This window comes from Nostoc sp. ChiSLP03a (genome assembly GCF_034531215.2).
Classification (GTDB): Bacteria; Cyanobacteriota; Cyanobacteriia; order Cyanobacteriales; family Nostocaceae; genus Nostoc.
Window position 1 is genome coordinate 1 of the sequence record NZ_JAVRBQ020000103.1, and the last position, 115343, is coordinate 115343.

Here is a 115343-nt window from a genome sequence, read left to right on the forward strand (position 1 = left end):
AACTTTAATGTTGAGGCTGCCGACATTTGCATTTAAGGGAGTGCCACTGAAGGTTTTGGTCGCAGCATTAAAACTCAGCCAACTGGGGAGTGGGTCACTGTTTTCGAGAGTGGCAGTGTAGGTGAGAGTGTCGCCAGCATCAACATCCTTAAAGGTGTTGTCTGGGATAATGAAGGTGAAAAGTGTGTCTTCTGTTGCTTGTTGGTTAGCAATTTCATTCACCACCTCTGGCGGATCGTTGACGTTATTAACGGTGAGTGTAAATACATCACTGATTTGAGCAAGATAAGTATCTGTGGCAGTAACTTTAATGTTTAAGCTACCCACGTTTGCATTTAAGGGAGTGCCACTGAAGGTTTTGGTTGCAGCATTAAAACTCAACCAACTCGGTAGAGAGTCACCATTTTCGAGAGTGGCAGTGTAAGCGAGAGTGTCTTCAGGATCTTGATCTTGGAAGCTATCTGAGATTGTGAAGTTGAAATTTATGTCTTCTGGAGTCTCTTTGTCTGCGATTTCCTTCACTAGTACTGGATTTTGGTTAACCCTGTAACGTGCCACAGCAAAGTTATTGGCGCTTATTCCCGCGACTATTATCGTACCATCCTGTTGGGTGAGAGCATAGGCATTATCAGTAGTCTTTGTGCCGATATCAGTAGTGATAATGCCAGTAGTGTTGAAATCAGTGTCAAGAGTACCATTGCTGTTGTAACGTACTAAAGCAAAGTTATTGTTACTCGAACCCGCCACAATAATTTTGCCATTAGCTTGCACGCTAACGCTGTAAGCTATGTCAGTACCGCCCAAGTTAGTAATGACCTTGCCAGTACTACCAAAGCTGGTGTCGAGACTTCCATTGCTGTCGTAACGTACTACAGCAAAGTTACTACTACTCACTCCCGCTAACAGAATCTTGCCATCGTCTTGCAGGGCAATGCTGTAGGCGGTGTCTGTGGTATTAGTACCAATATCAGTAATTACCTTGCCAGCAGTACCAAAGCTGGTGTCAAGACTTCCATTGCTGTCATAACGTACTACAGCAAAGTTACTACTACTCACTCCCGCTAACAGAATCTTGCCATCGTCTTGCAGGGCAATGCTGTAGGCGATGTCTGTGGTATTAGTACCAATATCAGTAATTACCTTGCCAGCAGTACCAAAGCTGGTGTCGAGACTACCATTACTGTTGTAACGTACCACAGCAAAATCATTACCGCGCTTTCCTGCCACCAAAATCTTGCCATCGTCTTGCAAGGTAATGCTGTAGCCTATGTCTGTACTGCCCAAGTTAGTAGTAACCTTGCCAGCAGTACCAAAGCTGGTGTCGAGACTACCATTGCTGTTGTAACGTACCACAGCAAAGTTACTACTACTCGCTCCCGCTACCAGAATCTTGCCATCGTCTTGCAGGGCAATGCTGTAGGCTATGTCAGTATTGCCGAAGTCAGTAGTGACTTTGCCAGCAGTACCAAAGCTGGTGTCGAGACTACCATTACTGTTGTAACGTACCACAGCAAAGTTATTATTACTCACTCCCGCTACCACAATCTTGCCATCGTCTTGTATGACAATGCTTCTAGCAATGTCAGTGGTATTAGTACCAATATCAGTAGTGACCTTGCCATCACTATCAAAGCTGGGATCGAGAACTACAGATAGAATTGAAGCGTAGGCTGTTATTACTTCATGCCGAAACGCTAAACGAGGAACAATAGGTGCTGTAGAAACCTCCAGTTCCCAATCACCACCTAATGCAGCACTCCCTGTCAAGTCATCAGAGGCAGCTACTACTGCACCTGTCAATTCGCTCAGACAGCGTATAAACAATACACCTGGCTCGGTTTGAGCGACTTTGCAACCATATAGCAGTAGTTGTGCGTCTTCACCCAAAGCATTTGCCCAACCCATAAGTTGGGCTGCATAACGATTGAGCGTTTCGTTGTTGAGTTGACTGTTGCCCAAATAGATGCACCCAGGTGCGCCGTGGGAAACAATGTGCAGACTATTGACTCCCTGATGAGACTCCAGCACTTGACTAATTTGCTCAATGCCATCTTGGTTGGCATCTAAGACTACAACTGAGGTATCTGGTAATACACCCATCACCAGACTTTGGTAGTCATCAACCTGTGGGTCAATAAAAACTAGGCGAGTAGGATACAAGTTTAAAGTTGGTTTAATATTAATGCTGTTAGATATTTTGTGTATAGTAAAGTTTTTATTGCTACTATGCTTTATCATAATTGTCCAAGAGTAAATCCCTGATATTCAGCTAAAATGAAACTTTTTGCAGATCGTTTATTGTAGTTGCTTTCACTTTCAATTTAGGAATAAAATAAATCCTTTCCCTCGGTAAATCCACTAGTTTAATTAATGAAGATTTAGAAATTTTGGGCATAGAAAGTAGCTGAACTTTTGATAAAAAACTCAGTAAACATCTATATACCGACGTTGCATATTTGCGAGATGATTTAGCAACGTCCAAATTTTCCCTTAGTTTCCCCTGCTTGCCTCAATTCATACCACTGTTCTGCAATGCCCTATTCCCAGATTTCCTGTTCCCTCCCTAGACAAGTAAGTTCAGGAATCAAATCGGATTCCTATATGATCCGGTAAGTATCGTCTAAATGAAAAGAGATTTATGACGCAAACAATTTCAATTAACGACTCCGGGCGCTTGCAACTCACGCCGCTAGAAATCCCATCCCGTCTGCTGTTGGGGCCAGGGCCATCTAATGCCCATCCCACAGTTCTCCAAGCGATGAATACTTCACCCGTTGGGCATCTTGACCCAACTTTTCTCGCACTCATGGATGAAATTCAGTCGTTGCTACGGTACGTATGGCAAACAGAAAACTCACTTACCATTGCAGTCAGCGGTACGGGAACAGCTGCAATGGAAGCAACCATTGCCAATGCTGTAGAACCCGGTGATGTAGTTTTAATCGGTGTAGCTGGTTACTTTGGTAATCGCCTCGTAGATATGGCTGGACGTTATGGCGCTGATGTGCGAACCATTACCAAACCTTGGGGACAAGTCTTTAATTTGGATGAACTCCAAACTGCCTTAAAAACTCATCGTCCAGCTATCTTAGCTCTAGTTCATGCCGAAACTTCCACTGGCGCACGTCAACCCTTGGAAGGGGTCGCTGATTTGTGTCGTGAATTTGGCACTTTGTTATTAGTGGATACGGTGACAAGTTTGGGCGGTGTCCCCTTGTTTTTGGATGCTTGGGGAGTTGACTTAGCCTATAGTTGTAGCCAAAAAGGGTTAGGTTGCCCGCCTGGTGCTTCTCCTTTTACAATGAGTGCGCGTGCAGTTGAGAAATTGCAACAGCGGCGAACGAAAGTTGCAAACTGGTATTTAGATATGTTGTTGCTGGGTAAGTATTGGGGTGCTGAACGCACCTATCACCACACAGCACCGATTAATTTATACTATGCATTGCGGGAAGCACTACGTTTGCTTGCAGAAGAGGGATTAGCAAATTCCTGGCAGCGGCATCAAAAGAACGTAGAATATCTCTGGGAAGGTTTAGAGAATTTAGGACTGAGTATGCACGTTGAGCAAGAGTATAGATTACCAACGCTTACCACTGTCCGTATTCCAGCCGGGGTAGATGGTAAAGCGATCGCACAGCAGTTACTCAATGAACATAATATTGAAATTGGCGGTGGTCTTGGCGAACTCGCAGGTAAAGTTTGGCGCGTGGGATTGATGGGCTTTAATAGTCGAAAGGAAAGTGTTGACCAACTTTTAGCCGCATTGCGGCAGGTTTTGCCTAAGTAGTTTTGATATATGGTGCGTTAAGCTACTCTTAACGCACCTGAGAAAAAGAGCATCAGGCTAACTTCACTGCGAGAAAAAACCAACAACCAGCAGAGGCAAAAGTATTAAAACAGATACAATCAAAACCAGAGTTGCCGGCTCGACTTTAATCTGGTTCTTCTCTGGATCGCGCATTTGGCACTCCTCGAACAATCAATATATTACCTAAGCCTAAATAATGGTTACTTTTTTTTCCAAGCCCAATAAGGTTTAAAAGTGTAAACTTTTTAGCCCATCAGCTTATTTCTTCCAAGGCAATTTAGTCCCCATTTCAGTTAAAGCTGAGAAGATAAGATAGAGAATGAGTAACCCAGCCGCCGCAAAGAAAGCGAGTAAATCGTTATCCATAAATACCCGACGCTAAAACTTCGCTAATCATAGCGGAATTATCTAATCTTTAGCATTTTTCTGAGTCTGCAATCTTTGATCTTCTGGGTGCAAACTGTACCAGCCAAACCAGTGACGAACTGCTAGCCAAACCGCTGAAAGCAAACCCGCCAAACTAAGGGTTAGTCCGCTAAACGGTATTAATAATCCAAAAATAGGTAGTACTGCTCCAGCAATAGTAGCAGCGATCGCAGCCAAAGAAGCACTGCGGCTAGCTCCCAATCCCCATGTTAAAATTAGTAAAATTATGGAAATTAAAGTCCAAGCCAACTGAGCATTGATAACACGAGCTAGATAGGTCAAAGTCAACAGACAAGCAAAGAAAATACTAGCAGCGATCGCAATATTTCTAAAACTCATTGGCAGTGACAAATATAACAATAATATCCACCACAAAAATATTGCCGGGGCTAGCAATAAAAGCCGGGGAATGATGCCAGTATGACGAATGGGTTCGGTGTTGGTAAAGACTCCAAAGGGATTTTTGACTGAAACATTATCGTCAAATATCCAAGTAAACTGAGTACTACGTCCATTAACTTTAATCCCATTCGGTACAACACCACTAGCAAAATCAGCCGGAGCAAAGTTGGCAATTGCTGTGAGGCGAAAATTAGAAAGCAATTGTCCCGTTGCACTATAAACCCAACGCGGCCCGCCTTGAGCCTGATAGGTGACTCGAAAAGTGGTTTCTTCTCCTGGTTGCAGCTGGAAGGGAAAGCCATAGTCTCCCGGATTAGTTTGTTGTAGCCTAGTACCGTTACGCTCTACTTTGTAGCCAGCAAGAAGTGTGTAGCCGTTAGGTGGCGATGCTTCAAAAAAGAAATTATTAATATCCTTGAGTTGGTTAACTACTTTATAATCAGCAGTGTATTCCACGCGATAAATTGAACTGCGACCTGGAACATCTACGCTTTGGTCTAGCTTGACTTGAATTTGCGAACCACCCAGCGTTAAGAAGCGGTTAATCTCTCGCGTATCATTGACTTTGACTATCTTGCCATTGCTTTGCGTGGTATAAGAGTATGGCTCTTGGATAGTGTAGCGAACTTGCGGGGCAGATTGTTCGAGCTTTTCACCTGCGACACTTTCAGCTACTTGAGCCACCTTTGTTTGTTCCCAGTAGTGATAGCGATTGCTCAAAGTCGAACAGAGAAAAAATCCCGGAACTAACAAGACTAATACTAAAGTTAAATGCTGTAATCCCCGCAACAGTTGGGAATAACGAACAGCCCATTCGCCAATGAATATAAATTGTTCCGGCTGGCTGCGACGCAGAGAAAAACTGATGAGTGCGATCGCAATTCCTAAAGCTACAACCAAAAATACTAATAACAATGAAGCTTTGAGCGCCTGGGTTCCAAATTGAACAAGCTCAACTGGATGCGTCAAATCGGGTAATCCGGGAATACCTTGAGCAGAAGATGACATTGGTTGATTTTTGCAGAATTTGAAGAACCAGACCAATAAAATCTCTTAAAAGTTTCTGGACAATAGTTTTATTTGATACCCAGACAATTGAGAGAAGTGCTGCGTTGGTGTAGCCAGCCGTAGGCATCGCTCTGTCCCTGACTTGCTCGACTGTAACTTGGTATAAACACCAAAAACCCGGTTTTAATAACCGGGTTCTTGAGGGAAACAATGGGGATATATTCCCCGAAGGTTAGTTATAGAGGTTCAGTATAATATCGATGCTCTGATATTTACTACCACGCCATTGTTACCCATTCCGGAAAATTAGCTAAGAATTTTTGACTAGTCTTCTTTAGACTTGTCGCTTCATCAGGTAGAGTAACGATTAGCAACTGGAATCAGACAGAAAAATGCTAGACATCAATCGGGTTTTGAAAGAAGACCGCCTGCTGAGAGCATTGACTGGACTAAACCGTAAGGCATTCGATCGATTATTGCAAGGCTTTGAAATTGTACTCAACCAACAAGCGATGCTTGCAGTGGTCACTGACTTGTACTGAGCGCAGCCGAAGTAGCTTTGTCGTACCCCCTCCTCTTAAGCAAGCTAGCAAGAGCGTCTCTAAGAGTTGTGCGGGCTACGCCTAATCGATTTATTTTCGTCGTCAGACTGTAAACCCTGTAACCCATAGTGTACACCCGATCTCAGCCCCAGCGATCGCGTTTCTACGTCTAAAGATACAAGTTTTTTTAATTTTGAGATATTAATCAAAGATTAATGAGATATTAAGTTGAAAAACTAGTTCAGATAGAAACTTATCATGACCGAGCAAGAGCTTCAATCCCTTTTTAATTCCTTAGATACCGATGGAGATGGCAAAGTATCCATTAATGACCTTTTTTTAAGTCCTGGCTTAAGTGCAATCATTTCATCAGAAACAAATACCACTAGTCCCCAGGAATTGCTAGTAAATTATGATTCAGACAAAGACGGCAGTATTACCTTTGAAGAGTTAAAGGAAGCAGTTGAGAAAGCAAATAATTTAAACTAGCAACCCAATCCCTAACACTACACCCAATACCCAATAACCAAAAATCCCTCTCTAGCCCAGGCTTTGAGGGATTTGCAATTTTCATGGTCATTGGTGACTCACTAGCCCAAAAGAGATAACTTTGGAGGTGAAAGGCTGGCTTTTTGCAATTGTGGGAGGGGGGAGAAGCGATGCCTGCGGCGGGCTACGCCTACGCATCTACAGAATTTTGAAAACTCAAAAATTTTCCATCCACTCGCGCCAATACTTTGGCAATAGTAGCGAATTGCATTAGCTCCAGGACTGCTGCCCCGTGCAGGAATTCCCTCTAGTTGCTTGTTTGAGCTTAACTTAACACCATTTGAGCCTCAACGATTTGGCAGGTGAAGTGCTTTCGGTGTTCTACATATACAACTTGTTTAAATTTAGGTTAATCAAAGGTTATGTAATAAATCGCAACTATCTTATAATAACTCTAAACTACAGTAAATCTCTCGGCTTACCGAATTTAACAGAGGAGGGAAATTTTGAGAAACAAGCGGCAGCATACTTGGAAGTTAAACTATATCAGGAAACAAGTTCACACTCGTACTGTTAAAGCTTGGCAAGCTATAAGAAACTGGGGGTTTATATCCCTATTTTTGGCGGGAGTAAGCTTAAGTATAGTAATGAGTGCTTGCTCTGGAGCTAATGTTGATAACACTGGTAATAGAATCGCCACTTCAGAGCGCGATCTAAACCTAACGTTTGTTTCTTACTCAGTGACCAAGGCTGCATACGAGCAAATTATTCCACAATTTGTAGAAAAATGGAAAAAAGAGCATAACCAAAATCTGAAGTTTACTGAAAGTTATGATGGGTCTGGTTCTCAAACCCTAAATGTGATTGATGGTTTAGAGGCTGATGTGATACACCTGTCACTAGCCCTTGATGTTGACAAACTGGTTCAGACAGGTTTTATTCAACCGGGTTGGGAAAAAGAAGCACCAAATAATGCAATTGTCACCCAATCCGTAGGTGCGATCGCTACTCGTGAGGGAAATCCCAAAAATATTAAAACATGGACAGATTTGACAAGACCAGGAGTCAGCGTACTGACAGCTAACCCAAAAACATCTGGTGGTGCGCGATGGAACTTCTTAAGTTTATGGGGTTACATAACAAAAACTGGTCAGAATGAAAAGCAAGCATTAGATTTTACTTCTAAAGTTTATAAAAATGTACTTGTGCTGCCCAAGACTGCTCGTAATGCCAGCGAATTGTTCTTTAAACAAGGTCAAGGGGATGCTTTACTCAACTATGAAAATGAAATGATTTTATCAAAACAAAAAGGCGAAAAGTTCTCATATGTTGTCCCTGATGTGAATATATCTATTGATAATCCAATTGCTGTGGTAGATAAGAACGTTGAGCAACACGGGACTCGGAAAGTTGCAGAAGCATTTGTTCAATATCTCTATACCCCAGAGGTACAACGGGAATTTTCCAAAATAGGATTTCGTCCTGTAAATAATACAATTGCAAAAGAATTGGGTAGCAATTTTCCTAAAGTTAAAACTCTGTTGAAAGCAGAAGATTTAGGAGGATGGAACAAGATTCAACAGAAATTTTTTAATGAAGGTGCTATTTTTGACCAAATTCAAGCTCAGAAATCTTTAAAATAAATAGCTTGAAATTCTCATAATTTTTACAACATACATGATTATCAATGTAAACCATAAGCCATATTATAGAAAAGCTTATGGTCTACAATCTTAGATAAATATCCAAGCATAAATTACTATTTCAAGAGCTTGAGTTTAACTAAATCCACTATCATGAAGAAAAAATTCATACTCTTATCTGCTAAAAAAAAAGCATTTCTGGCTACTTTTTAGTGACAAATCAGTTTTTCAACAACTTTGTTATTGTCTCCAACTGCTTGAGCAACTGTAAAATATTTATTGCTAGAAGGTTGTTTAGGAAATTTGCTATTAGTTTGAATATGCAAGCCTGGTAATAGAGCCACTTTAGCTTCTTTATTCTCTGTCGGACTATATACTATAGTTTCTTTCATCTCATTAATAATTTGTTGCTGCTCTTTGATAATTTTAGTTAGTTCGTTAAGCCTTTGAGAGTGTAATTCATCCAATTTCTGATGTAGTAGTTCAATATTTTGACTGGCTTTTAGATTCACTTGGTGGTCGATTTCGGCACTTCTGCGGTCAGTGTCAGACTGGCGATTCTGACTCATCAATACAATTGGCGCTGTGTAGGCTGAAGCAAATGAAAACACTAAGTTGAGCATGATGAACGGTGAATTATCCCAGTGGGTAACTCCTGGTGTCAAGTTCATTCCCACCCATCCCGGCAAAATGGTACTTTGGCAAATCAGGAATTTCCAAGAGCCTACATGGTTTGCTAATTTATCAGCAAGCTGTTGTCCGGGCGTTAATTGCTCTATCGATGCGTCTAGAGCTTTCTGTCAACCTCTCCCATTGGGAGAAGGTTCTGTTCCTTGCGGCTAATCCTCCAAACCCTTATGGATTTTAGTTTCTAGCCAACGATTCCTACGGCGGTAAACTACGTATTATCCTATAATTATTAGCGAAGCTAAATATTAGGTACTCTAAGATTTAGGATAATATTGTATAATTCCGCTAATGAAAATTTGGAATAGACAACTAGGCGATCGCGTAAGTAATATCATTTACCAATATTTACCAGCCTTTCGCTGGCGTAATTTTCGCCTGTTTTTTGGGGGACAGTTACTATCAATGTCTGGGACATTTATGACCCAGCAGTTAACTATTCCTTGGCTGGTATACGATTTGACTAAATCGGCTTGGTTGTTGGGAGTTGCAGGCTTTGTACAATTTTTACCAACATTATTAGTGATTCCCTTTTCCGGCGTATTGTCCGATCGCTGGAGCCGTCGTGACTTGTTAATGGTGGTGCAGATATTGGGAATTAGCGTTTCCCTGGCTTTAACAATTCTTACCTTTAAGAATTGGATTACATTTCCCATCTTATTGGTACTGAGCGTTCTCAATGGTTTGCTCAAGGGATTAGATATGCCCGTGCGTCATACAATCGTCACCGAAACCGTAGGCGATCGCGCCGATTGGAGTAATGCGATCGCTTTAAATTCAGTGATGTTAAGTTCCTCGCTGGTATTGGGGCCTGCTATGGGCGGGATTTTGATTGCGACGCTAGGGGTGAAATATTGTTTTCTCTACGATACTCTCAGCTATATTCCTGCTATCTTTACCCTGCTAGCAATGCGGCTGAAAGTCCGACCTATGCAAACCTTGACGAGCCTGAGCGATACTTTGCAAAAATTGCGGGAGGGCTTTGAATATGTCTCCAAGTTCCAGCCGATTAGAGCAATTTTATTAATACTGGCATTACAAGGTTTAGTCGGGATGTCTCATGTCGCGCTCATGCCCGTCTTCGCGGCTAAGATTTTAAATGGGGATGCAACTACAATGGCTCACCTCAGCACCTCAGCACCCATTGGCTCGTTGTTTGCTTGTTTGTATCTGAGTGTTAGGCGAGGGATTGCGGGCTTAGAGCGTTTGATTGTAGCCGCTCAAGTCTTGATTGGGATAAGTATAATTTCCTTTTCACTATCGCGTCAAGTTGGATTATCCATAATCATACTGGTGTTTACAGGCTGCTTTTCTATCCTCCTGATTACCAGTAGTAATATGATTATTCAAACCCTAGTTGCCGAAGATAAGCGGGGACGGGTAATGAGTTTTTATGCCCTAGCAATGGTGGGTATGATGCCCTTTGGGAATCTGTTAGCTGGAACTTTGGCACAGAATTTTGGTGCGACTAATGCCTTGATCGTCTGTGGCAGTCTAAATATCTTAGGTGCGCTATGGTTCTGTGCACAATTGCCAGCAGTGAGCCGTTGGATTGATTCTTAATTTTATAGTCATTAACTCCGGTAACTCGATTGGCATATAGTATTTAAATCCTAGCTGTTGTAAAGTAATGCTCATAGCTTTGCAATATTTTAGACAGATCGAGTGTGCGAGAAAAGTGCAAAGCCTTTGGTAACAACATTTTACTGATTGATTAAAAATTAGCTTGAGGACGCACCGATGAAGTTAATTGCACCTTTCAACTGGCTTTAGAAATGTCACAACGTTATTAAGTATCCCAACAAAAGTAGAGCAGACAGTATGATCGAATATGTAAATCTTGGCAAAACTGGACTCAAAGTATCGCGTGTCACCCTCGGCACGATGACTTATGGCTCCCGTAAATTGCGCCAATGGGTATTAGAAGAAGAAGAAAGTCGCCCATTTATAAAACTGGCTTTGGAATTGGGGATTAACTTCTTTGATACCGCCGATGTCTATTCCTTGGGGAAGAGTGAAGAAATTGTCGGGCGAGCGCTCAAAGACTTTGCAAACAGAGATCAGGTTGTGATTGCTACCAAAGTACATGGTAAAGTCGGCGATGGCCCAAACGATCGAGGACTATCTCGCAAACATATTTTTGATAGCATTGATGCTTCTTTGCGGCGACTACAGACTGATTATGTAGACTTATACCAAATTCACCGTTGGGACTATGAGACACCAATCGAAGAAACCCTAGAAGCACTTCACGATCTTGTGAAAGCAGGTAAAGTCCGTTACCTGGGGATTTCTAGTGTTTACGCATGGCAGTTTGCCAAAGCTCTTTATACAGCAGACATTCACGGCTGGACTCGCTTTGTATCAATTCAAAATCACTACAATTTAGTCTATCGAGAAGAAGAACGAGAAGTGATACCTCTAGCCCAAGATCAAGGGATTGGTATTATTCCTTGGAGTCCCTTGGCGCGGGGCTTTTTGTCAGGGAATCGCAGTAAGTCAGACTATGGGCAAACACTACGTGCAAAAACTGACGAATTCGCTCACAAACTCTACTATCAAGATTCAGATTTTCAAATAGTTGAGCGCGTAGTTGAATTAGCTACAAAACGAGGGGTTAAACCCACACAAATTGCCCTAGCTTGGCTATTGCATCAGCCAGGTGTAACATCTCCCATAATAGGCGCTAGCAAGATCGAACATCTCAAAGAAGCTGTCGAGGCGGTGGATTTAGAACTCTCCGATCGAGAGCGCAAATTCCTAGAAGAACCTTACACACCCCATCCCATTTTAGGGCATGAGTACCCTTCTGGAAATCGCCCATAGAGCGACTAAGTACTTGATAAGAGGCAAGGGGGCAGGGGGAGGGAGGCAGGGGAAACTAAGAACATGATGCCAATTAAAGCTAGTAAAACGGCGATCGTTACAGGGGGTAATAGTGGTCTGGGATGCTATTACGTTCAAGCGATCGCATTTATTTCTGTTAATGGATCTATGGCATGAGATGAGGTTGTCCCCACAGTAGCAGTAATATAAAAAGGAATTAACCCAGATTTAATATCTGTAACAATTTGCTGTTGTGGTAATTATGGACACATTCTATAATCAGCATCAATCTCAATTAAATGGAAATTTTCTCGCTTAATTCCCGCTCCAATAACGGCTTTCTCAATTTCGGAAACTTTTATGAAAATCTACTATGTAACTTTAAATAATACAGATGAAGCGCGTCAAATTGGTCGGGCATTACTAGAACGTAAGTTAGCAGTTTGTGTCAATTGGTTCCCGATTACTTGTGCTTATAGTTGGCAAGGAGAAATTACTGAAGAACCAGAAGTTGTTTTAATTATCAAAACTCAAGATGGTTATGCTTTAGAAATCGAAAAACTTATTCATGAGCATATTACTTACACTAATTTTATCGCCGAAATTTCGCCGACAGCAGTTAATCAGGGTTTTGTCAATTGGTTGAATGCAGAAGTTTCACCGCGCTCACAATAGAAATTACTTAATACCATTTCTTTTCCTGCTCCCATTGGCTTACCTCAGTTTTGCTCGGCACGAGTCGCTCACGGCAAGCCTTCTCCTCTACTTACACAGCGATCGGATATTTTTTTAGTTGGAAGTCCCTTATGCCTCAAAAGGCTTATTCTAACTATTTTACTGGAGGTCAAAAATGGCAGTTCTCAAACTAGAAAATGGAACTCTCTACACCGATTTAATTCACATTGCTCAAGAATTAGCACCCTTGAATATTCAAATTAATCGTCAGACGGTAGGAGAGAACCCTCAACTCCAACATTTGTTGGCACAGGATAGTCTCAACGAAGATGAAAAAGAACAAGTACTCAAAGCAATAGATAGTTACTTTGAGCAACTACAACAGACAGCCGGCTATAAATCTCGTGATTTGGTTGTCCTTCATCAAGGGATTCCTAACCTTGATGAGTCAATGGCAAAGTTTGACCAAGTTCATACCCATGCAGATGATGAAGTCCGTTACATCATTGATGGAGAAGCGATTTTTGGCTTTGTACGTTCTGATGGTAGTCAAGTAGAACTGACAGTACAACCAGAAGAATATATCAACATTCCAGCCGGAACCGAACATTGGTTTTATCTCACCCCAACAAAGCGGGTGAAAGCAGTACGCTATTTCATCACCACAGAAGGTTGGATACCCCAATATACAGGCAGAGAAATTCGCACTCGCCAACCCCTGCTGAGTTGAGAAGGCAGATAAGCAGAAAGTAATTACCATAAATAAATTTAGGGGCTTTAAACCCGTTCTACAGAGGACAAAAATATCTTTTCTGTCTTCTACCTTTCTTCGCTAAATTCCAAATTATCAAACATTACGAATTACGAATTACGAATTAGTATGAAGCGGATTGTTTTTTGTGACTTTGATGGCACTATTACAGTTGATGAAACCTTTGTCGCGGTTCTGAAAAAGTTTGCACCAGTACTTTCTGCAAAACTACTGCCTGAAATGTACGCAAAAAGGCTGACACTGCGAGAGGGAGTCAAGGAAATTCTGCAATCAATTCCATCTGCAAGTTATCCAGAAATTCTGGAATTTACTAAACCTCAATTGATACGTCCTGGGTTTATAGAATTGTTAGATTTTTTGGAGTTTCAGGGAGTTTCATTAATAGTAATTTCTGGGGGACTACGGGGAATGTTAGAGGTTGTTTTGGATAGGATAGTGCATAGAATAGAAAAAATTTATGCTGTAGATGTCGATATTAGCAGTGCTTATTTAAAAGTAAATTCTGAATACGAAGGAGATACGGAACTGATCGCTAAGGTGCAAGTTATGGATCGGTACCCAGCCGATGAAAAAATCGCGATTGGTGACTCCATTACCGACTTAAATATGGGATTGCAAGCTTCTGTTGTCTTTGCACGCTCTCCCTTAGCAGAATATTTAGATGAACACCAAAAACCCTATATTCCTTGGAATGATTTTTTCCAAATCCGGGATTATTTAGCAAAATCATGGAGTTAAACCCAACATTACCAGATCCTCGTTTGCAACTAATTGCCACTGCTCGGTATTTTTACCAACAAGGTTGGATGATAGGAACTGCCGGCAACCTCTCGGCTCGATTAGCTGATGGTAGTTTTTGGATTACAGCTAGTGGTAAATCTAAGGGTGAGTTATTACTCAACGATTTCGTTCTGATTGCTCCAGATGGCAAAATAGAAGCATCAGCCACCCAGATGATACCTTCAGCTGAAACAGCTATTCATCAATTAGTTTACCGCCTGTTTCCAGAATCACTTGCTTGTTATCATATACATTCTATTGAAAGCAATTTGGTTTCTCGTTTGGTTGAAGGTGATAGTTTACTTTTACCACCCCTAGAAATGCTCAAAGGTTTGGGAGTTTGGCAAGAAAATTCCTGTTATATAATGCCAATTTTTGCTAATCATTTCCAAGTTGCCCAGATTGCTGGTGATATTGAACAACGCTTTGCCGTCACTCCACCGCAAATATCCGCATTACTAATTCGGGATCATGGTTTGACAGTTTGGGCTTGTTCTCTTGAAGCTGCTCGTAATTATATTGAGTTATTAGACTACATCTTTCGCTACATGGTTGCTGCCACTCGGTTAGACATAAATATCTAAAATCCTACTTGATGACAAAGTTAGACGGGTCTTGATCTCGTCGATGCTTAGTGGGAATGGGGGCTGGCTGCCCATCACCCGCAAGGGCTGCGGTTTTTTCTAGGGATTCTCTCAATCGCTTGGCTGCGTAGATAGACATGTCTCGTGGTACATTAATGCGATCGCGCAAATATCGCAGAGCAACATCAGATCCCGATGGAGGTACGCAGTCTTCCCCTGTCATCATGTGTGTTAAAGCACAACGTAGCGCGCGATCGAACAATTTATCATCTAAGGGGTTGACTCGGATAATATTAATCCGGTGGTCGATTGTTCGTTTAAGAGCTTCCATACGGGAGTTTTCGGGTTCTGGATAAGTAACATCTGGTAGCCCAAACCAGGGGCCGTTATCCACCCGCGCTTTATTGAGAAACGTCTGGGTTTCGCCGTTTTCCCAACAGCCCCCCATCTGGGGCGGCAAATCATGTGCGTGGGTGTGAAAGTCGCTCTGGGTACCGCAGTAGGTCGGTCGGCTTTCCATTGCGGCAAACCACGCGCTCAAACGAGGGTTTTCCTCGCGCAGTGAGTAGCCTTTGTAATAGTAAAGGCTGGCATTCATCCGTTCGAGATATGGCGTAAAAATGACATCGACGATGCCGAAGCTATCTAGAAAATAAGGGCTTGGAGTGCTACCCAGAGCCGACTCTACCCTAGCCACCACTCCGATAAATTGTTCTCGGTTGCGTTGTTCTTGTTGAGAGGAACCAGTTCTAGAACACAGCCAAACGCACCAGGCTCTAAATAAAAGTCGTTCTAATTGACGTAGAGGCAGCACCGTGCGGTCTTCCATCCCTTGGTTCAATGGAGCAAATACCTTTTCCAAAGCGATCAAAATGTCATCGCTTTCCTTAATAATCCGTCCATCTAGCTCGATCGCGGGGAGCATTCCTGATGGTACCTTACGTTTGTACCAACTTTCTTTCTCCCCATAGCAGAACATTGTCACTTTTTCGATGCGGTAGGGAATCTGTTTTTCCTCTAGCCATAACCAAACTTTTTGACAGTAAGGACACCAGGCGTGGTTATCGCGGTACAGCGTTACCCGCACATCAGATTCCGGCTGACCAAACAAGCGCAACCTGGCTCTAGCATTGGTGAGACCATTAACGGTATCTATTTGATAGTCCGTGAGGGTTTCTAGTTCTTCCCAGCTTAAGGGTGCGGTAGTCATAGGGGGAGTTGCGTAGGGCAAAACTTAGGACAATTCTATACTCTACAATATTTTCAATAGACCTCTTGCAAAAGTCCCTAACACCCCACCCCCAACCCCTCCCCGCTAGCGGGGAGGGGAGCGTTTGCGTTAGCAAATGCGGGGTGGGGTTCTTTATTTTTTATTTATGCAAGAGGTCTAATTACACTAAGGCTGAATTTAACTGATAGGTTCGCCCATCAATTCTTTCCACTTCAAGAAAAAGTTGAAGTGACGATACCACGTTCAAAAGTTTTGGCAATTTGGCATAACTTATCTCTGAATTGCCCTTTAAATAAGATATCAACAGAACAGACGCAAATCGCCAGTTGTTGACCTAACGCTGTAGAAGAACTCAGCAGACAAGCCACAGCGCTCGGTCATCGCTTCTCTACAACTGGCTAATAATGTACTAGAAAATACATAGTAAATGTGCAATGGCAATGCCTGCGATCGCAAACTACGCTCTTTTCCTAGTTAAATTTGGCTGAATTTTTGAGAGTAAAATTCATCAGACACTTTTTTTAGTTCTGGTTCAACTACTGTCAAATGTTGCTCTAAAATTGCCAAATTCCGAATGTTGGATTTATAGAAAGCATCAAATAAATCACCCACTAAAGGCACAGTACCAACGACTGTTTCCAAACCTACATTAAAAATCATTTTGACTAAGTCTTCACGCGGGATGCCAAACTGAGTCGCTAAAAATATGATGTAAGCTGAAAACGCTGTACTGATTAAATCACCAGCACCTGGAACTAGACCAATGATTGGGTCTATGCCAATGCGAAAACCTGTTAAAGGGATACGTATTGATGTATCCATCAGACGGCTAAGTTTGCGGATGCGATTTAGAGTTGCAAGGCGTTTGGCAGCGTCCATAATTGACCATATTTACACTACTTTTAAATTGCACTATTTTTAGTTCTTTGTCTTGTACCGTTAGAAATAACAAGTATGAATAAAAATCCTGAATACTGCCTAAAAAAGCATTATAACTAATTAGCCGGACATGATATAAGACGTTTTCTCCATGAGTTTGCATACTTTCTAACATCTCTGCCGCCCAGTCATCTTTACCCCCCGTACCAATGCATAGATATATTGCAAATCCAGGAAGGTGATCGCGTGTTCGTGTATTTGTGGTTGCAGGTAAGCAGCAAGTTCCTGCCAGCGCAAACCGACACTTACTGCTTTGATAGCCGTTTGCAATTGAATCGAGTACAGACCTTCTTAGAGACACGGTAATGCCGTGTTTTTACCCACTTTTACTCCAAACATATTTACGGCAGACTTCGCAGGCGGCTTTTGCTTCCTCGGTTTGCGGATTGGTGAAGATGGGATGGTAACGCAACCTGTCGCAACAGACTTGCAACCATGCACGCCAGCCACCCGGCCACAACCGCACAGTGCCGTCTTCACCGCCACTGACAATCGTCTGCCCATCGCCGCTGATGGCGACAGACCAGACAATACCCTTATGACCACGGAATGGTTCAGCTAAGAGAAGACCTTGGCGGTTCCACAACCGCACAGTGCCGTCTTTACTGCCACTGACAATTGTCTGCCCATCGGCGCTGATGGCGACAGAATTGACAACACCATTATGACCATACAATGGTTCATCTAAGGGAAGACATAGGCGGTTCCACAACCGCACAGTGCCGTCATTACCGCCACTGACAATCGTCTGCCCGTCGGCGCTGATGGCAACAGAGTTGACAACACCATTATGACCACACAATAGTTTACCTAAGGGAAGACCTTGCAGGTTCCACAATCGCACCGTGCCGTCACGATCTCCACTGACAATTGTTTTCCCATCGGCGCTGATGGCGACAGAGTTGACAACACCATTATGACCATACAATGGTTCATCTAAGGGAAGACCTTGCAGGTTCCACAACCGCACTGTGCCGCCACGATCACTACTGACAACCGTCTGCCCATCGGCGCTGATGGTGATAGAAGAGATATAATTCTCCCTACCACGCAATGGTTTAGCTAAGGGAAGACCTTGCAGGTTCCACAACCTTACTGTGCCGACACGATCACCACTGACAATCGTCTGCCCATCGGCGCTGATGGCAATAGAAGAAACATCACCCTCATGCCCACGCAATGGTTCAGCTAAGGGAAGACCTAGGCAGTTCCACAACCGCACTGTGCCGTCACGACCGCCACTGACAATTGTCTGCACATCGGCGCTGATGGCAATAGAATAAACATTACCCTTATGCCCATACAATGGTTCAGCTAAGGGAAGACCTAGGCGGTTCCACAACCGCACTGTGCCGTCATCACCGCCACTGACAATCGTCCGTCCATCGGCGCTGATGGCAACAGAATTGACATAATCCTGATGACCACGCAATGGTTCAGCTAAGGGAAGACCTTGGAAGTTCCATAACCGCACTGTGCCGTCACGACCGCCACTGACAATCGTTTGCCCATCGGCGCTGATGGCGACACATAAGACAATACCCTGATGCACACGCAATGGTTCAGCTAAGGGAAGACCTAGGCGGTTCCACAACCGCACCGTGCCGTCACGACCGCCACTGACAATCGTCTGCCCATCGGCGCTGATGGTAACAGACCTGACAACACCCTGATGACCACGCAATGGTTCAGCTAGGGGAAGACCTTGGAAGTTCCATAACCGCACTGTGCCGTCATCACCGCCACTGACAATCGTCTGCCCATCGCCGTTGATGGCGACAGACCAGACATCACCCTGATGACCACGCAATCTTTTAGCTAAGGGAAAACCTTGGAAGTTCCATAACAGCACCGTGCCGTCAGCACCACCACTGACAATCGTCTGCCCATCGGCGCTGATGGCGACACATAATACAATACCCTCATGATCACGGAAGGGAGTGGAGACTATTACTTTATTCATCACCTGAATCAAACTGTTCTGAACTGGTGCAAGAATATGCTGAGGTAATTTCTCCTGATTTTCACCAATTGTTTGAATTGCCAGCACTAGACTATCTAGGGGTTGGAAAGGCAATAAATTTTCTACCCTCGTGGCTTTCTCTCGCAATCGTGATTCAGTGAGTGCCTTTTCTAATGTGGCAATCTGGTGCTGTTCATAAGCATCACTGCGTTGATAAAAATTTTTGGCTTGAGGTGATGATAAAAACTCTAGCTTTTCCCAATTTTGCCGCACCTCTGCCAGCAATCCCCCCTGCATTAAGTATTTTTCATTCTCTCCTTTTCTCAACCACTCGCGTAATGCATCTGCTAACCTATCACTCAACCGCCGCAAATCTCGGTCTTGTTGTCGCCATTGGGAAAACCTCTCCCAACTCTCAATTAAAGCTTCATGGGCTAAATCAATCCACGCTTTTCCTTGTTCATCTTTCCCAGCTACCAGCAAACGTCCTTTCACTAATACTTCATCTAGCAATTCACTTAATGCTTGCTGCTGTTCTTGGTCATTACCAGCAATGGTTAACAGTTCAGTTTTTGGTTGGCGCTGTCGAGTATCCTTTTCTCCCTCTCCCGTTCGCAATAATCGCAAGAAAATTTGCTCAATCCAGTTCTTCTCCTGTTCATTTCGTTCTTGAGTCGGGGAATCCTGCTGATAATCTTCGTAAAGATAAACATTTTCTGCATGAAAATTCAGCGCCCCTGTCAATCCTTGGAAGTTTTCATACTGTTCTAGGGTGAGTTGATGCTTTTGTTGGTCGCGTTTTTCCCAGAGTCTAGTTAAAGCAAACTCCATCAACGGCAAGTATCCCGGTTCTTTACCAACATCTTCTAAAATTTTCAGTACTAGTCTTTCTTCAACACTATGACCTTGAAGTTTAGCAGGTTCGGTTATTGTCTCTTTTAAATCAACTCCTGCGATCCGCGGCATCAAAACAAGCTGATTTTCAATTAATTTATTTAAAGACGGATAATCTGAACATGATTCCAGAAAATCCGATCGCATGGTAATCACAACTGACAACCGCGAATCGGTCATCTCTCCTACCTGAGTCAGCAATTCTATAAATCTCTGCTTTTGTTCAGCAACAGAGACAGTAAATAGTTCCTCAAACTGGTCTACTACCAATAAAAATTTTTCTGCACCTGTGAGATGCTCCAGAATTACAGGTAAAGGATTCGGTTCATTAGTAATCAACTCCCACAGCAATTTTTCTTTTCTCGCCCCTGGAAAAAATGCTTTCAAAACTGCTCTCAATTCCTGCAACAGCTGAAATCCTGGCTTGATTGGCGGTAAAATTTGCCAGACTCTATCATCTAATTCTGGAATTAAACCCGCCTGAACTACAGAAGATTTACCACTCCCGGAAGCGCCAATAATCGGGACAAAGGGCTTTTGTGCCAATTTCCCCAGAATCTTCCTCACAACCTGCTTGCGCCCAAAGAAAAACTGTTTTTGTTCCGCTTCAAAGGCTTTTAAACCTTGGTAAGGACATTCTTCTTTTACCTCAAAGGTTTGAGCTTGTGTTTGAATGTTGTGGTTAATTAGAGTAATGGAACGCCCCCAACCCATGCGGATTGGTTCTTGTCCACTGCTTTTGAGTTCTGTGGCAAGTATATCGAAAAGGCGATCGCCTGTCACCTGTCCGCGATCGTTAGTGTTCTCTACTGACAATCCAGCGAGCAAAGCTGTTGTAAAAATACTGTGTTGTGCGCTTTTTTTGGCATAAGCTTGTTGAAAACCTCTACAAGCAGCAATAAAGTAGTAATCGCGCTGTGAAATAAAGGCAGTCAGAGTTTTTTCGATGAGATTGCGTTCTAAAAATTCACCGCCATGACAGCAATCTAACAGCACTACTAAACTACTCAAGTCGGAGTCTCTAATTAGATTGTTGAGACTTAAAAGACTAATCCCGCCTGTTTGTTCAATAATTTGCTTGCCTTGAGTGACAATTGTCAAGTCAGAGGTTGCTAGATATGCTTGTTGTGTTCCTAAGCTGTCAGAGACGGTGATGCCATGCCCTGTAAAGTAAATTAGCGCTTCGTTTTTAATTGCTTGTTGTTGCAAAAGTGTTTTGAAAGCTTCAGCCAACTTATTTGTACTAACTTTCCCTTTGAGAACAGCGATATCCTCAAAATCACCGTGCGCCTTTAGTACCTGCGCGACTGCTTCTGCATCTGTAGCTGGTTTTGTGAGGTTGGAAAGCTGATTTGTATAATCTGTAATGCCAACTACAAGCGCGTAACGAGCCATCTATACATATTTGAGTTGTCTGTTACAGAATAAGATAACTTAAATACACCTAAAATCTGAGGGCTTGATGTCGAACATAGAACGTTTAGTCTTTGAAGAAGACGGGGAAATCTATACAATTTTGTTCGAGTCAAAGGAAACGCCAAATATACCAGAAGTTGTCACACCGGAGGTTGATGAGGAGAAAGAATCCTACGGCTTTCGAGAAGAGGCATTTGTCAAGATTGAGGAAGTTCACCATCAAATTCGAGCTTATACCAAATATGCCATTGGCGCTTTTAAAAATTTAGGTGCTGCTGAAGTCGAAGAGGTGACTTTGAAGTTTGGCTTGAAGATAGGCGGAAAAACTGGTATTCCCTTTGTAACTGAAGGTTCGGCGGAGAGTAATTTTGAAATTGAGGTGAAGTGTAAGTTTCCTGAAAATAAGCAAAATTCCAGCACTTAAGGTTTTGCTTTGCCAAGGATAAGCCTTGGAATGAGTGACCGACTTGTGGGACTAGAGTATTTAAAGGCTGCCAAGACTCAATTGCTTGTTGTTTGAACTGCCCAATTTGATTAATCCGCATAAACAGATGCCAACCCAGAGATTGAATTTGTTTGTACAGCCAGTCTGCGTAAAGTCCTCGGTCTGTTGTCACAATCACAAACCAATCTCCAATCTTGTGGTACTGTGTTCGCGTAGTTGATTTTATTGTGCCAACTTACTTAAAACATCAATATTTAGTGACGAAGTGAGGAATCTCCCAATATTTCTAAAAGCGATCGCTCCATAACTTCACTGACAAATTTATTTCCTTGCAAGTTGAGGTGAATGTGGTCGTGAAACAAACCTTGGGGGTTGGTAGTTGAATTAAAATTCGGTAAAAAGTCTATATAGTTAATTTGCTGTGCTTTGGTAAAATCGCTCAAGCGCTGACGTGCTTTAATTTCGTAATCGCGGGGGCCTGGTTCACCAATTTCTCGTAGTAAAGGAGTCATCACCAGCAGAAATTTACTGTGGGATTGGCGAGTCAAGGCTTGAATTTTAGCGATCGCCTCCAGATTAATTCCCACGCGATCGCCTGATTCATTTTGCACGGCTTGCAGTTCTGGAATTGGCTTTTGCTTGACGATATAACGCTGCCACACTTCCACTAATGCCAGAGGAGGTTTGCGAGCGGGATAATTGCGATCGCGTCCTACTGGTAATGAAGTAGGAGGAGTAGCAAACAAATCATCGGTATTAATTAATAACACCACTGCTTGCGCGTTAAAATTGCCAAACTTCTCCAAATAAGCTAACTCATTCCTTGGCCCCCAAGAATTTGCTGAAGCATTTAACACTTCTGCTTCACGATAATTACTATTAGTAGATGATGCTAAAGAACGCATCATCAAACTAGATATTGTATTAGTTTGATCTGTCCACCAGCCACCATTAGCAATAGAATCACCTAAGAGAAGAATTCGCAGCCCAGAAGGTGCAGGTAGCTTTTTGATCGGACTACCTCGCATAGAATATTCATTAATTTCAATCCGATTACCAAAACGACGAGTCCGTTGGTTAGGAGCCAACAAATAACCAATTTGCTCATCGCCAATATAAATCAAAGGATTACCAAAACCAAACAGCGATCGCAGTCCAATCTCAATTACCAGAAACAATCCCACAACCACCGCCAAAATTACGCTCAGTGCTATTTTCACCTACTCACACCCTCTTATACTGAGTTGCTTTTCAATGATACTGGGGGATTGGGCATTGGGCATTGGGCATTGGGCATTGGGCATTGGGCATTGGGCATTGGGCATTGGGCATTGGGCATTGGTTATTCTCCTAGTACCCAGTCCCCAGTACCCAGTCCCCAGTCCCCAGTCCCCAGTCCCCAAGCCCCCAGTCCCCAGTCCCCCCACTTCTAAATTTTTAAAGTGAATTTAACGTCATCCGCAAATAGAACGACTACAATCAAGACGGACAAATATTTCATGCTCCAACAACAGAGGATTAGAAGCTGTGTCCGACTTAAATCGCGGAATTATGAAATTTAAGGGTGCAGATTCCCCAAAAGTAGTCACTATCTCTACCGTGTTGCTTCTGGGATCGATCGCTGCTCTCGTAATCTGGGCGCTGCAAGCTGCCTATGCGCTAAACTAAAACCATTATTAGTCTAGAAGGACACTTGTCTTAAACGGTTTCCGTCTTAGCCAAGTGTCCATTTAGCAACTAGTAATTAAAAAAGAATCCAGAATCCAGAATCCAGAATCCAGAATGTTTTTCCTTGGGGGATTCAAACTACTAGCTGATTGTAGACTTATAAATCTATAATTTGGATTGTTTTTAAACCCCGTGTTCATCCTCTAGCCATCGTTCTGACTCCTGACTCCTGACTCCTGAATTCTCTTTGATAAAAGCCCCTTTTATAACCATCAAAAATTTCAGCAAAACTTTAGATTTGAGGTTTTAGATGGAAAATTTAAATCTAAAATCCAAATTCCAGAATGTTTGAACCTTGGGGTGTTTTCGCTATTTTAATTATCTGCCCCCTTTTGGGCGGATTACCCCTGATTGCATGGATAACTTACGCCCTGACGCGGAAGCAGTTATCACAAGTTGGTACAGGAAACATTAGTGTATCAGCTGCCTTTTATCATGGGGGTAAAATTGTCGGAATTCTGGCAGTCTTGTCAGAAGCTTTGAAAGGAGTTGCGGCAGTCTTACTCACCCGCATTTTCTTCCCAGATGGATCGTCTTGGGAATTGCTTGCCCTAATCGCTCTGGTAATTGGTAGATACTGGATAGGCAGAGGAGCAGGTACGACAAATGTTGTCTGGGGATTTGTCGTACACGATCCACTGGTAGCAATATTTGTATCTTTCTTTGCAGGTATTAGTTTTACAATTCTGCAATCAAGAAAGTTAGTCAAATTTGGGGTTTTGCTACTTTTTCCTTTGTTTGTGGCACTTCTGCACTTTAGCGATATTCCCAGAATACTTGCTGCTGTGGCCTTAGCTGGTTTAATGGGCTGGATTTACACCAAAATTGCTGATGATATGGAACTGCCAGCCCAAGAGGCACAAACTGAATCTCTTGCGATGTTGGAGTTTTTACGCGGCGAACGCACAATGGTTTCTCTAGATGAAGAGTTGAATGCTGCCATTGTCGGAGAAAAGGCAGCAACATTATCTCAAATTAAGCGCTGGGGCTATCCAGTGCCGAAGGGATGGGTGCTAGCCCCCATCGACAATCCAGAAGGATTAACAGAATTTCTCCAGCCATCAGAATTATCTCCTTTGGTGGTGCGTTCCTCCGCTATTGGAGAAGACTCAGAATATGCTTCTGCTGCTGGACAGTATGAAACAGTTGTAAATGTTACTAGCCAAGAGGCATTACAGTCAGCGATCGCTCAAGTTCAAGCTTCCTACAATCATCCATCTGCTGTTCAATATCGGCGCGATCGCGGCTTAAATGATACAGCAATGGCTGTGTTGATTCAGCAACAAGTCCAGAGTGTGTATTCTGGCGTTGCTTTCAGTCGCGATCCCATTACCCAGCAAGGCGATGCGATCGTGATTGAAGCCCTTCCAGGCAGTCCGACGCAAGTTGTTTCGGGAAAAGTCACACCAGAACAATATCGCGCTTTTGTCGTTGAAACAGAAAATTCTTATTCTGTACAATTAGAGGGTCAAGGACGAGTCCCACAATCATTAATTAAGCAAGTTGCTTACCTTGCTTACCGACTCGAAAAACGTTATCATGGCACTCCTCAAGATATCGAGTGGAGTTATGATGGGCAAACGCTTTGGGTGTTGCAATCTCGACCGATCGCGACTCTGTTACCCATCTGGACGCGCAAAATCGCCGCCGAAGTGATTCCCGGAGTAATTCACCCTTTAACATGGTCAATTAATCGTCCCTTAACTTGTGGAGTTTGGGGAGAATTTTTTACTTTAGTTTTGGGCGATCGCGCTTTGGGGTTAGATTTCAACAAAACAGCAACTCTGCATTATTCCAGAGCCTACTTTAATGCTTCCCTCTTAGGAGATATTTTTCTCAGAATGGGACTGCCACCGGAAAGTCTGGAATTTTTAACCAGAGGAGCTAAATTAAGTAAACCTTCCTTGCAGTCAACTTGGGAAAACTTGCCAGGACTAGGGAAGTTGCTGAAGCGGGAATTAAATTTAGAAAAGGACTTCAAGGAAGATTATCACAAACGGTTCATTCCTGGGTTGTCGCAGTTGGCGCAGTCGGATATAGATAGCTTGGAACCACCCGCGTTGTTGGCAAGAGTTGATTTTATTCTGGAGTTGCTGCGTCATGGAACGTATTACAGCATTTTAGCTCCTTTAAGTGCTGCCCTAAGACAGGCAATTTTTCGAGTAAAAGATGGGCAAATCGATCATAGCGTCACCCCAGAGGTAGCGGCATTGCGATCGCTCAGTGCGATCGCTACAGATGCCAAGCAGGTATTGGTTGAGTTTGAGCCACAGCAAGTATTTGAGCAATTAAAGCAAACCCCCGAAGGAGAGAAGATCCTCCAAGAATTTAACGAATTGCTGCAAGATTACGGCTACTTAAGCGAAGTAGGAACCGATATCTCCGTTCCCACTTGGCGGGAAAATCCCCAAATGATTCAGCAGATGTTTGTGCAGTTAATGCAGGGGAACGAACCACAAGCAGGTGCTAAAGATGCGATTAATAGTATCTTTGCCAGTAAGCGCAAACGCTCTTTCGTGCAACGGCGCGTAGATATCAAAGGACGAGTCACTGAAGTTTATTCCCGGCTTTTAGCTGAATTGCGTTGGAGTTTTGTGGCTTTAGAGAAGATTTGGTTAAAGTCTGGCTTACTTAGGCAAACAGGCGATATCTTTTTTCTCAACTTTGATGAAGTGCGGCGTTTAATTGGAGATGAAGATTCCAGCTTAATCGAGCAGTTAGATGAGTTAGTGGAGTTTAGGCGATCGCAATTTCTGCAAGATAGCGAGATTATTCAAATACCTGTTTTAGTCTACGGCAATACACCTCCTCACCCCTTAGCTCCCTCTGAACTTTACTCTGACCAAATTTTACAAGGTATTGGAGCCAGTCACGGGCAAGCCGAAGGTAGGGTGAAAGTGTTGCGAAATTTACAAGAGATTCCAGAAGTCGATCGAGATACGATTCTGGTAGTGCCTTATACAGATTCCGGCTGGGCCCCATTATTATTAAGGGCTGGAGGATTAATTGCCGAAGCTGGAGGAAGACTTTCTCACGGTGCGATCGTTGCTCGTGAGTATGGAATTCCCGCCGTGATGGATGTTCGCGGTGCTACATGGATCTTGCAAGATGGTCAACGAGTCAGGATTGATGGGTCTAGGGGTATTGTGGAATTATCTAACGATTTAAGACCCGAATGATTACCACTTCCCTGAAAGACTTGCCTGAAGAATCGGTTTCTCACAATGCCGAAATCAAGAAAAAGGTGATGTTACGCTTCGGCGAATTACCTCACCTAACTAACTTTTCTCAAGCACGTTTTGCCCCTGGACAAACTGCACCAGCACACGCGCATCAAGATATGTGCGAGGTATTCTTTGTAGAAGCTGGTTCAGGAGTAATTCACATTGATGGTACAGAATACCCTTTGCTTCCGGGAAACTGCGTAGCCATCGAACCGGGAGAAGTACACGAAGTTGTCAATAGTGGCTCAACCGAACTTGTTTTGACATACTTTGGTTTGCGAGTCGAAAAATCGAGCTAATTATTCAATTAGGATCGTTACCTAACAATTGAGGTTAGGGAGTAACGAGAAAAGAAAAGTTTTTGCTCCCCTCTCCTACCAGGCTACGGTGTACACACATCTCTAAAAATCCTACCCACCCAATATTTCTGTTCAAGTGAAAGTCCCGCACTGAGCAAATATCCCGCCCGGAACTAAAGTTCTGGGCTGATAAGCGAAAGTCCTCTAAAAGAGGACTAAACAAGAAATTTAGTTTAGTCCTCTAAAATAAGCCTTTGGTTATGAGACTTGGAATTTATTCCGAGGCGGGATAGATACACTGCACCAACACTTGTGTGTACACCGTAGCTCCTACCAGGAGAGGGGCTGGAGGAGAGGTCAAAATAGCACTCGTCGAACTCACGTTAATATACCAAGGGTGTCGCCCCGCGCATCTGACGCAAAGAATTTATACAAGCAGGACAATCACAACCAAATAAGTCGATTGCCACATTGCTTTCTTCATCATTGAACTCCAGCATGGGAGCATCTTCTTTAGAAAACTCTATTTCACGCTGATAGTTAGGAATTTGAGCCAATACAGAAGCCCTGGCACATACTAAACCTACTTTATGTTTATTGCGTATACAAGATAGACGATCTGTGCTTTTGACTCCTGGTTCTGGCTCCATAGCTTGTGCGTGATTCAGCATTACTCCCATAGAGAGAAGAGAGCTAATCAGCACTGGAGAAGAAAGCAAACTCAGTATGAATTTGTTCATTGGTTTTCTTGAAAAACAATCTCGATTGCTCAGATTATCCGATTAAATCTTACAGTGCAAGTAAATGTGTATCAGGAATAGCCCAAAATTCAGATGTAAAGACAATACTTTTCGGTTAAAGGGGAAAGGGAAAAGGTTTGAATTTACCTTTATCCCTTACCCCGATCTTTGCTACAAGCTGCGCAAAACACGGAAACGCGAAGCCAGAAGTTGCTACAGACTGCGCGAAACACCGAAACGTGAGGACAGAAGCTTTTACAGGGAAGACGGAAGTTGCTACAGGCTGGGCGAAACACAAAAGTGTTAAAGCAGAAATTGTTAAAGGGAAGGCAAAACAGAGAAGTTTCTTGTTATACAAAGAAATTTATCTGCCATTGTCATTTGGAAACCTACTTAGTAATAATAGAGCTTTCAACAGACTCTATCAAAAATTAAACAGGTTGATAATCAAAGTAGGTATTTTTTGAGCGCTATTGATTGCTATGTTTATCTTCAATAAAAAATATTTTTACCTCACACTTTTACTATTTTTGATAGAGGTATGTATTGCAGTTTTTATAAATGATAGTTTTATTCGTCCTTTTATCGGTGATGTTTTAGTAGTTATATTAATTTATTGCTTTGTCAAAGCTTTTTGGAATATACATTCATCCATAGTTGCTTTATCAGTTTTTGCCTTTTCTTGTGCAATCGAGATTCTGCAATATTTTAATTTTGTAAATAATTTAGGGTTACAAAAATACAAGATTCTGGCTGTTGCTTTGGGAAGTGTATTTGATTGGAAAGATATTATTGCTTATGCAATAGGTATCATAATAGTCCTATGGTTGGAAAATAGAACATGATTACTGGATCGAGTATTTTGCGGCGTTCAATAAAGGGAGTAAATTCACGCAATAATATTCTTTCATTCCATCATGTCCATCTACAAGGTCAGTATAGGAGCTATGATTTGGCTGTTAACCCAATTAGAGGTTGTTTGAAAAGTAGTTGGCTGTGATTTTAGGCACTAACCGATCCCCCCTAGCCCCCCTTAAAAAGGGGGGAACCGGAGTCAAAGTCCCCCTTTTTAAGGGGGATTTAGGGGGATCTAGAACGTTTTGTTAACGAGAAGAAAACTTTTCAAACATCCTCTTAGACTACAAAATTATTTTCTTGGAATGAGGCTGCATAGGCGCAGCCCGCCGTAGGCATCGCAACCAAGTTGTGAAGACGTACAGCCTCATAATCTTTCCAGTCACGGGGTTGTCCGATTACTCCCTTACCTCATATTTTTGTAATAATCTTTTGGTTTTACTTATTTATTATTTTTGGGAGGATAGAAACTGGGATGTGTTGGTTTTCTTCTTTTTATTTGGAGATTATAAGACATTTCAAAAACTAATTTATTACCCATCACATAGTATTGAAATCGACGTTGGATAATATCGTTAAATCTAGAAATAAAATCAGAAAAAACGCTCGGATTTTTTGTGAATTCTCTCAGTGCTAATAACCAATCTCTTTCTTTGAGAGGCAATAAAACTTGATAGTAAGCTAAATTTCTGTTATAAACTGCAAGATTATAAGACAGAGCACGCATTAAATCTGAATTTTTTCTCACAAATTTTTGCTCCATGAAAGAAGAAGTAGACATGCAAGATTGATTTAGACGTTTTAATCGGCTTTCACGTACAAGAGAAGAAGAGCGTGAACGGTAGAAATAATAGGCTTCTGGCACTAGAAAAAAGCGAGCGCCATTAATTAAGCATTTCATGTCAAGCCAAAAGTCTTCAGCTATGCTTAGGGTTTCATCGTACTCAATGCTGTGTTTAACCAAAAATTCTCGTTTGAATATAGGCTTACTTAAACCAAGATGCAGCCCTGCTTTTCCATAGACATCAGTCTCTACGAAATAAACGATATCAATTTGGAGAATTTTATCTATATGTTTTCCACTTTCTTGAATCAATGTACTCCAAGGAGATGTTGCACCATCTTTGATAAAATAAATATCGTCTGCAATCATATCTGCATTTGCTTGTTCTGCCAGCAACACAAGCTTTTCTAATCTTTCATGAGCATACCAGTCATCTGAATCAAGGACAGCAATCCATTCTCCTTGGGCTGCTTTGAAAGCAATATTACGCGCAGCAGAAACCCCAAGGTTTTGTGGATTAACTATCACTTTGAGACGTTCATCGGTAAAACTCTTTGCAACTTCTACAGTTTTATCAGTTGACCCATCATCAACAACGATAACTTCAAGCTCAGTGAGTGTTTGATTTAAGACTGACTCTATTGCCTTCTTAATATAAATTTCAGTATTGTAGGCAGGGATAATTACAGAGACTTTAGGATTCATGGAACTAAACTCCTGACTAATTGCTATGTGCTGAGATTACAATGTTAAAATTCCCAAGAAAGTTTGTTGAAGTAAAAATTCAGAAGTCAAAATCAAGACACTTAAGGATTCCTTGGCATTCGCGTTAGCGTCTCTGCAAGAGAACCCACTAATGAATTCTTGCATCACCAAATTTTCTTGTTTTGTGAGTTTCTTAAAGCCGATTATTCCTCCACTAGTTGTACAGAATTCGGAATAAATTATGAATTTTGAGAAATGTATTCTCTTTGATAATAATTTATTTTTTCATAGCGTAATCATCAATGATTTTTACTTATTTATATTACAGATAAGTGAGACTTATTAAAATTTTAGTTTGAATGAACTGCATACACGAGTTGTATACTAGCACAACTGTGACTGCTCTTGTGAAAAGTCAAAATTTTGATGATGTACTAGTTGTTGTATGCTTTTGGGAACTTTTATGTATGTTCTTCAGATTTTTCTGTGTGTTAATAACCTGTTAATTGATGAATTGAACAAAAAGTAATGTTGGGCATATTTTCCACGGCTGCTTGTGTTTCGTTCCCGTGATGTACATGCCAGTCAAGAATTTTAACTCGCTTGATTTGTCCTATTTCTAAAGCATAAAGGGTAGCGTAACGCTTTGCGGCTTTTCGCTAGACATCGCGGCATTACAGAAAATGCAAAATCCATCTCTTCATCTTTGAGTGCCTTTAAAAAAGTGCTTATCTTGCCTTTTTTGCTCTCTTCGGTGACAGCGCCAATCGTGCCTAATATTCGGTATAGCGACGCGGCGTATAAACCCAGATATTACCATCGCGGCGCTTGATAGTTCGGGTTTTTGTGGAACCAACGAGAATAATTGTCCGCATATCAGCGCTTGCTGGCGTTAACTGCTCAAGTGCGATCGCTTTTACCGTTTGTCCTGGACGACCGAGATTCCGGGCCAATACTACTGGTGTATCTGGTGTTCGATGTCGCAGCAAAATATTTCTCGCTTCTGCCAGTTGCCAAGTACGCTCTTTGGAAACAGGATTGTAGAAAGCAATGACAAAATCGGCCTCAGCAGCAGCCGCAATTCGTTGGGCGATCGCAGACCAGGGTTTTAAGATATCAGATAGAGAAATTGCACAAAAATCATGTCCAAGGGGCGCACCAATGGCGGCGGCGGCGGCTTGCATTGCAGAAATGCCTGGGGCCACATGAATATCAATACTGTCCCATTCCGGTTTAGCATAGCGATCGCATACCTCAAAAACTGCTGTTGCCATTGCATAGATACCGGGATCGCCTGATGAAACTACAGCTACATATCGCCCAGATGCAGCCAAATCAAGGGCCATTTTTGCCCGTGCTTCTTCTTCGCGGTTATCAGACTCATGCCGTTCTTTGCCATCAGCCAGAGAACCAACTAAATCTAAATACGTTTTATAACCCACTAAGTCAGTTGCCGACTTGAGTATCTCCTTGACTTCGGGAGACATCCATTGCGAACCACCAGGGCCAGTGCCAATAATCGCTAATTTTCCGCGTGGTTGACCGATGGTGTTGGGGTCGATGGCTTGGGGAGCAATAGCGATCGCAATGTTAGCAGAAGGAGAAGATAAGGGGGATGTCCCAGTGGCGGCGATCGCTGCGGCTTGGGCGGGGCTATAACCTTGTGAAAGTAGACTTTCTAACTGATTTGGGGTAAAAAAGCGGACAGGCACTTTTAAAGCGCTAGCTACGGTGTGGATTGCGGTATCGGCGGCGGTAATGGGTGCAAATATCCCGGCGACTGATGCTTTTTCTAGTTTGGCATCAGCTAGTAGCTGGTGTACTAAAGCTACTGCATCATCAATCATGCCACTAATTGCGATCGCGATCGTTGCTGGGTGGTAGACAAGACAGTTGGCTGTAGGAGTCACCAAGCGTTCCGTAACTTGGATGGTCAAATCTCCCTTTGGGTCTATAGGCAGTTTACTATTGCTCAACCAAGGCGCTATTCCTTCTAGCTTGACTTGCGCCCCAGCTAACACATCTGAGATAAATTTCTTAGCATCATCTGGGTTGGCTAAATGGTATCCAGGGGGAGGAGATAACAACGTTGTGCCCAAACGTAAATCACCTGTGGTCGTAATTGCAGGTTTGACATCCAGCGCTTCAGCAATGCGACGTGCCAAATCGTTGACTCCACCAAGTCCGCCCAACAGGGGGACAACAGCACTACCATCTTCAGCCACAGCTAGCACTGGTGGTTCCTGTCGTTTATCTGAGATTACCGGAGCTAACGTCCTAATTAAAATGCCGGTGGCACAAATGCCAATCAGTGGTCTTCCTTGCACAAATAACTCGCGCAACGTCTCGCCAAAATTTGTAAAGTTAACATCAACTTCTGATGTGCGACCCTCTAGACCGTATAACGTTGCTCCTGGCAAGACGCTGATTATTTTACGTGCTACTGTCACGCTATTTTGACCTAGTACTACAATGGCGGGTGCAACATTCATGATCGTAAGTAGATATCTTGCAAAATTTGATATCCTTCAAATGAAACCACAGATTTAGACACGCAGCGACTTTATGCGAGATGCGATACCAAAAAAAAATAAGCCCTGACATAATAGCTTCTATTTTTCGCCGACATAAAATCAATAGTAAAGTTATTATGTCTTTCAACAGCTTTTCAGAGGAAACGAAAGCTTATGTATTAGAAGGAGTAGCTTTAGCATCAGATGGAAAACCATGTATTTTAAGCTTTGTAAATTTGAATCATTGGTGCTTAATTACTAATGAAAGATTAATTTGGACAAATTATCAGGAATTTAATAATCTGCATTATGAGACTATTGAAACTGTAGATATAAATAAAGAAAGTCTATTACGTTTAGGAGCATCCTTCAAAAGGCAGAATCAAGAAATAAATATAAAAACAGAATCAGGAGAAAACTTTATCGTTAATATAGGCGAAGCAGGTGGAAGTGTCTTTACTTTATTAAGTGTTCTAGGCTTGGCTGTTGCTAAGAAAAAACACTGGCTTTAGCTGGCATTTGCAATTACCAATTCAACGTCTTCGGGTAAAGAACGTCTTTGTTCTTTGTATTCCTCCTGAATCATTTCAAAAACATAGACAAGTTCAGCACGAGCTTCATCTGGCGTTTGTCCCCAAGCATGACAACCGGAAATCGCTGGTATATATGCGACAAATGTACCATTGTTATCGGGACGGATAACAGTGGTGTAGTCTTGTAAAGACTTCATGGGGATAGCCGCAAGTTTGAGTTATACCTTCAGTTTACAGCGATATCTGACGACAAGCTGCTGTGTGTCTACGCTTTTGGGTAGGAGTGCGATGTCTAGACGGGCAGCAAGGCAATGTAGAGGCGATCGCATTCTCTTAAAAAAGTGCGTAGACGCAAAGCGGCTTGTCGCCAGACATCGCTTGTTAAATTGGAGATTGGGACTCCAACCAAATATCCAAAGAATTTCTTCCCCAATCTCCAGTCTCAATTCAATTAGCTTTACGTTCTTTCAGAACTCGATCTAGCAAGTCTCTAGCAGGTTGTGCTTTAGCCAACGCTACTTGATGGTCATTATAAGCACGAACAAGCCGAGAAAGACTGCTCACACCTGTCTTGAGTTGCTCCAATTCTTCACCAGCAACTAATTCGCCATCAAGCATCCGCCCAATTAAAGGTTTGATATCGCCTACTTCCTGCCGGACTTTTTGGAGCTTTTCTAGAGAACTCAGTAAGGTTTTTAGTGAGTTCAATATGTCGTCAATATCTTGGGCATCCTCCACTGGCTCAGGTGGATTTTCAATTGCGATCTTATTTTTGTCTGAAGCTGTAGGCAATTCCTCTACAGACGTTTCACTTGTAACCCCGTTTGACCGTGCCATCAACGCTTCCTCAAGGAATTTTCCTCAGTGTATCGCTGATTTCAAGTTGCCAAAGATAGTATTGTTATAATTCGTTAAATAAATACTTGTACAAATCAACTCTACGTTGCGATCGCGAAACCAAAAAATTCCTTTAGCTTTAAATTAGGGCTATTTGATTCTATTTTGAGAATTCAATTGGTATAGGTATAAGTAAAAACAACGGATAACATATAAACATCGCAATAATGATTGATTTTGAACCTTGGGATAGTTTGTTGCATCAGTATGTCGATCGCCAAGGTCGTGTAAACTATATTGCTTGGAAAACTGAGCAACCTCAAGCGATCGCAAATTGGTTGTCGAGTCAAAAAAATCTGGCTTTTACAACTAATAGCAACACTTCTGAGCAATTGGCATTGTGGATCAACCTTTACAATGCGTTCACCATTTCGACAATTTTAGAAAGATACCCGCTTGAGTCAATTCGTCCGCGCATCTTAGGCATTCCCAACTGGCTGGCTTTTTTGTGGTTCTTCCAACGTCGTGCTTATTATATATTTGACGAACATTACAGTTTAGCCCAAATAGAGAACCAAATTCTACGGAATAACTTACAGGAGCCACGAATTCATTTTACAATTGTCTGCGCTTCGGTTGGTTGCCCGTTACTGCGGGCTGGAGCTTATTTTCCTCAACAAGTTACTCAGCAGTTAGATGAAGATACCCGTCGCTTCATTAACAATCCTGAAAAAGTCCGTTATGACTTAGATAGTAAAACGCTCTACTGTAGCAAAATCTTTAAATGGTATCGTCAAGATTTTCTTAAGGTCAAACCCTCCATTCCAGAATATATCCGCTCCTACCTAGAAACAGACCTGCCAATAAATGCCTCAACGCCGATTTCCTATCTCTACTATGACTGGAGCCTGAATCAGCGAATATCTTGATAAAATTGCTTGAGATAATTTGCATCAACGCCAATTCCCCACAAAAAACCGATATAAAGGTAGATTGCGTTTGCTTTCCAGCTACCCCATTTTGCTACACGGCGATCTGAAGAGTGAACAACGCGGTTCACTAGATAAATACGTCCTTTTTTAACCAATCTCAAGCATAAATCTCCATCTTCCATAATCGGTAATGCCTCATCAAATCCATTGCAATCCCAAAAGTCAGTGCGACGACAAAACATTACCTGATCTCCGAACAACAGGCGCAATCCTCGAAAAAACAGGTGAGGCTTAAATAGCAGTGGTGCATAGTAGGTTTTTAAATAATTATGTAGAGAGATGCCCCAGCGAGTCGTTTGAGATCCACTCATTAGAGAAATGAACCCCCCACAGGCAATGGTTGACTCTGCTAGAGTTTGCTCGATTACAGTGATTAGGTCATCCGGCACCCAAGTATCTGCATGAAGAAAGCAAAGAATATCTCTAGTTGCAGCCGATGCTCCATAATTCATCTGAATAGAACGCCCACGCTGTTCAGATGAAAGAACTTGTACGCCTAGCGATTGATTGAATGACCCAAAGTATTGCTTTGCAACTGCCACTGTCTCATCATCGCTGCCACCATCTACTACTATCACTTCAAAAGCAGGCGGATTAAGTAAAGTCAATTGGCGCAATGTCCGCTCTAAGCTAACTGCTTCATTTAAAGTAGGAATGACAATCGAAACTTGAGACATGCAGTATAAATAGTAGTTCGCTTTCGTGACGCAAGCGGGGTAAAGGGCAAGGGGAAAAGGGACTCATGTTTTTAATCCCTTTCCCTTTCCCCAACCTCCACCTGGCATTTTTGAGTTGGCAGAGTAGTAGTTTTATCGTTGCTTTTATTCTACTTGCTTAATGTTGACAAGCTCTTAATCCAAAGGTCAACGAATTTTGGATTTTAGATTTTGGATTTTGGATTGACCCCGACCACAAGGAGCAAGGAATTTTAGATTTTGGATTTTGGATTGAGTTTTAATCCAAAATCGCAAATACCAAAATCTAAAATTGAAGCGGGACGGGGCATGAACCAAAAAAATCTAAAAGACGCTCGCGGACTCGCTCTAAGCGAAGCCATGCCGTTGGCGTTCGCGTTAGCGTCTCTGAAAGAGAAGCCTCTCGAAGAGAAGGCTTTACGCTCCGCTATCGGCAATCTAAAATCTAAAATTGGTGCGGTCAACACTCCTGAGCATGATAAATAGCTTTTAGCAGTTTTCCCCAGATTGCATTGTAAGGATGTACAACCTTTGTCAGATGACCATTTTGAAAAATCGGCCTGCCTTCGTTTGCCCACTGAAAAATTCCACCACTCAAGTTATAAATGCACTTAATCCCAGCTTCATCCAGTTTTTGGGCTAATTTTGCGCTTCGGTAGCCAACAGCACAGTACACAACAATTGGTCTATCTTGGGAAACTGTTGCAACTGCTGTTAAGTCATCTGTGAAAGGATCTATGCGTAGTGCTGTTTCGATATGACTAACTGCATACTCAGTCTGACTTCGTGTATCTAGTAATAATGGATGGGGCTTTGCAGAATCTAATAGTAATTGAGCTAATTGCTTACAATTAATTTCCTTAACAGTAGGAAACTGAAATCCGATCAGAAGTTTAATAAAGTTAAAGGTGAGCGATCGCACTGGCATCAAGTCTACAAAACAAACAGATAACTCATCAAGATTAGCTGATTTGCAAGTAAATATACTTATAATAATTACAGTATTTACTAATCACCTGCGATGATTTATGGCAATTCTTCAACTGATTGAACCCGAAGTTAAAAATCTGGGTGGTTTTTCTGCCCGCCGCAGTTTGCCATATCCTAATCGCCAAATGGTTGGGCCGTTTATCTTTTTCGATCATCTTGGCCCGTCCGTTATGCCCCCCAATCAAGGCATTGATGTCCGACCACATCCTCATATTAATCTGGCAACGGTAACTTATTTATTTGATGGTGCTTTGATGCATCGCGATAGTTTGGGTACTGTGCAGGAAATCCAACCAGGTGCAGTCAACTGGATGACAGCAGGAAAGGGGATTGTCCATTCAGAACGTTCGCCTGACTTTGACCGTCAGCAAGAAACTACTATTCATGGCATTCAAACCTGGGTTGCCTTACCTGTTGAACACGAAGAAACCGAGCCAACGTTCATTCACTATCCGGCTGAAATCCTTCCCACCTGGGAAGAGAATGGCGTTACGATCAAACTTATTGCTGGGCAAGCATTTGGCTATACCTCACCTGTAAAAGTTCTCTCACTTATTCTCTATTTAGATGCAGTGTTGTCTGCTAACACCCACTTCATTATCCCTACAGATTATTCACAAAGGGCAGTATACAGTGTCACAGAGGGATTGAGGATTAATGGTGAACCGATCGAGCAATATCGTCTCGCTATTCTAGAGCCAAGCGATCGGGTTGAAGTTTCTGCTACAGTTGCTGCTCGATGTATTATTATTGGCGGTGAGCCGTTAGGTACACGCTACAAATGGTGGAATTTTGTCTCTAGCCGACCAGAGCGAATAGAGCAAGCTAAAGCTGATTGGCGCGACTATCGCTTTGCTAGCGTGCCAGATGAAACAGAGTTTATTCCACTGCCAGAAGTGATAACAGAAGCTAATCCTTTTTCATAAGTGTGTCACACTTAGACACTCACTACCTTGCTTTAGGATGCACAAGTTTAACCCAAGTTGCTAGTTACTCTTATGAGCGATCGCTTTGAGATGGTCAAGCAATAAAATGCCCTTCAAGAAGAGAAAATTAGGAGGCAGTTATGCCACTTGATAGGTGTATGGAGTTTCATCTGCATATTATATGGTGAAATATGGTAGCAATTGCTGTGAGGCAAAGCCAAATGACACTTATACAATTGTGGCGATTTATCACAATGATGCTGGCTTCCTTTAGTCTAGGCTTGTCTATGGCCCATTTGCTAGAACTACCGCGAAGAATGCAATTTGACCAACAACTCTGGGTAAAAGTAACCGTTTTTGAAAATGTTTATCGGTATTTTGGCTCAGTTGGTGCCGCATTTGAAATTGGCTCAGTTCTAGCAGCAATTGTGTTGGCGTTCCTCCTTTCCAAACGCGGCTCAACATTTTATTGGACGTTAGGAGGAGCGATTTTTTTGGTGCTGGCTCTTGTCAGTTGGGTAATATTTGTAGCCCCCATGAACGCGGAATTTGCAACGTGGCTGACTAATCCCGTCCCGTCAGACTGGACGCGATATCGTAACCAATCGGAGTATGCACATGCAGTCAATGCCTTGCTCAAAATAATTGGCTTCAGTTCGCTGGTAATTTCTGTGCTGGTTGAAACAGCAAAACGAAAGGTTGCTCATTCTAATCACTTGTAAGAAAGTTCAAGTTGGTGATTATTTTAGATCGCACTTGCAAGTTAACCTCACAAATGAAGGAGATAGCCCACTAGTTCGGGCATTGGTAAAATCACTTGTAGGTGACTGTAGCGATCAATTTTGATTGAAAAAAGTAATCGATCGAATGGCACGAAGAAAAGCTAAAACCTCGCCAGGATAGGGTATTTTATGCAACACTCAATTTCCAAATCTATACAGAAAGCCTAAAAACCCTTCCCCTCTGCCCCTCTGCCCTTCTGCCCCTGGAGCGGTCTTAATAATAAGTCTTTAACCGGACACGATATCACTGGACAAGAGGGAGCAAATTGTTGAAAGTCAGCGTCAGCAGTAGATAATTCAACTAAAGTTTTAGGTGTAAATAGATGCACAATGGTTTTAGGAGTAAACTGCCACTACTGCTGACATTCTGCTTATTTACTAGCTTTTTGCCTGCCTCTGGTTCAGTTTTATGTCCAGCCGTTGCCTCTGATGAATACTATAAAATAGCTAGAAATTATGGCAGAGATGGACGCGCAGGAACCGATGGGCGATCGGGTAGAGATGGTAACAGTGGTGAAAACCAAAATATTTTTGTCAATGGTTCACCTGTAAATCTTGACTTGTCGGGTAAAGATGGTGAAGACGGTGAAGACGGTGAAGATGGTTATCAACCTGACTGTGGTTCCCAACGCGGCAATCGCGTTAGCCATGATATAAACGCACCAGATGGTGGTAGTGGCGGTAATGGTGGCAAAGGAGGAGATGGGGGAAATGGTGGTTCTTTGACAGTGTATTACAGCAATTTAGCAGACTTACGGAATATTTCTGTTCGGGCAACTGGTGGAGAAGGTGGACGCGGCGGTAGAGGTGGTAGGGGTACGGAAGGCTGTAACTGTCACAGACGAAGATGGGAAGTAAAAACCTGCCAAGGAACTCCTGGTAGCCCTGATTATAAGTGTACTGAAAAGGTTTATCGATGTAGCGATGGTAGCGATGGGCGAGATGGCAGCGATGGTAGCGATGGTAGCCAAGGGCGCTTAGGAACTTTGAGTATTGTCAATAGCAAGGAACCTTTGGCATCTGATACTCCAACTGTGCAGCTAGCAATGTCAGAACTGATAAACAAACAGTTTCAACTCTCGAAGAATAAGTGGAATCAACGCATAGGGGCAGCTTCTCTACTTGCACCTGGTTCTGCGATCGCCGATGATTACCTTGAGTTTGAACAACGTCTAGAAGAGACTTTTCAAATAGTTTGGCAAGAAAGACAACCTATTACCAGCTTTGGCAATCAACTCGTAACACTAAATTTAACTGATAACAAACAAGTAAAAATTACTTTTTCTGAGGAATTATGGGTTGAAGGTAACAGCAAAAGTGAGGCTAACTTAACAACATTTACCGTTAACCATGCAATTCCCAAAAAAGATGTCACTCGGTTAGCTGTGGCAGAGTTTGCTGATGTCGGACAAAATCTCAACTTAAAAATAGTTGATTTGGCAGCCAAGTCTGATGCTATTAATACTCAGTTTCGCGTGAAATTCCGCGCCCAGGATAGTTCGCACGGTTTTTCTAGCTACAAAACTGAATTTGAAGGGGATATTCCCACAGAACTTGTGACTCGTGACTACAACCGTTTTACTCTAGCTTTGGGCAAGCTCAAAATTCCTGACGAAGCTTTACGCCCTGGTGTCAAAGTTGATATTGAAGTCGTAGCAACTCGTTCTTTAGGAATACGTTCTGCCAAGCAAACTATTAGCTGGCAGGGTGCAATCCGTAAGCCTAGATAAAGAAGAATTCAGAATTCAGAATTCAGAATCAAGACGCTTTCTACAAGAAGCTGCGCGTAGCGTCTCCCTTTGGGAAAAGAGAAGGATTTACGCTGCGCTACCTGCTAGTCGTACATAATTCATTCTGTTAGCGTAGCGGGGCGTAGCCCATTCTAACTCCTGACTCCTGACTCCTGAATTCTGTTCAATAAAGTTTAAGAAGATTTTTTTCCATCTGAAACCATTTGCGAGAGAATATAGGCTGCGAAATCTAGTAACTGATCCAGCAAAAAGCCAATGATGCCGATGTATAATATTTCCTGGATTATGTAATCAGCATTGCCAGCTTTATAAGCATCCCAGAGGGTAAAGCCAAGTCCTCTTGGGCCTGTTAACATTTCTGTGGCAATAACGATAAACCAGGCTACCCAAATGCTAACTTTCAAGGCATGAAATATGTGAAAAATAGCTACTCGAAAGTTATTATTCTGTCTCTTGAAATGCCGCATCCCTATTGCTGTGTTAATAATCATTGTCCAAAGAGTTCCCACAAAAACTACTACAATAGCAGCCGAGTCGCTCTCTTGAAACGCGATGAGAGCAATAGGTAGCAAAGCGATAGGAGGGATACTATGAGGTATCTGAAATATCAGCCGAAATAGCTGATAAACCATGCTATTTATGCCAATGAAATATCCGATAAAACTACCCAAGACAGCGGCTGGAATATAACCAACAAATAACCGTTGTAGGCTAGCTAAAATGTCTAAAAACATATTATTTTCTCTGCCTCAGTTCTCATGGAAAACATTCGGTAAATACTGTGGCAACAACACAAAACAGGGCTGAGAAAAATGTATTTGATTACACATTATATTTTGTTACTAAAAGATTTTTTATATCTTCTCCTGTTAATTATTAATTAAAAAACTTAGGTATTATTACGATGTGATAGGAGTAGTACAAAGAAGAGGTAAAGCTTGACTTGACTAAACTTTATCAGAAAAGCAAATTTTAATTAGTAAATTAAATACAATTTCGAGAATTTATCAAAGAAGGCAGTTATTGTTATATCTGACGTGCGTAGTTTACCGCCGTAGGCATCGCTCCTTGACTATCTAAGCTGATGCAACGAGCCAAAAAAGCCTTGAACGGTATGTAAAAATCAATTGGTTGGGGTTTGAATACCCATCCAATTGTAGACAGTTGTAAATAATGACACAGTTCGCTAGTTATCTTTAATAAAAGACGCGATCGCCTTTTTTATCGGAGAACCGGAATCGTCTCTGGTATAGTACGTAAGACCTTCCTCAATGAATGCAGAAGTAGTATCTATTAACTGCTGAAGAATCACGGAATTAGTATTATCTATTTCTTCAGTGACTTTTTCCCCTGTAAATTTATTTTTCCGCTCTTCTGGAGGTAAGACAATGCGAGGATCTTTATAAGTCTCTTTTGGTTTGGGTTTAAATGTCTCATTTAAGTCAAACTGAAGACGTAAGTAACGTTTAGACTCATATCCACCCATAATTTGTCGGCAAATCGTACTATCAATCTCAGATGTAGGTTCCATGAAGATGTTAGTAAGATTTTTGATCCAGTCTAAACCTCTCCATTTACTTATTTGCTTATATTGATATGGTTGACCAGTTTGACCTGTGCCAATAGAAAGGATAGAAATATCTTCTAATCGCAGATTATGTAGTTTATATTGTTGCTTGATTTCTGGAGATACTGAAGACTGGCTAATCCTCATCGCTAAACTCAAAGCTGCCAGAGCAGGGTTATTAGCAGAAACTCCTCCATCAATGTGAGGGAATTCCCAGTCACCAAATTTTTGTTTATCTACAGGTTCTAATTTATATGGTGGAAAAAAAGTAGGTGCTGAGGCAGAAGCGGTACATATTTCCCATAAATAACAGTCATCGTACCATCTGTCTCCTAAATCGGGATGAAAATTTGTAAAAAAGGTGGTGTTGCGATATAGCGTATCGTAAGCAAGAATCAAAAGAATGGGTTTTTCGATATCCTTGATTCTTGTGGATTTATAGGCATCTTTGAGTACGCTAGTAATTCCATCATGAGAATATTTAGATGGGGAAAATACATCAATAATTGATTTGATGATAGACGGAAAGTTTTTGTAGCGCTCTTTTATCTCCACTGGGAATATATCTTTGCCTCTATTTTTATACATTTTAATGAGTTCATCACTCTCTTTTCCGATAGCAATCCCTCCTGCTAATATCGAACCAGTAGAAGTACCAGCAACCATGTCAAAATATTCGTGTAAAAACTCTCCTTTTCCTTGAGTTCTAATTTCTTGTTCTACTTGTTGAAGTATTCGTGCTGCAACAACTCCACGAATACCGCCACCGTCTAAAGCCAAAATTTTGAAGGCCATAGTAATTCTCTTTGATTATTTTTTTGTGGACAAGGATCGTGAGATGAACCACAATACAATTCCATTAGCTTGTTTACTCTTATCCGACTTATCCGATTTATCCGACTGGAAGAATACCTAAGTTTTTTTTTAACGAATTCCCTTCTCTACGAGACACTACCTATAGCTTGCTTATCTGTAAAACGGGTATGCGTAGTATTGGTGTCAACTTAACGTGAAAGCCAGCCTCAAAACCAGCTTTTAAATATTATCTCGTTCCCAGTCGAAGACTGGGAATGCCGTCGTAGAGGCTCCGCCTTGCGCAATACTGTTCGGTTAAGGCAAGAGACGCGATGAATCGCCGTCTCTACAATAGTCAATCTTTCGTAGAGACGACGATTTATCGCGTCTTTGCGATCGTTTAACTTGAAACACTTAGAAATACAGCAAAATTCTACGTTGTGAGTTATGGAAATACCCCACCTGCACAATCTGGCATGAAGGTTGGGAAGGAATATATCTTATGTAGTTGCTGTAAATTCAAGGTTTCAGTAAAGTTAAATAAATATTTGCTACAAGAAAGTTAAAGCTTGACCCCGCACTTGCGTATTTACCTGGCCTTTGTCATAAACTATTTCACCGCCGACAATGGTGGTTTTAGCCCAACCGGTGAGGTTCCAGCCTTCAAAAGGACTCCAATGGCATTTGGTTAAAAGTTCTTCGCGCTGGACTGGACGGTATGTATTTAAATCTACAAGCACCAAATCAGCATCATAACCAGGGGCGATCGCTCCCTTATTCGGAATACCATAAGCCACAGCTACAGCTTTAGACATCCAGTTTACAACTTGAGCAACGGTACACTTGCCCTCCATCGCCGCAGTTAACATCAAAGCCAGGGAAGTTTCCACCCCAGGCATTCCTGAAGGAGTATTGGGATATTCTTGAGCTTTTTCTTCTAAGGTATGTGGCGCGTGATCTGTCGCAATGAAATCAATCACACCATCGCGCAAAGCTTGCCAGAGAACTTCGTTATCGTGGGGCGATCGCAAAGGTGGATTCATCTGTGCTAATGTGCCAATTGTTTTATAGGCACTAGTATTTAATAACAAATGCTGTGGTGTCACCTCTGCTGTCACCCAACTCGGTTTCTCCTGACGCAGCAAATCTGCTTCTTCGGCTGTTGACATATGGAGAATATGCAACCGACGTTGATATTTTTGAGAAAGTTTTAATGCTAGTTGGGTTGCCAGCAACGCCGCTTGATTATCTTGAATTTGCGAGTGAACGGCTGGATCGTGAATATTGGCGAATTCTTGGCGGCGTTGGTTGATTCTAGCTTGGTCTTCGGCATGAACGGCAATTAAGCGATCGCCTTTGGCAAATATCGCCTCCAATGCTGTTTCGCCATCAACCAACAACTGACCATGCATCGACCCCATGAAAATCTTAATTCCCGGTGTTGGCTTTGCTAAAAGCAAATCTGGTAAATTCTCTGCTGTTGCCCCAATAAAAAAGCCATAATTAACTAAGGATTTGTGTGAGGCCCGTTCTAGCTTGTCGTCTAAAGCCTGTTGTGTTGTAGTTAGGGGACGCGTATTGGGCATTTCTAAAAAAGAAGTGACTCCCCCTTTAGCACAGGCACAACTGGCGGTGAATAAATCTTCCTTGTGTTCTAATCCAGGTTCCCGAAAATGCACCTGCGGATCGATAACTCCTGGCAACAAAGTTAAGCCTTCTGCGTCAATTTCAGTGGCTAGTGGTGTTTGAGAGATTTCTGGCGCAACTTCGACTATTTGGCGATCGCGCGTCAACACATCTCCAACCATCAGTTCACCATCGGGTAAGATTATGCGAGCGCGGCGAATCAGCAACATTTTTGGCGATGACATAGGGATAACCAAGTTTAGACAGCGAGCTATGTATTACAGAGAACCATGCTTTTAGGTTAAACTTATTCGCGATCGGAGTAACCAATTTTTGCCGCACCTTAAAAAAAAGTTTATTTTTAACAATAGAGGCAGCAGGAGTTTAATTCCGCCACAAAATCTCCGATTTGGTGGACTGCAATTAGATCGGTTTGAACGCGAAAGCGTCTCACATATCTCATATAGAAGCCTTATCTAAATTCAAACCTCCTGCCCCCTGCCCCCTGCCTCCTACCTCCTACCTCCTTCCCAATCCACAATCTCAAATTGGTAGTCAAGATGCAAACATAATTAGGAAATTAAAATTTTCCCGTTAAGATTAACAGATAAAGTCTCACTAGGCGAGTTAATTACCTACGTCTTTCGTTAAGTTAAGTAATTTCATGCATAATCAAGTGTCTGATAACAACTCTAGTCAACAACCCGATAATTCCTGGATCGCAGAGCTAGGTAGAACAATTGTATTGAGCATCGTTCTAGCTCTGGGAATTCGTACCTTTGTTGCTGAAGCACGCTGGATTCCTTCTGGCTCAATGGAACCAACTCTGCATGGTACGCCAAACCAGTGGGAAGCAGACAAAATTATTGTCGATAAGTTGAAGTATAAATTTGCTGACCCACAGCGGGGAGATATAGTAGTATTTTCACCTACGAAAGAGCTACAAAAAGAACAATATCAAGATGCTTTTATTAAACGTATAATTGGCTTACCTGGAGAGAAAATACAACTTAAAGATGGCAAAGTCTATATCAACGACAAACCTCTTCCAGAATCTAATTACCTCAGTTCTGGGCAGACTACAGTTATTGATGTTTGCCAATCAGGGCCACAGCCACCTTTTTTGGCCAAACCCCAGACTATACCAGCCGATTCATATTTAGTACTGGGTGATAATCGTAACAGTAGTTATGACAGCCGCTGCTGGGGTGTTGTCCCTCGCCAGAATATCATTGGACGTGCTGTAGTTCGCTTCTGGCCTTTAAATCATGTTGGCGGAATCGATAAATCGCCAGTATATCCATAAATTAACAAACAATATTGCTCAAATAGCTCATTAACAAAAGAATTTTAGATTTTAGATTGGGGACTACTACATCACCAATCTAAAATCCAAAATCTGTCTTGAAAAATTCAGTTCGCTCTTTGCGAGATACTGCGACTTTTCGCCAAATCTCAAATCCAAATATTGCTATGACCAAGAAGGACGTTGACCGAAAACGACTCATGATACAGACCAACTAAATTTATTTATAAGTGTCTAAAATGTTTGAATTTTGAATTTTGAATTTTGAATTTTGAATTCGGAGCAAAGCGACATGACGCCTTACCTAGCTAAGATTTTACTGTATCCAGTTAAATCACTGGATGGTGTTGAAGTTGAGAACGCTAGAGTTCTTGCCAGTGGCGCACTACAGTATGACCGCGAGTTTGCCATTTTTGACGAACAAGGTAGATTTGTCAATGGCAAGCGTCATGCTAAAATCCATTTAATAAGGGCACAATTTGCACTCTTAAATAGAACTATCTCCTTGCAAATCCCCGATCGCAACTTACAACAAATTTTTCATCTGGATGAGGAACGGCAAGGATTAGAAGCAACTTTGAGTGATTATTTTGAGTTTGCTGTCACATTGAGACAAAACTCTTTGATGGGTTTTCCTGACGATACACACTCACTTGGCCCAACGGTAATTAGTACGGCCACATTGGCAGAGGTAGCTTCTTGGTTTCCTGGTTTAAGTGTAGATGAAATGCGCCGTCGGATGCGTGCCAACATCGAGATTGGTGGTGTACCAGCATTTTGGGAAGATCGGCTATTTAGCGAACAAGGTGATTTAGTCTCTTTTCGAGTGGGAGATGTAGACTTTTTTGGCGTTAACCCATGTCAGCGTTGTATAGTTCCAACGCGCAATTCTTATCTAGGAGAAACTTACCCAAACTTTCAAAAAATCTTTACAACCCAGCGACAAGCAACTTTGCCAAATTGGGTTGCTTCATCGCCTTTTAATCACTTTTATCGATTGAGTATTAATACTCAACTACCCTCATCATCAGCCGAAAAAATTTTACAAATTGGCGATCGAGTTGACATAAATGTACAACAAAGTTAACATTTCGTCAAAATAAAAAATACAAAGTAAATTTTCTTGGATTTTTTTTTGTTTCTGCTGTGTATTTGCATAACAATTCTAAAATTGCTGTAGTTAAATATAAGTTCTTGTACAAGTCCAGAGGTTTCCAGACCAGAAAATCAACACATCAGCAATTAAAAATTAAATTTAGGATTGGTGCTAATGGCGACCTGAATTTTAGAATGGCATACTGGAGCTTATTGGTTAAATTTCAGTTCATCTGAGAAAATTTGTGGAAATATTGCCAGATAAAATTGAGCAAATTCAAGTGCGATGGCGTATCCATATAGACAATTTCTATAGTGGACTACTCCTGTGCAAAGTTTGAAAATTAGGCGTTGGAGGAAGTCAGCCAGTCAAACAATTATAAGTATTTCGTACTATTTTATACTAAAAATATAAAATTTTCATAAAGAGCGATGTCTGCCGTAATTATACTTATATAGAATGTAGCTAGCACGGCAAAATGCACCTAGTAGATGCTGGGGAAGAATAAAACTACAATGTTATCTAAACTTCAGCCCGTCAAATCATTTAATCGCTTAGTTGGCAAAGTTTATGCCAAGATGCCCCTGAGATATGTTCTGATTGTGCCCTTTATCTTGCAAATTTGTGGTGCGGTGGGACTTGTGGGCTATCTTTCGTATCAAAACGGGCAAAAAGCGGTAAGTGAGCTTGCTAATCAATTAGAAAATGAAATCTGCGATCGCATTGAACAGCATCTCGATCGCTATTTAACAACTCCAAAGCAAATCAATCAAATCAACTTAGATGCGATTGAGCTAGGTTTGCTCAACCTTTCGGACTTTCAAACCACCGGCAATTACTTTTGGAAACAAATGCAGGTTTTCAATGTTGGCTACAACAGCTTTGCCAATCCCAAAGGTGAGTTTATTGGTGTTGAGCGTCTAGATAATGGCCAGCTGTTAATTAATGAAGTTAGCGCCAAGCGTGGTACAGGCAAACTTTATGTTTATCCTACAGACAAGCAAGGAAATCGCCACCATTTACAGCAAGTCAAAAATTACGATCCTCGCTTAGAAGCTTGGTATACAGATCCAGTCAAGATCGGCAAACGAGTTTGGAGTCAAATTTATCAATGGGAAGATAAACCAGAAGTTTTATCCATATCTTCCAGCTATCCTGTTTACGATAAAAATCGCAAATTTGTTGGGGTGATTAGTGTTGATTTGCTCTTATCACAAATTAGCAAGTTTTTAGCTAATTTAAAAATCAAAGAGTCGGGTAAAACTTTTATTTTAGAGCGTTCTGGGTATATAGTGGCTTCTTCTACTAGCGAGCCACCATATACGATCGTTAATGGTAAAGGAAAACGTCTATCAGCATTAAATAGTCAAAATTCTTTAATTAAACTCACAACACAGTCTTTGATCGAACGCTTTGGTAGTCTGAAGTTGGTTGTGGGGAAGCAACAGCTAAGTTTTACTGCTGATGGAATGCGTTATTTTGTACAGGTAAAAAGCTGGAGGGACGAACTGGGTTTAGATTGGCTAATCGTGGCGGTGATTCCCGAAGGGGAATTTATGGAGCAAATTAATGCCAACACCCGCATCACTATTTTGCTGTGCATAGTTGCTTTTTTAGTGACTACAAGAATTGGGGTTTTGACTGCTCGTTGGATAATTAAACCGATTTCACAATTAAACAGATCGGCAAAGAAAATTGCTGAAGGTGAATGGGAGGAAACACCAAATATTCAGCGTTCCGATGAACTGGGAGAACTAGCTAAATCATTTGAAACTATGGCAAAGCAACTCCAAGCATCCTTTAGTGCTTTAGAAGCAAAGAATACCCAGATGCAAGTTTTAAATGAGGCGCTATCTCATAATCAGAGTCAGCTAACTCAATTTTTAGAAGCTATACCGGTCGGTGTATTTATCATCAATGCTGAGGGTAAACCTTATTATACAAATCAGATTGGGCAGCAAATTCTCGGCCAAGGAGCGATCGCAGAAGTTCAAGTCGAAGAATTATCAGAGATATATCAAGCTTACCTTGCCGGGACAGATCGACTTTACCCCAGCGATCGCTTGCCGATTTTGAGAGCATTGCTTGGGGAAAGCATCAGGGTTGATGATATGGAAATTCGCTATTGTGGGAAGATTACTCGCATTGAGGTTTTAGGAAAGCCAATTTATGATGAATCAGGGAATGTGGCTTTTGCGATCGCCACATTTTTTGATATCACCCAACGCAAACAAACAGAAAAGTTATTAGCGGAATATAATCGCACCTTAGAGGCTCAAGTAAAAAAACGAACCCAAGAGTTTCAGCAAGTTATTCAGCAACTGCAAACCACTCAAGAAGAACTGATTCAATCACAAAAAATCGCTGCACAGGAACAACAAGCAGCCGTTCGGGAAGCAGCGCGAAGTGCTGCCGCCAACCTCGCCAAAAGCGAATTCCTGGCTAACATGAGCCACGAACTGCGTACCCCACTCAATGCCATTCTTGGTTTTACCCAAGTCATGAGTCGAGATTATTCGCTATCTAGCGAACATCAAGAAAACTTGGCAATAATTAATCGTGCTGGCGAACATCTACTCAAATTGATTAACGACATTCTCGAAATGTCTAAAATCGAAGCTGGCAAAATCACTTTCAATTCCAGCAGCTTTGACTTAATTCATTTGTTGAAGAATTTAGAAGAGATGTTGCACTTGCGTGCTGCATCTAAAAATTTAGAATTACTGTTTGAATATGCGCCAGATATTCCTAAATACATAGAAACTGACGAAAATAAATTGTGTCAAGTATTGCTCAACCTCTTGGGAAATGCGATTAAATTTACCGAGAAAGGGAGTGTGACGCTACGGGTGAGACTAGGGGCTGGGGATTGGGGACTGGGGGCTGGGGACTGGGGACTGGGGACTAGAGAGAGCGAGGAAAAATTGAATTTTTCGTTTTCACCCTTACCTCATGCTTCCTACCCGTCTGCTTCTTCAGCCCAATCCCCAATTCCTAATCCCCAATCCCTCATCTTCGAGGTACAAGATACTGGCTGTGGTATTGCCCCACAAGAACTTGACTTGCTGTTTGAGGCTTTTGAGCAAACTGAAATCGGCAGAAAATTCCAACAAGGGACGGGACTGGGTTTAGCGATTAGCCGTAAATACGTGCAACTGATGGGAGGAGATATTACTGTCAGCACTATGCCTGGTGTCGGTAGTACATTTGCCTTTGATGTTCGGATTGCTCTAACTTGCCCTAGAGAAATTCCGATCAACCAAATTAAATCACAAATTAGAGCTTTAGCACCTAGTGAAAAAGTATACCGCATTTTAGTAGTTGACGATTCCAAAGAAAGTCGTATATTGCTAGTTAAAATTCTCACATCTCTTGGCTTTGAAGTTAATGAAGCTACAGATGGTAGTGAAGCGATCGCTAATTGGGAATCTTGGCAACCACACCTGATTTTTATGGATATGCGAATGCCGGTTATGGACGGTTACGAAGCCACAAGAATTATTAAAGCTAGAGAAATCGGGCATGGAACAGCCAATACGTCGCGGAGGTTTCCAAAATTGAAACAACTGGTATCATCGGGGAGCCAGTACCTTGCAGAGGAGTTAACCGATTCTGGCGAGGGTGAGGTTCTGAAAGTTGTATGCAAAGAGTCTTCTACACCCGAAACAACTGGTGCGATCGAAAATGATGCTTCTGGTACCTCCACTTGGCGTAAGCGGATGCCAACAGCCTTGGCTCCTCCTGACGACTTCTCTAGAACAATGCCAGATCGCTCCAATACCAATACAATCATTATTGCCCTAACTGCTAGCGCCTTTGAGGAAGAACGCCAGAAAATTTTGTCCATTGGCTGTGATGATTTTATTCGCAAGCCATTCAAACAGGAAGTATTATTGGAAAAACTGAGCAAACATCTAGGTTTAAAATATACCAATCAAGTAGAAACCACAAACACAGTAGTTGCCGATCGAGGTACACAGATTTTTGTAAGTGTTGCCGAACTCCTGGGTCAATTATCACAAATGTCACCTGAGTGGCTCCAACAGATTCACTATGCCGCAGCCAGCTGTAGCGATGAACTGATTTTAGAGCTACTCAAACAAATTCCATCAGATAATGCTCAAGTTTTCCAAGTTCTCAGGGATTTAGCAAATAACTACCAGTTTGAGAAAATCATGGAATTGACTACAACAAACTTAGAATGAATTACGAGCATTTAGACCCTAATAAAAAAGATATTTTGATCGTTGATGATATGGCGGATAACCTCCGGGTTTTATCCTCCATATTGACAAGGGAAGGGTATAACGTTCGTAAAGCTTTGAACTGGCAAATGGCACTGACAGCAACTCAAACATTATTACCTGATTTGATTCTACTTGATATCATGATGCCAGAAGTAGATGGGTATGAAATTTGCCAGACCTTTAAAGCTTGGGATTTAACAGCCGATATTCCAGTAATTTTTATTAGCGCTTTAGATGATGTTTTTGACAAAGTTAAAGCCTTTAAAGTGGGTGGTGTAGACTATATCACCAAACCTTTTGAGTTTCAAGAAGTTTTAGTGCGCGTGCAAAATCAACTGGCATTGAGATCGGCGCGATTAGAAATATTGAAATTAAATGTTGAACTAGAAGATCGAGTAAAACAGCGGACTGGAGAGCTAGAAAAAACTCTCCAAAAACTTCAACAAGAAATTGATTCCCGCCAGAAATTGCAAAGTCAACTGCTAGATATAGCACTGCATGATTCCCTGACTGGATTATCAAACCGAGTTTTGTTTATTCGGCGACTAGAAAATGCTCTAAATCGGGCCAAACAAGAATCTAATTATCAGTTTGCAGTACTTTTTTTGGACTGCGATCGCTTCAAAGTTGTTAATGATTCTCTTGGTCATCCGGTAGGAGATGAATTGCTGATAGCCATTGCTCACCGCTTACAAGCATGTATCATACCTGTTGATACTTTAGCACGATTAGGCGGAGACGAATTTGGAATTCTCCTAGAAAATATCACAGATGTCAATATAGCAATCCAAGTGGCAGAAAGGATTTTGCAGCAGTTATCACTTGCTTTTCAACTGTCAAGATATGAAGTATTTATGAATGCCAGTATTGGCATTAGTTGGGGCAATAAAGATTACGATCGCCCAGAGTATTTGCTGCGAGATGCTGATACAGCAATGTATCGGGCTAAGGCTCAAGGAAGGGCCAAGTATCACGTTTTTAATCCAGCAATGCATCAGGAAGCTATTCAGCTTTTAGAGTTAGAAAATGACCTGCGAAGAGCTGTGGAAAGGCGAGAATTCCTCGTTTACTATCAGCCAATTATTTCCCTGGTTACAGGCAGAATTTCTGGATTTGAAGCCTTAGTGCGCTGGCAACATCCGATCCGTGGTTTGGTTTCTCCTATAGAATTTATTCCTGTGGCCGAAGAAACGGGTTTAATTAATGCTATCAATACTTGGGTATTACAGTCAGCTTGTCATCAATTAAGCATCTGGCAACATAATCCAGTCACACCAGAACCTCTAACTATGAGTGTCAATTTGAGTGCAAGATTATTTTTGCAGCCGAATTTTCTAGAACAAATTGACCGAATAATTTATGAAAATCAAATAAATCCCGCATATTTAGAATTAGAAATTACCGAAAGTGTAATTATGGAAAATACTGATGCGATCAAAATCATTCTGGAACAACTAAAGCAGCGAAAAATTAAGTTAATTATGGATGACTTTGGTACAGGATATTCCTCTTTAAGTTACCTGCACAGCTTTCCTTTAAATGCACTTAAAATTGATAAATCTTTCGTCAAGCGGATGCAGGATAACAAAGAGAATATGGGGTTAGTACCAGCAATGATTGGCATTGCGAACTCAATGGGGATGAGTGCGATCGCTGAAGGTGTCGAAACACAAGAACAGTTAGCCCAATTGAGAAGTTTAAACTGTAATTTTGCTCAAGGATATTTGTTTTCTAAACCCGTAGAACAACGGCTGGCTGTTGAGTTGCTCGCTTCAGCACCTCAATGGTAGCTATCAAGTAGCACCTGGAAAAAATTTCATTTTCGATCCTTGGCTAGATCATCTGTGAGTGCTATTTATTACAATCATGACAACAATTCATCATGTTGCCAAAGGTGATAAGTGGCTAATAGCTTCGATAATCTGCAAAACTCTCCAGCCACGTGAGAGTTAAACTATAAATATAAGTATTTCGGTAAAATCAGTCAACAAATTTTAGGGTGATTTCAAAGAAGGGTTTACTATCCTTAATAATTATACGCGTAACTTTGATCAATAATGCATTTTAATCAAACTAACCATCAGAAAAGAAATATTTTGGTGGTCGATGATACCCCAGATAATCTGCGGCTTTTATCAGCAATGTTGACTGCACAAGGTTTTGAAGTTCGCAAAGCCTTAAACGGTAAAATGGCACTGACTGCATGTCAAATGGTTTTGCCCGATGTGATTTTGCTGGATATCAATATGCCAGGTATGGATGGCTACCAAGTTTGTCAACAATTAAAAGCTGACCATAAAACTAGTGAAGTCCCGGTAATTTTTATTAGCGCTCTGGATGATGTTGTCGATAAGGTAAAGGCATTTGATGTTGGTGGTGTAGATTATATTGCCAAACCTTTTCATGGTGCAGAAGTGGTGTTGCGAATTGAAAATCAGATTAATTTACGCTTGCTCCAAGTTAAACTGCAAGAAAAAAACTTTTTACTCCAACAGGCTATTGACAACTTGAAAGCCTCTCAAGTTCAACAAATTCAAAACGAAAAGATGGTAGCGCTGGGACAGTTAGTAGCTGGACTGGCTCATGAGATTAATAACCCGATCAGTTTTATTTATGGAAATCTCCAATATGCTGGTCAATATGTGGAAGACCTAGTGAAGATGATTGAGGTCTATCAGCAAGAATATCCCAAACCCACACCAAAAATTCAGCAGATAGCCAAAGATTTAGACTTGAATTTTATGATTAAGGATCTGCAAAATCTGATAGGTGCAATGTATAGAGGCTCTGATCGCATTCAGGAAATTGTACTGGCGCTACAACATTTTTCTCGGCATGATGAAGCAGAGATGAAACGAGTCAATATCCATGAAGACATCGAAAATACTTTAGTGATGTTACAACATCGGCTCAGGGAAACAGCCAATCGTCCGGCAATTGTTGTAGTAAAAGATTATGGTAACTTGCCCCTAGTCACTTGTTATGCAAGTGAACTAAATCAAGTATTTATGCATTTGTTGAATAATGCTATTGATGCAATAGAGGAGGGAGTAGAGAACGGAAAGTGGGGAGCAGAAAATCAATTTCCAGAAGAGGAAATAGGGAATCAATCTTCTCCTCCCTACTCCCTACTCTCTACTCCCCAAATTTGGATTCATACAGAGGTGACAGACTTGAATGCAGTCAAAATTGCGATCGCTGATAATGGTCTTGGTATTGAAGAGTCGTTGCGATCGCGTTTATTTGACCCATTTTTTACCACAAAACCTGTGGGCCAAGGTAGTGGACTAGGATTATCTATTAGCTATCAGATTATCGTCCAAAAACACCGAGGAAATATAAGCTGTAACTCATCTGTGGGTAAAGGAGCAGAGTTTGCAATCGAAATTCCCATAGAGCAGCCTAATATCTCATCGCAATTTTCAAAATCGGAAAAGGGATTAGGGAGCAGGGGAGCAGGGGAGCAGGGGAGCAGGGAAGCAGAGCAGGGGGAGCAGGGGAGGTAGGGGAGATTAATTAATACCAATGCCCAATGCCCAATGCCCAATGACAAATGACAAATGACAAATGCCCAATAAATCTAATTAATCAACAATTCTGGTGCTACCAATCCTTTTTGAATAGCCAAGACTGCGGCTTGAGTGCGATCGCGTACTTCTAGTTTTTGTAAAATAGCATGGACATGAACCCGCACTGTACCAGGGGCAATGTAGAGAATTTCAGCAATTTCTTGATTGCTTTTGCCAGCTGCTACCAGTGCCAAAATTTCTTGCTCCCGCTTCGTTAAAGGATTTTCTAAAGATTCCTCAGTTTTTGCAGACTGCACCGCTATCGAATTGCCCTTAAAAGCGGCTCTAATTTCAGTTGTTGCCGTTTGATCCCACCAAGAAGCGCCCGCAGCAACCGATCGCACTGCTAATATCAAAGACTCAGCCGGAATACCTTTAAGGCAGTAACCTTGCGCCCCAGCAGCAATTAACCGCGAAATCAGGGGTTTTTCAGAACGAGACGTTAAAACGAGAATTGGTAAATTTGGATGCTTCTGCTTGATTTGGCGACAAGCCTCAATCCCGCCAATTCCTGGTAAACCTATATCCAGCAAGACCAAATCCAGAGGATAGTGATTGGCTAATTCTACAGCTTGTTCCCCATCTTCCGCTTCTGCGACAATCTCCAAACTGGTTTCTTGTTGCAACCGCATCCGCAAACCAAGGCGAAACAATTCATCATCTTCAACTAGTAAGATTTTTGTCATTTGTCATTTGTCATTGGTCATTGGTCATTGGTCAGGAGGCAGGGGGCAGAAGTTCTTTAATGCATGAATTTTGAATTGATTTCTCATCTCCCCGGTGGCGGACAAGCCGGGAGTCGGAAAGCAAACAGTGCGCCGCGTGGTGAGCGATTCTCTGCCCAAATTGTACCCCCATGAGCAGTAATAATTTGCCTGGTCAAATAAAGTCCTAGCCCAGATCCGGTGACGTGGCGATCGCTATTTCCTTGATAAAATCTCTCAAATAAGTGAGGTAACTCTTTTTCGGTAATCCCGGAACCAGTATCGAGTATTTTTACCACTTGATCGCTAGAATAACCTTCAAATACTACTTCCACTTTACCGCCACGAGGGGTATGGTTAATGCCATTACTCAGGAGATTGCTGAAGACTCGCCCAAGTTGCAAAGAATCGCCATTTACCCAGAGAAAGCTGCGAAAATCTGATTCGCCATAATGCAGAGAAATATAAACCTGGCGTGTTTTCGCTAGTTCTGTTAAGGTAGCAACGATTTCTTCCGCTATTGTCACCAAGTTAACTGGTGATATCTGTAGTTTCAGCCCTTCGGCATCATTGCGGTACACATCTAAAAGCGTTTGGACTAATTGCAATGTACTCTGATGACTACGAGCCATTGTTTGTAAAACTTTTGCTTGCATAGGCGTGATTTCACCGAATTGCTCATTTTGAAAATATTTCAGCGTTTCAATTGCTCCTAATAAAGGTGTTTTCAAATCATGCGTTAGGGTAGAAACAAAATCTTCACGCATGATCGCTAGTTGTTCTTGGGAGCGTAATTGTGCTTGGGTATAAGCGATCGCTTCTTCATTGCGGTGGTTGCGATCGCTTAACCAACCCGTTACCATCAACGCCAACACTGCAATCAACCTATTTGCCAACGTTGGAGAATTAATCATTTCTCCTCCTGGGATAAACAAATTCAATAATGTTAATCCTGTAGCTGCAAGAGTGATCCCCAAAACTGCTCTCCGATTCAATCGAGAATCTGCTAACAAAATCGTCCCTGTGTAGAGGTAGCCAAATACGTACTCAGGGGGTGTCAAATATTCCAGTATTATCACGATCGCAAAGGCGATCGCTATTAGTCCATAGGTCTTTCCCCGCTCATTTATCGCTTCTTTCATAGTCCATAATCGACTTAACATCGTCATTTATGATTTACTAAAAAATTGTAATTCTCCAATCTGTATAACTATTTAATTCACCAATTATGAGTTATCTGTAATCTATATCTGCAAATGCCAACTTAAGAATTAACCCAAAAATTACGATTCTCCAAATGCAATCAAGAAGACTGGAGAATGGAAACTGGGTAGTTGCCCACAAGAAGCGGCGTTTCTACCACTATCTTCCCAAACCCTAACCCGTTAATAAAATACTTTATGATATTTATATTCTTTGAAAGTAGCAAACTTGCAAAATGTATTGTATAAACAAATAGTCCTAAGTAGTGAGATAGATAAATTAAGAGTCAAAATTAAATATTCTTAACGAAAACTTTAATAAGTATCTGGAAAATAGTCAGAACTGAAAATATTCAGGAGTTATGTTAGCCGTAGTTGTACGTTCAGCCAGTATTGAGTAAAAAGTTATGAGTAAAAATTAGTACTTATAAATCTTACTACTCGGAACTGATTTGATGCTGAGTACGATTATTGCTTTTTGTACTCAGTACTGTTTAGGAAAATTCCTTGAAATCAAATACTCCTACAGTTAATCTATTCTTTCTAAGAATTGGCTTGCTACTACTTAAATTTAATTTAGCGCGAAATATATGGGACAAGGTTTTTTGCAAATTGGCTTAACGCTATGTATTGTCATAGCAATCACTCCATTATTCGGAAAATACATAGCTCGTGTCTTTTTGGGAGAAAAAACACTGCTTGATTTTTTAATGAACCCCATAGAGCGGAGTATGTTCGTATTTGCGGGTGTTCGGAGAAAAGATGATATGACGGGTTGGCAGTATATCCGGGCCATACTGTGTTTTAACTTGATTATGGGCATTTCAGTGTATTTTCTGATCTATTTTCAGAGACTTTTACCCTGGAATCTAAACGGTTTCGGTGCGCCCATATGGGATGTATTGCTGCATACAACGATTTCATTTGTAACGAATACTGACCAACAACACTATGTAGGTGAGACAACCTTAAGCTATTTTAGCCAAGTAGCGGCTTTAGGCTTTTTGATGTTCACCTCCGCAGCCACCGGTTTAGCTGTGGGAATTGCCTTTATTCGCGGGTTAACGGGTAGAAGACTGGGAAATTTTTACGTCGATCTCGTCCGTGGAATTACGCGAATATTGCTACCGATTTCGATTATTGGCGCGATCGCCTTACTTATAACAGGTGTACCACAAACATTAGCTGGAACTATGGATGTGCAAACCTTAGAAGGCGGGACGCAATATCTGGCCAGAGGCCCGGTGGCATCCTTTGAAATGATCAAACTTTTAGGCGAGAACGGCGGCGGCTTTTTTGGCGTAAACTCAGCACATCCCTTTGAAAATCCCAATGGCGCTTCTAACTTGATAGAAATGCTCGCCATGATTTCTATACCAGCAGCCTTGATTTACACCTACGGTATATTTGCCAATAACATCAAACAAGCTTGGCTACTTTTTTGGATGGTGTTTGTGATTTTTGTGATTCTCGTGGGAGTTACAGCCGTGGGAGAACTGCAAGGTAATCCCCTGGTTAATACCGCTTTTGGATTAGAACAGCCCAATTTAGAGGGGAAAGAAGTTCGATTTGGTTGGGCACAAACAGCATTTTGGGCAGTGATGACTACTGCTACTATGTCTGGTGCTGTGAATGGGATGCACGATTCTTTGATGCCGCAAGGAATATTTTCGACTCTCTTCAACTTATTTATCCAGGTTATCTGGGGTGGTCAAGGAACTGGAACAGCTTACTTATTTATTTACTTAATTCTCACAGTGTTCCTGACTGGACTCATGGCAGGACGTACTCCAGAGTTTTTAGGACGCAAAATTGAAAAAAGGGAAATCGTTCTCGCTAGCGTAGTGCTGTTGATTCACCCAATTCTAGTTTTGATCCCCAGTGCGATCGCTTTGGCTTATCCCATCTCCCTATCTGGAATTAGCAACGCTGGCTATCACGGTATTTCTCAAGTAGTTTATGAATATGCCTCAGCAGCAGCAAATAATGGTTCGGGCTTAGAGGGTTTAGGGGATAACACCCTATGGTGGAACTTGAGTACAATAGTGAGCCTAATCGGAGGACGCTACATTCCGATAATTGCTATCCTGCTGCTAGCTGACGGGATGTCTCGCAAACAACCAGTAGAAGAAACTCCTGCTACCCTAAGAACCGATTCTCTGGTATTTACTGGGATCGCGGCTGGAGTAACGCTGGTTTTAGGAGTATTAACTTTCTTTCCCGTTCTGGCTTTAGGCCCCATAGCTGAGGGTTTGAAACTAGCATCTGGCAGTTAGAAAAGTTATGAGTTATAAGTTTGAAATTAAGAAAATATCAAAAAGTAATTCAGGAGGCAGGAGGAAGGAGTAACCCAGACTTAAAAGTGTGAGATTCAAACAAGAAAGGTTATATAGCTGTAGTCAGATATGATGTTAGAACAGTGTTGATTGCTCAAAACCTGGAAGCAACTAGGTTTATACTCAGCACGGGATCAACGCCTTGCTAACAGCACTCAGCTATATCTTGCACTATGCGTCTCGTACCAGTATCTTATTTTTAACTGGGTAATTACTCAGAACTAAAGTTTTCATTCATACTTATTTCCTCCTGGCTCCTGCCGTTATCTTATAAATTATTCGGTTTCGTAGGATGCGTTACTAACGCATCCTACAGGTTGGATATTTTTTTATTAGAAGTTCCTATAACTCCTAACTTCTCACTGCTAATTTTATTTATGAATCAAGTGGCAACTAACTTCAAAGCTAGACGCCCAAGTTCTCGTTCTGGCGATCGCCGCCAAAAACGTAAAAAGACTAGGGCAAATAATAAGTGGCTGTACTTAAGAGCAATTAGAGATGCTTTTGTCAAGCTCAACCCTAAGTATGCAATCAAAAATCCAGTAATCTTTGTGGTTTGGGTAGGAACAATCATCATCCTATTGCTAACGATCGATCCCAACCTATTTGGCCCAGCCCTGCAAAAGAATCCGCAAGTTTTCAACGCCTTGTTGTCAGGGATTTTATTCTTCACAGTTTGGTTTGCCAATTTTGCCGAAGCAGTGGCAGAAGGACGGGGTAAAGCCCAAGCCGATGCCTTGCGGTTAACAAAGTTAGAGGCGATCGCTAAAAAACTTGCTGCCGATGGCACAATTAGTGAAGTTTCATCCACCAGCCTTAAACAGGGCGATACTATCTACGTCGTTGCTGGCGATATCATCCCCGCCGATGGTGAAGTCATCATGGGTGTTGCCTCAGTGGATGAATCGGCAATTACTGGAGAATCTGCACCAGTATTAAAAGAATCAGGCTCAGATGTTGCCAGTTCCGTCACTGGTGGAACGCGGATTATCTCAGATGAACTAATTATCCGTATTACTACTGACCCAGGCAAAGGCTTTATTGACCGAATGATTGCCTTGGTAGAAGGGGCAGAACGCAGCAAAACACCCAATGAAATTGCCTTAACGGTATTGTTAGCAGTTCTCAGCTTAGTGTTTTTGTTAGTCGTAGTCACCTTGCCTGCACTTGCTTACTATGTCAACAGTCCAGTTAACGTCCCAATTTTAATTGCCCTATTAGTAGCGTTAATTCCTACTACCATTGGCGGCTTACTAAGTACCATCGGTATTGCTGGTATGGATCGAGTTGCCCAATTTAACGTCATTGCCACATCAGGACGAGCAGTCGAAGCCTGTGGTGATATCAATACTTTACTTCTCGACAAAACAGGTACAATTACCCTCGGCAACCGTCTGGCGGAAGAGTTTATTCCCCTCAATGGTCATTCAATGTCGGAAATTGCTAATGTTGCTTGGGCGGCTAGTGTCTTTGACAATACACCAGAAGGAAAATCCATTGTCCGACTGGCAGAAAAGTTGGGCGCACGGTTTGATTTTGACTCCACTCAGGCAGAAGGAGTCAGTTTTTCCGCCAAAACCCGGATGAGTGGCACGAATTTACCTGGTGGGTATGAGGCCAGAAAGGGAGCAGTAGAAGCTATTAAAGGATTTGTCCGTTCCCGCAACGGACGCGATACGCCAGAATTGGATGCTGCCTACGAACGAGTTTCTCGCTTGGGAGGTACACCCCTAGCAGTTAGCCTAGATAACGAAATCTATGGGATTGTTTATCTCAAAGATATAGTTAAACCTGGTATCCGCGATCGCTTTCTTGCACTGCGACGGATGGGAGTACGTACCATCATGCTAACTGGAGACAACCGAATTACCGCTTCTGTCATTGCTAAAGAAGCTGGGGTTGATGACTTCATTGCCGAAGCCACACCAGAAGACAAAATCAGTATCATTAAACAGGAACAAGCCGCAGGCAAACTAGTTGCCATGACGGGAGATGGAACTAACGATGCGCCAGCATTAGCTCAAGCTAACGTCGGCGTGGCGATGAATACCGGAACGCAAGCTGCAAAAGAAGCCGCTAACATGGTCGATTTGGACTCCGATCCCACAAAGCTACTCGATATCATTGGTATTGGTAAGCAATTGTTGATTACTCGCGGGGCATTGACGACATTTTCCATCGCTAATGATATTGCTAAATACTTTGCAATTATTCCAGTGATATTTGTCGCTGCTAATTTGCAAAGCCTGAATATTATGAATTTGACTAGCCCTAAATCTGCTGTACTCTCAGCACTGATTTATAATGCTTTGATTATTCCCGCTTTGATTCCCTTGGCATTAAAGGGTGTGAGGTTTAGACCGCTGACAGCTAATCAGTTACTCCAACGCAATATCTTAATTTACGGCTTAGGTGGGGTGATTGCGCCGTTTATTGCCATTAAGTTGATCGATGTACTGATTACACTTGTAGGTTTGGCTTAAGGATAGCAAAAGTAGAGACGCTGAGAAACGATCGCATCTTGACCAAAGTAAAATAATCAACATTTTTACTTTTACCTGTTGATAGGAGGGACAAGAAGAATATGAATAAATATCGTTTTCATTCAGCACTGCTTTGGCGATATCCTTTGTTTAGTCGCAATGGCATAAACAACATCTACCACTCGCTATTTTTAGCTTGCTGTGCTTGAATGTGGTAACTGCTCCAGTTGTTTATGCTGTTGCTAACAGCATCTTGTAATATCCTGTTAGGTGGGCAAAAGAATTAAAAATTAAAAATTAAATTATAGGCGCAATTGGAAAACTTTTTATGGCTATTATTCGAGAAACTATCAGAGCAATTTTTATAACTCTAATGCTTTGGTTGTTGACTGCAATCATCTATCCGCTGGTAATTCTTGTAGTGGGTCAAGTTTTTTTGCCCTATCAAGCGAATGGCAGTATCGTGCGGAATCTAAGTAATGAACCAATTGGTTCGGCTTTAATCGGTCAGGTATTCACATCTGAGCGATATTTCCATTCTCGTCCTAGTACTGTTAGATATAGTCAAGGAAAAAAAGCCAAGCCAACTGGCATATCTGGAGCTAGCAATCTCGCTGCCAGCAATCCAGAATTACTGAAGCGGATTTTAGAAGAGGCAGATAAATTGCGAGAGGAAAATCTTCAACCGATAGCTGATATAATTTATACTTCTGGTTCGGGTTTAGATCCGCATATTTCCTTGAAAGCAGCACGGCAGCAATTGACACGGGTTGCTGGTGCGCGGGGAGTAAAAGAAGATGAAATTTTACGTTTAATTAATAAGTATACTGATGACAGATTTTTATGGATTTTTGGCGAACCAGGAGTCAATGTTCTGCGATTGAATTATGCTCTTGACTTGCAAGATATTAATCGTCAGCAAAATCAGTAAATGGGCATTGGGCATGGGGCATTGGGCATGGGTAAAGCGCTGTTTTCGTTTCCGATGAAGTAGGAGTACTAAGTAAGTGGGCGGGAATAAACCAAATTATGCTACGAAACGAAAATAGGCTTAAAATCCTTACCAATGACAAATGACTAATGACAAAGGACAAATGACCAATACTGGTTCGGCTGGGAATGCGCCTTTAAATTCTGCAAGTTACTCGCTTTATCCGGCACGACGGCGGGGTAAGCATAAAATCTTTATTGGCATGGCTCCTGGAGTAGGCAAAAGCTACCGAATGTTGGAAGAGGGACACGCACTCAAACAGGAAGGAATTGATGTTGTCGTTGGGCTTTTGGAAACCCACGGACGCAAGGAGACGGCTGAAAAGGCAGAGGGACTGGAAATTATACCCCGTAAGCAATATCCTCGCGGTGAGTTGACGCTGACGGATATGGATACAGATGCTATTTTAAAGCGATCGCCGCAATTAGTCTTAATTGATGAACTTGCCCATACCAATGTCCCTGGTTCTGCACGTGAAAAGCGCTACGAAGATGTCGAAGTAGTTTTGACAGCCGGGATTGATGTCTACTCTACGATGAATGTGCAACATTTGGAAAGTCTCAACGACTTAGTAGCCAGAATTACAGGTGTGGTAGTCCGCGAGCGGGTTCCTGACAGGATTATGGATGAAGCAGATGAAATCGTGGTAGTAGATGTGACACCAGAGACACTGCAAGAACGGTTATTAGAAGGGAAGATTTACGCACAGCCAAAAATCCAACAATCCCTCGATAATTTTTTCCAACGCCGTAACCTGATTGCTCTGCGGGAGTTGGCTTTGCGGGAAGTGGCAGACAACGTGGAAGAAAATGCGATCGCCTCTACTCCCAATGGACAATTTTGTAATATTCACGAGCGAGTTTTGGTGTGTGTATCTACCTATCCCAACTCAGTGCAGCTGTTACGCCGGGGTGCAAGGTTGGCTAACTACATGAATGCGCCGCTTTATACCTTGTTCGTAGCCGATCCAGAACGTTTCCTCACCAAAGAAGAAAGCTTGCATATCTACACTTGTGAGAAACTTTGTAAAGAATTTGAAGGTACTTTTCTCCGTGTTACCAACAGTAATATAGCTAATGCGATCGCCCAAGTCGCCGAGAAACATCGGATCACCCAAATTGTAATCGGTGAAAGTCAGCGATCGCGCTGGCAAATGCTCCTCAAAGGATCTTTGACGCAAAAATTGGTGCGCTTGCTCAAAAATATAGATTTGCATATTATTGCCAGCGAAAAAATGGTTTCACCCAAATAGGGGATCAAATTTCCCCAAAAACCTCAGAAGTAAAGCTTCCATGCAGACCATAGGGGATATGATGCTTCAGATGTAACCGTGCAATTACTCCTTTAGAGAAATCACTAGCATCCAAAATTACCAAATCTGAGCGGTGATGAGCAGCATCATAAACCAAAGCTAATATCCAACCATCATCTTCCTTTTCGGAATCTGGGCGCGGGACAAAAATCGGTTCACCTACAAAACCACGGGGTGCAGCACTCCAAAATTGTCTTTCTCCAGACTCTAAATCAATTTTCAACAATGCTTGTAAGGGAGCATTACCGGTTTCTGCATGAGCCGCACCTATATATAGATATCGATAAGGGCGTCCCACATTCGCCGGATGTATACTGGGAAATTCACAACATCGGCTCTCAATCAATTTCCGCCGTACTATCCCATCCTTTAAATTCAGAGAAAATCGCCAAAGTTGCCCAGGTGAAGAAGCTTCAAAATCAACTTGTCGAAAATCGCTGTTGGGTTCCACTTCTGGCAAATTTTGGTAACAAATGGAGTCAATCAAAACTTCTCCTCCTACTTCAAAAGCGTTAATGTGGTGGAAGACAAAACCAGACTGAGTTTCCAGAAATTTTATCTCGAGTTGCCCTTCTTTGGGGAAGCGAGGAATAATTAAAATTTGAGTTGGCTGATTTGGCTGAAATTTGATACATTCTCCCGCCGCACGTATTCCCAAAGCGAAAGGTATAGGATTAAAGGTGACAGGATTTTGAAAGAAGATGCAGTAATTGGGAGTAATAACAAAATCGTGAATAAAACAGAAACCTGGAACACTATGAGCGTGCTGTCTGACAATTTCACCTGCTGGGTTTAGCTCGAAAATAGTAATTGTGGTAGATAATCCTGGCTTAATCGAGAAGTTGACTAGGCAAGGTGCGCCCCCATCTTGCTCACAATTATTTTCCAAGCGGGGATGTGCAGCGAAAGCTTCACCTGCTGACAAAGCACCATTAAAATATTCATTTCCCAGCGTTTCAAGAGTATAAGGATCGAGACGATATGCTTCAGCCGCTTCCCACATTGCTAGCAGTTTACCGCCCCAATAGATAACATTTGTATTGGCGATATTTTTGAGTTTAAAGTTAAAAATATTAGCTAGCCAACCGCCGGGTTTTTGAGTACCAAAAGTACCGCGATAGAGGATTTTTCCCGCCTTTTGCTCTGCCAAATAGCCAGTTGTGCGGACAAAGCGATTGCGAAAATGGGCACGACCATTGGTAAAGGTAATTTTGCTAATCATCCCATCCCCATCAAACGGGTGATGAAGAGGTTGTCCATTCACATCCAGCAAACCGGGGCCATTTCTAAACAGCGTACCTTGTAACTCTCTGGGAATTTGCCCTTCTATATCATCAATCCAATAATCAAACTCTTGGGTGAGAGATTGATATCCTCCTTGCCAGTCTGCACGGATGTAGGATTTTTCTGTAACTAGGCTTTCTTGACTTTTCAAATGCATATACTTTGTTTTTTGTTGTTACCTTGCACAAAAATTTGTAGTTGCTTAAAATAATTTCTTTGCAACTTTACTACGCCAGTTGCTACCACGGTAAGGCAGCACACTGGCTCGAATTGGCGTGAGATTTATTACACTATTCGACTATTTTCGACTCTGGTTCTCTCAGTACCAACTCAGACATCAAATCTGGCAAAAACGCTTGTTTCTCATCTTTGAGTGTCTCAGTTTGCTCTTCAGCAGCAGGTAGCCATTTGATAAATGGTAAGGGTAACAGCGTGCTGAGGTTAGTAATTAACACCAAGAGCCAAAGTGACTCAAAGTTTGTTGCGGTGATCCCCAGCCAATAGGTGATTAATGCCCCGAATGCATGGGAAACCGTTCCGGCTGAATTATAGACTGACATTAGCAAGGCAAATAATGTCGCTTCCACACCAGAAGGACAAAGCCTTGCTGCTAGCACCATCACTTGCATAAAGGCAATTTTCCCCATCACAGTCAAAATCAGGCTATCACCCAAACTAAACCAGTGGTCATCTATACCCAATAGCCTGTTTGTGTGAGTTACCAACAACAGCATCGTCATCCCCAAAATTGACGAAAGGACAGTACTCCAAGCAAAAATCACGCGAAAAGGGATGCTTTTGAGGAAACGTTGAAAAATCCAAACACCTGCCAAAGAAGCGAAACTTCCCACCAAGTTTACTCGCCCCAAAAATTCTGGTTCAAAGTGGAGTTCGTTAGTAGCGAAATAGAAAAAGGCTGAGTCAGCATTTGGGGTAGCTTGCCAAATGAAGATAAACGCCGTTGGTAGCCAAATTGTTTTTTGGCTAATGGCTTGGCGTAGCTGTTCCAGTTGATGTTTGATTGGTACAGAGTTAGTCTGATTACTATCTTCAGGATCTTTGCTAACGGGGGACTCAGCAATTAACCAAGCCACTCCTGAAACGATCAGAGGAAATAAAGCGGTAATCCCAAAGACGGTACGGGTAGTAAAGTATTGAAGTAGTAGACCGCTACAGTAGGCTGTTATTAAACCTCCGATCGCAGAAGCACCCCAGCACAGAGATTGTAGTGAACCGGCTTTTGCTTGCGATTCGCCTCTGGCTCGTTCTACAACCAACGAGTCAACGATGACATCACTCATGGCGACACTAAGAGAACCAAGAGCGATCGCTAAGGTAGCTGCCCAGCTAGTATGAACTATTGTGGCCAGACTCATCCAAGAAGCAGTTCCCAGTATCCCGGATAAAATCAAGTAAGGACGGCGACGATAGCCAAATATAGGCAAGCCATCAGAGATGAAACCAAACACCGGCTTGATCATCCAAGGTAGGAAGACAATTCCCAATAGCGCCGATACTTGGACTGGACTCAGGAGTAGTTCATCTTTGAGAAAAAAGCTAACGGCTAGACGCGATAGCCCTAAAATTCCTTGGACAAAGTAAACGGTGAGAATTGCAATTAACTCCGCATTAGGTTCATTACCCAAGAAGAGTTTTTGTGTTATTGAGTCTTTGACCTTGGACAAGCCAGATGATTGATCTACCATTCGATAAATATTTTTTAAGTTTTGTTTACTTGTCTATCATATCGATTCTTAAGAGGTGGGTTTTTTCTCACCTTTTCCTTTAGTTTCTTCTTTGAGTATTATCAAGAAAGGCAGAAGGGAATTTTGACTTGTGACCTCTGCCTCCAGCATAGCTGCCTTCTTCAAGAACATCCTCGCAAATGCGATTGATGTCTATAATGATACCAAGACGCGCAGCGCGTTAACATAGCGGCACGAAGCCACTGCGGTGGGCGGGTTCCCCGACATAAAGCATCCAATCGCCGAGGCAAGTAATAAATTAGACTTTTCAAACAACCTCTTAGAGGTTGTTTGAAAAATCCTCTTCTTGGTAGCAAAACGTTCTAGATCCCCCTAAATCCCCCGATAAATTGGGGGACTTTGAAAGGTTTTGCCCCCCTTTTTAAGGGGGGTTGGGGGGATCAATAAGTGCCTAAAATCACAGCCAACCACTTTTCAAACAACCTCTAATAGCAAAAATTGGTTTAAACGAACTAAAAATACTTTATTAGTCCGTTTAAACCAACTTGAGCTAATAGCCTGAAAATAAATTTTCGGGCGGTTTTTAAGCTTTTGTAACAGCTTTTAAGATGGTGGTTCTACACATATTCATGTCGGGAATTAGGAATACTTAACATCTAGAAAAGGTAGTTGCTTGGAACCATTAGCGCCAATAACTTCAATACCTTGTTTGCCACGAATGCCGTCTACTGGCAGAGAAACTATATAAGGTGCGATCGCTGGTAGTCCAATTCCGGGCAAAGTACCAACGACCTCCACTCCCCAATATTCAGGTTGTTGGACGTATACAAGTGGCACAAGATTCACTTCCAAATTCAAGTATGGTTTCGTTCCACTGACAACTAAAATATATGTGTCACTTACTATACCAGGACGAATTTCTGCATCTTCAAAGTCAATTAATCGAGATGACTCTGGTTTTGGTAAAGCTCGGAATTGACTAAGACTTTGCTCTAATGTACTCATTTTTTCTCCTTTAGAAGAACTATGTTGTTGAAGCAACTAATTAAGGAGATAACAAGATATTTTCAATCTTGTACCTTCAACTTTTTAGTTTCTTAGTTAATTCATCAAGCTAGAAAGCAAAGTTTATGCAATGCCAACTTCTTCTTTACATTTATTTATCAAGCTCAGAATTTACCATACAAGGTGGTTAATCTAAAAGAATCCTTGCGTTGGCTGTGATGTACCGTCGATCTCGTTTTTTGCGATCGCAGATCCTTGAAATCATCAAAGTTCCTACATTATCCGAATAACGATCTCGAACAGTTCGCGTGCAGAGATACCATCGGGGGTGAATTATATGCAGCTTCACAAATAAACGGTATCACAGCAGTTTTCATGTATTTGAATCATATCTGTCGTAGGGACGCAAGTCCTTGTACCCCTACCGCGTGGTCTATTTACCTGAAAATAGCTGTAAACAAGAAGCATATACTACGTTAAATCAATACACAAACGTTTGTAAACGTGTACAATACTGATTTTATGAAGAATTAATGAAGTGAAGAGGAATAAATTGATATATCTATAAGTACTATAGGACTCATATTTGATTTTTGAAAAAAACTCAGTACAGCTTTATTCCTTCTTCCCAGTCCCCAGTCCCCAGTCCCCAGTCCCTACGATTAACTCAGAAATCAAATCAGATTGCTATAGTTGACCTTTACTGTCATCTATATGAATACTATACTGATGCCAATTGAAAAAATTTTTGCTAACCATAACACGCACTCTCTTGTATCTATATATTGATATTGCATTCTTTTTTCAAATTGGCGTGGTTAAAGAAATCTACTATATTAATACGCCTTCATTTCCTGACGACTGTTTTTTTAAATAAAAATCTATTTTTGCCCAAAACTTCCCAATATAATCCAGTTTCAGATTCACCGTCCTCAGTAGTTTCTTGGCGATAGTTAGGATGGGCTACGCCTACGCTACGAGAGTATGTTTGGTGGAGGTTATCTCTAAGTAGCTCTTGATAATGTGACAATCTTCTGGAGCGATCGCTTTCAACTCCTGTAACTTATCGTCATAAACTCACAGCATAACCCTAGATTTCAAAAACTCTTACAGCTTGCTTGTCTATTAAGGGCGACGACACGCTACACGAGCAAATAAAACAACTGTTTAGCTGCTGTTTAGCTGCTGCATTCTGAGTTATTAGTGGTTTTCAAGACATGAAGAATACATAAAGATAAATACTGAGATTATACCGATCGGCAAATAATGTAAAGAGTATGCAAAGATATGTCTTTAAGTGTGGACATCTCAGTATATCTTCAGATATGGTTATCAAAGTGTTATTTAGATGTTCCCTATATTTAAGCTACACACTTACGGGCAATAGCCCACAACAACTGCATAAAAATTATTTCCCTATCGAAAGTGAATTATTCTCTATATTTACCACAGTAGGGCTACGCTTTGAGAAGAAATATGAAGTGTGGGTTTTAGGTATTCAAGCTTGATTTTTCGACACTTTGTCAGTGATGGCTGGGTTGATCTGCGGATCGAGAATGATAAAAAAAGTGTGAAACCATCTGTTTTCCTAAATACACGCTCATAAATATGTACAATGCTAAGACTTAGATAGTCTTAACTAGCATTATTAACGGGTACGCAAATAACAAATGAAAAAGGAAATAGGGAATAGGCAAAGAATTTAACTTTGAATCTCCTGCCTTTTTCAAATCAGTTAGATAAGTCCTACTTACAAGCTCATCAATAGGATAAATCTTCGAGAAAATGCTAACCATCAAGGGTGGCATAACAGTATGTCGAAAGCGTCAACTCTCGGCGATTTCCGTGTGTCCTCAAACAACATTAACAACAAGTTAATAGCTGAAGTTACTCAAAATATCGATTCAGGAAGGTAAGAGTTATGGTGAATATCATTGGAACCAACGGTAAAGATACTCTATTGGGTACTCAGGACGCAGATACAATTAACGCTAAAGTGGGTGATGATATCATCGATGGCAAAAATGGCAACGACCTTTTAAGCGGTGATGCCGGAAATGATACCCTCATTGGTGGTGCAGGCAATGATACTCTCCTTGGTGGTACGGATAACGACTCCCTCCGTGGTGGTACGGGTAACGACTTTCTCCGTGGTGGTACTGGTAATAACTTGGTGCGGGGTGATGAGGGAAATGATACCCTTGATGCTTCCTATTCTTCTGGAAATAACATCCTCAGTGGAGATGCAGGGGATGACTATCTTGATATTAGCTATTCTGCTGGCAACAATACGGTTTCAGGCAAAGACGGCGATGATTCCTTTTACGCAGATGAAGTCCGGGGTAGAAACACTCTAAATGGAGGCGCTGGTAATGATGACTTCCATTTGTCCGCCTCAAAAACTGCCCCCTCTTCCTTAACGACTCAAAGTGTAAATGGAGAAACAGGTCAGGATTCTTTGTCTGTATATTACACCCGTGCTACTACAGGAATCACTTCGAGTTTCGATGCTGCTACTAACACTGGCTCAATTCAGGCTGGCACAAATCGGATTAACTACACCAATATCGAACAATTAGAAATTAGAGGTACAACCTACGCTGATTTTATTGTCGGAAGCAATGGCAACGATTTACTCTTCGGAGGCAGTAGTGGCAACGATTCAAATTATGGCAATGATACAATTTTTGGCGGTGAAGGTAACGATTACTTGAATGTTGATTATTCAACAAGCGATAACATCCTTGACGGTGGTGTTGGTAACGATCAATTCAGTGCTAGCTCTTCAACAGGCGATAACCTAATCTCTGGTGGCGATGGCAATGATAATCTCTCTGCGTCTAAGACAGATGGCAATAACACCCTCAACGGTGGTGCTGGTGACGATCAATTAGATGCTAACTATTCAACAGGCAATAACCTACTGAATGGAGGAGATGGCAATGATTCTCTTAGCGCCTCTCGCGAATACGATTATTCCGCCTCTTTTACCTCCGGGAATAACACTCTCAATGGTGGTGCTGGTGACGATCAATTGAGTGTTAACTATTCAACGGGCGATAACATTCTCAATGGGGGGGATGGCAATGATTCTTTCTTTGCCTCTGGCTACTACGACGACAAAAAAGCCGAGGGCAAATTTGGTAATAACATTTTCAATGGAGAGAATGGTAATGATTCCTTCTCTTTCGTCTTATATACTTCTCCACCTTCCTTAGCGACTCAAACAGTAGATGGGGGAACAGGTAACGATTTGTTGAGCGTTTCGTATATCTATCCTAGTGGGGGAATTACAACAACATTCAATGCTGCTACTAACACTGGCTCGATTAAGGCGGGCACGGATCTGATTAACTACAAGAATATCGAAGGATTACATATCTCAGGTACAGCCTACAATGACTTGATTGTGGGGAGTAATGGCAACGATACTATCTCGCTCTACGGGAGTAGTAGTGGCAATGATACTATTGATGGCGGAAAAGGTGATGATTTATTAGAAGGTTATTATTACAGTAATTCTAGCGGGGGTGAGGGAATCACTTCGACATTCAATGCTTTTACTAACACTGGCTCCATTACATCAGGCACGAATCAGGTTAGTTACAAGAATATCGAACGATTAAATATCTCAGGTACAGCCTACGATGATTTGATTGTCGGGGGCAATGGCAACGATACACTCACCGGAGGCGATCGCGGCAAAGATACTATAGATGGAGGCAAAGGTGAAGATTTGTTGTCTTTCTATAACTATTCCATCAGCCAGGGAATCACTTCCACATTCAATGCTGCTACTAATGCTGGTTCGATTACAGCAGGCCCGAATCAGGTTAGCTACAAGAATATCGAACAATTAAATATCTCAGGTACGAACTACGATGATTTGATTGTAGGGAGCAATGGCAACGATACCCTGGCTGGGGGACGTGGAAATAACACGATTCTCGGCGGTGCAGGTAAGGATTATTTGAGTGCTGACTATTCAAATGGGAATAATTTGCTCTCTGGTGGTGATGATAATGATTCTCTGAACGTTTCTGGCTCCTACGACGACTACCGAGGCAATTTTGATCTCGATGCTATCTCTGGTAAGAACACTCTCAATGGTGGCGCTGGTGACGATAACTTAGTTATTAACTATTCATCAGGCAATAACCTACTGAATGGGGGCGATGGCAATGATACTCTCACAGCCGCTGGTTCAGCTTCCTTATATTCCTCTTATGGAGCTTATACTGTCTCTGGTAATAATACGCTCAATGGTGGTGCTGGTAACGATCGCTTGATTGTTGACTATTCATCAGGCAATAATCTACTGGATGGAGGCGATGGTAATGATACTCTCACAGCCTCTGGCGCTTCTGGGAAGAACACCTTCAAAGGTGGCAAAGGTAATGACAACCTTTATGGAGGAGCGGGTACTGATACCTTTGTTTTCAATAGTTTCAATGAAGGCGTTGATACCATTTATAACTTCAACGCGACTAATGAACAGATTCAGATATCGGCTGCTGGTTTTGGTGGCGGGTTATCATCAGGTTTACTCTCAGCTAGCTCTTTTACCCTTGGAACATCTGCAACAACGAGCAATCAGCGATTTATCTATAACAACGCTACAGGTGCGCTATATTTTGACCAAGATGGCAGTGCGGGTGGATTTGCTCAGGTACAATTTGCCCAACTATCTGGTGGAGTGTCACTAAGTCAAAATAACTTGCTAGTTGTTTAATCCTCAACCCCATAGTCAAATAGAAATCTTCAGAATGCGAGGTGTTATATTCAGCACCTCGCATTTGAATAATTACTCCAATCGGTTCAAGAAGCAAGCAATTACCCATCTCTTTTAAGAGCGATCGCTTGTAAATTATTGAGAGATCGACAAAAAGCCTTAAATTGAATATACAGCAGATTTCAAGTTGTAAAGCAAACAAGCTAAATCTGTTACTCAGATATAAAGCGTGTTTTACTCCTAAATTCTGACTTCTGAATTCTGAATTCTGAATTCTGCTGTATCTATTCAGTTTAAATATAAGCTTTAGAAGTGTGGTGTCCAGAAAAAAAGCCAGTCAGATTACTCAGGTTTTGAAGAATCAGCAGAGAGTTAAGAAAGCTTTTAGCGATCGCCCTTACGCACTCATCGCATTAATCTTCTGCTTGATAATTGTTGCTTGCACTAACACATATCAATCCTCCCCTTCCCCATTTAATAAGTTATCTAGTGAAACTACCGATTTAAGGATTTGGTGGGATAAAGGGTTTACTCAGGAAGAGGATGAAGCTCTCAAGCAACTAGTTAGCCAGTGGGAAAAACAAACTGGCAACAAAATCAAACTTTCTTTATATTCTACAGATGAGCTAACACGGAAGATTCAAAGAGAAATTCAGGCTGGTAATCTTCCTGATATTGTTACCAGTTATACTGCCGATCGAGAAATTATTCCTCGTTTAAGTTGGGAAGGCAAACTAGCAGATGTATCAGATGTAATTGAGCCACTTAAAAGTTTTTACCCAGCAAAAATCCTCAAAACTGTTCAGTCTTATAATAATGTTAATCAAAAGCGAAGCTACTATGCTCTGCCAATGAGCCAAGCAACTATTCACATTTTTTATTGGCGAGATTTGCTAAAGCAAATAGGTCGTAAAGAAAGTGATATACCAATAAATTGGGATGATTTTTGGGAGCTTTGGAAACAAATACAGGATGACTTGCGGACAAAACAAATACCAGATAAAAAACAGAATATTTATGGATTAGGATTTACCTTCGGTATTAGTTCTGCTGATACATACTACTTGTTTGAGCAGATTTTAGAAGCATACGACGTGCAAATTTTAGATTCTATGGATAAACTGATCCTTGACGAACCGAAAGTGCGTCAAGGCATTATTAACAGTTTAAAATGGTATACAAATTATTATCAGCAAGGCTATGTACCACCAGATGCCATAAATTGGTTGAATCCAGACAATAATCGTAGCTTACTCAATCAAAGCGTGGTGATGACTCCTAACAACTCGCTTTCAATTCCTGCTGCTGTGCGGCAAAACCCTGATACATATTATCAAAAACTTGGTATCTTAGAGTTTCCCAATAAACCCAATGGCTTGCCAATGCGCTACTTAATTACAGTTAAGGAAGCGTTTTTATTTGCTGATTCTCAGAAACAGAAACTAGCTAAGGAGTTTCTTACATACTTAATACAACCAGAAGTGATGGGAAATTATCTCAAGGCTTCTGGAGGCCGTCATTTACCAGTTTTAACATCGGCGTGGGAAGATCCTTTTTGGAAAAACTCCAAAGATCCTTATCTCTCGACTGCCATTAATATATTTTTAAATAGAGAAACTCGCCCATTTTATTTTGTCCAAAACCCAGCTTATAGCTTAGTTTTAAAAGATAATGTCTGGGGTAAGGCGCTCAATCGAATTGTTGTAGATAAAATTTCTCCAGAGCAAGCAGCTGATGAAGCGATCGCCCGAATTAAGCAAATTTTTGACCAATGGCAGTAAGCTTTTACTAAATATGACATTTAAAAGAAAAGCTAGTCAAATTGCTAAAGGCTTTCATAATCAGCCGCAATATTACCATTATCGCAGATATGTGTTCATCGTATTCACACTCAGCTTGATAATTATTGCTTGTACTAACACCTCTCAATTAAAACAATCTTCAGTCACCCATTCCCCTACTGACAACACGGTTTTAAAGATTTGGTGGGATAAAGGTTTTACTGTCGATGAGGATGAAGCAATCAAGCAGTTAGTGAGCAACTGGGAAAAACAAACTAATAATCAAGTCAAGCTTTCCTTCTATATCGGCGATGAGTTACCGCAGAAGGCGCGTAGAGCTATTCAGGCGGGTAATCCACCCGATATCATGATGAGTTACGGCGCTGAGAGAGCGTTGAATCCGCATTTGGCTTGGGAAGGGAAACTAGCGGATGTAACGGATGTAATTGAGCCAGTCAAAAATCTTTATCCTGAATATGCCCTGCAAGCTGTTAATTATTATAATAATGCTGCAAAAAAACGAAGCTACTATGCAGTTCCAATCAATCAGGCAACAGTTCACATTTTCTACTGGCGAGACTTGCTAAAGCAAATAGGTCGCAGTGAAAGCGATATCCCCAAAGATTGGAATGGTTTTTGGGAATTTTGGAAACAAGTGCAGAACGATCTGCGAGCAAAACAGCAAAAACAGCATATTTATGGACTAGGTTTTCCTTTTTCTACTGGAGCTTCAGATACCTACATCTTTTTTGAGCATATTTTAGAAGCATACGATATACAAATTCTTGACTCAAAAGGAAAACTCGCGATCGACGATCCAAAGGTGAGACAAAAAATTGTCCAGGCATTAGATTGGTATACCAAATTTTACCAACAAGGTTATGTGCCACCAGATGCACTCAATTGGTTAAATCCAGATAATAATCGCAGCTTGCTCAACCGTGTGGTGATGATGACTCCTAACAACACCCTCTCAATTCCTTGCTCTGTGCGCCAAGATCCCGACACCTATCGCCATAAGCTTGGTATTTTAAAATTTCCTAACAAACCCAACGGCAAGCCAATGCGTTATCTACTCACACTTCGGCAAGCAGTTTTATTCGCCGATTCCCAGCAACAGAAAAAAGCTTTGGATTTTCTTGCATATCTCACCCAATCACAGGTGATAGATAAGTATCTGAAAGCTGCTGGAGGTTGTAATTTACCTGTCATCAAGACACTTTGGCAAGACCCATTTTGGAAAAACCCAGCTGACCCACACATTTCAACTGGGGTTGAGACGGTGACGGAAGGTTCAACGCGGTTGTTTTATTATGTCCAAAACCCGGCATACAGCGTAGTGTTAGAGGAGAATATCTGGGGAAAAGCTCTGAATCGAATAATTGTAAATAAAATTTCTCCAGAGCAAGCAACTGATGAAGCAATCAAGCAGATAAAACAGATTTTTGCTCAATGGTAATCAATAATTATTTATATTAACTAAAGAAATAACCTATATAGATGAATAATAAAAAAGATAAATATCTTTAGAATAAGAAACAAGTTGTAAATATATGAACTTCTGGAATCAGCACCTAACTATTAAAGTTGCCAGTTCCTTCTTATTCCTATCCTTGGTAACTGTAGGTGTAGTAGGAGGATTTGCTTTTATCAATGCGAGGGAAGCTTTGAAGCAAGCTGCTTTTGAACGGCTCAGTGCTGCTGCCACTCTCAAAGAAGAAGAAATTACCCGTTGGTTTGAAGATCAAGAACGAGACTTTCTCTTAGTAACTCAGTTTCCAGACGTACAAAATAATTTTCAAATCCTTTTAAATTCCAAACCCGCCGACGCAAATTATCGAAAAGCTTACAAAGTTCTCTCAGATTATCTTGCAAACATGGCTACAATCAAGCCAAGTCTGGGAGAAATTTCCATTCTTGACCGGAGCAATCGGATTATTTTATCTACTAATAAACAGCGTGAAGGTCAATATGAAATTTCAGCTAACATCACCTATATTGAACAGATTCAGCCAGGAGACTCTTTTGCCCCCATCTTTTATGCCTCACCGATTACTGGTAAGCCATCAGTGACTTTTGCAACCCCTCTACGTGATGCAGCCAAGGTACGCCAGGGTGTCCTTTTAGCCGATCTAAATTTAGGCAGAATAGATCAAATTGTCCGGGAACGTACAGGCTTAGGTAAGAGCGGAGAAACTTATTTAGTTGGTTCTTTAGTAACTAAAAACGCTTTTATTTCTAAAGAGAAAGATAAAACACCGGACTTTTCTCAAGGAGTTAGTAGCCAAGGTATTGATGCAGCAATGGGTGGAATTAGTGGTCAAGGACTTTATCCAAACTATGCTGGAGTGTTAGTAATTGGGGTATATCACTGGCTCAATGACCAAGACCTAGCCTTAATGGTGGAGATGAACCAGGAAGAAGCCTTTGCGCCGGCTCAACGATTAGCAGGAACGATGATGCTAGTAGGATTCTTATCAATGGGATTTCTATTGATTGGAGTGTCTTGGCTAACGCGACAGTTAAAAATTTCTGGCGAACAGTTAGAGAATTATAGCCATAGATTAGAACTAAAAGCCAAAGAAGCCGAAACTGCCAACCGTGCCAAAAGCGAATTTCTTGCAAACATGAGTCACGAACTTCGTACTCCTCTCAACAGCATCCTTGGCTTTACTCAGCTAATGATGCGCGATTCTTCTATCAATGTTTCTCAGTTGGAACATTTAGAAATTATCAGTCGCAGTGGAGAACATTTGCTTACCTTGATTAATGATGTGTTGTCAATGTCCAAAATTGAGGCGGGTTTAACGACATTGAATAACAATAGCTTTGACTTGTACACTCTACTTGATTCACTTGAAGAGATGTTTCAAATTAAAGCGGAATCCAAAGGTTTACAGTTGATGTTTGAACGTAGACCGGAAGTTCCTAGATATGTGCATACAGATGAAAGTAAATTGCGTCAAATATTGATTAATCTCCTTGGTAATGCTATCAAATTTACTCAAGAAGGTGGCGTCAGTTTACGAGTGAGAATGAAAGAAGAAAGTAAACTACAGCAACAAGAAGGCACACAAGTAATAGGCAACTCTCGCCCTTCATTCTTCTGGCTTCATTTTGAAGTTGAAGATACTGGGACAGGGATTGCACCTGCCGAAATTGAAAAGTTGTTTAAACCCTTTGTTCAAACAGAAGCAGGTCGAAAATCTCAGCAAGGAACAGGTTTGGGTTTAACTATTAGCCAACAATTTGTGCATCTAATGGGGGGAAGTATTACTGTTAGCAGTACTTTGGGACAAGGAACGATTTTTTCTTTCGATCTCCAAATTAGTCTAGCAGAAGTAGCTGAAGCTCCAATTCTACAGCTAAAACGACGAGTAATTGGTTTAGAGCCTAATCAACCAAAATACCGGATTTTAGTAGTTGAAGATAAATGGGAAAATCGCCAACTCTTAGTCAAGATGCTAGTATCGCTTGGCTTCGAGGTACGTCATGCAGAAAATGGTCAAGAAGGGGTGACTCTTTGGGAAACTTGGGAACCACAACTGATTTGGATGGATATGCGGATGCCTGTAATGGATGGGTATGAAGCGACTAAACAAATTAGAGCTACTTTAAAAGGTCAAGCTACTGTGATTATTGCTCTAACTGCTAGTGCTTTTGATGAGGAACGGTTTGTGGTTTTATCGGCTGGCTGCAACGATTTTGTACGTAAGCCGTTCCGAGAGGAAGTAATCTTAAATATGATGTCTAAATATTTAGGGGTGCGCTATGTATATGCAGAGAAACCCCTTCAAAAAGACGAATTTGCCGAAAATTCCGACCTGAAAATTTTATCATTAGAAGAGATGCTGGCTCAGATGCCTATTGAATGGGTAGCACAGCTCCACCAAGCGGCACTGTGTACTGATGAAAAGCTGATTTTTAGCTTGCTTGAGCAAATTCCTGAAGAATCTGCTCTTTTGAGAAACACTCTGTCTGATTGGGTTAATAACTTTCGCATTGATAAAGTTATTGATTTAACACAATTGTAAGAAATGATTTTTGAATCAGAATTCAGAAGTCAGAATTCAGGAGTCAGAATTTAGGAGTCAGAACAATAAATGGGGGGATTAATATTATGTCCGCTTGATTATTTATTAAACACATCTGGCGTGTAGGGTGGAATGACTGTGTAAATCATAACTAATGAGCCAGACTTGATATGATATCTGCCACTAATTAAACATCAATAAATCTTTGTGTAGTGAATGCACTAAAAGTTTTGGTGGGTATCTTAAAACATTCACTAGTCGGACTCTAATTTAATTTTGAATTATGATTTCTGGCTGTTGAATTATTTTCTAATAAATTAGTTCTAATAAATATGGATAACCATCAAGTTCAGCTACCAAAAGCAAATATTCTTGTTGTTGATGATACACCCGATAATCTGCGACTTTTATCCGCTATGCTAACTCAAGTTGGCTATGAAATTCGGAGAGTTATTAACGGACAAACAGCTTTGAAAACAGCACAAGCTGCACCGCCCGATTTAATTTTGCTTGACATCATGATGCCAGAAATGAATGGTTATGAAGTCTGTCAACATTTGAAAGCCTCAGAGAAAACCCGCGACATTCCGGTGATTTTTATTAGCGCCTTGGATGAAGTTTTTGACAAAGTTAAAGCTTTTGCAGTCGGGGGAGTGGATTATATTACCAAACCTTTTAGTGAAGAAGAGGTTTTTGCCCGTGTAGAAAATAACTTGACTATCGGCAGGTTGCAAAAACAACTGACCCAGCAAAATATACTTTTGCAGCAGGAAATTAGCGATCGCCAAAAAGCCGAGTCAGCACTGCGCCTTAGTCAGTTTTATTTAGATAAATTTAAGGATTCTATCTTTTTTGTAAATTCGGATGCCCAGCTAGTTTACGTGAATGAAGCCGCCTGTCGTCATCTTGGCTACTCCCGCGCCCAATTGTTGACCATGACTGTTTACGATATAGATCCAAATTTTTCGACGGTTACTTGGCGATCGCACTGGGAAGAAGTTAGACAAAAAGGCTCTCTCACTTTTGAGTCTAGTCAACGAACTCAAGATGGTCAAAACATAGTCGTGGAAATAACTGTTAATTATCTAGAGTTAAACGGACAGGAATACCATTGTGCTAGTGTCCGCGATATCACCTCCTAAGAGACTTCCAATTAAAAAAATATTCCATCGCTTTGAGGGCAGGGGAGCAGGGAGCAGGGAGCAGGGAGCAGGGAGCAGGGGGAGAGAAAGTCGTTTTGATGAATGTGAAATGGGATAATTTATTTTCTGGAAGTCCCTTAATAACATCATTTCAGCAAACCGCTAAAGTATTTTGTATCAAAAGTTCTGTAAATAAATAAGCAGTCTGAGATTGCTAGAAGATACCTTTAGTCAAGGCTTCTAATCTAATACCAATTTTTTATAAAGCTGCATAGAATTCGTTCCCCCCTAGCCCCCTTATAAAGGGGGGAACCAGAAAAACATATCAAAGTCCCCCAATTTATCGGGGGATTTAGGGGGATCTAGATATGTGTAACTTCACATTAAATTGGTATAAAACTGCTAACACAGGTGAGAAAATAGATGTTTTCTGACGTTAGCGACATTTTTTACATAAATTAATAAAACTTTGACAGCAAAATTCCTGACAAATTATGACTTTTTCATGCTGTTAAAAAGTGAGTGATTCACTAAATTAAAGGTATGGTCAAAGTAAACTTCAATCCAAAACTTCAAAAAGGTCTAATAAGTAGAAGCAGAAGGGAAAACCCCAACAGTAACAGGTTCTTCTGATTTGCATTTTACATTTAATTATTTCCTCTTACTGAGTTGATTATGTGGATTGAATTGAATCAACGAACAAAAGTGTATTGCCCATTGCAACCATGCTGTTATCATCTCTGATATCTCACAGATAATCATAGATAGCATCGAAATACTTGGCCACTGCATCAAGTCTGCAAAGTATGCCCAAAAAAGAAACTTCAGGGAAGAAAAGAAGATGCGAAAAAATAGTATAAACCAAGATTTTATCCCGCCTGAACAAGCAATTCATCGTTGTATTCAGGCATCTGAGCAAGGAAATATAGATAGTATTGCGGTTGAAACCGATCGGGTGAGCAACAGCTCTTTAACTGTAAAAGATGTTACTACTGATTTAGGCATTCAGAGTCATTCACTACCAGTAAACCAGGAAGTCAGGTGTCCGTTCTCTAGCATTTCAGCTAAGGAGAAGCTAAATGAACAGCTAACATCCTTAGTTACCCAAGCTCGTAGACATTCACCTGGAAGCCGTCAACGTCAGAAGTTGCTCACGCAAATCATTCGTTTGACACAAGGTAAACTCTGGAAGGAAAATACTCCCTACTATCAAGACGCACTGCAACAAACTTGGTTGTATTTCTGCCGCAACGTTTGTGATGGTCTGACAGGTCAAGTTTATGACTCCACTCAAGGTAGTGTGATTAATTGGCTGGATGCTTACCTTAAACGCAGACTACAAGACTTTTATCTCAACCAAAACCGGGAAAAAGCCACAACAGTCTCCTTTGGAGTTCGTCAGTCTAAGTCGGGTGAGATTGGTGAAAGTATTGACCCGATAGATAATATACCAGCTACCCCCCAAGCACCTCCTATTTTGGAAAACCTGGAGACATGGGTGGAGACAGACTCGGATATGGAACTACGTAGTACTCACATTAAAGGGCGTCCAGACGTAAATTGTCAGGTATTAATTCTCAAACGCTTACCCCCGGAAGTTAGTTGGAAAGAATTATCTAAAGACTTTGGGCTGTCAATTGCGACATTAAGCAGTTTCTATCAACGTCAGTGTCTACCACGCTTGCGGAAATATGCTGAGATAGAGGATTTATTATAAATGCTATTTGGACATGAACAAATAAGTACTACTAGCGTACTCTCTCTCAAAGAACCTTCTAATAATGTCCGTTTCAAACCTGATACTTTACTAACCTACAATTATCTGAAATAAAAAACCAATAATTAGACTAACTATTCCAGAAATCAAACCGGCACAAAAGAAGTAAAAAAACAATTCAAAACTTGCTTGAATATTTCGGGTTTAATAAGCAATCAAGCGGATATGATATCAACTATCATAAATGGAATTTTATTTTGGTTGCAGATACAATCGTTGTCTTACTCATGGGTAATGTAGTAATTGCTTTGAGGTCACTGAACAGTGCTTTTTATACTCGAAAGTCACCATCGCCAATCCTAAAACAACTATTAATGCCCAACCGAACGCGCCTATAAAAAATAATCTTTGAAATCTAGCTGCTTTTTGCTCTTGAACTAGTCTAGCTTTAACTTCTTTAGTTCGTTCTGCTTCTAACCATGTCTCAACTTCTCGGCGATCGCATTCTTGGCTAGCTGCTAAAAACTGATAATCTAAATCGCTCAAGCTTTTGCCTTGCGACCAAGCTAAAGCTTCATGTAAGGCTGTCCCGCGTAATAGTCGGGAATTATCGCAGCGATCTGAGGCTACCCAAGCGTTAAATGCTTGGGAGTAGGGTCGTAATTTTGCTAGTTGTTTTTCTACCCAAGTTTGATTGAAAACCTCTTCATAAATCCGGTTCTTTACTATTAATTGCCCCTGCTGCTTGGTTACTAAACCCGACAACAGCAGTTCTATTTGTTCTTCTCCATCATCACTAGTTATCTGAATTCCTTGTAAAATTTGCTGATATAGTCCTAGCAAACCTCCAGTACGTTGCTCATTTATCAGCAGGCGATCGCGGATTGTTTTCAAATGCTCTGGATCGTCTTTTGCTTCCCATTTATCAATAATATGTGTCTGCACTAGTTTTTCTAATATTAACAAGGGAAATTGGTAATAAAAATTTATTAAATGTTGATTAATAATTGGTAAATGGTTATCCAATTTATAACGCTCATCAACTTCTAAGCTTCTCTGTTCTTCAACATTTTTGCTTCCAGAGGTTCTTTCTTGTACTACTATCTGACATAGTTTTTGAGTCAAAAATGGCTGCCCATTTGTCCAAGCTAAAATTTCTTTTAGGACTGCCATTGGATTAGCTACTTTACTTTCTAAACCTGCGGCTAATGGTTGAACTTCCGATAAATTAAAGCCGTGCAGTTCAATAGATTTACCAATATTAAATGGGGTACAGTTGCGATCGGCAATCAAATCTGAAGGGGTTGCAACTCCAAACAGCGCCCAAGTTAGACGGTTATATTCGGGATTTTCGGCTCGCTGATTGTAGCACGAGCGAATTAAAGTAAAAAAATCGACTACCGGGAAATTTAAACCTAAAACACTATCAATTTCATCAATAAAAATAAATATTTTTTCAGTTTTTAGTTCAACTAATAAAATGTCTTCAACAAATTGGCTCAATCGCTGTAATGCAGGTAAATCTTCACGCTCCGACCACCAGGCTTTTATATTAACTTTGCTAAAGAGATTAAAGCTCCTTAATAAGTCAACTACTATGCCCTTATACCATTGAGCAGGAGTAATATTGCCGTTGCCGATGCGAGTCATGTCGATAGAAGCACAACTGTAGCCTGCTTGTTCTAATCGGTGTCTCGTTTGTAACCGCAAACTAGATTTCCCCATTTGTCGGGAACTAAAGACATAACAAAATTCACCTTGAATTAAAGCATTATAAAGTTCAAAGTCAGCCTGCCGTTCTACATAGCTAGGAGCATCGACTTTGAGACTACCGCCAATTTGATATTCGTATTTATTCATAGCCTTTAGGTTAATTGCTCTTGGAAATATAGCTGGTACAAATCACAGCTAGGCATTGCCTGATTTCCTTCAAGTTTTACCAGACCCATACTTTCTAATTTATAGGCAGCGATCGCTTCTAGTTGTACACTTGTGGGAGAGGTAACTACCCGTTTGAGTGCGATCGCAAGTTCTGGATGTTCTTGGAGATTGGCTAGATGATGGCGTAAATAGTTGCTATAAATACCGGCAATTGTGGGAGCCTCTTGTAATAGCTGCTCTAGGGTTACTGTTTGATTTCCTAGGTTATAAAGAGCCAGACGAGCTAGATAAGGATGACCGCCAATCATCGCTCGTAGCAAAGCCAACTTTTCCAATCCTTTCTCACCTTTGGCCCAATCCAATCCATGACGCACTGCCAAATCCTGCATCTGCTCTAAACTAAATTCTGGTAACTTAATCGGTAGGCCCACATTGAAAGGTGATTGATTAATATCTAGTGGGATATAAGCTTCAGTGGCATGAACTACTACTAATCGCAGTTTTTGCCAGATTTCTAATTCGGAAGCATCTTCATACCAAGAACGCAGTAGCGGTAGAAAATCTTTAGAGATTTCTGGATACTCGAAAATTCGATTCACTTCATCCAAAGCTAAGACTACCGGAGCGTCGATTTTTTCTAGCAAATACTCCTGTAAATACAATGTGCAGCTAACTTTGCTACCAATATCCTCATCCCAATAATCATCTAGTCTGATTTCTAGGTTCAACTGCCGACTGACGTTAGCACAAAACCAGCGTAAGAATTTTTCCAAGCTAGTGAAAACTTGACTATCTGCCCTCTGTAAACCGATTTGTACAGTGTGTACCCCAGTCTGTTTGGCATGAGTCAGAATCCTGTGCATTAGGGAGGTTTTTCCCATTTTGCTGGGGGCTTTGATTCTGATTAGGCTTCCAGGTTTATTGATTTCGGTATAGGTGCGTTCTTCAATTGGCGGACGTTCTATGTAAAAAAAGGAATTTAGGGGCACTGAGCCACCAGGATTTTCTAAAAAGTCGGGATTAGAGACTGGGGTTTTTCTCTCGTCTTGTTTTTCGATTACCAAAGAAGACGCTGATATTCCATCTTTGGCTCTGCTTGTTGGCTGAGACTGTCTCAAAACTGCTGGCACAGGTTGTAATTTTTCTGGCAAAACGCTATTTTGCGTAGGCAAAGCCCGCTGGAGGCCTCGCCGTCTCAATACTGAGCGAAAATTACTTTTTGTCACCTCTTCCCCGAAAGCTTGTGAAAGTAACTTCCATAACTTAGAACCAACATCTTTTATATAATTGGCATCGTAACCACAGCTTTCGGCGATATCTGGATAAGTTTGTCCTTCCCAAGCTTTACGAAATATGATTTCTTGAACATCACTTAAGCCATGTTCAAGAAATGTATCTAAAATTACTAATGCTTCTTCTATATTCATTTTTAAAAAGAATAAAGTTTGTTTTAAATAAGACTTTAGCGGAATTTTTCAGACTTTTTTCAGTATTTACTTAAATTTAAACAGTTAACTTCATTTTTGCCTGCCATTTTCAGGTCTTAAGGAATGTCAAAAAATAAATTCTCCAATACCCTAATAAATGTTAGGACTTACGCATACTCTATGAATTCTTGGCGTTCTTCTCTAACGAGACGCTACGCGATGGCGTCTTGGCGGTTCGATAAATTAGGCTTTTTGGGGATTTTTGCGTAAGTCCTAAATGTATAGAGGATTAGCGACAGCGTAACGTACCTGTACAATTTACATATAGCTATCGTTCCGGTGCTTGGTTGTTCTAATCAGCACTCTAATGGGATCGATAGCTTTCTTGTGAATTGGCTCAATTAAAAACTGTCTGGAGTATTGCTCTATTATATTTGCAGTTTATTTCTCGTTCCCAGATTGGAATCTAGGAACACCAGTAACGAGTGTAAGTAGGAGATGATTATGCCGAGATGGAATGCAGAAAAAAAACAAGCATATCGAACCGAGGTAATTCAACGTATCACCGCAGCGATGCCCTCAGTAATGCAGGAATATGCCTTAATTAATTGGCAAGAGGAACTCAAAGGCTACCATACTGAGCATGAATATTACCCTGACTATATCCACGCTCCCATTCATGGGTCAACTGATTCCTACACTAACCCTCAGTCGTGCTTAGGTTGGGATGCTGCTATGGATGCGATTATTCCCCTCAGCCACAATGTTAGTTGTCAGCAGTTGCGCGAGACAATGGCTGAACTAATTCCTGAAGACACTCAAATTGAGACGGTGCTAGAGCTTGGTGCAGGTACGGCTGGTGGAGCGCTGGCACTGGCACAGCGGTTTCCACAGGCCACCTTTCGCATTACTGATGTTTCACCTTATATGCTGGTCATTAGTCAGCACAAATTTAACAAGGCTGGATTGAGTGAGCGGGCATCCTTCGAGCAGGTGGACGCTCGTAACACTGGCTACCCTGACAACTCCTTCGATCTTGTCACATCATCACTACTCTTTCACGAGACACCTAAAGAGTGGACTCCTAAGATTCTCAAGGAGATGTACCGGATTACCAAACCCGGAGGTTGGGTACTATATGCTGACACTTATCGGGGTGAATACGCCCTCAGTGCTTCTTTTCAAGAACCGTGGTTGGATGACTTTATCCATTTCAACTTCGAGTACGAGTTTGCGAAAGCAGGTTTTACAGAACTTAATTACATCCGCTATGCCGTGGGTTTGTGGTATATGGTTGGCCGGAAGCTAGAAATGTGAGAAAAAACAATGACAACAGAAGTTGGCGTTGTCCCTTAGACAGTCCTGAAGCTCGTGTTCAAAGCAGCTACGTAAACAAAGTTATTTTCAAGATAGTGTCGTTTACTGTACAAGTGCTGCTATAGCATAAGTAAATGCTACAAATTACTCAAATTGCATTCAGGCGTAGGTTGATCGGCGCGATCGCTCTACCAATTATCTTGTTATTGTCCTTGTCAGGAGTTTCAATCTGGCAAATTAACCGCCTGCTTTCGGCTATGCAATGGGTTGACCACACCGATCGAGTAATTGCCCAAGCAAATAACTTACAAAAACTATTACTGGATCTGGAGACAGGAGTACGTGGATACCAGCTTACAAGTGAGCCAGAATTTCTTAAACCTTATTAGCAAGCTAACTCTACGATTAATATTACTTTCGATCAGTTGGGTGATTTAGTTTCAGATAATCCCCGACAAAGTCAACACTTAAGGCAAATCGAGGCAGAGCAAACAGTCTGGAAGAACTCTATTTCTCAAGCGATCGCTCGCAAACAAAAAGGTGAAGCTGAACCCCTATCAGCAATTAAGGTTCGCAAACAGCACATGGACGTAATGCGAAATCAAATTACTGATTTTATTGCTACTGAAGAGCAGCTACGGTATCAGCGCAACCAAGCAGTCCAACAGACTACTGAGCGAGTCATCTTTACTAGCATAATCCTGTCGCTTGCTGCTGGTGGCATCCTTGCCTTTTATATTCGACGGCAAATTACACATGTGTCTGACAATTACGAGAATGCTCTCAAAACTGCCCGAGTACAAACTAAAAATGTTCAGCTTTCTGCCCAAAGACTTGCTGCTTTACATAATATTGACCGAGCAATTCTAGCAGCTGAGTCAATCAAATCTCTAGTCCGAAGTGCGCTGACCCAAATGCGTCAGTTAGTACCCTATGAGCAAGCATTTGTTGCCCTATTTAATTTTGAGACAGGCACAGCTGAGATTGTTGCAGGCAGCAGCACTAAAGAATTACAACCGCTTGAAGGTACAAAGATGGCAGTATCAGACTTTGCGCCCGATCAAAGCTTGCGACAAAACCTTAGTTATGTTAAAGACTTGACAAATGTTGAGCTTTACCCAGCTATTTTAGCGCAGTTGCATTCGGCAGGAATGCGTTGTTGTTTGCGGATTCCGATGTTAGTTGAAGAAACGCTGCTCGGAGAACTCAACTTAGCGGCGACTCAGACAGCTGTTTTTGATGCTCAATCACAAGATGTTGTGATTGAGGTGGCGGCTCAGTTAGCGATCGCTATTCAACAATCTCTGCTACGCGAACAACTTCAAAATTACGCTTTGGAACTAGAACAGCGTGTCACCGAGCGCACTGCACAGTTGCAAGAAACAAATCAAGAGCTAGAAGCGTTTACTTACACGATATCGCACGATTTACGGGCACCGTTACGTACTATGCAAGGCTTTGCTCAGGCATTGCAAGAAGACTACACAGACAAACTAGACTCGGTTGGGCAAGAATACATTCAATATATTACAGAGGGTGCAGTCCAAATGGACACCCTAATTGCTGAACTCCTAGCATACAGCCGCCTCAGCCGTGCCCAAATTGAAATGCAAAAAGTTGATTTAACTCATGTTGTCGAAGAAGCTTTAAAACAACTCAGCACACAACTTCAAGAACAGCTTGCACAAGTCACGGTGGCCAAACCCTTGCCGTTAGTGATGGCTCATCGCTCTACGCTTGTTCAGGTAGTAACCAATATACTCAGCAATGCGATGAAATTTGTGCAGCCTGGAATACAGCCAAAAGTAGAAATCTATGCAGAGGAGCAGCAAGATTCGATACAATTGTCTATTGTAGACAACGGCATCGGCATTGCGCCAGAACATCAAGAGCGCATTTTTCGGGTGTTTGAACGACTGCATGGCGTGGAAATCTATCCAGGTACTGGTATTGGTTTAGCAATTGTTCGCAAAGGGTTAGAGCGAATGGGCGGTCGAGCCGGAGTAGAATCGCAATTAAGTACTGGTAGCCGCTTTTGGATTGCCCTGCCAAAAGTCGTTCCTTACAGCAACGATACGAATGACGCAAGTACTCCGCATTCTGATAATTGATGATAATCCAGGCGATCGCGCCTTAACGATCCGAGAACTCAGGCGAGAATTTCCGCAATTTCAACCTCAAGAAATTCGCGAAGCCTCTGGCTTTGCTAGTGCAGTAGCAGCAGGCGAATTTGATTTAGTTATTACCGACTATCAACTGGGCTGGAGTACTGGACTAGAAGTTTTATATACAATTAAGCAACAGTATCCAAACTGTCCAGTGATTATGTTTACTAATACAGGTAGTGAAGAAATTGCGGTAGAGGCAATGAAGTCTGGGCTAGATGATTATGTCCTCAAGTTACCCAACCGCTACATTCGCGTACCAGCTGCTGTGCGAGTTGCGCTAGAACGAACAGAAATCAAACGACGAGCTACCTTACTTGAAATCCGTCTTCAAGGTTTGCTCAACCAATTAAAACTAGGTATATTTCGTACTTATCCAGATGGAAATTTTATTGAGTGTAACCCAGCGTTTCTGGAATTGTTGGGGCTGGATTCATTATCACAAGCCTCAGCAATGAATTTATTGAACATCTATCAATACTACTCAATACTACAAAAACTGCCGTCACCTCAACAGCAAGAGCAAGAGATTCAATTACAACGAGCAGATGGAAGATTTATTTGGGTAGGATTAAGCATAGCTCTAAATACAGTTGAGGGACAACAGGTACTAGATGGCTTAATTGAAGATATTACATCTCGTAAACAAGCTGAAATTGAAATTCAGCAACTCAACCAAACCTTAGAAGAGCGAGTCAGGGAGCGCACTGCTGAATTAGAAGTAGCAAATCGAGATTTAGCGCAGACAAATCAGGAATTAGCAGTAGCTAATCAAGATTTAGAAGCATTTAGTTATTCAATTTCCCACGATCTGCGAGAACCATTACGTGCTATCCAAGCCTTTGGTTCAATCCTTTTAGATAACCAGGATAGGGAATCTAACCTAGAAAACCAACAAAACTATTTGCAGCGCATTATTACAAGTACACAGCAAGCAGACAAGCTTGTTCAAGATTTGCTTGAATACAGTCGTCTTAGCCGGACTGAAATGCCATTACAACCTATTAACTTATCTTTATTGATGATACAAATACTGAGACAGCTAGAATTAGAGATAACACAGCGACAGGCGAGAGTGCAAGTTGAAGAGCCTTTAGCTGAAGTGACGGGAAACCCTACTATTTTGATTCAAGTAGTTACCAATTTGCTAACTAATGCGATTAAATTTGTTGCATCGGGAGTCCAACCTCAGTTACGGATATGGACTGAGAAACGTAATAAATTGGTTCGCTTATGGGTGCAAGACAATGGTATTGGTATTAAGGAAACACACCACAAACGCATCTTTAATGTTTTTGAGCGCCTACATAGCTATGAAGTTTATCCTGGTAGTGGTATCGGTTTAGCAATTGTCCGCAAAGGAGTCGAACGTATGGGTGGACAAGTTGGTGTAGAATCCCAACCTGGACAAGGAAGCCGATTTTGGATAGATTTACCTATAGTTATAGATGTAAATCCCTAAAATTTTTTAATCCTCTTGATTACGGGCAAACATAAAATTCTTTCTACGCTCTTAAATATTTAGTGCAAAACCCTTGCCCTACGCTCTGGGGCACACAGTAAGTTTTGAAAAACTGTCTTTCCCCCTGCCCCCTGCCCCCTGCCCCTGCCCCCTGCCCCCTGCCCCTGCCTCCTGCCTCCTGCCCCCTACCCCCTGTCTTCAAAGACAAAATTTCATGAGTAAAGAGCAAGACACTATTTTACTTGTAGAGGATAATCACAAAGATGTGCTGCTACTGCAACGCGCGCTCCGCAAGACTAACATTGTCAATCCAGTTCAGGTGGTAAATGATGGCGATGCAGCAGTGTTGTATCTGTCTGGGGAGGAGCCTTATGGCGATCGCACTCGTTATCCCTTGCCTGTACTAATCTTGCTCGATCTGAAACTCCCTCGCAGATCCGGGGCTGAGGTTTTGATGTGGTTACGGCAACAACCAGAACTCAAGCGCTTACCCGTCGTAGTTCTCACCTCATCAAGGGAGTATGCTGACATCAATCATGTCTATGACATAGGTGTAAATGCTTACATAGTTAAACCAGTTATTTTTAACGAATTAGTAGAAATTGCTATAACCCTCAATCTCCACTGGATTATGTTTAACGAAAGACCGCAATTTTGAACTGTTTAAACGTTTTTTGGGCATTTTGGTCGCTGTTACCCTTACGTAAATGTAATGTAGCTCAATGTTACGCATTCTTCTAATTGATGATAATTTGAACGATCGCCTACTGGCGATTCATGTACTAGAGCAAGAGTTTTTTGACCTCCAGTTTCACGAAATTGTTCAAGCAAAAGACTTGGAAGAAGCACTGGAGAAAGGACAGTTTGATTTAGTAATAACGGACTATCAATTACGCTGGAGTGATGGCTTAACCGCGATTCGGGCAATTAAAAACCGTTATCCTGATTGCCCAGTAATAATGTTTACCAGTAGTGGTACTCAGGAAGTTGCCGTTGAGGCGATGAAATCGGGATTGGAAGATTACATCATTAAGTCTCCTAAGCACTATGTTCGATTACCCGCAGCAGTCCGCCGAGCAATAGAGCGGACTGAAGCTCAACGTAAAGCAGTCAGGCTAGAATCACGCTTTCAAACTTTGTTGAATAATTTAAATGTAGGAATTTATCGCTTAACAGCAGATGGTATTTTACTCGAAGGTAATCCGGCATTTCTGCGGCTGTTAGGTTTAAATTCTCTAACTGAAATTCCAGCAAGTCAAACCCTTGAGGCTTATTTCCAACCATTGGACTATGCCCAAGTTCTCAACCAATTAAAACAAAATAGCGAAATCCGCGATCGCGAAATGCAATTGCGACGAGCGAATGGTAGTTTAATTTGGGTGCGAATTAGTACAACTTTTACCGAAGTAGATGGTACAACCGTTATTGACGGCTTAATAGAGGATATTAGCGAACGCAAACAAGCACAAAAAGCTCTACACCAAAGTGAGAAACGCGCACAGCTTGCCGTTAACATCAGTCGGCTTGGGACTTGGCATTATGACCCCAGTACGAACCTCGTCGAGTTTGACAAGCGAATGCTTGAGATTTGGGGCGAACCGGATGACAGCGCGCTTATCCCTTTGCCGATGGTAATAGAGTGCATCCACCCAGACGATCGCGAGCGTGTAGTCAACACTATCAGCAATGCGCTCGACCCGATGTCGTCAGGTACTTATGAAATTGACTATCGGATCGTGTGGAAGGATGGAACTGAGCGGTGGCTATTCGCTAATGGGCAGGTGCAATTAGAGGGAGAGGGAGTGTCCAAGCAAGCCGTTGGGTTCCTGGGAACCGCACTCGACATCACCGAACGCAAACGAGCAGAGGAACGGCTGCACCTGCTGTATGAAACTACCAGCGATTTACTGGCCACGGAACATCCCATGCAGTTGATGAATAACTTATTTAACAAACTCTCAGCCCAGCTACAGTTGGATTGTTACTACAACTACATGGTCGAGGAAAAAGACCAGCAGCTAATGCTGCATCTGAATAACTATGGCGGAATCTCTGAAGCAACGGCTCAGTCGCTCGAATGGATTGAAGTTGGTGAATATCTTTGCGGACTGGTGGCACAAGAGCGGCAGCAAATTGTCTTCGATCGATCGCAAATCTCCACCCATCCCAACGCGCAGCCTGTCAACTCAATTGGCATCACGGCTTATGCTGGACAACCATTGATTGTGCAGGGACGGTTACTGGGGACGCTCTCCTTTGCCAGCCGCACCCGCACCTGTTTTACTCCCGAAGAAATCGATCTGCTGCAATCCACCTGCGAGCAGATGGCGATCGCTATTGAGCGGGCAAATCTACTCGCTTCAATCCAGCAACAAGCTCAACAATTGCAACAAGCCAACCGAATTAAAGATGAGTTTCTAGCAGTATTATCCCATGAGTTGCGATCGCCCCTGAATCCAATTCTGGGTTGGTCTAAGCTGCTCCAAACCTCTAAGCTTGATGAAACCAAGACCGCTTATGCCCTGAGTGCGATCGAACGCAATGCCAAGTTACAGTCCGAACTGATTGAAGACTTGCTAGATGTCTCCCGAATTCTGCAAGGCAAACTTAGCCTTCAGGTTTCCCCAGTCGATCTAGTATCGATCGTTCAAGCTGCAATGGAAACTGTACAGCTGGCTGCTGAAAGCAAGTCTATTCAAATTCAGGTGAGGCTTGAACCAAATGTCGGGCAAGTTTTGGGCGATCCAAATAGGTTACAGCAAGTGATTTGGAATCTCCTCTCGAACGCAATTAAGTTCACTGATGTCGGGGGACGAGTGGAGATCCATTTGAAACAAGTTAGCTCTTTTGCCGAAGTCACTGTTATCGATACAGGTCAAGGGATTCACCCTGACTTCCTCCCCTATGTGTTTGAATACTTCCGCCAAGCAGATAGTGCTACAACCAGAAAGTTTGGTGGACTGGGGTTAGGGTTGGCGATCGTCCGTCACTTAGTTGAGTTGCATGGCGGAACTGTTCAGGTAGAAAGTGCAGGTGAAAATCAGGGAGCAACCTTTACTGTAAGACTTCCGCTCATGGCAACTCCATCCCAGAAGAACGCGGACAGTAAATTGTCTGAGCCATCCCTAAATTTGCATGGTATCCAAGTTTTGGTGGTAGATGATAATGCAGATACACGGGAGTTTATTGCTTTCATGCTAGAGATGTATGGGGCAAATGTAACAACTGTTACCTCAGCCGTTGAAGCTCTCGCCACTTTAACCAAGTGCAGAGCAGACGTGCTACTGAGCGATATTGGGATGCCAGAAATGGATGGCTATATGCTGGTACGCCAGCTGAGAGCCTTGCCCTACCAACAGGGCGGGAAGATTCCAGCGATCGCCTTAACAGCATTTGCTGGAGAAATTAACTATCAAAAGGCTATAGAGGCAGGTTTTCAAGATCATATTCCGAAGCCAATCGAGCCAGTAAAACTGGTTGAGGCGATCGCCGACTTGGTTAAGAGGTAGGGCGCAGCATCTCGTAGAGAACTGCTGCCCCCTATCCCCTGCCTCCCCTGCCTCCCCTACCTCCCCTGCCCCTACCCCCTTCAAAAGTCCCTAAGCTCGTCTTGCCAGGTTTGCCACGAGCCATGCCAATTGAACAGGTTCAACGGGTTTAGCAACGTGTACTTGAAAGCCAGCTTCGATCGCTTGCTGTCTTTCTGCCTCGCTTGCGTAGGCAGTAAGGGCAACGGCTGGAATTTGCCCGCCCGCTTCGGCACTGAGCGATCGCACTTGCCGAATCAGCCAGTAACCGTCGTCTTCGGGCATCCCAATATCGCAAATCAGCACATTGAATCGATTGGGGTCTTCGCAAAGAGCGGATAAGGCTGCTCTAGCCGATGCGGCGGTTAGCACTTGGGCCCCATAGCTTTCCAGCACAAATCTAAACAGATCGCAGGTATCAACTTCATCGTCTACGGCTAAAACGCACAATCCTGTTAAAACAGGCACAGGTTCAGCCGAAGTATTGACCGCTTCTATCAATGCCATCGGCTCTACATCACTCGCTGATGTCACCTCTGAGGTGAGATTCTGTAGCGGCAGCCGAACGGTGAATGTCGCGCCTTGCCCCTCACCTAGACTTTCCGCCTGCACCGTGCCGCCGTGCAGTTCGATCAGATGACGCACGATCGCTAGCCCCAATCCCAGCCCTGCTTTTGCCTTGGTGGTGCTGGAGTCTCCTTGACGAAACCGCTCGAAAATGTGGGGTAACAAGTCCGCCTTAATTCCTTGTCCGGTGTCACTGACTTGAATTTGAGCCTGAGTCCCGATCGACTCAAGCACAATTTCGACTCGTCCACCTGACGGCGTGAACTTGATGGCGTTGGAGAGCAGATTCAATAAGACTTGCTGTAAGCGATCGATATCCCCAACGACCATTGCACGATTCAAGTGTGAAACAAGTTGAATATTCTTGGCTTCGGCTGAGAGTTGAATAGATTCGAGCGACGATCGAATCACCACGCCTAAATCAATCAGACGGGTGTTGAGAAGCAGCTTACCGCTGGTGATGCGGGAAATGTCGAGAATATCTTCAATCAGTTGAGATTGCAATTTTGCACTGCGCTCGATGACTTCTAGGGCATGAGTGACCATTGTTTCATTCAGGCTGCGCGTGCGAAGCATTTTTGCCCAACCCTGCATGGTGTTGAGCGGGTTTCGGAGTTCATGGGAGAGGTTCGAGACAAATTCATCTTTGGCTCGGTTGGCGGCTTCTGCCTGCTGACGGGCGACTTGCTCTTGTAATAGCCGCGATCGCTCCACTTCAAACTGCTTGCGATTGGTGATGTCTGAGATCGCCAGCAAAATCATGTCTGTCTGGTCGTCTCGTTGCAGCTTACAGGCATTGAGCAGCATGGTTTTTTGCCCAATCCGCTCAAAATAATGCTCTACCTCAAAATTTTGAACTTGACGATCGTTGATTAACACGTCTTCTAGAATCGATCGCAGTTCGGGAATATTCCACTGCTGATTGCCTAGCTCAAACAAGAAGGCTCGCTCGGTTTCAGCTTGAGTAACCTGAAACATGTTGTAGAAAGCTTGATTGGCCGTGTTCACCCGCAGATCGGACTGTAACACGAGTAGCGGGATCTGCACGGTTTCGACGATCGCTTCTGCATAGTTACGAGCAATTTCTAATATTTGGGCATGGCATTTGAGCGCGTTGATGTCGAGGAAAACCATAGTTACCCCGTCAATTTGATTTTCCGTCGTGCGATAAGGGCGAATGCGGAGTGCATACCAATAGCCTGCTTGAGTTTGGATCTTCTGCTCTTTGGTGTTGAGCGTCTCCAGCACCTCTAAGGTCATCGCTTCTAAATGAGAAACGTCAAAATCAGTGCGGAGGTCGTGAAACGGTCGGCCGATATCGGCAACAATGAAATTGAACAAGCGCTGCGCGGCAGGTGTAAAGCGGCGAATTCTCAAATCATTGGTCAGCATTAAAATGGGGACGCTGATGCTCTCAATGAAGTTGTTCAGGTCGCTATTGTCTCGGTTTTGTTGCAAATTGCGGCTACGAAGTTCGTCGTTTGTTGTGGAAAGTTCTTCGTTAGTGGCTTGAATTTCTTCTTTTGCTGTTTGAAGTTCTTCGTTCGTGCTTTGCAACTCCTCGTTGCTCGACAGGATTTCTTCGTTCGCCACGCGCAGGCTTTGGTTGAGATAGTTGTGTTCTTGAATGACCGCTTGCAGATGGGCTTGCGCCGAAAGTTCGCGTTGCGTTGCAGCGGCTAGCGACTGCCTAAGCTGCATCACTTCACGTTCTAAGTCTTCTGGCTCTCGCCGCTCAGTGAGAGTGGAACTGATGGGAGTAGCGGTCGGTAAAACCGCTTCAAAAATCACTAGAAAATAAACCGCGTTTGCCGTTGTCGGCTGAAACGGCATCACTTCCAGATTGAGAAACGTGGATTGCTCGCCCGATTTAATCTCAATTCGTTCTTGTCGAACCGAAACGTTTTGCGTTTGAGCTTGATAAATTGCCGTCCGCAGCGCCATCGCCAATCCTTCTCGCGCCATCAGCAGCAAGTTTAAGTCGATACTGCCAGGGGTGAGTTTCAGGTAGCGATCGGTGTCTCCACGCACAGACAAAATCTGCATTTGGTTGTTAACAACAACAGAGACAGGCGCATAGCGATTTGAAATCAGCCGATCGATTTCTCGTGCCAGATCCAACGTACTGGCGATGGTTTCAGTGACGCGATCCTGATGAGCGACGCTGACAAACGGCAAAGGAGGAGTCGTAAACGAAAACAGCGATCGCGTCGAAGTCAGCTTCCTTGCATAAATCTTGGTCGCTTCATCCACAGAAGTAAACAATTCTGAGGAAGTTTTGACGCTCTCTGAAGTACCCAAGACCAGAAAGCCCGTTGGGTTGAGGCTGTAGTGAAACAGCGACATGATTCGCTCTTGCAACGGTTCGGATAGATAGATCAGCACGTTCCGACAGCTAATCAGATCGAGATTTGAGAAAGGCGGGTCGCCGCCTAAGTTGTGACGAGCAAACACACACAGTTCGCGGATTGCGCTGCTGATTTGATAGCCCCCGCTTTCCAGGGGCACAAAGAAGCGATCGCGGCGCTCCAAGGAAACGTTTTCCATTTGGCTGTCTAAGTAGAAGCCGGCTCTAGCTTTGTCGATGGCGGCTTTGCTAATATCGGTAGCAAAAATCTGAATCGGCGGCACGGTGGCGCGATCGCTAAAAAACTCTAACAAGCAGATGGCGATCGAGTAGACTTCTTCTCCGGTTGAGCAGCCTGCCACCCAAACCCGAATCGGTCTTGCTGCGGTTTTGTTTTGGCTAATCGCCGGAAAAATCTGCGCTTTTAACTGCTCAAACGTTTCCGGGTCACGAAAGAAACTAGTGACGTGAATCAGAATTTCTTCATATAGTGCTTGCACTTCAGCCGGATGCGCTTGTAGATACCAAGCGTAGTCTTCTAGGGTTTCTAGCTTATAGAGCAGCATCCGTCGCTGCATTCGACGATCAATCGTGCTGGGCTTATAAGCGGTGAAGTCAACGCCCGTCGTTGTTCGCAGCAGGGCAAAAATTCGGGTCATCAGCGCATCGCCTGGTTCGGACAACTTCTCTATAACTTGCAGTGGCTCTGAGTATAACAAAAAGGGGCTGCGACTGAGGGCAGCTATTTGTTGTGCGATCGCTTTCGGCGGCAGTACAAAATCAACGCTTCCAGTTGCCACAGCGGTACTCGGCATACTGTCAAATCTTGCCGTGTCTTCACACTGAGCAAACGTCACCCCGCCAGCCACTTTGATCGCTTTCAACCCCTGGGAACCGTCTCCATCCATACCCGATAGCACGATGGCGATCGCTTTGCTGCCGCGATCGGCTGCCAATGATTTAAAAAACGCATCCCCCGGCAGATATTTGCCGTCAATCTTCTGACGCGAAGCCAAGTGCAGCATACCATCGACGAGCGTCATTTGAGTATTAGGTGGAATCACATACACTTCGTTTGGCTCGACCATCATCCGGTCTTGCACCTGCTGCACTGGCATGGTAGTGACTCTGCTTAGAATTTTAGACAGCAAGCTTTCGTGGTCAGGAGATAAGTGTTGAATCAGCACGAACGCCATGCCCGTATCGGCAGGCAAGTTAGCAATGAGTTCTGTAAATGCCTCTAATCCCCCAGCGGAAGCGGCGATGCCAACAATCGCAAAGGGAGCGTCGGTTTTAGGGAATTCCTCTGGATTGATCGGTTCACCTGGAGGCAGTGCAGATGAATTTTCTCTGGGGGGGGGAAATTCATGGCTAGAAGGCAGAGATCCTTTCATCAACGGGGTTTTGATTATCTTTTGCCAAAATAATTGGCGCAAACTCAAGGCAATGTGCTAAGTCAGCCTCATCCTATCGCGCTGGGTCAGCCTTAATCTTCCCCCCAAAGTAGGCAATTAAGAGCCAATTGCACGTTTAATTACTTAATTTTTCAATTGTCGAAAATACAAATAACACAGAACAGCACTGCAATTCTAGTCCAGCGAGACTATTCCTTAGGACTGCCTTGAAAATAAGGCAGGAGGCAGAAGGCAGAAGGCAGGAGGCAGGGGGAGAAAGAAAAATACGATCTGAGTAAATTGGATAATTTATTTTCTGGAAGTCCCTAACAAATGAGTACTCCGAAATAACAAATGGGTACTCCGAAATAACAAATGAGTACTCCGAAATAACAAATGAGTACTCCGAAATAACAAATGGGTACTCCGAAATAACAAATGGGTACTCCGAAATAACAAATGGGTACTCCGAAATAACAAATGGGTTGGCATAACCCGCAATTCTCTTCTGAGCTTTCCGATGATATCCACCCAATGCAGTTAAAATAATGAAGCGATCGCCCTCCAAACCTGATTATTTCTAATCTGGAAATTAACTGGAGACTCAAATGACCACAGCAACGATAGTAACACCACCAAAGGAATTACCCCTTCTGTTTGAGGGAATGACTTGGAGAGAGTTTAAAGCAGTTGAGCAATTGTTAGACCGTCCAGGATATCGACTCTCTTTTCTGAATGGAGTTCTGGAGATCCGACGAATGCCTGGAGAACCCCACGAAACTGTTAAAGAAAGGATCGGTGCTTTGTTGGAGCTTTACCTGCTGATGGCAGGGTTCGACTTTACTCCAACTGGCTCAATGACTCTGGAAAGTGAAACAGTCGCCGTCAAGCGAGAGGCGGATGAATCTTATAAACTTGCTCCTGGTCGGATGCTACCCGATCTGGCGATCGAGGTCGTGTTTTCCAGTGGCGGCATCAACAAACTGGATGCATACAAGCGGCTGAAAATCAAGGAAGTGTGGTTTTGGGAAGATGGTGTCCTAGAAGTCTATCACCTGCGGGGAGAAGGCAATACACTTCACTATGAAAAAGTTTCTAATAGTGAAGAGGTCAAAGGAATCGATCTGGATTTGTTGTTACGTTGCATGAATATGGTGAATCACGTCGAGGCGATCAAGACTTTTCAACAGGCGCTCCAGAAATAGGCGATCGCACATCCTTATGGGATATTTATGAGATGTTGGGTTTCACGCTTGAAAACTGCTGTGAAAACCCTTGTGTTCACCGCAGAGACTTTAAGCTTTCAGTCTTTTGTACTAAGAAATCGGTGAAGATGCTCATAATCGTGCGCTGACGCAATTTTACATTCGCATTAATAGACATCCCTGATTGCAATGGAATTTGACGCTGATTAATTAGTAACTTCTGCCCATGTAGGCGGACTTTTGCGGAAAAACGCCAGAAATTATAAACTTGGTCTGGAGGTAAGGCATCAGAGCCAATCTCAACTAGTTCGCCTTTGATATCACCATACTCTTGGAAGGGAAAGGAATCAATTCTCACATCCACTTGTTGCCCTTCTTGGACAAAGCCAATGTCGCGGTTGGTGATATAAACGTTAGCAACCAAGTTATCACTCGGAACAAGTTTTAGGAGCGGTTCGCTGGAATTAATTACAAATCCTGCTGTTTTAGCTTTAAGTTCAAAAACAGTACCATCTACGGGTGCAGTAATTTTCTGATATTTCAGAGTTTGTTCTGCCTGAATTAACTTACTATTAATTTCTCCAATTTGACCATTAATTTCATAGAGGCGTTTTTGATTATCTACTATTACTTTGGTTAATTGGCTGTCAATTTCGGCAATGTTTTTGTCATTAGCTGTAATTTTGGCTAGTAAATCTTCTTGAGACACAGCCGCAGTATTGCGAAGTTTTTGATTTGATTGGGCGATCGCTAATTGTAATCGCTGCTGTTCCCGATTCAATCGGATTACTTCTGCTTGTTTGCTGCTGACATCCTGCTGTTGTTTCAAATATTGCACCTGGGAAATCGCCCCCTGCTGCGCTAGAGGTTCAAACTTATGGAGAATTTGTTGATTAATTGTCAGCAACTCTTTAGCGCTAGTTAATTCCGCTTGAGTTTGGAAAAATTGCTGTTGCGTCTGTCCCGTTTCTAAATTAGCTGTGGCTAAACGCGATTCCAATTCTATTTGGCGATTTCGCAAGCGTAACTGTTGCTCTCTTGTGAGACTATTTCCAGCAGTCACACCATTTAATTGTGTGCGGTACAACTGGTTTTCGGCAATTATCGCGGCTCGGCTTTTGGTCAAGAAGGCGAGTTCTGGTTTAATTTTCAACAGAGCAGTTTGCTGTGCCACTTCCTGTAATGATATGTTCCCTTGCATCTGGCGGCGATAGAAGTCATTTTCTTGCTCTAGCGCCTGTTTCGCCAGCAATTGAGCCGCTCGACTTTTCTTTAATGAAGTTAACTCCGCCTCCGAAGAAGTTTTTTCTAGGGTAACGAGTGTTTCACCTTTTTTGACTCGCTGACCATCTTTGACTAGAATCTCATTGACAACACCATGAACCGGAGCTTGAATTTCTTTAACTGCACCCTGTGGTTCTAGCTTGCCAGTAGCATGAACTGATTCATCAATTTTGAACACCGAAGCCCAAATTACTGCGAAGGTACTAACTCCAACAATAGTCCAAGCGATCGCTCTTGACCAAGTAGGAGTTTGTTGTAAAAGTACTGGTTGATCGAATTTATATTGAATATTCATAATAAATGGGGGATGGGGAATGGGGAATGGGGCATTGGGCATTGGGCACTTGTACTGAGCGTAGTCGAAGTATTGGGCATTGGGGAGTGTTGAATGCTGAGTTAGGAATGATAACAATACGGTTCGGTTAGTATATTTGGCTCTCGGAGATCCCCCCAACCCCCCTTATAAAAGGGGGGCTTTTCCTCTTTTCCTCCTATTTACCCCCTTTTTAAGGGGGTCGCCGTATGCGGGGGGATCTTAACCGAGTTCAAAGGTGCAACGTTCAAGCAAAAAGGTGCAATTTCCGAGTTCAAAGATGCAACGTTCAAGCAAAAAGGTGCAATTTTCGAGTTCAAAGGTGCAACGTTCAAGCAAAAAGGTGCAACTTCCGAGTTCAAAGGCTCAACGTTCCAGTAAAAAGGTGCAATTTTCGAGTTCAAAGGTTCAACGTTCCAGTAAAAAGGTGCAACTTCCAAGTTCAAAGGCTGAAGTATCAAATTTTAAGCTTGAAGTTTCATTATCTAAAGTTGAAGCGATAGTATTTACTACTGACAAATGACAAATCACAAATAACTAAACTTTCGCTTCCTGTTGCTGATACAGACAGTAGTAATAACCTTTGAGCGCCATCAATTCTTCATGAGTTCCTTGTTCTACCACAGCACCTCTATCCATCATCAGAATAATATCGGCATTGCGGATTGTGCTGAGGCGGTGAGTAATGAAAAACACTGTTTTATCTTGGAAAGCTGTTGCCAAATTACGGCCAACTTGGGCTTCGGCATTGTAATCTAAGGCACTCGTCGCTTCATCCAAAATCAGTAATTGCGGGTTTTGCAGGACAGTACGAGCGATCGCTACTCGTTGGCGTTGTCCTCCAGACAGTCCCGAACCTCTCTCGCCGACACGGGTGTTATAACCACTTGGCAAAGACATAATAAAGTCGTGGGCATAAGCTACCTTGGCGGCGGTAATAATTTCTTCATCGCTAGCATCAGGATATCCCAAGGCAATGTTTTCGCGGATGGTGCCATCGAATAGTAAGGTATCTTGTAACACCATACCAATCTGACGACGTAAAGAATAAAGTTCTACTTTGCTGATATCATAGTCATCAATCAAGATTTTGCCGGATTTGGGTTCGTAAAGTCGGGGTAATAATTTTAGCAGTGTGCTTTTACCGGAACCGCTTTGACCAACAATTCCCACAAAGGAGCCAGCCGGAAAGTCTAAGTTAATATTGCATAGTTGCAATGGCCCGTGTTCTGAGAAACTGAAGCTGAGATTTTCAAAGCGGACACTACCTTGAACGCTGGGCATCAGGATATTTTGACAGTTACCGATTTCTACTTCTTGGGGTGTGTCTAAAATATCAGCAAGGCGTTGCAGAGATAAAGCGGTTTCTTGGAAGTTCTGCCAAAGTTGCATTAGGCGTAACAAGGGACTGGTGACATAACCAGCTAGGATGCGGAAAGCGATGAGTTGTCCCAAGGTTAGATGCTGATTGAGAACTAGAAAAGCTCCCACCCACAGCACTAACATACTGGAAAACTTGTTGAGAAAACTGCTAACAGAACCGGCAGTAGTTTGGGTGGAGACTGTTTTGAAACCTGCGCTAATATAACGAGCATAGCGTTCTTGCCATTGCCAACGCGATCGCATTTCTAAATTTTGCGCCTTGACTGTCTGCATTCCCCCCATCACTTCCACGAGGTAAGATTGCGTCTCTGCATTGCACTCAGCTTTTTCTTGCAATTGTCGGCGCATCACAGGTGATACCATCAAGTTGAGTAAGCCAAACAACGGTACTGTTGCCAAAGCTACCAAGGTCAATACTGGGCTGTAAATCGCCATTACTACAATGTAGACCACTGAAAATACCGCATCCATCACCACAGTTAAAGCTGTACCAGTTAAGAAAGAGCGAATATTTTCCAACTCGTGAATTCGCGTTGCCAATTCTCCCACGGGACGGCGTTCAAAGTAAGATAATGGCAGACGCAACAGGTGATTAATCACCTCAGAACCAAGGGCGAGGTCAATTCGGTTAGTGGTATCTGTAAATAAATGAGTGCGGATACTGGTGAGTATTGCTTCAATGATTGCTACTACTAGCAAAAAGATGCCAAAAACTTCCAGGGTATCAGGACTGTTACCAACCAATACTTTATCAATAATCACCTGTGTGGCGAGGGGATTTACTAGCCCAAACAGTTGAATAACAATGGAAGCGATTAGTACTTCAATTAACACCTTGCGATAACGCCGCAGCGAAGGTACAAACCAACTTAAACTAAACCGCGCCTTGGGAGTATTTTTGGTAGTTTGCAGTAGCAGGACTTCTCCTTCAGCCCCCCAGTTTTCCGCAAAGTCTCGTAATTTGTAGCGCAGTAGTCCCATCTCTGGAACGGCAATCAGTAACTCTCGATCGCTATTTTTATAGATAATGGCAAAACTATCTTGCCAAGAAATCATTACTGGTAGTTGCAAGCGTCCGACTGCGGCGGCGGGAACTTTCACCATCTGTGTTGTCAACCCCATCAACTCAGCAGCAGCAGCGCAAAATTGCAGAGATATAATACCTTTCTGTTCGTGCTGCTTAGTTAACACTCGCTGCAATGTATCTCTGCGCCAGGAGATGTTAAAGTATTGGCTCAACATCTGGAAGCAAGCTAGTGTTGCATCAAGCGGCCCTCTACCTTTGACATAAGGAAACTTCTTTTGTTTACCCTTAGCTGCTGGTGCTTCTGTGACAGTAATTTCTGAGGCGTAGGGAATCTCTGCGGGGAAGAGTGTTTTTGGTGTAGGAGATGCGAGATTTTCTCTAAATATTGATTTAGGCAATCCCACCAGGCGCATATTTACATTAAATTTTAGCTTGGGGTTGAGTTCATCCAACTCTAAGCGACTCCCCACAGAAAACTCAGCATCAAAATTACTGCTGACTAACCACAAAAATTCTGAATCTAACTGCTGGTGAAAGACTTTGCGTGCAGGAATTGTTTGGATAATCGCAACTTCAGTTGCAGCTTGGGCAAGTTTAACTAAATTCCTGCTCCCATCTGCGCGACGGCTGAGTTCTTCGGTAAGCAGTTCATGCACTTCTAAGAGAGTAATCTCATTTTGCAAGGCGTGGACAAAAGCCTCTTCCTGCTTGAGTAAAGTTAAAAAACCAGCAATAGGTAGATTAATCGCGATAACTTCAGTAGAAGCGATCGCAGTTTCACAAGCAATACCCCGCATATAACTTACCCAACCCAAAACCTCTCCTGCTGAGAGCAACTTCAGTGTCGCCGGATTTTGTCCTTGAGAATTGTAGGTTAATAAACGCGCTTGTCCTTGGTAGATAATGCTAATCCAATTGGGCATAGCTTCACTGGTTACTATTACTTGCCCGATGCGATAACGACAAAATTGCACCTTGTCGAGCAAATTTTCTAAAACATTTGGTGGCAGATAATTGAAAGGAAATAGATCGGCAATATATTCTTGAATATCAATGGTTGTATTTGTCATCATCTTGCACCCGATTTTAATAATTTTTAAGCAGCTTTCGCTTCTTGGGGCTGTGCTGGTTTGGTGTTGATTCCCATCCAGGTTTTTTCTTCTGGTGATAGTTGATTTAATTGCTGTTGAAACCAAGTTTCAAAATTCTCTTGCAGCAAACGTTGGCGCATAAAATCGTCCAACTGGGCACTGATAAACTTTTCCACACGGATAATTATCCAGGAATTTCCAAAAGGCATAGGTGCTTGAACTATACCCACTTGACTCGTGCAAAGTAACTGAGCAAAATTGGGAGCGATCGTACCAAGTTCCACTGGGCCGATAATGCCATTTGTGTCAGCTTCTGGCCCTTGGGAATATGCACAGGCTAGATCGGAGAATGATTGTTCTCCTTCTGCAATTCGGAAGAATAGTTCGTTAGCAGTTCCTCTGCTATCAGTCCGAATTAAAGAATAAATGACTTTATCAAAATGTCTTTTGTATTTCAGGAAGTAAGATTCTAGTTGATGTCCCCAAGTTTGTTGCTTGAACTTTTCAACTCTCAGCTTTCGGGTAGCGAAAAGTTCTAATTGTTCTTGAGTCATACCGTAACATAAGCACCAATCTTGGATTTTTTGCTCGGTGGTCAAATCCCATTGCTGATAAAATTGTTCTAGAGCATGAGATATTTCGATTTGTGTGCAGATGATTGGTGCGATCGCTAATTCGATAATGCTCTGAGATAACAATTGCGGAATTAGATTGTAACTTGCTAAAAAAGGAATAATTTCTGGCGGTAAGAGGGCGCTGCCACTACGTCCATCGTAGACATCGCCTAGTTGTAATGTTTTATTCATATTTGTGCAAATATTTGAGCCGTGCAGAGATATATTTAGAAATGCAAGCAGTATTCAGGTATGGATTTGTACCGCTTGCATCATTTGCATACCCTTGAAAGCATTGCCGTACAAAACTTTCAAGTATTACTCAACACTGCCAATGCTTAAACTTAAGCAAAGGGGGTGGTGAAATGGTCAAAAGTCACGTTGTAATTAGTGTTGCCAGTGAATTCAGTAACCTGCAAGAAGTAGTCACCAGATTGATTAATGTTAGGAATCAGTTCTGAAGTAGTACCACCTTTAGTAGAGCGTGCAATTTCCTCTCCTGCATCAACAATGCGATTGTTGTTAAAGTCTCGAATCAGCCGGATATCAGCATCAGTGGTTAATCCGTTCAAATTAATGTTGACACCCTCAAAAGTTCCCAAAGAGAAGCTGTAAACATCAGCAGTGTTAGTGTTACTGACGTTACCTGTACGAGTGACATCACTTGATAAATTACCAAGTACAAATTCCTTCGGTAGAAGGTTACTGAAACTAGCTGCAAGCGGAAAAGTTCCAGAAGATTCAGTTGCAGACAAGGCTAGATTGTAACTAACACCGCCCACACTAGTGCTAAAGCGAGAGACTTCGGCAAAAAAAGTACCTGAGCTAGTTTTAAAGTTAATCGCCTCATCTTGGTTGCTTCCCCGATTAGAAACAAGTCCAGAAGTTCGGTCGAAGCTGTCTAGTACGCCGTTATTGTTAGCATCTCGAAACAGTCTGAGGTCAGCATCATCTCCTGCACTAATATTTGTTAAAGACAGGTTGATATTTTTACTACTGGTGATTTTGAACTGGAAGACATCCGTGGGATCGGATGTAACTAAACCAAAGTTATTCTTAACAACAGGGGTGCTACCGAGTGTACCAAGATTGGAAAATCCCATTTTTTTGTCCTTTAGATGTTGATTGCAATTTGGTCAAGTTCAGATTAAGTTGTGGTTTGCACAGATTAAATTCCGATTTAAATCGACATTTACTAGATTTTATCAGCTTAGATTTTGATGAAAACAAAGAACATTTATTATTTTCAAAAGAGCCTTAGCCGTTTGGTTTTGTGCTTGCCGCGTTCAGAACTTGTTGTTTAACCATGAATCTAAATTAAACTGTTTCTTTAAGAAACACAGCATGAAAAAGACTTCTATAGTTAGGTGTTTTTTAAAGTAGATTCCAAATGCTTTGTATGATTTAGTCAGAAAAAGTCATATAATTCGCCGTTGCCGTAATTGAGAATGAGTTTGCTCGAATAAGGGATATGTAAAGAAGTAGGCGAAAGCTTGCCTCAGGCGATCGCTTTGGCAAACCTTGGTAACACTAAAAAATTGTTGTATAAAATTGATCCAAAAAAACCTCTGAGTTACCAGAGGTTTCTTATGATTAAATCTTTAGCGTCAATTTTGTTGAAATATTTGATGAGTGCAGCTATAATTTATGCAATGAAGCGGTAAAGTTCAGGTATAACTCTCTACCGTTTGCATCATTTGCATACCTTTGAAAGCATTGCCGTACAATACTTTCAAGTACTATTCACCACTTTCGATGCTTAAACTTAAGCTTCGGACGTGGTGAAATGGTCAAAACTCAAAGTGTAATTAGTGCTACCTTTGAATTGATCGACCTGTAGGAAGTAATCACCAGCATCCTTAATATTGGAAATAATATCTGAGGTAATACCGCTTTTAATAGAACGGGCAATTTCCTCTCCTACCTCAACTCTGCCATTGCGATTAAAGTCTCGAATTAGTCGGATATCGGCATCATTGCTTAGTCCGCTCAATGTGATATTGACACCCTCAAAGCTTCCTAGAGAAAAATGGTAAACATCAGCGGTATTTTTGTCACTGATAAAACCAGTACGTGCGATATCACCTGATAAGTCACCAAGTTCAAATTCCTTGGGCAAAAGATTGTTGAAATCGAGTGTTGAATTGGGTGTCGTTGCAGACCAGTCTAAATCGTAAGTCACAGTGCCGGAACCAGAAAAGCGAGAGACTTCAGCAAAATAAGTACCTGCATTTGCTTTGACATTAATTGATTCATCAAAGTTGCTGCCATTGCGTGAACTTGCAACCAATCCATTCGCTCGCTCGGCCGCGTCTAATATACCGTTACCGTTAACGTCTCGAAAAAGTCTCAGATCGGAATCATCACCAGCACTAATCTCGTTAAGAGACAAGTTAACGTTTCTGGTACTGCTGATTTGGAACTGATAGATATCAGTAGGGTCTGGTGTTTCAAAAGAAAAGTGAGAAGGGGTGCTAGACAGAGTACCAAGATTGAAATTAGTCATTTTTTTGTTTTTTTGGTGTAAATAGTTATTTGCTTAAAGCAAGATTAGTTTTAGTTAAGCCTAATGTAATTTTTTGTCTAGAGTGTGGAGTAAAAGCGGCAAAGTTCAGGTATGATTCTCTGCCGCTTGCATCATTTTCATACTCTTGAAAGCATTGCTGTACAAAGCTTTCAATTACTATTCACCACTGCTAATGCCTAAGCTTAAGCAGGGACAGAGAACTGATTAAAAGTCACGTTGTAGTTAGTGGCGCCAGTGAATTCAGTTACCTGCAAGAAGTAGTCACCACGTACACTAATGTTGGAAATCAGTTCTGAAGTAATACCTCCATTATTAGAACTGGTAATTACCTCGCCTGCATCGACGATGCGATTGTTGTTAGAGTCTCGAATCACCCGGATATCAGCATCGCTGCTTAATCCTTCCAATCTGATGTCGACACCCTGACGAAATCCCAAAGAGAAGCTGTAAACATCAGTAGTATTCTGGTTATTGACGTTACCTGTACGAGTGATATTACCTGACAAGTCACCAAGTACAAATTCTTTAGGTAGAAGGTTGCTAGAACTAGCTGAAATCGGAAAAGTTCCAGCAGGTTCAGTCGCAGACAAGGCTAAATCGTAACTGACATTTCCAGAACTACCTGGAGCAAAGCGAGAAACTTCGGCAAAAAAAGTACCTGAGCTAGTTTTAAAGTTAATCGCCTCATCTTGGTTGCTTCCGCGATTGGAAACAATTCCAACTTTTCGGTCGAAGTCGTCTAGTACGCCGTTATTGTTCGCATCTCGAAACAGCCTGATGTCGGCATCATCACCCGCGCTAATGTCTGTCAGAGAAAGGTTGATATTTTTGCCACTAGTAATTTTGAATTGAAAGACATCTGTGGGATCGGATGTAGTCAAATCAAAGTTATTCTTAACAACAGGAGTGCTACCGAGTGTACCAAGATTGAAAAGTGCCATTTTTTTGTCCTTTAGATGTTGATTGTGATGTGGTCAAGTTCGTTCAGATTCAGTTATGGTTTGCACAGATGTAAATCTTCGATTTCAATCGATATTTACTGGAATTTAGTGGCTTAGAGTTTGATGAAAATAAAGATTATTTATTATTTTCAATATAGTCTTAGCTGTTTGGTTGTGTGCTTGCTGTGTTCAGAACTTGTTGTTTAACCATGAATCTAAATTAAACTGTTTTTTCAATAAGCACAGCATGAAAAAGACTTCTATAGTTAGGTGTTTGTGAAAGTAAATTCCAAGTGCTTTGTATTATTTAGTCATAAAAAGTCTTATGATTCATACCATTTTAGATTTTGGATTTTAGATTTTGAATTGGGAATTGCTTTGGTGCGTCTGGCTTGGTGTGAATCTATCTGTCGCAATCATTTTTCAAATTGGTATCACCTACTTGGTAACTATCAAGAACAAAGAATCAAACAACAAAAGGATAATCACTACAGCAGATGCTGCATTAGGCGCTTGCACAAAAGCAGTCTTACTTTATTTAGTTTTTTACTCCAAACCCAGCCAGTAGAAAGGAGAGTTAATGATTTCACAGAACCTACAAGAACAACCAAAGCCGCCGTTTCCTGAACAACAGCAAGATGTGCCAGGACTAGAGTCACAGATGAACCCGAAGCCAGATTATGGCGAAGATTCTTATCGCGGTTCTGGAAAACTGCAAGGTAAAGCGGCTATTATCACGGGTGGCGATTCTGGCATCGGGCGGGCAGTCGCGCTTGCCTTCGCCCGCGAAGGTGCTGATGTGCTAATTGCTTATTTAAACGAAGAACCGGATGCAGAAGAAACCGTTCGCATCGTCGAAAAAGAGGGGCGTAAGTGCATCGCTGTTGCAGGCGATATCCAGGAAGAAGCGCAATGTCAACAGATTATTGAACGGGCGCGAAATGAGTTCGGCAAAATCGATATCCTCGTTAACAATGCCGCTTTCCAGATGACGCGAGAAAGCCTTGATGAGATTTCGTCACAGGAGTTTGATCGCACCTTCAAAACCAACATCTACGCGATGTTCTACCTGTGCAAAGCCGCAGTGCCGCACATGCAGCCAGGTAGTGCCATCATCAATACTGCCTCCATCAATGCGGCTGAACCGAAACCGAAGCTACTGGCGTATTCGGCGACCAAAGGAGCGATCGTCAACTTCACTGGTGGGTTGGCGCAGTTACTAGCCGAAAAGGGTATCCGAGTTAACGCTGTCGCGCCAGGCCCCGTGTGGACACCGTTAATCCCGGCAACTATGCCAAACGAACAGGTGACACAGTTCGGGCAGCAGTACCCAATGAAACGCCCCGCACAGCCAGCTGAACTTGCACCAATATACGTGCTGCTAGCTTCTTCCGAAGCCAGTTACGTTTCAGGCGCGGTGATTCCCGTTACTGGCGGTCAGCCCGTTCTTCCATAGCGCTTTGCTGTGATGCCAATTTCTATCAGTCTCATTGCAGATGCTTCGGCGAAAACCTGCTTTCAAATCAATTCAGTGGGGCGAAATCCAAGTCAAGAAACTCAGTATGCAACAAAAAAATATCTTCAAAAAAGCCTCACGTCGTCAAGTTCTCGGCGGTCTATCTATTGGCGTTGTCGCAGTGCAAACGGTACCAATCTTCGCACAACAAACATCTACCCCAGCAAATCAACAAGTGACGCCCAACCAGGAAACACCCAACCAGTCTGTCAAGCAGAACCCAGTTAAGCAATATCCGAGTCCGCCCTTTTCGCAACAACCGCAGGAGCCACCCGGTCTTGCCAGCAAAATGATCCTGCGACCCGATCGCGGTGAGACAAGTTATCAGGGTTCTGGACGGCTAGTGGGACGCAAGGCGCTGCTAACAGGCGGCGATTCCGGTATTGGTCGAGCAGCAGCGATCGCCTTTGCGCGTGAAGGTGCTGATGTTGCGATCAACTATCTGCCGGTCGAGGAGCCAGATGCCCGCGAGGTAATTCAACTGATTCGGGCAGCAGGACGTAAGGCGGTGGCGATTCCCGGCGATATTCGCAACGAAAACTTCTGCAATCAACTCGTCGAATTTGCCGTGCGCGAACTCGGCGGACTCGACATTCTGGTTAACAATGCTGGTAAACAACAATCTGTTGACTTGATTCTCGATCTCACGACCGAACAGTTCGACTCAACGTTCAAGACGAACGTCTACGCAATGTTTTGGATCGTTAAAGCTGCTGTGCCGCACCTCAGTCCCGGTGCAAGCATTATCAATACCTCCTCAGTCCAAGCCTATGACCCTAGCGAGAACCTGCTCGACTATGCCCAAACTAAGTCGGCGATTGTCGCGTTTACCAAGTCACTGGCAAAGCAGCTTGCGAAGAAGGGTATCCGTGTGAATGCGATCGCACCTGGGCCCTACTGGACACCGCTCCAGGTTAGTGGCGGTCAACCGCAGAGTAAAATCGAGAAGTTCGGCAGTGACTCACCGATGGGACGTCCCGGACAGCCAGCAGAGCTTGCCCCTATTTACGTGCTGCTTGCCTCGCAAGAGTCGAGCTATGCTACTGGGCAAGTGTTAGGCGCATCGGGTGGAAGCGGAAATCCTTAATGCCCAACCAGCAATGCAGCGACCTATATTAACTGGTATCCGCTCGAATTAACTACCGATCGTTCCATAACGATAATTAACGATGCTCTATCAACAGAAAGCTGGACTCTCACATTAGACTTCTTGGCAAAAATCGGGGCAAAGGCGAAGGGGAAAAGGGTAAAGAAACTCAAAATCCTTTCCCTTTAACATGCACCCTTTTCTTTATCTTGCAAAAATATATTTTTGCAAGAGGTCTATTCTGCTTCAAAACATGCGCTGCATGATTGGACAGATGCCCTACGAACAGAATTAGAGGCTGAAGGTGCTCCTGTATCAGGCGTAGCGTCCTGTAGAGAAGAAAGTCGAAACACTGTTTCCTGCCGCGACCAAAGAGAACAGGGGTTTAGGACAAGAACACCAAATTTTCTTGTTTTGTGGCTGGCGTGGTTGCAGACAAAAATGCTCTCTATTTAGCAATATTCAATGAATGGTTCCGTTATTCTCTTAATATAACCTGATTTTAATCATTTCTCTTTTGTTTGCTAATGCTTATTGACTAATAAATGATTTTAAAAAATTTACTTAAATAATTGATATAAATAAAATTTTCATGACAACCACTTTCTCGTGTGGCAGATTTATGATAGTAATTAGGCACCTAAATATAATGCTTTTTTTTTAGATAACCTGGCAAAGATTGATAATGTATATGCCATAATGTCACGAGCTAGGGGTATATAAACGTTATTGTTATACTTCATCACGTAAGTGGGGAAGGTATCAGTATTGACTACGAAAAAATATAATGCTACTAGCTCGAACCGATTGATGAACGATCGGGTCAAAACTCTTGCTATATCTGGAAACCCAATATTTGGGTCTGGATTTAGTCTGTAGCAGGGGTTGATTGAGTTATGGACAGGAGGAAATTTGATGAAATTGTTAGATTTAGAGAATGCTGAGGTTAAATTGACCTCTAAAACAGATAGTAATTTTGTGGACTTAACACCAGCACACCCACGACCGTTGTTAAAGCGATCGCACTGGCAATCTTTAAATGGACTGTGGAAATTCGCATTTGATGACGAAGGAAAATGTGTCGAACCGAGCGATTTTAGCGAATGGCATCATCATATAGAAGTTCCTTATGCGCCCGAATCTATCAAAAGTGGGATTAACGATCGCGGTTTTCATCCAAACTGCTGGTACGAGCGCGAATTTGAAACGCCACCAGGGGACGGCAGATTAGTGTTACACTTTGGCGCTGTAGACTATCGCGCTCGTGTGTGGGTAAACAATAAATATATAGCCGAGCATGAAGGCGGACACACCTCTTTCAGTCTCGATATTACCCATACCTTAAATAACAGTGGTACAACAAAGGTAACAGTGTGGGCGCAAGACGATCCGCACGACCTCGCCAAACCTCGTGGTAAACAAGATTGGCAACTGAAACCCCATAGTATTTGGTATCCTCGCACAACTGGTATTTGGCAGACAGTCTGGCTAGAGCGCGTAGGTGAGACTTATATCGGCAATCTTCGTTGGATTCCCGACTGCGAACGGTGGGAAATTGGCTTTGAAGTTGGGCTAGCTGGTAATTTACCTACTTCAGGTGTACAAATTAAAGTCAAACTAAGCGTTGGCGATCGCCTGTTAGCAAGCGATACTTATGAAGTATTCAATGGGGAAATTAGCCGCCGCATTGTTCTGAGCGATCCGGGTATTGACGACTGCCGTAATGAATTACTGTGGAGTCCAGAAAAGCCGACGCTGATCGATGCCCAAATTCAGCTATGGGATAAAGATCGTCTGTTAGATGAAGTGCAATCTTATACAGCGATGCGGACTGTCAGCATCCAGCGCGATCGCTTTATGCTCAATGGTCGTCCCTACTATCTGCGCTTAGTTCTCGACCAAGGTTATTGGCCTGAAACATTAATGACTCCACCCAATGACGAAGCATTACGACGTGATGTAGAACTCGTCAAAGCTATGGGTTTTAACGGAGTACGCAAACACCAAAAAATTGAAGACCCCCGCTTTTTATATTGGGCAGACGTTTTAGGGTTGTTAGTATGGGAGGAGATGCCCAGTGCTTACCGTTTCACGCCAAAAGCTGTAGAACGGATGACGCGTGAGTGGACGGAAATTATCAAGCGAGATGTTAGCCATCCTTGTATTGTGGCGTGGGTGCCGTTTAATGAATCTTGGGGTGTGCCAAATTTGACTGAGACGGCGGCTCATCGTAACTACGTTTTGGCAATGTATCATCTGACCAAGACTCTCGATCCGACTCGCCCAGTAATTGGTAACGATGGTTGGGAAAGTACAGATACCGACATCCTCGCTATTCACGACTATGAACGCCACCCTGAGCGATTAGCCCATCGCTACAGACCAGATATTCAGATATCGGATCTATTTGAGCGTAGCCGCCCTGGAGGACGCATTCTCACCTTGGATAACTATCCCCATCAGGGACAGCCAGTGATGTTAACCGAGTTTGGTGGTATCGCCTATGCACCTCTCGACCAACCGAATGCCGATCAAGCTCAAGCTTGGGGATATGAAAACTGCTCGAATATCTCCGAATTACAAATGAAATATGCTGAACTGCTGGAAACCGTTAATAACATTGAGCTATTTAGCGGATTCTGTTACACACAATTAACAGATACTTTCCAAGAAGCTAACGGTTTATTGTACGGCGATCGCACGCCGAAATTTCCCATTGAGGCAATCCGCGCTGCAACCCTCTCAGGACAAGGTTTATGTACTCCCACAAGCTGTTAAAGCCCGACGGACGCAAACTCAAATTATACAGTCGCTACCCAATTACTAGTCAGTTAGAAGCCCCTAGTCCTAGTAATGAGCCAGTGCAAGCTAATCCCCACTTGCGCTGGCACCCCTTGCGGGGTGAATGGGTAGCTTATGCCAGTCACCGTCAAGGGCGGACATTCATGCCGCCTCCAGAATATAATCCCCTCGCACCTACCACCAACCCGGAGTTTCCAACTGAACTACCACAAGGTAAGTATGATGTGGCAGTGTTCGATAACCGCTTTCCCTCAATGAGTCCCACAGCCAACAATCCACCTGATACCATCGTGGAAACGTTACCTGCAAATGGAGCCTGTGAGGTAGTGGTTTTTACTCAAGATGCCCGCGCCTCCTTGAGTTCCTTAGAGTTGGATCATCTAGATTTGCTGTTGTCAGTCTGGGGCGATCGCACCCGCGAACTCGGATTAAATCCCCAAATTCAGTATGTGCTGCCCTTTGAAAATAAAGGTGTAGAGGTGGGTGTAACATTGCACCATCCTCACGGGCAAATTTATGCTTATCCTTTTGTTCCGCCTGTTCCAGCGCGAATGCTCGCGATGCAGCAGGAGTATTATCAAGAACACCGGCGGGGTTTACTGCAAGACTTGATTCAAAAGGAGATTGCAGCTAACCAGCGAATTATATATCAAGATGAGTATGCGATCGCATTTGTCCCAGTCTGCGCTCGTTACCCCTATGAAGTCTGGCTTGCACCAAAAGAGCCAGTTAGCACTTTTATGGATCTTACCCCACAACAACGTTGGGGACTTGCCAAAGCGTTAAAAACTGTCACTCTCAAGTATGACGGTTTGTGGAATCGCCCGTTTCCGTACTTGATGGCTTGGTTCCAAGCACCAACTGACGGTTTAGCTCATCCCGAAGCGCATTTACACGCCGAGTTTTTTCCACCATATCGGACAAGCGAAAGGCTAAAGTATCTAGCGGGAACCGAACTAGCAGCGGGGATGTTTGCCAATGATGCTTTACCGGAAGAGAAAGCGAAGGAACTACAAGCTGTGGTGGTAAACATTGAAGAACCGATTTCGGTGTGACAGGGTTTGGAACTGTAACTTAATTTCTGGACAAATCAACGCATAAATTGGAAGTTTGTCCACCTCTTGAATTAGTTCATCAATAAACTGTCTTAACCGTTCCTTCTAATCGGGGACGGTTTTTAACTTTTCTGTAATCCCGTTTCACGTTAATAATGATACAAATACCTTGGTAGAGGCACAGTATTGTTCATTGGGGTCAACTGAAGAAGACAAAGCCCAAATTTGTTGGGTGTAAGCGTCAATACAGGCCTATCTATAGTTCTCCAAAAAATTCTTAACCGAACTGTATTTGTTGATAATTTATCAATTTAATCTGAAAGAAACTCTGCCTTTCTACTGCTTATTAGAAATTACAACTTGTCTATGCTTGCTAAAAAATATTTAGTAAGCAAAGCTAGTTTTGTAAATGGATTTAAATAGCTAAATAGCTATTTAACTATTAAAAATAATTGTTACGAAAAGTTTACAAATATGTGAGCTAATACTTTTATACAAAGTCAACAATTACGAAGAAATATTTCGTTTTTTATATCGATTTGTGTCAGATAGACGATAAAATGCCCAGTGGGCAAGCGTTTTCTGATAAAAAACACATATTGCTTAAAGATCACAAGTTACCTATGGCTAATGATGCCGCTAGGAACTTCCTTAAGAGAACACGCATCAAAGGAGCCGAAGAAGCATGTTCACACACGTCAAGTCCACCATTAGACACATTGCGCCTGATAACTTACGCGGACGTAGTTTAATCAAGGTGGTCTATGTCGTGCTTGAGTCCCAGTACCAGAGTGCATTATCGCAAGCAGTTCGCACGATTAACGCGAACAATCCCAACTTGGCGATTGAAATCAGCGGGTACTTGATTGAGGAACTCCGCGACCCAGAGAATTACGAAGAGTTCAAACGAGAAATTGAGAGTGCTAATATCTTCATCGCTTCCCTTATTTTCATTGAAGATTTAGCACAGAAAGTAGTAGCAGCAGTAGAACCACACCGCGATCGCCTCGACGTTTCCGTTGTCTTTCCCTCGATGCCAGAGGTAATGCGCCTGAGTAAAATGGGCAGCTTTTCCTTGGCACAGTTGGGTCAGTCAAAAAGTGCGATCGCCCAATTCATGCGGAAACGCAAAGAAAAATCCGGTGCGGGATTCCAAGATGGGATGTTGAAGCTTTTGCGTACCCTCCCGCAAGTGCTGAAGTTTTTACCAATGGACAAGGCACAGGATGCCCGAAATTTCATGCTCAGTTTTCAGTATTGGCTAGGTGGTTCTCCAGAAAACCTGGAAAACTTCTTGCTGATGCTAGCTGATAAATATGTATTTAAAGGTTTAGACAAACAGAATTTTGCACCTTCTACATACGAACAACCAGTGGTTTATCCCGATTTAGGGATTTGGCATCCTTTGGCTCCCAGTATGTTTGAAGATGTCAGAGAGTACCTCAATTGGTATACAGCTCGTAAGGATATTTCTAGCGATCTCAAAGATCCCCTAGCTCCTTGTGTTGGGTTAGTATTGCAACGCACCCACCTAGTTACAGGGGATGATGCCCATTATGTGGCAATGGTGCAGGAGTTGGAAGCATTAGGCGCACGGGTACTACCTGTGTTTGCTGGTGGTTTGGATTTCTCCAAGCCTGTGGATGCATACTTTTATGAACCAACTACTAACACACAGTTGGTAGATGCAGTGATATCGCTGACTGGTTTTGCTTTAGTAGGTGGGCCAGCCAGACAAGATCATCCCAAAGCAATTGAATCACTCAAACGCTTAAACCGTCCTTATATGGTGGCGTTACCCTTAGTATTCCAAACCACAGAAGAGTGGATGGATAGCGATTTAGGGTTACATCCAATTCAAGTAGCTTTGCAAATTGCAATTCCTGAATTGG

The 115343-nt window shown here is 42.3% G+C and carries 80 protein-coding genes and 3 pseudogenes (1 of these 83 running past the window's edge); 49 read left to right on the top strand and 34 right to left on the bottom strand.

The window, feature by feature from the left end; translation table 11 throughout:
* Positions 1-2238 (bottom strand): DUF4347 domain-containing protein (locus RMY32_RS16670; RefSeq protein WP_322712416.1); only part of this gene is annotated, 2238 nt, incomplete at its 3' end.
* 400 nt (positions 2239-2638) lie between these two features.
* Here RMY32_RS16670 and RMY32_RS16675 point away from each other — a divergent pair.
* Positions 2639-3787: an alanine--glyoxylate aminotransferase family protein gene (locus RMY32_RS16675; protein ID WP_322712418.1), complete on the top strand. Its 1149-nt coding sequence runs from the start codon at positions 2639-2641 to the stop codon at positions 3785-3787.
* A 429-nt stretch (positions 3788-4216) separates the two neighbouring features.
* Here the strand turns inward: RMY32_RS16675 and RMY32_RS16680 are convergent, their stop codons facing one another.
* Positions 4217-5644, bottom strand: coding sequence for a hypothetical protein (locus RMY32_RS16680; protein WP_322712419.1), 1428 nt, complete (start codon positions 5642-5644; stop codon positions 4217-4219).
* Between the two features lie 392 nt (positions 5645-6036).
* Here RMY32_RS16680 and RMY32_RS16685 point away from each other — a divergent pair, with 392 nt between their 5' ends.
* The 3 genes from RMY32_RS16685 (at position 6037) to RMY32_RS16695 (ending at position 8318) form a co-directional block, all read left to right on the top strand.
* On the top strand, positions 6037-6186 hold the full coding sequence (locus RMY32_RS16685; protein WP_322712421.1) for a hypothetical protein: 150 nt from the start codon (positions 6037-6039) through the stop codon (positions 6184-6186).
* A 255-nt stretch (positions 6187-6441) separates the two neighbouring features.
* On the top strand, positions 6442-6675 hold the full coding sequence (locus tag RMY32_RS16690) for an EF-hand domain-containing protein (protein WP_322712532.1): 234 nt from the start codon (positions 6442-6444) through the stop codon (positions 6673-6675).
* Positions 6676-7220: 545 nt separating this feature from the next.
* Positions 7221-8318 carry a sulfate ABC transporter substrate-binding protein gene (locus RMY32_RS16695; protein WP_322712533.1) on the top strand — a complete coding sequence of 366 codons (1098 nt, stop codon included), beginning with the start codon at positions 7221-7223 and terminating at the stop codon, positions 8316-8318.
* A gap of 209 nt (positions 8319-8527) precedes the next feature.
* Here the strand turns inward: RMY32_RS16695 and RMY32_RS16700 are convergent, their stop codons facing one another.
* Positions 8528-8989, bottom strand: a complete 462-nt coding sequence (locus tag RMY32_RS16700) for a DUF1003 domain-containing protein (RefSeq protein ID WP_322712422.1) — start codon at positions 8987-8989, stop codon at positions 8528-8530.
* Here RMY32_RS16700 and RMY32_RS16705 point away from each other — a divergent pair.
* From RMY32_RS16705 to RMY32_RS16715, 3 genes are all read left to right on the top strand, one after another.
* Positions 8977-9186, top strand: coding sequence for a hypothetical protein (locus RMY32_RS16705; RefSeq protein WP_322712424.1), 210 nt, complete (start codon positions 8977-8979; stop codon positions 9184-9186). The genes RMY32_RS16700 and RMY32_RS16705 overlap by 13 nt on opposite strands.
* 110 nt (positions 9187-9296) lie before the next feature.
* On the top strand, positions 9297-10568 hold the full coding sequence (locus RMY32_RS16710; RefSeq protein ID WP_322712425.1) for an MFS transporter: 1272 nt from the start codon (positions 9297-9299) through the stop codon (positions 10566-10568).
* 258 nt (positions 10569-10826) lie between these two features.
* Complete coding sequence (locus RMY32_RS16715; protein ID WP_322712427.1) at positions 10827-11831, top strand: aldo/keto reductase; 1005 nt, start codon at positions 10827-10829, stop codon at positions 11829-11831.
* A 134-nt stretch (positions 11832-11965) separates the two neighbouring features.
* Here the strand turns inward: RMY32_RS16715 and RMY32_RS16720 are convergent, their stop codons facing one another.
* Positions 11966-12076, bottom strand: coding sequence for a hypothetical protein (locus RMY32_RS16720; RefSeq protein ID WP_409883265.1), 111 nt, complete (start codon positions 12074-12076; stop codon positions 11966-11968).
* Between the two features lie 115 nt (positions 12077-12191).
* Here RMY32_RS16720 and cutA point away from each other — a divergent pair, with 115 nt between their 5' ends.
* The 4 genes from cutA (at position 12192) to mtnB (ending at position 14642) form a co-directional block, all read left to right on the top strand.
* A complete protein-coding gene (gene cutA, locus RMY32_RS16725) occupies positions 12192-12506 on the top strand; it encodes a divalent-cation tolerance protein CutA (RefSeq protein ID WP_322712429.1) in 315 nt (104 codons plus the stop codon).
* A gap of 175 nt (positions 12507-12681) precedes the next feature.
* Positions 12682-13236 carry a cupin domain-containing protein gene (locus tag RMY32_RS16730; RefSeq protein ID WP_322712430.1) on the top strand — a complete coding sequence of 185 codons (555 nt, stop codon included), beginning with the start codon at positions 12682-12684 and terminating at the stop codon, positions 13234-13236.
* A 150-nt stretch (positions 13237-13386) separates the two neighbouring features.
* Positions 13387-14016 (top strand): HAD-IB family phosphatase, encoded by a 630-nt coding sequence (locus RMY32_RS16735; RefSeq protein ID WP_322712431.1) that lies wholly within the window; start codon positions 13387-13389, stop codon positions 14014-14016.
* On the top strand, positions 14007-14642 hold the full coding sequence (mtnB, locus tag RMY32_RS16740) for a methylthioribulose 1-phosphate dehydratase (protein WP_322712432.1): 636 nt from the start codon (positions 14007-14009) through the stop codon (positions 14640-14642). Before RMY32_RS16735 ends, mtnB begins: the two co-directional genes overlap by 10 nt.
* A gap of 4 nt (positions 14643-14646) precedes the next feature.
* Here the strand turns inward: mtnB and RMY32_RS16745 are convergent, their stop codons facing one another.
* The 4 genes from RMY32_RS16745 to RMY32_RS16760 form a co-directional block, all read right to left on the bottom strand.
* Entirely contained in the window at positions 14647-15852 is a 1206-nt protein-coding gene (locus tag RMY32_RS16745) for a glutathione S-transferase family protein (RefSeq protein WP_322712434.1), read from the bottom strand.
* A gap of 495 nt (positions 15853-16347) precedes the next feature.
* Complete coding sequence (locus RMY32_RS16750; protein WP_322712435.1) at positions 16348-16752, bottom strand: DUF4112 domain-containing protein; 405 nt, start codon at positions 16750-16752, stop codon at positions 16348-16350.
* Between the two features lie 168 nt (positions 16753-16920).
* A complete protein-coding gene (locus RMY32_RS16755) occupies positions 16921-17082 on the bottom strand; it encodes a hypothetical protein (protein ID WP_322712436.1) in 162 nt (53 codons plus the stop codon).
* A 46-nt stretch (positions 17083-17128) separates the two neighbouring features.
* A complete protein-coding gene (locus RMY32_RS16760; RefSeq protein WP_322712437.1) occupies positions 17129-21064 on the bottom strand; it encodes a caspase family protein in 3936 nt (1311 codons plus the stop codon).
* 67 nt (positions 21065-21131) lie between these two features.
* On the opposite strand from RMY32_RS16760, the gene RMY32_RS16765 reads away from it, so the two are divergent.
* Positions 21132-21509, top strand: a complete 378-nt coding sequence (locus RMY32_RS16765; protein ID WP_322668253.1) for a CU044_2847 family protein — start codon at positions 21132-21134, stop codon at positions 21507-21509.
* A 275-nt stretch (positions 21510-21784) separates the two neighbouring features.
* On the opposite strand, the gene RMY32_RS16770 is transcribed toward RMY32_RS16765, so the two are convergent.
* Positions 21785-22750, bottom strand: coding sequence for an SGNH/GDSL hydrolase family protein (locus RMY32_RS16770; RefSeq protein WP_322712439.1), 966 nt, complete (start codon positions 22748-22750; stop codon positions 21785-21787).
* A gap of 792 nt (positions 22751-23542) precedes the next feature.
* Between RMY32_RS16770 and RMY32_RS16775 the strand changes: the two genes are divergently transcribed.
* A complete protein-coding gene (locus tag RMY32_RS16775; protein WP_322712443.1) occupies positions 23543-26437 on the top strand; it encodes a glycerol-3-phosphate acyltransferase in 2895 nt (964 codons plus the stop codon).
* Complete coding sequence (locus RMY32_RS16780) at positions 26434-26781, top strand: cupin domain-containing protein (RefSeq protein WP_322712444.1); 348 nt, start codon at positions 26434-26436, stop codon at positions 26779-26781. The genes RMY32_RS16775 and RMY32_RS16780 overlap by 4 nt, the downstream gene beginning before the upstream one ends.
* 383 nt (positions 26782-27164) lie before the next feature.
* On the opposite strand, the gene RMY32_RS16785 is transcribed toward RMY32_RS16780, so the two are convergent.
* Complete coding sequence (locus tag RMY32_RS16785; RefSeq protein ID WP_322696064.1) at positions 27165-27521, bottom strand: hypothetical protein; 357 nt, start codon at positions 27519-27521, stop codon at positions 27165-27167.
* A 482-nt stretch (positions 27522-28003) separates the two neighbouring features.
* Here RMY32_RS16785 and RMY32_RS16790 point away from each other — a divergent pair, with 482 nt between their 5' ends.
* Complete coding sequence (locus RMY32_RS16790; RefSeq protein WP_322671628.1) at positions 28004-28366, top strand: DUF2809 domain-containing protein; 363 nt, start codon at positions 28004-28006, stop codon at positions 28364-28366.
* Between the two features lie 452 nt (positions 28367-28818).
* Here the strand turns inward: RMY32_RS16790 and RMY32_RS16795 are convergent, their stop codons facing one another.
* The 3 genes from RMY32_RS16795 to cobJ all read right to left on the bottom strand — a co-directional run bounded on the left by RMY32_RS16795 (position 28819) and on the right by cobJ (position 32357).
* Positions 28819-29865 carry a glycosyltransferase family 2 protein gene (locus RMY32_RS16795; RefSeq protein WP_322712445.1) on the bottom strand — a complete coding sequence of 349 codons (1047 nt, stop codon included), beginning with the start codon at positions 29863-29865 and terminating at the stop codon, positions 28819-28821.
* A gap of 491 nt (positions 29866-30356) precedes the next feature.
* A complete protein-coding gene (locus RMY32_RS16800) occupies positions 30357-30482 on the bottom strand; it encodes a hypothetical protein (RefSeq protein ID WP_409883266.1) in 126 nt (41 codons plus the stop codon).
* A gap of 156 nt (positions 30483-30638) precedes the next feature.
* Positions 30639-32357, bottom strand: coding sequence for a precorrin-3B C(17)-methyltransferase (cobJ, locus tag RMY32_RS16805; RefSeq protein ID WP_322712447.1), 1719 nt, complete (start codon positions 32355-32357; stop codon positions 30639-30641).
* A gap of 158 nt (positions 32358-32515) precedes the next feature.
* On the opposite strand from cobJ, the gene RMY32_RS16810 reads away from it, so the two are divergent.
* Positions 32516-32890: a PH domain-containing protein gene (locus RMY32_RS16810; RefSeq protein WP_322712449.1), complete on the top strand. Its 375-nt coding sequence runs from the start codon at positions 32516-32518 to the stop codon at positions 32888-32890.
* On the opposite strand, the gene RMY32_RS16815 is transcribed toward RMY32_RS16810, so the two are convergent.
* Positions 32887-33108: a type II toxin-antitoxin system HicB family antitoxin gene (locus tag RMY32_RS16815; protein ID WP_322712450.1), complete on the bottom strand. Its 222-nt coding sequence runs from the start codon at positions 33106-33108 to the stop codon at positions 32887-32889. The two genes, RMY32_RS16810 and RMY32_RS16815, sit on opposite strands and share 4 nt — an antisense overlap.
* A 250-nt stretch (positions 33109-33358) precedes the next feature.
* Positions 33359-33748, bottom strand: coding sequence for a hypothetical protein (locus tag RMY32_RS16820; RefSeq protein ID WP_322712452.1), 390 nt, complete (start codon positions 33746-33748; stop codon positions 33359-33361).
* A gap of 227 nt (positions 33749-33975) precedes the next feature.
* Here RMY32_RS16820 and RMY32_RS16825 point away from each other — a divergent pair, with 227 nt between their 5' ends.
* On the top strand, positions 33976-34677 hold the full coding sequence (locus RMY32_RS16825; RefSeq protein WP_322712454.1) for a DUF547 domain-containing protein: 702 nt from the start codon (positions 33976-33978) through the stop codon (positions 34675-34677).
* On the opposite strand, the gene RMY32_RS16830 is transcribed toward RMY32_RS16825, so the two are convergent.
* Positions 34662-35417: a TIGR04283 family arsenosugar biosynthesis glycosyltransferase gene (locus tag RMY32_RS16830; RefSeq protein WP_322712455.1), complete on the bottom strand. Its 756-nt coding sequence runs from the start codon at positions 35415-35417 to the stop codon at positions 34662-34664. The two genes, RMY32_RS16825 and RMY32_RS16830, sit on opposite strands and share 16 nt — an antisense overlap.
* A 258-nt stretch (positions 35418-35675) precedes the next feature.
* Here RMY32_RS16830 and RMY32_RS16835 point away from each other — a divergent pair, with 258 nt between their 5' ends.
* On the top strand, positions 35676-35921 hold the full coding sequence (locus tag RMY32_RS16835; RefSeq protein ID WP_322712456.1) for a hypothetical protein: 246 nt from the start codon (positions 35676-35678) through the stop codon (positions 35919-35921).
* On the opposite strand, the gene RMY32_RS16840 is transcribed toward RMY32_RS16835, so the two are convergent.
* A complete protein-coding gene (locus RMY32_RS16840) occupies positions 35896-36363 on the bottom strand; it encodes a rhodanese-like domain-containing protein (protein WP_322712457.1) in 468 nt (155 codons plus the stop codon). The genes RMY32_RS16835 and RMY32_RS16840 overlap by 26 nt on opposite strands.
* A 100-nt stretch (positions 36364-36463) precedes the next feature.
* On the opposite strand from RMY32_RS16840, the gene RMY32_RS16845 reads away from it, so the two are divergent.
* The 3 genes from RMY32_RS16845 to RMY32_RS16855 all read left to right on the top strand — a co-directional run bounded on the left by RMY32_RS16845 (position 36464) and on the right by RMY32_RS16855 (position 39863).
* Positions 36464-37351, top strand: a complete 888-nt coding sequence (locus RMY32_RS16845; protein ID WP_322712458.1) for a pirin family protein — start codon at positions 36464-36466, stop codon at positions 37349-37351.
* A 221-nt stretch (positions 37352-37572) separates the two neighbouring features.
* Positions 37573-38073: a hypothetical protein gene (locus RMY32_RS16850; protein WP_322712460.1), complete on the top strand. Its 501-nt coding sequence runs from the start codon at positions 37573-37575 to the stop codon at positions 38071-38073.
* Positions 38074-38456: 383 nt separating this feature from the next.
* Complete coding sequence (locus RMY32_RS16855) at positions 38457-39863, top strand: collagen-like protein (RefSeq protein ID WP_322712461.1); 1407 nt, start codon at positions 38457-38459, stop codon at positions 39861-39863.
* A 194-nt stretch (positions 39864-40057) separates the two neighbouring features.
* Here the strand turns inward: RMY32_RS16855 and RMY32_RS16860 are convergent, their stop codons facing one another.
* The 3 genes from RMY32_RS16860 to RMY32_RS16870 form a co-directional block, all read right to left on the bottom strand.
* Positions 40058-40618, bottom strand: coding sequence for a nitrate transporter (locus tag RMY32_RS16860; protein ID WP_322696667.1), 561 nt, complete (start codon positions 40616-40618; stop codon positions 40058-40060).
* 452 nt (positions 40619-41070) lie between these two features.
* Positions 41071-42246, bottom strand: coding sequence for a patatin-like phospholipase family protein (locus tag RMY32_RS16865; RefSeq protein ID WP_322712462.1), 1176 nt, complete (start codon positions 42244-42246; stop codon positions 41071-41073).
* Between the two features lie 551 nt (positions 42247-42797).
* Positions 42798-44117, bottom strand: coding sequence for a dihydroorotase (locus tag RMY32_RS16870; RefSeq protein WP_322712463.1), 1320 nt, complete (start codon positions 44115-44117; stop codon positions 42798-42800).
* A gap of 419 nt (positions 44118-44536) precedes the next feature.
* Between RMY32_RS16870 and lepB the strand changes: the two genes are divergently transcribed.
* From lepB to RMY32_RS16900, 6 genes and pseudogenes are all read left to right on the top strand, one after another.
* The gene (gene lepB / locus RMY32_RS16875; RefSeq protein WP_322696664.1) at positions 44537-45178 is read left to right on the top strand and encodes a signal peptidase I; all 642 of its coding nucleotides are present in this window, start codon (positions 44537-44539) and stop codon (positions 45176-45178) included.
* Between the two features lie 292 nt (positions 45179-45470).
* Positions 45471-46265 (top strand): MOSC domain-containing protein, encoded by a 795-nt coding sequence (locus tag RMY32_RS16880; RefSeq protein WP_322712464.1) that lies wholly within the window; start codon positions 45471-45473, stop codon positions 46263-46265.
* Between the two features lie 860 nt (positions 46266-47125).
* Positions 47126-48505 (top strand): annotated as a pseudogene (locus RMY32_RS16885) (cache domain-containing protein); the annotation flags it as partial.
* A 183-nt stretch (positions 48506-48688) separates the two neighbouring features.
* A pseudogene (locus tag RMY32_RS16890) lies at positions 48689-50479 on the top strand (ATP-binding protein); the annotation flags it as partial.
* Positions 50476-52311 (top strand): EAL domain-containing protein, encoded by a 1836-nt coding sequence (locus RMY32_RS16895; RefSeq protein WP_322695495.1) that lies wholly within the window; start codon positions 50476-50478, stop codon positions 52309-52311. The pseudogene RMY32_RS16890 and the gene RMY32_RS16895, both read left to right, overlap by 4 nt.
* 267 nt (positions 52312-52578) lie before the next feature.
* Entirely contained in the window at positions 52579-54027 is a 1449-nt protein-coding gene (locus tag RMY32_RS16900) for a response regulator (protein ID WP_322712466.1), read from the top strand.
* 74 nt (positions 54028-54101) lie between these two features.
* Here the strand turns inward: RMY32_RS16900 and RMY32_RS16905 are convergent, their stop codons facing one another.
* Both RMY32_RS16905 and RMY32_RS16910 read right to left on the bottom strand, forming a co-directional pair.
* A complete protein-coding gene (locus tag RMY32_RS16905; RefSeq protein ID WP_322712467.1) occupies positions 54102-54776 on the bottom strand; it encodes a response regulator transcription factor in 675 nt (224 codons plus the stop codon).
* A gap of 83 nt (positions 54777-54859) precedes the next feature.
* Entirely contained in the window at positions 54860-55936 is a 1077-nt protein-coding gene (locus tag RMY32_RS16910; RefSeq protein ID WP_409883244.1) for a sensor histidine kinase, read from the bottom strand.
* A 650-nt stretch (positions 55937-56586) separates the two neighbouring features.
* Here RMY32_RS16910 and kdpA point away from each other — a divergent pair.
* The 4 genes from kdpA (at position 56587) to RMY32_RS16930 (ending at position 63058) form a co-directional block, all read left to right on the top strand.
* Positions 56587-58272, top strand: coding sequence for a potassium-transporting ATPase subunit KdpA (gene kdpA, locus RMY32_RS16915; protein ID WP_322712470.1), 1686 nt, complete (start codon positions 56587-56589; stop codon positions 58270-58272).
* Between the two features lie 437 nt (positions 58273-58709).
* Entirely contained in the window at positions 58710-60815 is a 2106-nt protein-coding gene (kdpB, locus tag RMY32_RS16920) for a potassium-transporting ATPase subunit KdpB (protein WP_322712471.1), read from the top strand.
* Positions 60816-61143: 328 nt separating this feature from the next.
* On the top strand, positions 61144-61746 hold the full coding sequence (kdpC, locus tag RMY32_RS16925) for a K(+)-transporting ATPase subunit C (protein ID WP_322686177.1): 603 nt from the start codon (positions 61144-61146) through the stop codon (positions 61744-61746).
* Positions 61747-61909: 163 nt separating this feature from the next.
* The gene (locus tag RMY32_RS16930) at positions 61910-63058 is read left to right on the top strand and encodes a universal stress protein (RefSeq protein ID WP_322712535.1); all 1149 of its coding nucleotides are present in this window, start codon (positions 61910-61912) and stop codon (positions 63056-63058) included.
* Positions 63059-63062: 4 nt separating this feature from the next.
* Here RMY32_RS16930 and RMY32_RS16935 read toward each other — a convergent pair whose 3' ends face one another.
* The 3 genes from RMY32_RS16935 to RMY32_RS16945 all read right to left on the bottom strand — a co-directional run bounded on the left by RMY32_RS16935 (position 63063) and on the right by RMY32_RS16945 (position 67113).
* Positions 63063-64559: a carotenoid oxygenase family protein gene (locus RMY32_RS16935; RefSeq protein ID WP_322712472.1), complete on the bottom strand. Its 1497-nt coding sequence runs from the start codon at positions 64557-64559 to the stop codon at positions 63063-63065.
* A gap of 133 nt (positions 64560-64692) precedes the next feature.
* Positions 64693-66108, bottom strand: a complete 1416-nt coding sequence (locus RMY32_RS16940) for a folate/biopterin family MFS transporter (RefSeq protein WP_322712474.1) — start codon at positions 66106-66108, stop codon at positions 64693-64695.
* 639 nt (positions 66109-66747) lie between these two features.
* The gene (locus RMY32_RS16945; protein ID WP_322712476.1) at positions 66748-67113 is read right to left on the bottom strand and encodes a hypothetical protein; all 366 of its coding nucleotides are present in this window, start codon (positions 67111-67113) and stop codon (positions 66748-66750) included.
* A 1921-nt stretch (positions 67114-69034) separates the two neighbouring features.
* Between RMY32_RS16945 and RMY32_RS16950 the strand changes: the two genes are divergently transcribed.
* The 6 genes from RMY32_RS16950 to RMY32_RS16975 all read left to right on the top strand — a co-directional run bounded on the left by RMY32_RS16950 (position 69035) and on the right by RMY32_RS16975 (position 80519).
* The gene (locus tag RMY32_RS16950; RefSeq protein ID WP_322712478.1) at positions 69035-71845 is read left to right on the top strand and encodes a calcium-binding protein; all 2811 of its coding nucleotides are present in this window, start codon (positions 69035-69037) and stop codon (positions 71843-71845) included.
* A 317-nt stretch (positions 71846-72162) separates the two neighbouring features.
* On the top strand, positions 72163-73626 hold the full coding sequence (locus tag RMY32_RS16955; RefSeq protein ID WP_322712479.1) for an ABC transporter substrate-binding protein: 1464 nt from the start codon (positions 72163-72165) through the stop codon (positions 73624-73626).
* Positions 73580-75085 carry an extracellular solute-binding protein gene (locus RMY32_RS16960; RefSeq protein ID WP_409883248.1) on the top strand — a complete coding sequence of 502 codons (1506 nt, stop codon included), beginning with the start codon at positions 73580-73582 and terminating at the stop codon, positions 75083-75085. Before RMY32_RS16955 ends, RMY32_RS16960 begins: the two co-directional genes overlap by 47 nt.
* 94 nt (positions 75086-75179) lie before the next feature.
* Positions 75180-77660, top strand: a complete 2481-nt coding sequence (locus RMY32_RS16965; RefSeq protein WP_322712481.1) for a hybrid sensor histidine kinase/response regulator — start codon at positions 75180-75182, stop codon at positions 77658-77660.
* Between the two features lie 332 nt (positions 77661-77992).
* Positions 77993-78802: a response regulator gene (locus tag RMY32_RS16970; RefSeq protein ID WP_322712483.1), complete on the top strand. Its 810-nt coding sequence runs from the start codon at positions 77993-77995 to the stop codon at positions 78800-78802.
* Positions 78803-79859: 1057 nt separating this feature from the next.
* Entirely contained in the window at positions 79860-80519 is a 660-nt protein-coding gene (locus RMY32_RS16975; RefSeq protein ID WP_322712536.1) for a sigma-70 family RNA polymerase sigma factor, read from the top strand.
* A gap of 285 nt (positions 80520-80804) precedes the next feature.
* Here RMY32_RS16975 and RMY32_RS16980 read toward each other — a convergent pair whose 3' ends face one another.
* A complete protein-coding gene (locus RMY32_RS16980) occupies positions 80805-82379 on the bottom strand; it encodes an AAA-like domain-containing protein (protein ID WP_322712484.1) in 1575 nt (524 codons plus the stop codon).
* Between the two features lie 5 nt (positions 82380-82384).
* The gene (locus tag RMY32_RS16985) at positions 82385-83827 is read right to left on the bottom strand and encodes an AAA-like domain-containing protein (RefSeq protein ID WP_322712485.1); all 1443 of its coding nucleotides are present in this window, start codon (positions 83825-83827) and stop codon (positions 82385-82387) included.
* Between the two features lie 504 nt (positions 83828-84331).
* Here RMY32_RS16985 and RMY32_RS16990 point away from each other — a divergent pair.
* From RMY32_RS16990 to RMY32_RS17015, 6 genes and pseudogenes are all read left to right on the top strand, one after another.
* Positions 84332-85144, top strand: coding sequence for a class I SAM-dependent methyltransferase (locus tag RMY32_RS16990; protein WP_322712486.1), 813 nt, complete (start codon positions 84332-84334; stop codon positions 85142-85144).
* A 257-nt stretch (positions 85145-85401) separates the two neighbouring features.
* Positions 85402-86673: pseudogene (locus tag RMY32_RS16995) on the top strand (CHASE3 domain-containing protein); the annotation flags it as partial.
* 78 nt (positions 86674-86751) lie between these two features.
* Positions 86752-87255, top strand: coding sequence for a sensor histidine kinase (locus RMY32_RS17000; protein ID WP_409883269.1), 504 nt, complete (start codon positions 86752-86754; stop codon positions 87253-87255).
* Positions 87224-88771, top strand: a complete 1548-nt coding sequence (locus RMY32_RS17005) for a sensor histidine kinase (protein WP_322712487.1) — start codon at positions 87224-87226, stop codon at positions 88769-88771. The genes RMY32_RS17000 and RMY32_RS17005 overlap by 32 nt, the downstream gene beginning before the upstream one ends.
* 214 nt (positions 88772-88985) lie before the next feature.
* Positions 88986-89429 (top strand): response regulator, encoded by a 444-nt coding sequence (locus RMY32_RS17010; RefSeq protein WP_322712488.1) that lies wholly within the window; start codon positions 88986-88988, stop codon positions 89427-89429.
* Positions 89430-89493: 64 nt separating this feature from the next.
* Positions 89494-92280, top strand: a complete 2787-nt coding sequence (locus tag RMY32_RS17015; RefSeq protein WP_322712489.1) for a response regulator — start codon at positions 89494-89496, stop codon at positions 92278-92280.
* 90 nt (positions 92281-92370) lie between these two features.
* Here the strand turns inward: RMY32_RS17015 and RMY32_RS17020 are convergent, their stop codons facing one another.
* Positions 92371-96606, bottom strand: a complete 4236-nt coding sequence (locus RMY32_RS17020) for a CheR family methyltransferase (RefSeq protein ID WP_322712491.1) — start codon at positions 96604-96606, stop codon at positions 92371-92373.
* A gap of 608 nt (positions 96607-97214) precedes the next feature.
* Here RMY32_RS17020 and RMY32_RS17025 point away from each other — a divergent pair.
* Positions 97215-97811, top strand: a complete 597-nt coding sequence (locus RMY32_RS17025; protein WP_322712492.1) for a Uma2 family endonuclease — start codon at positions 97215-97217, stop codon at positions 97809-97811.
* 76 nt (positions 97812-97887) lie between these two features.
* On the opposite strand, the gene RMY32_RS17030 is transcribed toward RMY32_RS17025, so the two are convergent.
* From RMY32_RS17030 to RMY32_RS17055, 6 genes are all read right to left on the bottom strand, one after another.
* Positions 97888-99432, bottom strand: a complete 1545-nt coding sequence (locus RMY32_RS17030) for an HlyD family efflux transporter periplasmic adaptor subunit (RefSeq protein WP_322712493.1) — start codon at positions 99430-99432, stop codon at positions 97888-97890.
* A gap of 513 nt (positions 99433-99945) precedes the next feature.
* Entirely contained in the window at positions 99946-102891 is a 2946-nt protein-coding gene (locus RMY32_RS17035) for a peptidase domain-containing ABC transporter (RefSeq protein WP_409883254.1), read from the bottom strand.
* Between the two features lie 23 nt (positions 102892-102914).
* On the bottom strand, positions 102915-103715 hold the full coding sequence (locus RMY32_RS17040) for a peptidylprolyl isomerase (protein ID WP_322712496.1): 801 nt from the start codon (positions 103713-103715) through the stop codon (positions 102915-102917).
* A 152-nt stretch (positions 103716-103867) separates the two neighbouring features.
* Positions 103868-104626, bottom strand: coding sequence for a PPC domain-containing protein (locus RMY32_RS17045; RefSeq protein WP_322712498.1), 759 nt, complete (start codon positions 104624-104626; stop codon positions 103868-103870).
* Between the two features lie 662 nt (positions 104627-105288).
* Positions 105289-106029 (bottom strand): PPC domain-containing protein, encoded by a 741-nt coding sequence (locus RMY32_RS17050; protein ID WP_322712500.1) that lies wholly within the window; start codon positions 106027-106029, stop codon positions 105289-105291.
* 203 nt (positions 106030-106232) lie between these two features.
* Positions 106233-106991, bottom strand: a complete 759-nt coding sequence (locus tag RMY32_RS17055) for a PPC domain-containing protein (RefSeq protein WP_322712502.1) — start codon at positions 106989-106991, stop codon at positions 106233-106235.
* A gap of 580 nt (positions 106992-107571) precedes the next feature.
* On the opposite strand from RMY32_RS17055, the gene RMY32_RS17060 reads away from it, so the two are divergent.
* From RMY32_RS17060 to RMY32_RS17080, 5 genes are all read left to right on the top strand, one after another.
* A complete protein-coding gene (locus RMY32_RS17060) occupies positions 107572-108447 on the top strand; it encodes an SDR family oxidoreductase (protein WP_322712504.1) in 876 nt (291 codons plus the stop codon).
* Positions 108448-108553: 106 nt separating this feature from the next.
* On the top strand, positions 108554-109594 hold the full coding sequence (locus tag RMY32_RS17065) for an SDR family oxidoreductase (RefSeq protein ID WP_322712506.1): 1041 nt from the start codon (positions 108554-108556) through the stop codon (positions 109592-109594).
* 915 nt (positions 109595-110509) lie between these two features.
* On the top strand, positions 110510-112372 hold the full coding sequence (locus tag RMY32_RS17070; protein WP_322712507.1) for a glycoside hydrolase family 2 protein: 1863 nt from the start codon (positions 110510-110512) through the stop codon (positions 112370-112372).
* A complete protein-coding gene (gene galT / locus RMY32_RS17075; RefSeq protein WP_322712508.1) occupies positions 112351-113451 on the top strand; it encodes a galactose-1-phosphate uridylyltransferase in 1101 nt (366 codons plus the stop codon). Before RMY32_RS17070 ends, galT begins: the two co-directional genes overlap by 22 nt.
* Positions 113452-114136: 685 nt before the next feature.
* On the top strand, positions 114137-115343 hold the 5' end (the start) of the coding sequence (locus tag RMY32_RS17080; protein ID WP_322712510.1) for a magnesium chelatase subunit H. It continues 2780 nt past the right edge of the window; 1207 of the gene's 3987 nt are visible here — the first part of the coding sequence; the start codon lies at positions 114137-114139; its stop codon lies beyond the right edge, outside the window.

Excerpts from the sequence above, each read along its gene's own strand:
- RMY32_RS16680 (WP_322712419.1), bottom strand. The coding sequence starts at position 5,644 with ATGTCATCTTCTGCTCAAGGTATTCCCGGATTACCCGATTTGACGCAT.
- RMY32_RS16865 (WP_322712462.1), bottom strand. The coding sequence starts at position 42,246 with ATGGCCTTCAAAATTTTGGCTTTAGACGGTGGCGGTATTCGTGGAGTT.
- RMY32_RS17025 (WP_322712492.1), top strand. The coding sequence starts at position 97,215 with ATGACCACAGCAACGATAGTAACACCACCAAAGGAATTACCCCTTCTG.
- RMY32_RS16815 (WP_322712450.1), bottom strand. The coding sequence starts at position 33,108 with ATGAAGTCTTTACAAGACTACACCACTGTTATCCGTCCCGATAACAAT.
- RMY32_RS17010 (WP_322712488.1), top strand. The coding sequence starts at position 88,986 with ATGAGTAAAGAGCAAGACACTATTTTACTTGTAGAGGATAATCACAAA.
- RMY32_RS16980 (WP_322712484.1), bottom strand. The coding sequence starts at position 82,379 with ATGAATAAATACGAATATCAAATTGGCGGTAGTCTCAAAGTCGATGCT.
- lepB (WP_322696664.1), top strand. The coding sequence starts at position 44,537 with ATGCATAATCAAGTGTCTGATAACAACTCTAGTCAACAACCCGATAAT.
- RMY32_RS16700 (WP_322712422.1), bottom strand. The coding sequence starts at position 8,989 with ATGAACTTGACACCAGGAGTTACCCACTGGGATAATTCACCGTTCATC.
- RMY32_RS16895 (WP_322695495.1), top strand. The coding sequence starts at position 50,476 with ATGAATTACGAGCATTTAGACCCTAATAAAAAAGATATTTTGATCGTT.
- RMY32_RS16960 (WP_409883248.1), top strand. The coding sequence starts at position 73,580 with ATGAAGCGATCGCCCGAATTAAGCAAATTTTTGACCAATGGCAGTAAG.
- galT (WP_322712508.1), top strand. The coding sequence starts at position 112,351 with ATGTACTCCCACAAGCTGTTAAAGCCCGACGGACGCAAACTCAAATTA.
- RMY32_RS16965 (WP_322712481.1), top strand. The coding sequence starts at position 75,180 with ATGAACTTCTGGAATCAGCACCTAACTATTAAAGTTGCCAGTTCCTTC.
- RMY32_RS16900 (WP_322712466.1), top strand. The coding sequence starts at position 52,579 with ATGCATTTTAATCAAACTAACCATCAGAAAAGAAATATTTTGGTGGTC.
- RMY32_RS16950 (WP_322712478.1), top strand. The coding sequence starts at position 69,035 with ATGGTGAATATCATTGGAACCAACGGTAAAGATACTCTATTGGGTACT.
- RMY32_RS16750 (WP_322712435.1), bottom strand. The coding sequence starts at position 16,752 with ATGGACGCTGCCAAACGCCTTGCAACTCTAAATCGCATCCGCAAACTT.
- RMY32_RS16735 (WP_322712431.1), top strand. The coding sequence starts at position 13,387 with ATGAAGCGGATTGTTTTTTGTGACTTTGATGGCACTATTACAGTTGAT.
- RMY32_RS16935 (WP_322712472.1), bottom strand. The coding sequence starts at position 64,559 with ATGCATTTGAAAAGTCAAGAAAGCCTAGTTACAGAAAAATCCTACATC.
- RMY32_RS16905 (WP_322712467.1), bottom strand. The coding sequence starts at position 54,776 with ATGACAAAAATCTTACTAGTTGAAGATGATGAATTGTTTCGCCTTGGT.
- RMY32_RS16990 (WP_322712486.1), top strand. The coding sequence starts at position 84,332 with ATGCCGAGATGGAATGCAGAAAAAAAACAAGCATATCGAACCGAGGTA.
- RMY32_RS16785 (WP_322696064.1), bottom strand. The coding sequence starts at position 27,521 with ATGAACAAATTCATACTGAGTTTGCTTTCTTCTCCAGTGCTGATTAGC.
- RMY32_RS16780 (WP_322712444.1), top strand. The coding sequence starts at position 26,434 with ATGATTACCACTTCCCTGAAAGACTTGCCTGAAGAATCGGTTTCTCAC.
- RMY32_RS16845 (WP_322712458.1), top strand. The coding sequence starts at position 36,464 with ATGGCAATTCTTCAACTGATTGAACCCGAAGTTAAAAATCTGGGTGGT.
- cobJ (WP_322712447.1), bottom strand. The coding sequence starts at position 32,357 with ATGAATGTTGCACCCGCCATTGTAGTACTAGGTCAAAATAGCGTGACA.
- RMY32_RS17030 (WP_322712493.1), bottom strand. The coding sequence starts at position 99,432 with ATGCCCAATGCCCCATTCCCCATTCCCCATCCCCCATTTATTATGAAT.
- RMY32_RS16880 (WP_322712464.1), top strand. The coding sequence starts at position 45,471 with ATGACGCCTTACCTAGCTAAGATTTTACTGTATCCAGTTAAATCACTG.
- RMY32_RS16850 (WP_322712460.1), top strand. The coding sequence starts at position 37,573 with ATGACACTTATACAATTGTGGCGATTTATCACAATGATGCTGGCTTCC.
- RMY32_RS16830 (WP_322712455.1), bottom strand. The coding sequence starts at position 35,417 with ATGTCTCAAGTTTCGATTGTCATTCCTACTTTAAATGAAGCAGTTAGC.
- RMY32_RS16945 (WP_322712476.1), bottom strand. The coding sequence starts at position 67,113 with ATGAGTACATTAGAGCAAAGTCTTAGTCAATTCCGAGCTTTACCAAAA.
- RMY32_RS16985 (WP_322712485.1), bottom strand. The coding sequence starts at position 83,827 with ATGAATATAGAAGAAGCATTAGTAATTTTAGATACATTTCTTGAACAT.
- RMY32_RS17065 (WP_322712506.1), top strand. The coding sequence starts at position 108,554 with ATGCAACAAAAAAATATCTTCAAAAAAGCCTCACGTCGTCAAGTTCTC.
- RMY32_RS16810 (WP_322712449.1), top strand. The coding sequence starts at position 32,516 with ATGTCTTTCAACAGCTTTTCAGAGGAAACGAAAGCTTATGTATTAGAA.
- RMY32_RS17015 (WP_322712489.1), top strand. The coding sequence starts at position 89,494 with ATGTTACGCATTCTTCTAATTGATGATAATTTGAACGATCGCCTACTG.
- RMY32_RS16820 (WP_322712452.1), bottom strand. The coding sequence starts at position 33,748 with ATGGCACGGTCAAACGGGGTTACAAGTGAAACGTCTGTAGAGGAATTG.
- RMY32_RS16685 (WP_322712421.1), top strand. The coding sequence starts at position 6,037 with ATGCTAGACATCAATCGGGTTTTGAAAGAAGACCGCCTGCTGAGAGCA.
- RMY32_RS17000 (WP_409883269.1), top strand. The coding sequence starts at position 86,752 with ATGCAAAAAGTTGATTTAACTCATGTTGTCGAAGAAGCTTTAAAACAA.
- RMY32_RS17045 (WP_322712498.1), bottom strand. The coding sequence starts at position 104,626 with ATGGGATTTTCCAATCTTGGTACACTCGGTAGCACCCCTGTTGTTAAG.
- RMY32_RS16730 (WP_322712430.1), top strand. The coding sequence starts at position 12,682 with ATGGCAGTTCTCAAACTAGAAAATGGAACTCTCTACACCGATTTAATT.
- kdpC (WP_322686177.1), top strand. The coding sequence starts at position 61,144 with ATGGCTATTATTCGAGAAACTATCAGAGCAATTTTTATAACTCTAATG.
- mtnB (WP_322712432.1), top strand. The coding sequence starts at position 14,007 with ATGGAGTTAAACCCAACATTACCAGATCCTCGTTTGCAACTAATTGCC.
- RMY32_RS16855 (WP_322712461.1), top strand. The coding sequence starts at position 38,457 with ATGCACAATGGTTTTAGGAGTAAACTGCCACTACTGCTGACATTCTGC.
- RMY32_RS16870 (WP_322712463.1), bottom strand. The coding sequence starts at position 44,117 with ATGTCATCGCCAAAAATGTTGCTGATTCGCCGCGCTCGCATAATCTTA.
- RMY32_RS17070 (WP_322712507.1), top strand. The coding sequence starts at position 110,510 with ATGAAATTGTTAGATTTAGAGAATGCTGAGGTTAAATTGACCTCTAAA.
- kdpA (WP_322712470.1), top strand. The coding sequence starts at position 56,587 with ATGGGACAAGGTTTTTTGCAAATTGGCTTAACGCTATGTATTGTCATA.
- RMY32_RS16795 (WP_322712445.1), bottom strand. The coding sequence starts at position 29,865 with ATGAATCCTAAAGTCTCTGTAATTATCCCTGCCTACAATACTGAAATT.
- RMY32_RS16745 (WP_322712434.1), bottom strand. The coding sequence starts at position 15,852 with ATGACTACCGCACCCTTAAGCTGGGAAGAACTAGAAACCCTCACGGAC.
- RMY32_RS16910 (WP_409883244.1), bottom strand. The coding sequence starts at position 55,936 with ATGAAAGAAGCGATAAATGAGCGGGGAAAGACCTATGGACTAATAGCG.
- RMY32_RS17040 (WP_322712496.1), bottom strand. The coding sequence starts at position 103,715 with ATGAATAAAACATTACAACTAGGCGATGTCTACGATGGACGTAGTGGC.
- cutA (WP_322712429.1), top strand. The coding sequence starts at position 12,192 with ATGAAAATCTACTATGTAACTTTAAATAATACAGATGAAGCGCGTCAA.
- RMY32_RS16790 (WP_322671628.1), top strand. The coding sequence starts at position 28,004 with ATGTTTATCTTCAATAAAAAATATTTTTACCTCACACTTTTACTATTT.
- RMY32_RS16860 (WP_322696667.1), bottom strand. The coding sequence starts at position 40,618 with ATGTTTTTAGACATTTTAGCTAGCCTACAACGGTTATTTGTTGGTTAT.
- RMY32_RS16710 (WP_322712425.1), top strand. The coding sequence starts at position 9,297 with ATGAAAATTTGGAATAGACAACTAGGCGATCGCGTAAGTAATATCATT.
- RMY32_RS16675 (WP_322712418.1), top strand. The coding sequence starts at position 2,639 with ATGACGCAAACAATTTCAATTAACGACTCCGGGCGCTTGCAACTCACG.
- RMY32_RS16825 (WP_322712454.1), top strand. The coding sequence starts at position 33,976 with ATGATTGATTTTGAACCTTGGGATAGTTTGTTGCATCAGTATGTCGAT.
- RMY32_RS16970 (WP_322712483.1), top strand. The coding sequence starts at position 77,993 with ATGGATAACCATCAAGTTCAGCTACCAAAAGCAAATATTCTTGTTGTT.
- RMY32_RS16775 (WP_322712443.1), top strand. The coding sequence starts at position 23,543 with ATGTTTGAACCTTGGGGTGTTTTCGCTATTTTAATTATCTGCCCCCTT.
- RMY32_RS17035 (WP_409883254.1), bottom strand. The coding sequence starts at position 102,891 with ATGATGACAAATACAACCATTGATATTCAAGAATATATTGCCGATCTA.
- RMY32_RS17055 (WP_322712502.1), bottom strand. The coding sequence starts at position 106,991 with ATGGCACTTTTCAATCTTGGTACACTCGGTAGCACTCCTGTTGTTAAG.
- RMY32_RS16840 (WP_322712457.1), bottom strand. The coding sequence starts at position 36,363 with ATGCCAGTGCGATCGCTCACCTTTAACTTTATTAAACTTCTGATCGGA.
- RMY32_RS16765 (WP_322668253.1), top strand. The coding sequence starts at position 21,132 with ATGTCGAACATAGAACGTTTAGTCTTTGAAGAAGACGGGGAAATCTAT.
- RMY32_RS17020 (WP_322712491.1), bottom strand. The coding sequence starts at position 96,606 with ATGAAAGGATCTCTGCCTTCTAGCCATGAATTTCCCCCCCCCAGAGAA.
- RMY32_RS17005 (WP_322712487.1), top strand. The coding sequence starts at position 87,224 with ATGACGCAAGTACTCCGCATTCTGATAATTGATGATAATCCAGGCGAT.
- RMY32_RS16715 (WP_322712427.1), top strand. The coding sequence starts at position 10,827 with ATGATCGAATATGTAAATCTTGGCAAAACTGGACTCAAAGTATCGCGT.
- RMY32_RS16940 (WP_322712474.1), bottom strand. The coding sequence starts at position 66,108 with ATGGTAGATCAATCATCTGGCTTGTCCAAGGTCAAAGACTCAATAACA.
- RMY32_RS16760 (WP_322712437.1), bottom strand. The coding sequence starts at position 21,064 with ATGGCTCGTTACGCGCTTGTAGTTGGCATTACAGATTATACAAATCAG.
- RMY32_RS17060 (WP_322712504.1), top strand. The coding sequence starts at position 107,572 with ATGATTTCACAGAACCTACAAGAACAACCAAAGCCGCCGTTTCCTGAA.
- RMY32_RS17050 (WP_322712500.1), bottom strand. The coding sequence starts at position 106,029 with ATGACTAATTTCAATCTTGGTACTCTGTCTAGCACCCCTTCTCACTTT.
- RMY32_RS16930 (WP_322712535.1), top strand. The coding sequence starts at position 61,910 with ATGACCAATACTGGTTCGGCTGGGAATGCGCCTTTAAATTCTGCAAGT.
- kdpB (WP_322712471.1), top strand. The coding sequence starts at position 58,710 with ATGAATCAAGTGGCAACTAACTTCAAAGCTAGACGCCCAAGTTCTCGT.